The organism is Zooshikella ganghwensis, assembly GCF_018263875.1.
Taxonomy (GTDB): domain Bacteria; phylum Pseudomonadota; class Gammaproteobacteria; order Pseudomonadales; family Zooshikellaceae; genus Zooshikella; species Zooshikella ganghwensis.
Genome location: NZ_JAEVHG010000010.1, coordinates 1 through 115,343, shown reverse-complemented (window position 1 = coordinate 115,343; position 115,343 = coordinate 1). Strand labels below are relative to the sequence as shown.

General features: G+C 40.7%; 83 protein-coding genes and 1 riboswitch (1 of these 84 running past the window's edge). Of the genes, 59 read left to right on the top strand and 24 right to left on the bottom strand.

Translation table 11 applies throughout. The annotated features are described in order from the left end of the window. Positions 1 to 303 carry the beginning of a M90 family metallopeptidase gene (locus KHS79_RS14840; RefSeq protein ID WP_051311742.1) on the bottom strand. 555 nt of this gene lie to the left of the window's left edge, so the window shows 303 of its 858 coding nt (coding positions 1-303); its start codon is at positions 301 to 303; the stop codon falls past the left edge of the window. A 264-nt stretch (positions 304 to 567) separates the two neighbouring features. On the opposite strand from KHS79_RS14840, the gene KHS79_RS14835 reads away from it, so the two are divergent. After that, positions 568 to 1,380 (top strand): SDR family oxidoreductase, encoded by an 813-nt coding sequence (locus KHS79_RS14835; RefSeq protein ID WP_212720000.1) that lies wholly within the window; start codon positions 568 to 570, stop codon positions 1,378 to 1,380. A gap of 470 nt (positions 1,381 to 1,850) precedes the next feature. Further along, positions 1,851 to 2,111: a hypothetical protein gene (locus tag KHS79_RS14830; RefSeq protein ID WP_212719998.1), complete on the top strand. Its 261-nt coding sequence runs from the start codon at positions 1,851 to 1,853 to the stop codon at positions 2,109 to 2,111. A gap of 19 nt (positions 2,112 to 2,130) precedes the next feature. Here the strand turns inward: KHS79_RS14830 and KHS79_RS14825 are convergent, their stop codons facing one another. Continuing rightward, positions 2,131 to 2,907: a substrate-binding periplasmic protein gene (locus KHS79_RS14825; RefSeq protein ID WP_212719997.1), complete on the bottom strand. Its 777-nt coding sequence runs from the start codon at positions 2,905 to 2,907 to the stop codon at positions 2,131 to 2,133. 380 nt (positions 2,908 to 3,287) lie between these two features. Here KHS79_RS14825 and trmH point away from each other — a divergent pair, with 380 nt between their 5' ends. Next, entirely contained in the window at positions 3,288 to 3,977 is a 690-nt protein-coding gene (trmH, locus tag KHS79_RS14820; protein WP_212719996.1) for a tRNA (guanosine(18)-2'-O)-methyltransferase TrmH, read from the top strand. 185 nt (positions 3,978 to 4,162) lie between these two features. Further along, positions 4,163 to 5,026, top strand: coding sequence for an acyl-CoA thioesterase II (gene tesB / locus KHS79_RS14815; protein WP_027708399.1), 864 nt, complete (start codon positions 4,163 to 4,165; stop codon positions 5,024 to 5,026). A 45-nt stretch (positions 5,027 to 5,071) separates the two neighbouring features. Here tesB and KHS79_RS14810 read toward each other — a convergent pair whose 3' ends face one another. Next, complete coding sequence (locus KHS79_RS14810) at positions 5,072 to 5,983, bottom strand: DMT family transporter (RefSeq protein ID WP_027708400.1); 912 nt, start codon at positions 5,981 to 5,983, stop codon at positions 5,072 to 5,074. Between the two features lie 392 nt (positions 5,984 to 6,375). Between KHS79_RS14810 and KHS79_RS14805 the strand changes: the two genes are divergently transcribed. From KHS79_RS14805 to KHS79_RS14785, 5 genes are all read left to right on the top strand, one after another. Then, on the top strand, positions 6,376 to 7,134 hold the full coding sequence (locus KHS79_RS14805; RefSeq protein WP_212719995.1) for a substrate-binding periplasmic protein: 759 nt from the start codon (positions 6,376 to 6,378) through the stop codon (positions 7,132 to 7,134). Between the two features lie 386 nt (positions 7,135 to 7,520). Continuing rightward, positions 7,521 to 8,267, top strand: coding sequence for a substrate-binding periplasmic protein (locus tag KHS79_RS14800; RefSeq protein WP_212719994.1), 747 nt, complete (start codon positions 7,521 to 7,523; stop codon positions 8,265 to 8,267). Positions 8,268 to 8,428: 161 nt separating this feature from the next. After that, positions 8,429 to 9,523 carry an ABC transporter substrate-binding protein gene (locus KHS79_RS14795; RefSeq protein ID WP_212719993.1) on the top strand — a complete coding sequence of 365 codons (1,095 nt, stop codon included), beginning with the start codon at positions 8,429 to 8,431 and terminating at the stop codon, positions 9,521 to 9,523. A 445-nt stretch (positions 9,524 to 9,968) separates the two neighbouring features. Next, positions 9,969 to 11,363 carry a cache domain-containing protein gene (locus KHS79_RS14790; RefSeq protein ID WP_212719992.1) on the top strand — a complete coding sequence of 465 codons (1,395 nt, stop codon included), beginning with the start codon at positions 9,969 to 9,971 and terminating at the stop codon, positions 11,361 to 11,363. Positions 11,364 to 11,365: 2 nt separating this feature from the next. Continuing rightward, a complete protein-coding gene (locus tag KHS79_RS14785) occupies positions 11,366 to 11,998 on the top strand; it encodes a response regulator (RefSeq protein WP_094788547.1) in 633 nt (210 codons plus the stop codon). Between the two features lie 60 nt (positions 11,999 to 12,058). Here the strand turns inward: KHS79_RS14785 and KHS79_RS14780 are convergent, their stop codons facing one another. Both KHS79_RS14780 and KHS79_RS14775 read right to left on the bottom strand, forming a co-directional pair. Then, positions 12,059 to 13,429 (bottom strand): sensor domain-containing diguanylate cyclase, encoded by a 1,371-nt coding sequence (locus tag KHS79_RS14780; protein ID WP_212719991.1) that lies wholly within the window; start codon positions 13,427 to 13,429, stop codon positions 12,059 to 12,061. 132 nt (positions 13,430 to 13,561) lie between these two features. Further along, entirely contained in the window at positions 13,562 to 14,956 is a 1,395-nt protein-coding gene (locus KHS79_RS14775) for an aminotransferase-like domain-containing protein (protein WP_212719989.1), read from the bottom strand. 125 nt (positions 14,957 to 15,081) lie between these two features. Between KHS79_RS14775 and KHS79_RS14770 the strand changes: the two genes are divergently transcribed. Then, a complete protein-coding gene (locus KHS79_RS14770; protein WP_212719987.1) occupies positions 15,082 to 15,807 on the top strand; it encodes an alanyl-tRNA editing protein in 726 nt (241 codons plus the stop codon). 185 nt (positions 15,808 to 15,992) lie between these two features. Here the strand turns inward: KHS79_RS14770 and KHS79_RS14765 are convergent, their stop codons facing one another. The 5 genes from KHS79_RS14765 to KHS79_RS14745 all read right to left on the bottom strand — a co-directional run bounded on the left by KHS79_RS14765 (position 15,993) and on the right by KHS79_RS14745 (position 21,486). Continuing rightward, positions 15,993 to 16,271, bottom strand: a complete 279-nt coding sequence (locus KHS79_RS14765; protein ID WP_212719985.1) for a hypothetical protein — start codon at positions 16,269 to 16,271, stop codon at positions 15,993 to 15,995. A 451-nt stretch (positions 16,272 to 16,722) separates the two neighbouring features. Continuing rightward, entirely contained in the window at positions 16,723 to 17,178 is a 456-nt protein-coding gene (gene pyrI / locus KHS79_RS14760) for an aspartate carbamoyltransferase regulatory subunit (RefSeq protein ID WP_094788542.1), read from the bottom strand. A 19-nt stretch (positions 17,179 to 17,197) separates the two neighbouring features. Beyond that, positions 17,198 to 18,121 carry an aspartate carbamoyltransferase gene (pyrB, locus tag KHS79_RS14755; protein ID WP_212719982.1) on the bottom strand — a complete coding sequence of 308 codons (924 nt, stop codon included), beginning with the start codon at positions 18,119 to 18,121 and terminating at the stop codon, positions 17,198 to 17,200. A gap of 672 nt (positions 18,122 to 18,793) precedes the next feature. Beyond that, on the bottom strand, positions 18,794 to 19,351 hold the full coding sequence (locus KHS79_RS14750; RefSeq protein ID WP_027708412.1) for a TMEM165/GDT1 family protein: 558 nt from the start codon (positions 19,349 to 19,351) through the stop codon (positions 18,794 to 18,796). 85 nt (positions 19,352 to 19,436) lie between these two features. Then, positions 19,437 to 19,564: riboswitch (yybP-ykoY riboswitch) on the bottom strand. Positions 19,565 to 19,656: 92 nt separating this feature from the next. After that, positions 19,657 to 21,486 (bottom strand): adenylate/guanylate cyclase domain-containing protein, encoded by a 1,830-nt coding sequence (locus KHS79_RS14745; RefSeq protein WP_212719981.1) that lies wholly within the window; start codon positions 21,484 to 21,486, stop codon positions 19,657 to 19,659. A 222-nt stretch (positions 21,487 to 21,708) separates the two neighbouring features. On the opposite strand from KHS79_RS14745, the gene KHS79_RS14740 reads away from it, so the two are divergent. The 9 genes from KHS79_RS14740 (at position 21,709) to KHS79_RS14700 (ending at position 44,478) form a co-directional block, all read left to right on the top strand. Then, positions 21,709 to 22,473, top strand: a complete 765-nt coding sequence (locus KHS79_RS14740) for a substrate-binding periplasmic protein (protein ID WP_233468440.1) — start codon at positions 21,709 to 21,711, stop codon at positions 22,471 to 22,473. A gap of 507 nt (positions 22,474 to 22,980) precedes the next feature. Next, positions 22,981 to 24,153 (top strand): L,D-transpeptidase family protein, encoded by a 1,173-nt coding sequence (locus KHS79_RS14735; protein WP_212719980.1) that lies wholly within the window; start codon positions 22,981 to 22,983, stop codon positions 24,151 to 24,153. A gap of 75 nt (positions 24,154 to 24,228) precedes the next feature. Next, positions 24,229 to 25,806, top strand: coding sequence for a sensor domain-containing diguanylate cyclase (locus KHS79_RS14730; RefSeq protein WP_212719979.1), 1,578 nt, complete (start codon positions 24,229 to 24,231; stop codon positions 25,804 to 25,806). Positions 25,807 to 26,332: 526 nt separating this feature from the next. After that, entirely contained in the window at positions 26,333 to 27,019 is a 687-nt protein-coding gene (locus KHS79_RS14725; protein WP_212719978.1) for a hypothetical protein, read from the top strand. Positions 27,020 to 27,043: 24 nt separating this feature from the next. Then, complete coding sequence (locus tag KHS79_RS26295; RefSeq protein WP_212719977.1) at positions 27,044 to 35,140, top strand: calcium-binding protein; 8,097 nt, start codon at positions 27,044 to 27,046, stop codon at positions 35,138 to 35,140. Positions 35,141 to 36,150: 1,010 nt separating this feature from the next. Continuing rightward, positions 36,151 to 38,889: a calcium-binding protein gene (locus KHS79_RS14715; protein WP_212719976.1), complete on the top strand. Its 2,739-nt coding sequence runs from the start codon at positions 36,151 to 36,153 to the stop codon at positions 38,887 to 38,889. 339 nt (positions 38,890 to 39,228) lie between these two features. Beyond that, on the top strand, positions 39,229 to 41,430 hold the full coding sequence (locus KHS79_RS14710) for a hemopexin repeat-containing protein (RefSeq protein ID WP_212719975.1): 2,202 nt from the start codon (positions 39,229 to 39,231) through the stop codon (positions 41,428 to 41,430). Between the two features lie 35 nt (positions 41,431 to 41,465). Continuing rightward, positions 41,466 to 42,416, top strand: a complete 951-nt coding sequence (locus tag KHS79_RS14705) for an AAA family ATPase (protein ID WP_212719973.1) — start codon at positions 41,466 to 41,468, stop codon at positions 42,414 to 42,416. Between the two features lie 109 nt (positions 42,417 to 42,525). After that, positions 42,526 to 44,478 carry a ribonuclease R family protein gene (locus KHS79_RS14700; RefSeq protein WP_094788529.1) on the top strand — a complete coding sequence of 651 codons (1,953 nt, stop codon included), beginning with the start codon at positions 42,526 to 42,528 and terminating at the stop codon, positions 44,476 to 44,478. A gap of 116 nt (positions 44,479 to 44,594) precedes the next feature. On the opposite strand, the gene KHS79_RS14695 is transcribed toward KHS79_RS14700, so the two are convergent. From KHS79_RS14695 to amrB, 3 genes are all read right to left on the bottom strand, one after another. Next, positions 44,595 to 44,942 (bottom strand): hypothetical protein, encoded by a 348-nt coding sequence (locus KHS79_RS14695; RefSeq protein WP_038290995.1) that lies wholly within the window; start codon positions 44,940 to 44,942, stop codon positions 44,595 to 44,597. A gap of 470 nt (positions 44,943 to 45,412) precedes the next feature. Continuing rightward, complete coding sequence (amrA, locus tag KHS79_RS14690; RefSeq protein ID WP_212719970.1) at positions 45,413 to 46,003, bottom strand: AmmeMemoRadiSam system protein A; 591 nt, start codon at positions 46,001 to 46,003, stop codon at positions 45,413 to 45,415. Beyond that, a complete protein-coding gene (gene amrB, locus KHS79_RS14685) occupies positions 45,990 to 46,778 on the bottom strand; it encodes an AmmeMemoRadiSam system protein B (RefSeq protein ID WP_212719967.1) in 789 nt (262 codons plus the stop codon). The genes amrA and amrB overlap by 14 nt, the downstream gene beginning before the upstream one ends. Before the next feature lie 175 nt (positions 46,779 to 46,953). Between amrB and amrS the strand changes: the two genes are divergently transcribed. Then, a complete protein-coding gene (amrS, locus tag KHS79_RS14680; protein WP_233468439.1) occupies positions 46,954 to 48,057 on the top strand; it encodes an AmmeMemoRadiSam system radical SAM enzyme in 1,104 nt (367 codons plus the stop codon). Between the two features lie 53 nt (positions 48,058 to 48,110). Here amrS and KHS79_RS14675 read toward each other — a convergent pair whose 3' ends face one another. After that, the gene (locus KHS79_RS14675) at positions 48,111 to 48,563 is read right to left on the bottom strand and encodes a ferritin family protein (protein ID WP_212719965.1); all 453 of its coding nucleotides are present in this window, start codon (positions 48,561 to 48,563) and stop codon (positions 48,111 to 48,113) included. A 474-nt stretch (positions 48,564 to 49,037) separates the two neighbouring features. Here KHS79_RS14675 and KHS79_RS14670 point away from each other — a divergent pair, with 474 nt between their 5' ends. The 3 genes from KHS79_RS14670 (at position 49,038) to KHS79_RS14660 (ending at position 53,715) form a co-directional block, all read left to right on the top strand. Further along, entirely contained in the window at positions 49,038 to 52,418 is a 3,381-nt protein-coding gene (locus KHS79_RS14670) for a S41 family peptidase (protein WP_212719963.1), read from the top strand. A gap of 607 nt (positions 52,419 to 53,025) precedes the next feature. After that, a complete protein-coding gene (locus tag KHS79_RS14665) occupies positions 53,026 to 53,334 on the top strand; it encodes a hypothetical protein (RefSeq protein WP_027708079.1) in 309 nt (102 codons plus the stop codon). Between the two features lie 12 nt (positions 53,335 to 53,346). Beyond that, complete coding sequence (locus tag KHS79_RS14660; RefSeq protein ID WP_212719961.1) at positions 53,347 to 53,715, top strand: hypothetical protein; 369 nt, start codon at positions 53,347 to 53,349, stop codon at positions 53,713 to 53,715. A 41-nt stretch (positions 53,716 to 53,756) separates the two neighbouring features. Here KHS79_RS14660 and KHS79_RS14655 read toward each other — a convergent pair whose 3' ends face one another. Together KHS79_RS14655 and KHS79_RS14650 are read right to left on the bottom strand one after the other, a co-directional pair. Continuing rightward, positions 53,757 to 55,532, bottom strand: coding sequence for a hydrogenase maturation protein (locus KHS79_RS14655; protein WP_212719958.1), 1,776 nt, complete (start codon positions 55,530 to 55,532; stop codon positions 53,757 to 53,759). 297 nt (positions 55,533 to 55,829) lie between these two features. Next, complete coding sequence (locus tag KHS79_RS14650) at positions 55,830 to 57,194, bottom strand: MBL fold metallo-hydrolase RNA specificity domain-containing protein (protein WP_212719957.1); 1,365 nt, start codon at positions 57,192 to 57,194, stop codon at positions 55,830 to 55,832. Positions 57,195 to 57,427: 233 nt separating this feature from the next. Between KHS79_RS14650 and KHS79_RS14645 the strand changes: the two genes are divergently transcribed. The 3 genes from KHS79_RS14645 to KHS79_RS14635 are packed head-to-tail and all read left to right on the top strand — an operon-like array spanning position 57,428 to position 62,305. Next, positions 57,428 to 58,942 carry a thymidine phosphorylase family protein gene (locus KHS79_RS14645; RefSeq protein WP_212719956.1) on the top strand — a complete coding sequence of 505 codons (1,515 nt, stop codon included), beginning with the start codon at positions 57,428 to 57,430 and terminating at the stop codon, positions 58,940 to 58,942. After that, positions 58,939 to 59,841, top strand: coding sequence for a ribose-phosphate diphosphokinase (locus tag KHS79_RS14640; protein WP_212719955.1), 903 nt, complete (start codon positions 58,939 to 58,941; stop codon positions 59,839 to 59,841). Before KHS79_RS14645 ends, KHS79_RS14640 begins: the two co-directional genes overlap by 4 nt. Continuing rightward, the gene (locus tag KHS79_RS14635; RefSeq protein ID WP_212719954.1) at positions 59,834 to 62,305 is read left to right on the top strand and encodes a phosphoketolase family protein; all 2,472 of its coding nucleotides are present in this window, start codon (positions 59,834 to 59,836) and stop codon (positions 62,303 to 62,305) included. The genes KHS79_RS14640 and KHS79_RS14635 overlap by 8 nt, the downstream gene beginning before the upstream one ends. Here KHS79_RS14635 and KHS79_RS14630 read toward each other — a convergent pair. Continuing rightward, on the bottom strand, positions 62,259 to 64,733 hold the full coding sequence (locus KHS79_RS14630) for a Lon protease family protein (protein WP_212719952.1): 2,475 nt from the start codon (positions 64,731 to 64,733) through the stop codon (positions 62,259 to 62,261). The genes KHS79_RS14635 and KHS79_RS14630 overlap by 47 nt on opposite strands. A gap of 118 nt (positions 64,734 to 64,851) precedes the next feature. Beyond that, a complete protein-coding gene (locus tag KHS79_RS14625) occupies positions 64,852 to 65,331 on the bottom strand; it encodes a globin (protein WP_233468438.1) in 480 nt (159 codons plus the stop codon). Between KHS79_RS14625 and KHS79_RS26120 the strand changes: the two genes are divergently transcribed. From KHS79_RS26120 to KHS79_RS14620, 3 genes are all read left to right on the top strand, one after another. Then, positions 65,330 to 65,455 (top strand): hypothetical protein, encoded by a 126-nt coding sequence (locus KHS79_RS26120; RefSeq protein WP_267910747.1) that lies wholly within the window; start codon positions 65,330 to 65,332, stop codon positions 65,453 to 65,455. The two genes, KHS79_RS14625 and KHS79_RS26120, sit on opposite strands and share 2 nt — an antisense overlap. 635 nt (positions 65,456 to 66,090) lie before the next feature. After that, positions 66,091 to 66,219: a hypothetical protein gene (locus KHS79_RS26115; RefSeq protein WP_267910746.1), complete on the top strand. Its 129-nt coding sequence runs from the start codon at positions 66,091 to 66,093 to the stop codon at positions 66,217 to 66,219. Positions 66,220 to 67,512: 1,293 nt separating this feature from the next. Then, entirely contained in the window at positions 67,513 to 68,061 is a 549-nt protein-coding gene (locus KHS79_RS14620; RefSeq protein WP_212719950.1) for a DUF805 domain-containing protein, read from the top strand. A 243-nt stretch (positions 68,062 to 68,304) separates the two neighbouring features. Here the strand turns inward: KHS79_RS14620 and trmA are convergent, their stop codons facing one another. Continuing rightward, a complete protein-coding gene (gene trmA, locus KHS79_RS14615; protein ID WP_212719948.1) occupies positions 68,305 to 69,399 on the bottom strand; it encodes a tRNA (uridine(54)-C5)-methyltransferase TrmA in 1,095 nt (364 codons plus the stop codon). Positions 69,400 to 69,416: 17 nt separating this feature from the next. After that, a complete protein-coding gene (locus KHS79_RS14610; protein ID WP_212719947.1) occupies positions 69,417 to 70,709 on the bottom strand; it encodes an NCS2 family permease in 1,293 nt (430 codons plus the stop codon). Between the two features lie 844 nt (positions 70,710 to 71,553). Here KHS79_RS14610 and hutC point away from each other — a divergent pair. Further along, a complete protein-coding gene (gene hutC / locus KHS79_RS14605; RefSeq protein WP_212719945.1) occupies positions 71,554 to 72,264 on the top strand; it encodes a histidine utilization repressor in 711 nt (236 codons plus the stop codon). 361 nt (positions 72,265 to 72,625) lie between these two features. Here hutC and KHS79_RS14600 read toward each other — a convergent pair whose 3' ends face one another. Then, positions 72,626 to 72,994, bottom strand: a complete 369-nt coding sequence (locus KHS79_RS14600) for a VOC family protein (protein WP_212719943.1) — start codon at positions 72,992 to 72,994, stop codon at positions 72,626 to 72,628. Positions 72,995 to 73,914: 920 nt separating this feature from the next. On the opposite strand from KHS79_RS14600, the gene KHS79_RS14595 reads away from it, so the two are divergent. The 19 genes from KHS79_RS14595 (at position 73,915) to KHS79_RS14505 (ending at position 95,984) form a co-directional block, all read left to right on the top strand. Continuing rightward, positions 73,915 to 75,138, top strand: coding sequence for a urate hydroxylase PuuD (locus KHS79_RS14595; protein ID WP_212719941.1), 1,224 nt, complete (start codon positions 73,915 to 73,917; stop codon positions 75,136 to 75,138). After that, a complete protein-coding gene (locus KHS79_RS14590; protein ID WP_212719940.1) occupies positions 75,110 to 76,102 on the top strand; it encodes a DMT family transporter in 993 nt (330 codons plus the stop codon). The genes KHS79_RS14595 and KHS79_RS14590 overlap by 29 nt, the downstream gene beginning before the upstream one ends. A 27-nt stretch (positions 76,103 to 76,129) precedes the next feature. Further along, the gene (gene xdhA / locus KHS79_RS14585) at positions 76,130 to 77,584 is read left to right on the top strand and encodes a xanthine dehydrogenase small subunit (protein WP_212719939.1); all 1,455 of its coding nucleotides are present in this window, start codon (positions 76,130 to 76,132) and stop codon (positions 77,582 to 77,584) included. Beyond that, complete coding sequence (gene xdhB, locus KHS79_RS14580; protein ID WP_212719938.1) at positions 77,577 to 79,931, top strand: xanthine dehydrogenase molybdopterin binding subunit; 2,355 nt, start codon at positions 77,577 to 77,579, stop codon at positions 79,929 to 79,931. Before xdhA ends, xdhB begins: the two co-directional genes overlap by 8 nt. Continuing rightward, the gene (gene xdhC / locus KHS79_RS14575; protein ID WP_212719937.1) at positions 79,928 to 80,791 is read left to right on the top strand and encodes a xanthine dehydrogenase accessory protein XdhC; all 864 of its coding nucleotides are present in this window, start codon (positions 79,928 to 79,930) and stop codon (positions 80,789 to 80,791) included. Before xdhB ends, xdhC begins: the two co-directional genes overlap by 4 nt. Before the next feature lie 340 nt (positions 80,792 to 81,131). Then, positions 81,132 to 81,473 (top strand): low molecular weight protein tyrosine phosphatase family protein, encoded by a 342-nt coding sequence (locus KHS79_RS14570; protein WP_027709093.1) that lies wholly within the window; start codon positions 81,132 to 81,134, stop codon positions 81,471 to 81,473. 432 nt (positions 81,474 to 81,905) lie between these two features. Next, positions 81,906 to 82,559, top strand: coding sequence for a hypothetical protein (locus tag KHS79_RS14565; protein ID WP_027709092.1), 654 nt, complete (start codon positions 81,906 to 81,908; stop codon positions 82,557 to 82,559). Positions 82,560 to 82,945: 386 nt separating this feature from the next. Beyond that, the gene (gene hutI, locus KHS79_RS14560) at positions 82,946 to 84,184 is read left to right on the top strand and encodes an imidazolonepropionase (RefSeq protein ID WP_212719936.1); all 1,239 of its coding nucleotides are present in this window, start codon (positions 82,946 to 82,948) and stop codon (positions 84,182 to 84,184) included. A gap of 76 nt (positions 84,185 to 84,260) precedes the next feature. Beyond that, positions 84,261 to 85,331: a formimidoylglutamase gene (gene hutG / locus KHS79_RS14555; RefSeq protein ID WP_212719935.1), complete on the top strand. Its 1,071-nt coding sequence runs from the start codon at positions 84,261 to 84,263 to the stop codon at positions 85,329 to 85,331. A 60-nt stretch (positions 85,332 to 85,391) separates the two neighbouring features. Next, positions 85,392 to 87,059, top strand: a complete 1,668-nt coding sequence (hutU, locus tag KHS79_RS14550; protein WP_212719933.1) for a urocanate hydratase — start codon at positions 85,392 to 85,394, stop codon at positions 87,057 to 87,059. Between the two features lie 152 nt (positions 87,060 to 87,211). Next, positions 87,212 to 88,750: a histidine ammonia-lyase gene (hutH, locus tag KHS79_RS14545; RefSeq protein ID WP_212719932.1), complete on the top strand. Its 1,539-nt coding sequence runs from the start codon at positions 87,212 to 87,214 to the stop codon at positions 88,748 to 88,750. 149 nt (positions 88,751 to 88,899) lie between these two features. Further along, entirely contained in the window at positions 88,900 to 90,453 is a 1,554-nt protein-coding gene (locus KHS79_RS14540) for a bifunctional GNAT family N-acetyltransferase/carbon-nitrogen hydrolase family protein (protein WP_212719930.1), read from the top strand. An 83-nt stretch (positions 90,454 to 90,536) separates the two neighbouring features. After that, positions 90,537 to 91,121, top strand: coding sequence for a hypothetical protein (locus tag KHS79_RS14535; RefSeq protein WP_212719929.1), 585 nt, complete (start codon positions 90,537 to 90,539; stop codon positions 91,119 to 91,121). A gap of 76 nt (positions 91,122 to 91,197) precedes the next feature. Continuing rightward, the gene (locus KHS79_RS14530) at positions 91,198 to 91,446 is read left to right on the top strand and encodes a PAAR domain-containing protein (protein WP_212719928.1); all 249 of its coding nucleotides are present in this window, start codon (positions 91,198 to 91,200) and stop codon (positions 91,444 to 91,446) included. Positions 91,447 to 91,499: 53 nt separating this feature from the next. Further along, positions 91,500 to 92,051, top strand: coding sequence for a GNAT family N-acetyltransferase (locus KHS79_RS14525; protein ID WP_212719927.1), 552 nt, complete (start codon positions 91,500 to 91,502; stop codon positions 92,049 to 92,051). 312 nt (positions 92,052 to 92,363) lie between these two features. After that, positions 92,364 to 92,915, top strand: coding sequence for an LPP20 family lipoprotein (locus KHS79_RS14520; RefSeq protein WP_094788501.1), 552 nt, complete (start codon positions 92,364 to 92,366; stop codon positions 92,913 to 92,915). Then, positions 92,915 to 93,517, top strand: coding sequence for a penicillin-binding protein activator LpoB (locus tag KHS79_RS14515; RefSeq protein ID WP_094788500.1), 603 nt, complete (start codon positions 92,915 to 92,917; stop codon positions 93,515 to 93,517). Before KHS79_RS14520 ends, KHS79_RS14515 begins: the two co-directional genes overlap by 1 nt. 122 nt (positions 93,518 to 93,639) lie before the next feature. Continuing rightward, the gene (locus KHS79_RS14510) at positions 93,640 to 94,947 is read left to right on the top strand and encodes a hypothetical protein (protein ID WP_212719926.1); all 1,308 of its coding nucleotides are present in this window, start codon (positions 93,640 to 93,642) and stop codon (positions 94,945 to 94,947) included. A gap of 44 nt (positions 94,948 to 94,991) precedes the next feature. Further along, positions 94,992 to 95,984, top strand: coding sequence for an LPP20 family lipoprotein (locus tag KHS79_RS14505; RefSeq protein WP_212719925.1), 993 nt, complete (start codon positions 94,992 to 94,994; stop codon positions 95,982 to 95,984). Positions 95,985 to 96,419: 435 nt separating this feature from the next. On the opposite strand, the gene KHS79_RS14500 is transcribed toward KHS79_RS14505, so the two are convergent. Both KHS79_RS14500 and KHS79_RS14495 read right to left on the bottom strand, forming a co-directional pair. Continuing rightward, a complete protein-coding gene (locus KHS79_RS14500) occupies positions 96,420 to 97,139 on the bottom strand; it encodes a hypothetical protein (protein WP_094788497.1) in 720 nt (239 codons plus the stop codon). Positions 97,140 to 97,660: 521 nt separating this feature from the next. Further along, positions 97,661 to 98,155, bottom strand: coding sequence for a GNAT family N-acetyltransferase (locus KHS79_RS14495; protein ID WP_212719924.1), 495 nt, complete (start codon positions 98,153 to 98,155; stop codon positions 97,661 to 97,663). 631 nt (positions 98,156 to 98,786) lie between these two features. Between KHS79_RS14495 and KHS79_RS14490 the strand changes: the two genes are divergently transcribed. Next, complete coding sequence (locus KHS79_RS14490) at positions 98,787 to 100,874, top strand: ricin-type beta-trefoil lectin domain protein (protein ID WP_212719922.1); 2,088 nt, start codon at positions 98,787 to 98,789, stop codon at positions 100,872 to 100,874. A gap of 90 nt (positions 100,875 to 100,964) precedes the next feature. Here the strand turns inward: KHS79_RS14490 and gbpA are convergent, their stop codons facing one another. Next, complete coding sequence (gene gbpA / locus KHS79_RS14485) at positions 100,965 to 102,425, bottom strand: N-acetylglucosamine-binding protein GbpA (RefSeq protein ID WP_212719920.1); 1,461 nt, start codon at positions 102,423 to 102,425, stop codon at positions 100,965 to 100,967. Between the two features lie 598 nt (positions 102,426 to 103,023). Between gbpA and KHS79_RS14480 the strand changes: the two genes are divergently transcribed. The 9 genes from KHS79_RS14480 to KHS79_RS14440 form a co-directional block, all read left to right on the top strand. Continuing rightward, positions 103,024 to 103,854 carry an efflux RND transporter periplasmic adaptor subunit gene (locus KHS79_RS14480; RefSeq protein ID WP_212719919.1) on the top strand — a complete coding sequence of 277 codons (831 nt, stop codon included), beginning with the start codon at positions 103,024 to 103,026 and terminating at the stop codon, positions 103,852 to 103,854. 127 nt (positions 103,855 to 103,981) lie between these two features. Further along, positions 103,982 to 105,415: an efflux RND transporter periplasmic adaptor subunit gene (locus tag KHS79_RS14475; RefSeq protein ID WP_212719918.1), complete on the top strand. Its 1,434-nt coding sequence runs from the start codon at positions 103,982 to 103,984 to the stop codon at positions 105,413 to 105,415. Beyond that, positions 105,415 to 107,544: an HlyD family efflux transporter periplasmic adaptor subunit gene (locus tag KHS79_RS14470; RefSeq protein ID WP_212719917.1), complete on the top strand. Its 2,130-nt coding sequence runs from the start codon at positions 105,415 to 105,417 to the stop codon at positions 107,542 to 107,544. Before KHS79_RS14475 ends, KHS79_RS14470 begins: the two co-directional genes overlap by 1 nt. Positions 107,545 to 107,774: 230 nt before the next feature. Continuing rightward, the gene (locus tag KHS79_RS14465) at positions 107,775 to 108,293 is read left to right on the top strand and encodes a GNAT family N-acetyltransferase (RefSeq protein WP_230400362.1); all 519 of its coding nucleotides are present in this window, start codon (positions 107,775 to 107,777) and stop codon (positions 108,291 to 108,293) included. Positions 108,294 to 108,361: 68 nt separating this feature from the next. After that, positions 108,362 to 108,865, top strand: a complete 504-nt coding sequence (locus tag KHS79_RS14460; protein WP_027707072.1) for a phage tail protein — start codon at positions 108,362 to 108,364, stop codon at positions 108,863 to 108,865. 36 nt (positions 108,866 to 108,901) lie between these two features. Continuing rightward, positions 108,902 to 109,417 (top strand): phage tail protein, encoded by a 516-nt coding sequence (locus KHS79_RS14455; RefSeq protein WP_027707073.1) that lies wholly within the window; start codon positions 108,902 to 108,904, stop codon positions 109,415 to 109,417. Between the two features lie 65 nt (positions 109,418 to 109,482). Next, positions 109,483 to 110,028 carry a phage tail protein gene (locus KHS79_RS14450; protein ID WP_212719916.1) on the top strand — a complete coding sequence of 182 codons (546 nt, stop codon included), beginning with the start codon at positions 109,483 to 109,485 and terminating at the stop codon, positions 110,026 to 110,028. A gap of 338 nt (positions 110,029 to 110,366) precedes the next feature. Further along, on the top strand, positions 110,367 to 110,693 hold the full coding sequence (locus KHS79_RS14445; RefSeq protein WP_212719915.1) for a DUF6916 family protein: 327 nt from the start codon (positions 110,367 to 110,369) through the stop codon (positions 110,691 to 110,693). A gap of 482 nt (positions 110,694 to 111,175) precedes the next feature. Further along, positions 111,176 to 115,343 (top strand): DUF4347 domain-containing protein (locus KHS79_RS14440; RefSeq protein ID WP_212719914.1); only part of this gene is annotated, 4,168 nt, incomplete at its 3' end.

Genomic DNA, 115,343 nt, shown 5'->3' with positions numbered 1-115,343 from the left:
CAGGCAAGCCTGTGCAGCAATCGTCACACGAATTTCTTCTGTTAAGGTGAGTCCTTGGCAGCCATAAAATTTTTTTTCTAACAAAAAGAGTTGGATTAATTTTTGTAGTCGAATCTTAAGTGAATGGGGTAATAGATTATAAATCGCAAAATTTTTATTTAAAATCTGATGCCAAGATTGTGGGAATGCTGTTTTAAGAACACGCTTACGTCGGAGTTGGGGAGCTATAAACACTTTGAATACGACAAAGCTTAGCAAGATAATACAAACTATTGCATAAATGATGAGGGTCACATCAGGCACTAATATACTCCTATGTGTGAGTTAGAGGCACTCTGCACCCATTACTGTGGATATGCACTTTCTGGTGTGAGGCTAGTTAATGTAATATGAAGGCTATCGGGAATTATTCAAGTATTCCTCTTCACTTTGGGAACATTTATTCAAAACGAAGGAATTTTATACCTACAGCCTACACAGTGGGTAAAGGTAACCGCAGCGTAATAAAAAGTTTGCTATTCTTTATTATGAGTTTTTTAAGAATAATTAAAATAATATGTTGTTATAATGAAATATTTTTTTCGTAATAAAGTTGTCGTTATTACAGGTGCTTGTGCAGGGATTGGACGACAGTTGTGTCTTCGTTTTGCTCGAGCAGGAGCCTGGATTGTCGCAATTGATCTTGACCAGTCTCAACTGGATGCGCTGGTAAATCATATTGAAGCACTTAATACCCGTGCAATGGGGCTTGCCTGTGATGTAAGTCGAGAAGCGGATGTTGATCATGCTTTTAATTTGATTCTTGATCAATTTAAAAAAATTGATGTTTTGATTAATAATGCGGGCATTACTCACCGGAGTGCGTTTATTGATACTGATATTGCTGTATTTCGACGTGTGCTGGATGTTAACTTTTTTGGTGCACTGTATTGCACGAAAGTAGCCCTACCTGCATTATTGGATAACAAAGGACTGGTGATTACATTAAGCAGTATGTCTGGCTTTACGCCTATGTGGTTTCGCTCTGGCTATAGCGCTAGCAAACATGCATTACATGGTTTATTTGAAAGCCTAAGGCTGGAAGTAGAAGAGAGTGGCGTCAGTATTATGATGGTGTGTCCAGGCTTTACCGCGACGGATATCCATAAAAATGCACTTGAAGGCGATGGTTCAATTACCAAGTCGCCTTTCTCATTAGTGGGACAGTTAGCATCACCTGTTGATGTAGCTGATGAGATTTACCAGGCAGCAACCAAGCGTAAACGGTTAGTGGTGTTATCCAATGTCGGGCGGCGCGCAAGAATGCTTTCTTATTTATGTCCACATTTATTTGAGCGCTTAATGTTAAAGGTTAAGAGAGAGCAACAAGGGAGGTCATAAACTTTCTTAAAGTCATCTCTAAAAATGCATTTTTTCGTGATAGCCGTGTCAGCACTGTACTCATAACACGGCTAGCATCTACAAATACTTAAGGAAATACTTAAGGCTGCTATCGCTAAACACGCAGTAGCTGTTTATCCCTCATTTATTCTTTATAGGCTGCGGTCCTTCGTGTAGCGCTTCCTTACTTTTACAAAAAATTACTATTTTTAGAGTTACCCTTGAAAGCTAAGAATGGTATACAAGAGTAGTATAACTTTTCTATACCCAATAAGAATGGTTTTTAGGTGCGGCCATCGAGTGACGAAGCCCCATGAGCCTATATTACCCATGAGCCTATATTAATAGGTGATTGAGGTGAGGAGTGAAGATAACAAAACCTAGAAATCATTCGTGAAGGGTATATACGTTTATATAGTGCAATCATAAGGTATAAGATGCTAAGGAATTTAAGTTTTATTGGTGTATTAATGAGTATATGTGTTGGTTGTGGCGCTAAACAGCCTGCAAATTATATTACTTGTCCAGAGTTGAGGCCTGAGGCTTGTACGCGTATATACCAACCAGTATGTGCAGAAAGAGATACCGGTGTTCGTTGTGTTACAACACCTTGTGATGAAGCTGTTGAGTGGGTTCAAAAGTCAAATAGCTGTGAAGCCTGTGCAGATGAAAAGGTCTATGGATATTATTCAGGGGAATGTGCTCAACCTCAAACTAATACCGTAAATTGATGTGTGAAGTGGGGATTTACTATTGTTTAGTGTAATCTCCCTTAAGTAACATATTATAAAGCTCATCATAGGTACCGTCTTTTCTCATTGAAGCTAAACCTTGATTAAACTGTTTTAAAAGTTCAAGTGAGTCGCTTCTAACTTTTGGAAAGAGAAGGTGGCCTGTTCTCGTTGCTAGTGGAATGGGGTTATGGGTTATTTGCTGAACTTGTATACTATCAAACTCTTGGTTGAGTAAACTTTTACCTGCGACTAAATCCATTATAAAAATATCAGTCCTTTTTTTAAGTAGCATTCTAAAATTTAATGTATCTGAATTGCTGGGAACGATATTAAGTTTTTTGGATGCATGAGCATCCCAAAAATCTTTGGTATAGGTATAACCTCTTGTGGCCCCTATTATAAAACCAACCAGGTCATCAAGAGTATCCCACTCTGGAAAATGTATGGATTTTAGGTGGAAGAAAACAATTTTTTCACTGTATAAAGCATCGCTATAGTAGAAATATTTAGCACGTTCTTCAGAGTAATACCAAAACGCTGTTGCATGATGTTTTCCACTCTTGGCCTCTTTATAGTTTCTGGCCCAAATATGATAAATGTAGTTAACCTGATAGCCTTGACGCCTAAACACTTCGCTGATGAGGTGATGAATGAAGCCACCGTGTTTGTATTTGGACGATGACCATGGGGGATACTCACCTGTGGTAATAGATATAAGCTTTTCTTGGGCAAAAGTCGGGGCTGATAAAAATAAATGAGCAACAATTAAAAATGAAAGAACTACTTTTTTCATTACGCTAAATTTCTAGTTACACAATATTGCTCATGATGTTTTATTTATGCTTTACGTTAACTGCTCAATATTCGATTCCAATTTACTGTAAGAGCAGAAGGTATAACAAGGGCTTATGAATTGTGTCTTTGAACTGCCTTAGGCGTTATTTTCTTCGATTGCTGATGACATCCTTAAAAACGTGTTGCTATGAGTATAAACTGAGTTGGCCATATATCCATTATAATAGCGGTGGCATGGACCACTCGCTTAGCCGTGACAGTCTGCGCTCCTAAAGCACTTTAATAGTAGATATACTGAAACTTGAGCAGAGAACCAAGCGTAGTAAGCTGTACAATAAATATTGATGATTTTCGTAGTAAATAAGAGGAACACTGCGAGTGACCCCTGAGCGTTATAAGCGATATAAGGCAACCTTGGACCGTCGACAGCCAGATTTGACGGTGATTACTGATAGAGTGCATAAACCCCATAATTTGGCTGCGATCGTAAGAACCTGTGATGCTGTAGGCATCGGCGAGTTTCATTACACTGTTCCTCGAGCGGGGTATAGAAGCTTACCTGGAACAGCGATGGGTAGTCAGCAGTGGGTCACACGACGATCTTATGATACTGTGCAGGAAGGCGTTGACCAGTTGAAGTCTGCAGGTTTTAAGATATTTGCAGCGCACTTTTCGGCCCGTGCAGTGAACTTTCGCGCTGTTGATTACACACAACCTTGTGCAATATTACTTGGAGCAGAAAAGCAGGGGGTCAGTGCACCTGCGGCAGAAGTTGCAGATGAGCATATTATTATTCCCATGCAAGGTATGGTTGCTTCATATAATGTATCTGTTGCTGCCGCTATCATATTAAATGAAGCTCAACGACAACGTGAAAACAAAGGTCTTTATAACCAGGTCAGGCTTAAACAAGCAGATTATCATCGGTTGCTTTTTAGGTGGTGTCACCCTTTAGTTGCTGAGTTTTGTGATAAGCACCAACTGCCTTATCCGCCCTTGGATCACGAAGGCATCATTGTTGAGCAGCAAAAGTGGTATAGTCAGGTTAAAGCGAGTTTTAAAATTTAGGTACTGACTAAACTTAAGTTGTTATAAAGCATTTTTACCCTTCACGAATCATTTTTAGGGTTTTTTGTCGGCGTTCTTGAACACTAAGGATGGTGTGAATGTAATTTATGCAGGAGTATTTAACTGCCGCCCCTAAAAACCCTTCGTTATGGGTATGGTTATGAGTTTGATATTTGAGGTAATCTATGGCTGATGTATTAAATAACCTGTTAGCACTTTTGCAGCTGGAAAAGATTGAAGAAAATCTGTTCCGAGGCCAAAGTCAGGATTTGGGGTTTCCCCAGGTTTTTGGCGGCCAAGTGATGGGGCAAGCGCTTTCTGCGGCAAAACAAACAGTTGATGAAAGTCGTAGTGTGCACTCATTTCATAGCTACTTTTTACGGCCAGGCGATGTTTCTAAGCCGATTGTTTATGATGTGCATAGTATTCGTGATGGTAAAAGCTTTACTACACGGCGTGTTGCGGCTATTCAGAATGGAAAACCCATTCTTTACATGTCAGCCTCATTCCAGCGCAAAGAGGATGGATTTGATCATCAAGATAATATGCCAGAGGTTCCTGGTCCTGAAGGGTTAATGTCCGAGTTGGAGATGGCGCGCAAATTTAAGCACTTAATACCTGAATCTTTACGAGAAAAGTTAACTTGTGATAAGCCTATTGAAATACGACCAGTTAATCCGGTTAATCCTCTTGCACCAGAAAAGCGAGATCCTGTTAATTATGTGTGGTTCAAGGCAACAGGTAAAATGCCAGATGATCTTCGCGTGCATAAATATTTATTAGCTTATGCATCAGATTTTTATTTTTTAATTACGGCGCTGTTGCCGCATAAGGTTTCTCTTTGGCAGAAAAATCTACAAGTTGCAACAATAGATCATGCAATGTGGTTTCATCGAGACTTCCGTATGGATGACTGGTTGCTCTATGCTGTTGATAGTCCATCAGCATCTGGGGCTAGAGGGTTAGTACGTGGACAGTTTTTTAACCGACAGGGACAACTGGTCGCATCAACTATGCAAGAAGGTTTAATTAGGCTACACGAAAAATAATATGTTGTTGCTGAGTGCAACAGGGTTGTTGCACTCACTGGGTTTTTACGCTTCGGTTGACTTGTCCTGAACAGGCTGACGATGAAACCGTTTTGGGTTAATGGCCATGACCAGGCCTCCGCAGACAATTAGAGCGGCCCCAATGATAATAAAGGCATCTGGTATATCCCCCCATATGAGATACCCAAGAATAACCCCCCAGACGACAACTGAATATTGAAAGGCACCGACCATAGGGGCTGGAATATATTTTAGTGCAGCAAAAATAGGCATTTGGGCGAGGCCATTCAAAAAGCCACATAGTGCAAAAATAAGCCAGTCTTTAGCTGACGGAGGAGTATATCCGTAGTAAAGCATCAGTATGCCAGAGATAATTAAGGGTACTTGGCAGCCATAAAAGAGTGTGGTGCTTTGCTGTTCAGTTTTGCTCATAATTCTTAGCATAATGGTATTGAGCGCAAAGCAAAGTGCAGTACCAAGAGCCCCCAGCATGCCGATATTAAAATTACCCATGCCTGGGCGAAGGACAACGAGCACGCCACAAAAACCAATCATAATCGCCATGATCTGTCGTTTATTTAGCTTATCACCTAATATTACTGGGGCTAAAAGTGCCAGCATGATAGGACCTGTCAGAATCAAAGCAAAGCTATCAGCCAATGGCATCATACTAAAGGCGAGCAATGCGCAAAGTCTTAGCCCAAGTAGTACAAGTCCTCGTGTTAACTGCAGGGTAGGGCGTTGTGTTTTGAACAGGCTGTTACTGCCCTTGCGTTGACGTAAGAGAATAAAGCCTATGGGTAACAAGCTGAATAAGAAAGTCAAAAAGCTAATTTGGGCAAAGTGATAGCTGGATGTTAACCATTTTGAGCTGGCATCCATCAAACTGAATAATAAAAAGCCAAGCGCAGCAAGTGAAATGCCATATAACTCCGAAGAACGCTGGGCAAGTGTCATAGTGTTTCCTATAAATGGATGGTTAAAAGTAGGTCAATAACCAACGGCTCAACTCGAGTGAAGAGAGATATTGAGCCAGTATTCTACAATAAGTTTGTATATAACGCACAGCGTGTTTTTTATGAATAAGGTGGCAAGAATGATATTGAAGGCTGACGACTTAGTGAGTTAGCAAACGTTTAGCTTTTTTATAAAGGATGACTTATTTTAAATCCTCTAAGAAAAGTACTTGACAGGTATTTGAATAGGATTATAAGTTAGAACCATCTATATCCAAAGTGAAGGGTATTTTTTTTAAGTAAAACCTTATTTAATTTCCAGAGGATTACTAAGCAAGGAACGCCACACGTCCTAAACTAATAATAAAGCAAGCGAGTAACGAGGTTAGTGGCATGTTCTATAAATGGTTAAAATGGTGTGTACTATGCATACTAGCTGGACTTGGCAGTATCTCTACGGCTGATATTGACCCTAACTATAAAATTATTTTACTGACAGAAAACTTCCCTCCCTATAATATGAGCGTTAATGATAAAAACTTCGCTCGTGATAATAACATTGATGGTATTTCAGCTGATATAGTCAGGGAAATGTTTAAACGAGCGGGAATACGATACTCGCTGACATTGCGCTTTCCCTGGGATCGGATTTTTAATTTGACGCGAGAAAAAAGTAACTATGGACTGTTTTCAACCGTTCGCAATGCTGACCGAGAGAAAATGTTTAAGTGGGTTGGTCCTATCGCCCAATTTGACTCAGTTTTTCTTGCTAAGGATTCAAGTTCGATAGTCATTACCACACTGGAAGATGCGAAAAAGTACCGTGTTGGTGGTTATGAAGGTGATGCGACAGCAAATTTTTTACAAAAGAGAGGTTTTGAACTGATTTTATCGTTAAAAGATAACCAAAATGCTAAAAAGTTAGATCAAGGCAAAATTGACTTGTGGGCTACAGGAGACCCATCAGGACGTTACCTAGCACAACAAGAAGGTATTCGAAACTTGAAGAAAGTTTATACCTTTAATACTTCAGATCTATATTTAGCGCTCAATCCAGAAGTACCTGATGAAGTGACTAAAAAGCTACAAAGTGCTTTAGAAGAAATGCGAAAAGAAGGGTTTATTGAAGAAACAATCAATAGTTATTTATAATTTTACATAGTAAGCACTGCGGTCAATCTATTTAGTTTTTGATGCTTAAACGGTTGATTTATTGTGAAATAAATACTCAAAATGGTTTGTGCTGCTAATCTAAAATTGACTATTTATTACTCTTGTCATCATACTTATTTATATATTAAGAATGAGCTATTTTTAGTGAATACTAAATATTCTTTAATGGAATCACTAAAAACAGTGATTTTTTTAAGAGCAAGGAAGCGCTGTGTGGAGGACCTCAGTATATAAGGAATACATGAGAGTCTGAGTACAGTACTGACACAGCTATCTCGAAAAAACTGCCTTTTTTAGAGGTCCCTTAAGTATGATGTGTTATGTGGTAGGGAATAATACTACCTGTTTTAATAAGGTAACTTTGAATGAGCCGCAATAATTGGCTATTTGCCAGCATACTTATGCTACTAAGTGGTATTTCACTTAACTTGTCTGCTTTTGAGTTAAAACTACTTACCGAAAACAGTCCTCCCTTTAATATGAGTGCAAGTGGAGGAAATTTTGCACGGGGCGATCAGGTTACAGGTATTGCTACTAAAGTTGTTCGTGAAGTTTGTAATAAAGCAAGTATATCCTGTGAGATTACCTTACGTTTCCCCTGGAGCCGTATTTATGAGCAAACACTAGAGCGTTCTGATTATGGTATTTTCTCTATGGCCAGGACTCCTGAACGTGCAAGCTTATTTCAGTGGGTTGGGCCCATTGTAAAAAACAAGTGGGTTTTTTTGGCTAAAGCAGATAGCAGTATTACTATCAATAAGCTTGATGATGCAAAGAACTATATTGTCGGTGCTTACAAAGGAGATGCAAAAGAGAAGTTTTTAACTGATCGTGGATTCAACTTGCAAACATCATTGAAGGATGATCGTCTTGCCAAAAAGCTGGAAGAAGGCAAGATAGATTTATGGGCAGTGAGTTCATTGTCTGGCCAGATGTTAGCAAAAGAGCTTGGAATCACAGTTAAACAGGTTTTTGTATTTGGGGAAATTGATTTATTTATTGGACTCAATAAGGAAATCCCGGCAGATGTAGTTGGTAAAATGCAAAAAGCAGTGGATGAATTAAATAAATCGGGACGTATTCAAGAAATTCAGAATAGTTATTTTAGATAGAGCTTCTGACAAATGTGCAGGATTTAGGATGCTGTTTATGCATAATGATATGGATATCATGCAGTAGAACAATGCCGGAGCAATTGCCGAGGATTATTTAGCTCGCTATCCCAGCTACTTATTAATATAACCGCTAAGTAGGTATTTTTAGAGGTGCCCCTATGAGAATACTGTTTGTGATCCTGTTATGGGGGGCACAAAGTCTATGGGCAAGCAAACTGGTTGACGTTGCAGTTGTGGGGCCAAGGAGTGGACCTGTTACTGAGTATGGAGATATGCAGTTTACTGGCGCCCGTTATGCAGCCGATGATATTAATCATTCTGCTAAACAAACTATCCAACTTAATTTAATTGCATTTGATGATGCCTGTGATCCTCAGCAGGCAATTGAGGTAGCAAAGAAAATTGTTCAAAGCAATATTCATTATGTAATTGGTCATCTTTGCTCAAGCGCAACACAAGTCGCTGCTCCAATTTATGAAGCAAATAGCGTATTGATGATAACCCCTGCTTCAACAAGTCCTACGATTACACAGCAAGGCTATCGTCTGGTATTTCGTACTATTGGACTTGATTCAATACAAGGCTCATTAGCTGCAGAATATATTCAGCATCATAAGCCCAAGAGCCTGGCCATTATTCATGATCAACAACAGTATGGAAAGGGGGTGGCGGAGGCGGTCGAAACGACACTCATGCAGAGTAGTTTTCCCATTAAATTGATGTTGGAGATCGATGTTGGCCGGATGAATTTTAAACAGGAAGTTGAAATGCTGAAAGCGCAAGGGATTGACTTTATCTATTACGGTGGCTATTACCCTGAATTAGCGCACTTGCTTCGTCAGAGTAAGCGCCAGGGGCTTTCTATTCAGGCTATGGGACCTGAAGCAATTGCCAGTCAGGATATCATGCCACTGTCCGCTAAGGCTGCAGATGGTTTACTTGTAACATTGCCTCCTGCATTTTCAACTTGGCCCGAAGCTAAGCAGATAGTTGAACGTTTACAGCAAAAAAAGTTGGATGAGGGGAGTCCTTTTATCTACACGAGTTATGCGGCTATTCAGGTGTTAGCACAGGCAATATCTGTATCTGAATCCTCATTCCCCGTTGATATTGCCACTACTTTACGACAGAAGTCGTTTGATACACTGATAGGACCATTATCATTTAATGATGCAGGAGATTTGAACCACTTTAAGTTTGAGGTTTTCAGAATGGATGCTGATGGAAAAATGAGCAAAGTGTTTCCACCATAGTGCATACCCAGGTTACACGTCAAATGTAATAGTTTGAGTAGCAATAAATAACTGCAATAGGGTGAGGGAAAAGAAGGTCAGCACTGATCTTGACTCAAACTACCTATTACCTGACTCACTGAAAGATCTGCACTGACAAGAGGATCAAACAAGCATGCCAATTAGCCGCATGGGACGTTTTCTATTCTATATTCTTTTCTGCTTTGATCTATCCGCAAAACTACGCAAATTAACTCAGTAGTTTTTCTTAAGTAAAAATACTTATCTGTTGGTTTGTTGGACAATTTAGACTGTAAACTATAGTTGCAGATTATATTCCTCATGTTATAACTTTGCGAATACTTTGATGCAATTTTAATTGCATAAGGCACACTTTATACCCAAAGTGAAGGGTATAGTGATATGCAAGGGATAGTAATAAGTAAGGGAAAGTGAGAACAACGGTATGCCTGATTATGGAATTTGCTCGTTAAAACTTAAAATCATTCTATTAGCTATTATTCCATTAGTGGTTGTTATCACTGTAATATCATTAATGTTTTTTCTTGGTTCAATTGATTTGGCAAAGGAACAGCGTCGAATAATAAAAGAAAATATCATGGCTGAAAAAAAGTATGAACTGCAAAGTTACGTCAATATAGCCATGTATTCCATTAATCATATTATCAATGTTAATGAAGATAAAGAAGAAGCTAAAGAGCATGTGAAGGCTCTACTGAATAATATGCGGTTTGATAGTGATGGTTACTTTTTTGTCTATACGATGGATGGAACAAATATTCTTCACCCTATGTTACCGGAAATTCAGGGGAAAAATGTATGGCATGTAAAAGATAAAAATGGCAAACAAGTAATTAAAGAACTTACGGCAATTGCAAAAAATGGAGGTGGATTTTTTCAGTATTGTTGGAATAAACCATCTGTCAATAAAGATATGCCTAAAATCGGGTATGTTGTTTCCCTTCCAGAATGGGGGTGGATGGTAGGTTCTGGTATTTACATTGATGATATTGATGAAGAAATAAAGGATTTTAATGATCAAGTGACTAATAGCTTTAATAATACCTTTGTGCGAGTAATGATTGTTACCATTATTAGTATATCGATGATTATTTTGTTTATTTTATCTATTAATATCAGTGAGAAAAAATTAGCGGATAAAAAGCTCAAGGAACTTACACAACGAATTGTTGATTTGCAGGAAGCAGAGCGTGCGAGGGTAGCAAGAGAGCTTCATGATGGAATAAACCAGTTATTAGTTTGTATCAAGTACTCGTTAGAGGCTGCAAAAGAGCATGTTAATAAGAAAAGTGCAGCGGAACAAGAGCTACAATGTGGCATTCAGCGTTTGGATGAGGCAATTCAGGAAATAAGGCGTATTTCTAGAGATTTAAGACCCAGTCTATTAGACCACTTAGGTTTATTCCCTGCATTAGAAGCCTTATGCCGTGACTTTTCGCGTCGTACAAATATTGATGTGCGCTATATTGCTGTGGATAACTTGAGGCTGGCAAGTGAGGTGGAAACAACCCTTTATAGAATTGCTCAAGAAGCATTAACCAATGTTGAACGTCACGCTAATGCAACGCAGGTAAGGCTTTGGTTTAAAGTGAATAAGCTTGCGTTGATGATGTATATTGAGGACAATGGACAGGGTATTTTGTCAAGCCATCAGAGTAATGGCACAGCAATTACTGATGTGTGTAGAGGGGTAGGGTTAAGAAATATGCGTGAGCGCATAGGCTATCATGGAGGAGAAATGCTCATTGATACCAAAACGCACAATGGTACAAAAATAACGATCAAACTACCTCTGCTTTCCATTCAAGAAGCTGCTTAGTCATGATGGATCAGCATATTAGAATATTATTAGTCGATGATCATGTACTTGTTCAAGAAGGTATTAGAGCACGTTTATCGCAGCAATCTAATTTAGATGTTGTTGCTGTTGCAAGTGATGGTGAAAGTGCTCTGCAGAAAATAGAAAATACAGCAATTGATGTTGTGTTAATGGATATCAGTATGCCTGGTATGAATGGTATACAGGTTTTACAGCATATTAAGGCCAGGTATCCTGATTTAGTTGTTTTGATTTTGACAATGCATGACAATCGAGAGTATTTACTAAGTGCGTTACGCTCAGGAGCTTCTGGCTATGTACTTAAAGATGTTTCAGCAGCAGAACTGATTAATGCTATAGAAGTCGTGTTTCATGGAGGCACATATTTAAGTCGTTCTGTTTCCCAGACACTGTTAGACACTCAGCCTGGAACAACAGCATCAAATACACCTCTTACGCCCAGGGAACAAATGGTGCTTACCTTACTTGCAGAAGGGGAGTGTAGTAAACATATTGCTGCGAAGCTACACATCAGTGTGCGTACAGTTGAAACCCATCGACAGAAAATAAAACGTAAGCTTGGTATTAATAGCACAGCAGAGTTAACACGCTATGCAATAGAGCATAATTTGTAAGTTATACCCTTCGCTGTAGGTATACTGCTATGGTTTTATCAGTTATTGGGGTTTTATAAGTTACTGGGGTTTACGGGACTCTACTTGCATATTTTCTGCTGCTTTAATTAAGTTATGTTCTGTTTGGTGCTCATGGCTTATGGCGAAGCCCGAAGAGCATGTGACCTTTCTTTTTGTCTTTTCAATCTCAAACGGCTCAGTAAAGGCATTATGGATTCTCTTACAACACTGCTCTGCTTGCTCATGGTCTGCATCTTCAACAATGATAATGAATTCATCACTGGAGAAACGGCCAACCGTATCTTTGGGGCGTGTGTTAGTCAGCAAGCGTTCTGCAACCTGTTTTAATAGCGCATCACCTGCGGTATGACCAAATTGTTCATTTATATCTTTAAAATTATCAATATCGATGATAATAAGTGCAAAACTGTAACTGTCAGATAACATACTGCGTGCAAAGCAGCGTTTTAACTGATCCAAGAAACTATATCGTTTGAGTAATCCAGTTAAGGCATCATGGGCTTCAATATACTGTAGCTGGTCAATAATAAGTTGCCGGCTAAGAAGTGTACCAGTCCATTCAGCGAGGATTTTTAGAAAGCTGATATCAATACTTGTATAAGGAACGGCACGCGGTGTATTACTGAATAAACACAACACGCCATGAACTTTTTCTTGAACAGTAATTCGACAGCCCATGTAAGATTTGGTCGCTTGCTCTAATTGTGTCTCACTAAAATGTTCACTTAATTGTTGATAAGTAAAGTGAATTGGATTGGGGCTATTAATAGCAAGATAATTAAGTTTTTCTAGAATCGGTAGGTTAATTTGTGGTTTTTGTTCTATTGTAAAATGCTGAAAATCCACTGCAAAATGATCGTTAATTAAACGGTAGACGAAACAAAACTGTTCTCCGAAAAGTTCGCAGCTGGCTTCTAACATTTTATGTATTTGGTTGGAAGTAGAGTACTCTTTTTGAGAAGTAAATGAAAAAATATCCTCCATGCTTTTGAGTTTGTGCAGAACAGGATGGTGCCAGGCATGAGCAATACCTTGAGCTGTATAACGAGACATGCAGACTTTGAGGGAAGTGACAATACTTGCTAAAGGAAGGTTTGCTACATCCAGAAAATCATACATCCCTTCATGGATTAACTCGTCAAACGGTATCTCAGTACTCAGGTCTCCTGCTAGTAGTATAGGAAGCTGGGAATGCTGATAATTAAACTCAATAAGTGTTGTTGAACCGATATTAATATCCAAAATGACCGCATCAATTTCAGCTGAAGCAATCGTTTGTTCCGCATGATTTAATGAATTAGCGGCAATAAATATAACGTCTTCCTGAAGTTTCTTGTTGTTTTTTAACAAGTTATGCAGTGCTTTATTGTTACTTGCTACAACTACGACGTTGTAAGGTCTATGGCTCAAAATACTATTACCCTTTTTGATTTAATTATTGATAAACAATTATTATTCCTATGGTTATTTAACTTCTATAAATTAATACCTCTTAAGTGTAGCAGTTGGTATTCATTTAGTGACGCTCTCACTGCATCAGGGTTACCAATCTTTTGGTTCAGGAGGAGTATTGTTTAGTAAGTCTGATATTTTTTGTAATGCCTGTATAAGCTGCTGATCCTCGTTGATATGACTAATGGACACTCGAATTGCCTGGGGAATAGGCGCATTACCTACAGCAAATGATGAACTAGGTGCTATATCAATACGCTGTTGTGCTAATGCCATATGCAGTTCTTGAGCTTGCCAGGTTGGTGGGAGAGGTAACCATATATGGTAGCTTTGTGGGTGAGAGATAGGATTAAATGACTTCAAGATGTTTTTTGCTATGTTGTGGCGTCGTGCTAATGTTGCTCGCTGTAAATTAATGAGCTTATTGGCACTATCATCCTGCAACCAGCGACAAGCAATTTCATGGGTTATGGGTGGGGTTAGCCAGCAATTGGCTCGAAGACTTCTAGCAATCAACGATAATGTACTTTGTGGAGAAATAATCCAGCCACTCCGCAGGCCGCCAGCCAATAACTTAGAAAAACTACCAATATAATAAACTCGCTCAGGCGCATATTGATAAAGTGCTGGCGGACGAGGTTGCTGCAAAATCCCCTGTACATCATCTTCTATAATCCATACGTTGTATTGATTGGCTATGTCGATAATATGCTGTCTACGCTCAGCGGGAGTTGTTCGTGTCGTAGGGTTATGTAATGTTGGGTTTAAATAGATGGCTCGGGGTTGGTACTTTTTACATAAAGCGTCAAAATGATCAGGCATTATGCCTTGTTCATCTAGTTGAACACCCAGTAACTGTAGTCGATGCTGACGCGCAGTAGCGATAAATCCAGGATAACTGAGCTGTTCGCACAGAACAGTATCTCCTGGCTTACAAATGCTCATAATAACGGTATTGACTCCGTGTTGACCGCCATTTGTTAATAACAGCTGATCAGCGCTAACCGTAAAATTAAATTGTTTTAGCCAGCTGGCGATTATTTCTCGTTGATGTGGCATGCCTTGTTCAGAGTAATACCCCATAAGTGATGCTAAAAACTGAGGTTGCTGACTCATTTGCTTCAGCGTTTGGCTAAGTAACACATGTTGCTCAGTAAGCGGGGCTATACCCAGGCTCAAGTCTGAACGGTTTTCTGTAATATGCTGCTGAATCTGGAAGTTTGCATCAGGCTGTTGTTGGCGAACAAATGTGCCTCGACCGACATGGCCATACACATAGCCTTGATCTTCTAACCGTTTATAAGCACGAGACACAGTGCCTACCGTGACATTTAAACGGTCTGCTAGCAGCCTTTGCGGAGGGAGTTGGTGTTCTTGTGTATATGAGAATGTTTTTATTTGCTCAGCATAAGCCTTTGCAATGCGCTGATAGCAAGGGCCTGTCTGCTCGTTTATATGTTCGGGTTTAATCCAGAGAATTGTCATGGTGTCAATATTTTTATTGAAGTTAATTATTAGCTGATTAATATTAACAATGTTTTATCTTTGTATCGATATTTACGGGTTTATTTTTAAATTGTATCGATACAATTTGCTGAGGAAAAATTGTTATGGAAATGAAGTTTTTGGCTAATAGTTACGCTCAAACCCATGCCACGAGCATAATTGAAAGTGGTGAAGGGTGGTTTCGATGTCAGGAAACTATTTTTTATCCTCAGGGAGGAGGACAACCAGGGGATACCGGCAAAGTAATCACTGAAGATGGCTCTGAGTTAACGATTGTGAATACCTTAAAAGGAAAGGGTGTAGGTCAGGTTGTACACTATTTAAAGGATGAGTCATGTGTTGTCCCTGTTGGACAACAGGTTAACTTAATGCTTGATTGGCAGCGTCGCTACCAGTTTATGCAGCTGCACACCGCACTTCATGTACTTTCTGCAGTATTACCTTTTCCTGTGACAGGCTGCCAAATTAATGAAACATCGGCTCGGATGGATTTGGCGTGTCCTGAGTTACCGTTGACAAAAGAAGAAATTACAACCCAGCTAAACGACTATTGTTGTGCTAATCATACTGTTTTTGTAGAACAATTGTCAGAAGAATTACTGCAAAAGCAGCCGGAATTGGTTAAAACCATGTCAGTAAAACCACCTCAAGGGGTGGGTAATATTCGTATGATTCGCATTGATGCTCTTGATTATCAACCCTGTGGAGGAACTCATGTGGCGAGTACAGGTGAAATACCTGCACTTGTTATTTCTAATATTAAATCAAAGGGCAAACAAAATAGGCGTGTGACGATTTGTTTTGCAAAAGAACCGGTGCTGTTAAATTAGTACTGCAAGTAATATAACGAGATTTGAAGATAAATACAGCTTGCTGCTACAGCTATATTTATAGGGATGCATACCTTGCAAATCAAACCCAATTAAGCGGGACTGTGCGAAGAGAAAGGAGAAGTCATCATACTAAACAGGCTCCTCTCTCTAATTCGATTTTTATACCTTTGACTTTAGGTATATTAAAGCGCTAAATCAGGCTCTGCACGACAAATACTGTCAAGCCAAAGTGATGCCATTAGGTTGTCACTGCTGAGCCAATTTGCAGTTTGGGTTTCTTCTGCGCTTGCCTGGTTGAACTCTGGGAGAAAATGGTCAAGTTCTCCGGTGATGCTTTGTTTTCTATCACCATTTAGACAAAGCATATGTCGTGAAGATTGAGTTTGCTCACCAGTTGAGTGAGCAAAAAACTCTTGTAATGCCAGTGAAGAAAATAACTGAGATGCAATAAATGTCATCATGAACTCCCTTTGTGATGAAACGGTATCTCTTACCGAGTGACGAGCACATTTTTACTCTTTTTATGTGTTCTACCTGCTTTCTTACATCAACACATTGTGTAGTAGCTATAAGCAGGATTTTAAGACACGTGATGCTTTTAGCAAAATGATGCACTGGGAGTAACTAATGCATTAATGGTGCCGATTAATCATTGAGCCTTGTTATTTACACTTACATCTGTGTAATTAAGGACTTGAATTGGTTTATGGGGCTATGTCAGTGTTCACCATTCAGCTAAAAATGAAGTATATGTGCACTATCAAAGAGCATATGCTTCAATTTGGACATTTTTATTAAGCATCTATCTATTGATGAATATATTTTAAGTGACTCATAAGTTTGTATATATAGCTACTTACAAAGATGTGAAATCAATAGTGCGACATGTAGAGTATATTGGAAAGTAGGGGGTTATAACCCCGCTACAATCTCTTTGCTGAACGTTTTTTCACAGTACTTGCATTTCAGGTAAATGCTTTCGTGTTTTTTAGTTACTTTAAAGTAGCTGGTAACAGGTTCGTGAAGTGAAATACAGTTTGAATTAGGGCAATCAAATACGCCTTCTAAGGCATCAGGGGTAGACATGGTGAACTTGTCTTTAACCACATAATTGTCGATGACATTTATGGTTGCACTAGGCGCAAATAAAGAAAGTTCATTTGCCTCTGATTCTGTAAATAACCGGTTTTCTACTTTAATAAGATCTTTTAAGCCAATTTCCTGGCTTGGCAGGTTAAAGCCGACGGTGATTTTTTCGTTGCCATCGACCAAATGCAATTGTTTTAAAATTTTAATGCCTTGGCCCGCAGGTATATGATCAATAACAGTACCTTTGCGAATGGCCTCAACTAATAATTTATTAGCCATGATGCTTTTATCCTACAGGTTAAAGGGTTTCGTTTAATACAAGCGCTAACAAAGCCTGACGAGCATAGATGCCATTCTGTGCTTGCTCAAAATAATACGCGTAAGGGGTTTTATCCACATCGACAGTGATTTCATCTACCCGAGGTAGAGGATGAAGTATTTTTAAATTTTTTCTGACATCGCTCAGCATTTCAGCGGTTAAGATGTACTTGGAGGCTATATGTTTATATTCCGTTTCATCAAAACGCTCTTTTTGAACACGTGTCATGTAGACAATATCAACATCATTGATGACTTCTTCAATACTTTGGGATACTTGGTATTTGATGCCTTTTTCATCTAATTCTTCAAGAATGTAGTCAGGCATTGCTAATGCTTCTGGTGAAATAAAAAAGAAGCGACATTTAAATAAGGAGCAGGCTTGCGCAAGAGAGTGAACAGTTCGGCCGTATTTTAAATCACCAACGAATGCGATAGTTAACTCCTCTAGCTTTCCCTGGCATTCAAAAATAGTAAATAAATCCAGAAGTGTTTGCGTTGGGTGTTGATTTGCACCATCGCCACCGTTAATAACAGGCACGGTAGAGAACTCACTGGCTAGCCGTGCGGAACCTTCTCGAGGATGACGAATGACAAAGGCATCAGTGTAGGAAGAAATCACTTGGACAGAGTCTGCGAGTGATTCCCCTTTTTTGGCTAAAGATGTGTTGGCATCATTATCAAAGCCTATGTGTGTACCACCCAGGCGTAAAATCGCTGTTTCAAATGAAAGCCGAGTACGTGTTGAGGCTTCAAAAAAACAGCTGGCAACTACTTTATTTTTGAGTAAAGGTGGGGGGGGCTCACACTTTAATCGTTCAGCTGTGCGAACTATTAACTCCATTTGCTCTTGTGTTAAGTCTGAAATAGAGATTATATTTTTTTGAAACAGAGGGTTTGCCATGGCTCACTCGCTTTTTCGGGTCAAAAAAAAGCCCCGATTACGGGGCTTTTTAAATTTCTGAAAATAAATTAAAAAAATAGAGATTCGGTTGTTTATCTGGTGTTTAAATGGGTGGTAATGCCAGATTACAGCAAGCATTTGGATCAGGAATATAATGTTGAAAACTATTGGCTTACATAACCATGAGGTTGGAGTAGAGGTATTGGTATTGTAAGTATTGATAGAGGAATGGGCTAATGCTGTGCCAACAAGGTAATAGTTGGAGGTAGCAGGTATCGTTTGTCTTTGCCCATCAATATTCACAACTACTTTTTCCTCTCCTGTTTGCTATACGACATATTAAATTTTTGCCTGCTACCCTATTAGAGGTATAGTGCAAACTTAGTCAAAAAGGGTGAGACTCAGCCATTATTGCTATCATCCATAATGATATCACCCTACCAATTAACATCCTTCACTGAGAGTATATACCCTTTTTTACAGCAATAAGTGCTGTTTAAGGGCATATCACTAATCTGTAATAGTGGCAGTTCCACTCGCACAAAATTGCGGGAATTTTACATATTAAAATTAAAAACACAACCCCAATAGCTAGATGATTTTGTTTTAAAAACAAGTTTTATTGTGATCAGGTACTGAAAATACGAGTCCTTTAGGTATAGCTAAAAACCACTACGTGAACAGGAGAGCTGCTACTCCCAGTAGAATAAAGAGAGAAGCAGTAGTCCAGCGAATCCATTTAAGTGGTAGCTTATCTGCAGCAAATTGGCCTAACACTACAACAGGTACATTGGCTAGCAACATTCCCATTGTGGTTCCTATGATGACTTGCAGGGTTGCTGAATAGTGGGTTGCCAGTACGATAGTAGCTATTTGTGTTTTATCACCAATTTCGACAAGAAAAAACAATACGAGTGTGGTTAAAAATGCACCCCACTGATGTGTTTTTGTTGGAGTATCGTCAAGCTTATCAGGTATCAAAACCCAGATACCCATCAGTATAAAACCTGTAGCTGCAATCCACGATAGGTAGTTAGGGTTGATCAGGTGATTGAGGTAGTTACCTAAAGCTGCGGCCAGCCCATGGTTGGCAAGTGTAGCGATGGTTATCGCAAGGATAATGGGGACTGGTTTTTTAAAGCGAGTAGCGAGCAATAGCGCCAATAATTGGGTTTTGTCACCGATTTCAGCCAGGGCAACAGAAAGCGTTGAAAAAAGTAATGCACTCATAGTGAACTCTCAGGGCGGGTTTGTTCCAATGACACATACTCCACCCGCCCTTTGCGAAGGAGTTATGTGTCAAAGGTCTTGCCAAAACAGCGGTGGCTGTTGCATTTAGGCCATGATTCATTGAGGAATCAATTATGTTGACCTAAATCCTGAAAGGAAAAACCGTGATGAACGGTTTGCCTTTACAAGCGGCTACTCCCCTAAGACGGAGTTGATTGTACCTCACTAGTAACTTTCTGCAATAGCGGCTTATTTGCAGACCTGTCATGGTAATGGTTAACGTTCATTGGAAGTGTTAACAGGCCCTAATACTCATCGGCTGTTTGGTGCACATATCCTTGCTTTGATGCATTGCCATTGCGGTCATAGTTTGGCGCAAAAACACTGACTACTCGTTGTTTTCCTCTAATGTGGATTTTGCCAATTTCTCGACAAGTGATGTCTGGTGCTAAATGGTGAGTGGCTTCTGAAATCAATATTCGGGTGTTGTACTCTTTGTTGAGTCCTTCCAAACGCGCTGCGAGATTTACATCATCACCATGTACCGTATAGTTCAGCCGGTCTTTAGCGCCAACGCTTCCTGCAATAACTTCCCCTGAATTAATGCCAATGCGGCAGCGCATAGGATGATTACAAAATAATGTGGTGCTAAGTGCTTGTTGTATTTCTATAGCTGCTGTCAATGCTTGCCTTGCATGTTCAGCAGGGGAATTGATATTGAATACAGCTAATACCGCATCACCTTGGAACTGGGTGATGACACCATCATGTTTTTCTAATATACGAGTGATCAGGGAAAAGTATTCATTCAGCATGGTAATGAGCTGCTGAGGAGAGATTTGCTCTGCCAGGGCCGTGAACCCCTCAATATCAATGAAAACAATGGTTGCTTTTTGAATTTTGGGATCTAGCGTGCCATTGGATTGTATGAGCTGTTTAGCAATATTATGGGGGACATACTGGCCAAATAGTCTTCTCAGGTTTTCATGAGATTGTAAATCATCCAGCATGTTATTAAATGCGTTGGCAAGTAGGTCAAGCTCTTGCAGCGGTTGTTTATGCAGCCTGGGTACTTTAGTTAATGGAACCTGGCCGACTTTAGCAAACATAGTGGTTATATGTCTTATTCGGTTGCCAATGAAGCGTGCACCACCAACAGCAAGAACCATCATTACCAGCAGAATACAACAGCTGGCAATTAGTAAATGAATAAAGGTTTGCTCAATATCGGCATACTGGTCGTAGCTGAAGTAAATACCCACGGTCCATGGAGAGTGACCGAACCCAGCAAAGTCGGTGTAAATAAACTCCCATTTATTATCATCCAGTGAAACGCTATGGCCTTTTATTGAAGGGTTTTTTAACCACTTGCTGGGTTTTTGGCTGGCATCCCAAATGGCTTTGAGTGGGTGATTGTCAGTGAGGTTCGCTAAAGTGGGAGCTGGATGATCAGTATTGACAAAACGACCTGGGTGGTAGTCTGGGCTAGATAAAGCTAAAAGTTGTTGCTGGCTATTGAGTAAAAAGATAACAGGCCGCATATCTTTTGCGCTTTCTTTGACAATATCACTAAGCTTTTCCAGAGTAACGCCTGTTAACAGTAAACCCGTTTTACCATTGGGTAGTGTAATTTTTCGATAAGCTTGAATGATGCTAGCGTGCAAACCTTCAATATAAACAGGGTCAAGCCACTTCACTTGTGTGGTTGTTTCTTGAGCACTTAATAAGTGGGTGATTAGCGGATTGTCACGCCAATAGTCTTTAAAGACATCAGTCTTGTCTCTTGCATAGTAACGCGCAAAATATTGTTCATCGACATAAGCTATTCCGACAACCTGGGGCGTGGCCGCTAAAGTGCCTTGTAATAACTTATTGAACTGCGGTGAGTCATTGGTGGCTATGTAGCCTGACTCAATCAATGATGCTAGATACTCTAACTGGTTATTAATTGGACGAAGGTGACTGTTCAGCTGGTCTTCAATTGACGTTATCCCTATCTCGGCAATTTGATTAAAAAGCTTTTCGGTGTTTTTTTCAGTACTAAAAAGTCCAAGTGACAAGATACTGATGACAGCAATAAGCAGTATGAGCGAAAAGCCGTAAGTGAGCAGACCTGTCAAAGTGATTTTTTTCATGAACGATTGTTTATAAAGCCAGTTGCTTTGATGTTGAATGTGTTGATTGAGTGTAGCTGTTTCCTGAAATGTTGTTGAATGAATTAATACCTTACTTTATTGGTTGATAGATGTGCAATGTTGCAAGCTAGGAAGAACTTATATCTTACCCATACTAAGCAGCTAAACTAAGTATAAAGAATATGAAGGTGCGTCATTTATTCAGGAATATAGGGTCGTGTAATGATGAAAGCTATAAGTGTATTTCGTATGACAGTCTGTTTGATGTTATTGATAGCCGGGATGCAAGCTAACTTGGCTTTTGCTGATAACAAGGTTTATTTGACTTCTTTGGATTGGCCACCTTATACCGGTGAAAGCTTACCTGGCCAAGGAGCATCTGTAGCTGTTGCTAAAGCGGTATTTGCTGAGGCTGGTCTTGAATTAGTCGTTGATTTTTACCCTTGGAAACGAGCCGTTAATTTGGCAAAAAATGATGAAAAATATGTCGGTTATTTTCCAGAGTATTATTCAGCTGATCTTGAGCAGGACTTTATTTTTTCTGAACCGATGGGGAATGGACCTTTAGGTTTTGCACAGAGAAAAGATAATCCTGTAACCTGGCAGAGTTTGAGTGACTTAAAACCCTTTAAAATTGGTACTGTCAGTGGTTATGTTAATACTACTGAGTTTGATCAAATGGCTGAAGCAGGCACTATAAAGGTGGATAGTGCAGGAGATGATGTTAAGAACTTATTAAAGCTCAATGCGAAAAGAGTTAAACTTGCAGTGATCGATAAGTATGTTATGACTTATTTGTTAGACACTGATCCAGCGTTGAAAAAGATCAAGGGGAATATTGTATTTAACGAAACATTACTTGAGGATAAAAAGCTCTATATTTGCTTTCGTAAAAGTGAAAAAGGTAAAGAGATTCAGCAGAAGTTTAATACAGCTTTAAAAAAAGTTGATGTTTCAGCCATCATGTCGAAGTACCTGAGTCGGTAGTGTTAAGATAATAACATACAAGCTGAAAGTTGAGTGATGAGTGGGCAAGCTTTGATGTTATCAGGTTTTGCCCTCTAGCTCATAATGTGATGTGGTAGAGGTAAGAGTTGCTTCCTCTTAGACCTATTTAGTTTTAAAAAAATCACACAACTGTGTTTTATTCTAGGGTGTAATAGAGAATCATTTTAAGTTGTGTTAATTTTCCTGCCCGTAATCTATCACTCAAAAAAACATATGTGAGTTTATATATCCAAAACCAAGGGTATAATTTCTACGCGTGTTCTGTAGAGGGATAGCTGAACGTTGCTACTTGTTAGGAAAAATAAAATCTGAAGAATGGCTCGTGGAAAGTTTACTTATAACTTTGCCATGTAGTAATAGAATGAGTCATTCATTTTCATTCTTTTTGGCAACGTGTGAGCAACTATAATTTAACAGTATTTAAAGAAAGCAGCTTAGTAAAACGCCTTTTGGGCATACATTCATTGGATGATAGTAGTACCTGATATGACATTGGTCACTTTGAAAAAGAAATGTAAGTTCAGTAGTTTCCTTACATTGATGCTTGTAGCCTTTCACGGAGAATCTTTTTCCTCATCAATGGCTGTGGCAAGCCAACAGTATTATCAGTTATCAATGGCATTTCTTAGATACCATCAGCTAGCTCAAAGTTCAGCATGGCAATCTTTACCTAGCTATGATCAGTTCATGCTGTATACCCCACAAGACAAGAATGCGCTGCTGAACCAATTGCTAACGGCAACAGGTGATCATAAAGCACCTTCTGATCCTCTCTATTTAGCAATACAGCGTTATCAGCGTCGTCATCAATTACCAGCTTCTGGCCATATTAATAAAGCAACTTATTTATCACTCTACGCTGGTCCAAAAGAAAAAGCACAACTCATAGCTCGCAATCTAAAGCGACTGGAGCGTTTACCTGATGATCTAGGACGAAATTATGTGTTAGTCAACGTACCAGATTACTCGCTGCAATATGTAGAAAGAGGGGAGGTCAAGTTGTCTATGCGCGTTATTGTGGGTAAACCCTACAGGCCAACGCCCTTGATGGTCGATACTATTCGTTCAATTATTGTGAACCCCACTTGGACTGTACCGAGTAAAATTGCCTTTAAAGATATACTTCCTAAGTTAAAAAAACAGCCTAACTACTTGAAAAAAAATAATTTTAGCGTGTTTCAATATAAGGATAATGGTGTCGTCACTGTTAATTATGATGATATTGATTGGGAAAACATAAACTACAAGAAAATTGATCGCTCAGCTTTTCCTTATCAACTCAGACAAAGTTCAGGCTCGCATAACGCTTTAGGGCGGTTTAAATTTAACTTCCCTAACAGTCAGGCTATTTACCTTCATGATACCCCCCAGAAATATTTATTTAGCCGACAAAACAGGGCATTAAGCTCTGGCTGTGTCAGAGTAGAAAAACCAAGACAACTAGCTGAGCAGCTCTTAAAAAGTAATCGTCATTACTCACGCAGAAAAATTGATCAAATATTAAATTCTGGCCAGATGACAACCCTTTCTCTCAATGTACCGGTCCCTGTCTATATTACTTATCTTACTGCATGGGTGAACCAAGATGGTGAGCTTCGCTTTGCGAAGGATATTTATAAAATGGACAAGCGCCGTTATATTTCCATGGCAGATCAATAATCAAATATATATAGTGCATGACCCACCTTCTGCTAAATTTAAAAGAAACTTAATGATTTAGCGAAGTTGGGGGCAATGTATAAGGAGCAAGTGCAACGGCGTATTTTAACGGTTCTAGTGATTTTATCACTTGGCTTTTTGAGTCTGGAAGGCTGGATGACATGGATGCGAAATCAGTCTACTCAAGAATTAGTAGAATATCGTCAGACCTTTTTAAAACAAAACCTATCGCGTATGGTTACGCGCCTTGGTACAACGTTACGTAGTGCTTGCAGTGACTATAGTCTATGGACTCAGATGCAGGATTTTTCTAAAAAACTGGATCGTCACTGGGCTAAAGTCAACATTGATACCAGCCTCCCTGAGTTTGGCATAACACATACTTGGATTGTTAATCCTGAATACAAAACAGTTTATAGCTTTATTGTGGATAGCTTGCCTGAGTTTGAGCAGCCATTACAAAAAGACACGTTAAAGTCAGTTAAAGGATTAAATTTTTATCAAGGATTTTATCGATATAAACAAGCTATTTTTGAGCTTGCTGCATGTCCTCTCCATAGCAGTGATGATTATGAGCGTTTAGGTGAAGCGACAGGATGGTTAGTACTGGCTCAGCCTGTAGGTGAAGACTACTTAGAACAAATTGCGTTACTCACTGACAGTAAAGCAAGTATTGTATTCAATAACCACTTATCACCATCCTCAATAATCAATAATCCTTGGAATATTCGTATTAGCCTACCTTTCAGGGGGGCTTCAGGACAGCCAGTTGCTTTTCTGACAGCAACAACCCACTTAGAAGATTTAAAAAAGCTTTATGATGCTTCTACTCAACTCATCATAGTGAATGGTTTTTCCATTATTTGTTTGTTATTTCTCACGTATTTTTTATTACAAGTCTGGGTGCTTTCTCCTCTAAAACAATTAACTAATTCTCTAGATAAAAATACAGCAAGTGAATTAAAAACACTATTATCACGGGATGATGAATATGGCAGGTTAGCATCGTTGGTTAATGATTTTTTTCGGCAACGGGATTTATTGGCAGCAGAAATTCAAAAGCGTGGACAGGTAATGGACCAATTGGCTCAGGTTAATCTGCAGCTGTTTGATAATGCTCGCCTTGATGAGTTAACACAAGTTGCTAACCGGCGACGTTTTGACGAGTACCTGGCAAGTGCTTGGAATAGTGCTATTAGCACAGGCAACCCTATTGCGTTACTCATGATTGATTTGGATTTTTTTAAGCGATACAACGATACGCTAGGTCATCCAGAAGGAGATGATTGTTTGGCTTTAGTCGCAGATGTTTTTCGTAATGTCGTAAAAAGTCGTCATGATTTATTAGCACGTTATGGAGGAGAAGAGTTTGCTGCAATCCTTCCCTTAACAGATGAAGCTGGTGCTAAAGTCTTAGCAGGACGTATTATTGATGTATTAAAGCAAGCAGAAATTCCCCATCCCGGCAGTGAGTTCCAAGTAGTGACCACTAGCATAGGTGTGGCAGCATGCTCACCCATACCCCATCAAAACCCCGAGATGTTAATCAACATGGCAGATAAAGCACTGTACGAAGCTAAACGCAGAGGCCGCAATGGTGTTGTTGCATTTAGTGAGTTGCCAAAGACTGTGGATGAGGATATCAATCAGTGAACTTTGGAGTAGAAGGTACTTTTCGTTGAATACAGTTGGTCTTGAGTAGTTTACCTATTGTAAGTTACAGATAATTCTCACATACAGAGCACCAAGCACAAGTCTTAGGGAGTGAGGTTATCGTGCCATTAAAATGTTTATTGCAATATAAGTTAAGTTAGTTATAGTAGGGGATGTTGCTTCTATTATACGTATATTGACGTATATAAGGAAAGGTTAATAAAATCAGTTTGCTAGTAAAACTCTAGATTAGAGTTCTAGTTAATAAGAAGTATGAAAATTATATAAATAACTTAGACTAGTATTGCTAAGTAATATCACGTTGGTATTCATAAGGTGAATCATACTAGCAGGGAGTACTGACTGAATGCCAGGGAGTAATAACAATACGATTGGGGTGATATTTATATTTTCCCTGTTTGAAGTTAATTTTCTCTATTACTTTAAATGTAACCATATATAATGGTGATGTTACTAGTGGGTTTAATATATATCTTTAAAGGTTTAACTTGATTAAGTAGTTTTTATGAAAAGAATAATACTGCTTTGTTTGGTTTATCTATTGAGCGATTATTGCCTGGCTGGTTATACGCTAAAGCGAAATAGAAATCTTGAACTTTGTCGAGAGTTTTTAGCGTACTTAAATAGAAAACCTGATTTTTATTATTTCGAAGAGTTAAAGCAAGATAAAAAGTTTAAAAGCTTTACGCTCCCTAAATTGAGCCTGGTTGATAAAAGTAATTATCTTAAGCTTTATGAAAAGATTTATTTTTATCTGCATAAATATGAAAATTTGCCAGAAAATAAAAAAAACAAGCTGAGGGATGAGTGGTATGATGAAAAAGAGTTTATTCTGAGTGATAAGGTTAAATTGTATACAGCGAATATTGATGCTAATCATAATGGTAAAATAGATAAGCTTTTAATTGCTGTTGCTTCTTATACTGAAAATGATAAAGATTATAGCTTTAAAGGAAGTTATTATTATTATTGGTCTATTACAAAAGAAGATGATTTTAATCCTAATGAACTTTATAAGTTGCATGAAGGTTTACCCTTTTATTATAAAGGTCGTTTCTATATGGCTTCTATGAGAAGTGTAGGGGTAAGTATTTATGAGCCTGAAGTGTCAAAATATTATCCATATAATAATGGTGTTACTAGTGGTTTGAGTATTTGTGTTTTTGATAGAAAAAAGATTGGGCGGAGTTAAGCTAGCTAACCTAAAGGAAGTATAATGAAAATTAAAAGTATTACACAGAGCGAATATGAAAAGTTACGTTTTGAACTAATTAAAGCTGCAGAAGATGCTAAGAAAAAGCCTTACATAGATGATCCAAGTGGACCTAACTTGGTTACTATGGGAATTGGTTTTAATATCGAGGACGAAAGTGTTTTAAAAAGTGTCCTGATTTATGGTTTTAAAAATACGTTTGATACTAGTAATAGTAAAGATCAAAAACTTTTGACAGATATGTTAAAGGTTACTCAAGATAATAGTCTAAGTATTAGTAAAATACAATCAAAGCTGAATTCACTATGGCAAACCTATAAAGGTGATAAAAAAGTTAAATTTGAGTTTGATTCTGAAGATCAAATGGTCAATGTTCTAAATGGTATTGCTGAGGTCTATGAGAAAAAAGTTAACAAATTTTTGTCTACTACAATGACATTTTCTAAAGAAAGAGCTGTATTATTTTCTTTAGCGTATAATCAAACAGATGGAAGTTCAGCTCTATTAGGTCCTGGACTTGGAGGAGCAATTGATTCGAAATCAAGGGTCCAGGCATGGTATGAAATAGCTTATCGCTCAAATGGAGATAAGTCAGCGGGCCAAGCTGCCAGGCGGTATGTTGAAGCCTCAATTTTTGGATTATTTGATGATCAGAATAATGTTACTGATACTGAGGCCAAAACAGTTGTTGACTTTATAATTGCAAATCGTGATGCAATTAAAAAGTATGAAGATAAATACAGTAATCCAGGCCAGCAAGCACTGAATGATGATCGCTTTAATGCACTTCAAAGTTACATTAAAAGTTTTGAGCAAATTTTACAGCCAGCGTCCTCCTACTTGATTAAAGAGTATGTAAAAGATAGTGGCCTGGCTAGCAAACTAAGTGGGCTTGGTTTTAATGGTAGTGTTTTGCTAGGTATTGTCAAAGATAAAAAAATAGCAGGTTATCAATATAATGTAAATGGTAATAATAAAAATGATTTATTAATAAACATAGATAAAGAAGACAAAGTATTGTCTGGTGGTAAGGGTAATGATGTATTAATTGGTAATGAAAAAAAAGATGAAATGTACGGAGGTGAGCTTGATGATGTATTAGTTGGCCAGGGAGGTAATGATACATTAACGGGCCATTCAGGGAAGGATAAACTGTATGGAGGGGATGGTGAAGATATACTCTATGCAGAAAGCGCAAGTAGTCAAAAAGATACAAGTGTTGATGAGCTTTATGGTGGAAAAGGTAATGACAAACTTTATGGTGATGCGGGTAATGATATCCTTGATGGCGGTGAAAACGCAGATCAACTAGAAGGTGGGCAAGGTAAAGATATCTATCACGCTGACAGTGAAGATACCATTGATGACAGTGGTAAAGATGGCACTGTGTTTTTAGATGGTACAAAATTAACTGGTGGTGAACGCACCGAAGATGACCCTGAAAACACCTATTACAGTACTGATGGTAAATTTACCTATGTGAAAAACGGCTCAACACTAGTCGTTAATGGTGGTTTAACCATTAATAATTATAGTGATGATGCACTGGGCATTCACCTTGAAACCGTTGAGGAAGAAGAGGAAGAAGAGGAAGAACCTGACTTTGATGATCCAGAAAAAGTCACCTCACCGATTATTATTGACTTAGATGGTGATGGTGTCGAAACCCTTTCGGTAAGCGATAAACACTATTTTGACCACGATGGTAATGCGTTTGCTGAATCCACGGGCTGGGTATCGCGTGATGATGGTTTATTGGTCTGGGATAAAAATAATAATGGTGTCGTGGATTCCGGCGCTGAACTGTTTGGTAACCAGACGACACTCGCTTCAGGTCAAAAAGCGAAACACGGCTATGATGCGTTAGCGGAATTTGATGATAATAAAGACGGTGTTATTGATGCCCAGGATGCGATTTATTCATCATTAAGTGTTTGGCAAGATAAAAACGAAAACGGCCTGACGGATAATGATGAATTAGCCAGTCTTGCGGATGTTGGCATAAAAAGTTTATCCACGGCTTATGAAGACTCTAATCATACCGATGCCCAAGGCAATGAACATCGTCAAACCAGTGAGGTTACATGGAGTGATGGCCATAAAACCGACAGTGCGGACGTATGGTTTAAAACCAACGCTACCCGTCGTGTAACAACGGAAACCTTCAACTGGACCCATGAAATCTTAGCGTTACCGAACTCCCGAGGTTATGGCAACTTACTGGATTTACAGCAAGCCATGACTCAGGATGAAACGCTTTTATCCATGGTGAAAGCCTTTGTCGCGGAGCCAGACTATCAAAAACGCAATGACATGGTGCTTGCGATTATTTATCAGTGGGCGGGTGTCACGGATGTCGATCCACACAGTCGTGATCCAAAAAGTCACTATGGGCATGTGATTGATGCGCGTAAACTCGTGACCCTGGAAAAAGTGGTGGGCCGCGGTTATTTAGGGACTTGGTGTTGGGGCGAACGGGACCCTAATCCCCATGGTCGCGCTGCACCGATTTTAAAAGCAGAATTTGATAAATTCCAACGTTCCGTCACTGCACAATTAAATGCACAAATTTTATTTGATGACACTATTTTATCCGCTTACTTTGAATCCGGCAGTCGTTATTTCCGTTTAAATGAAGAAACATTAGAAACGTATTTAGTCAGCTTAAATCGCCCTGATAAAGTGGAAGAGTTAAATGCTGCCATCAATACACTGCAAAATCTAGGTGTTTATTCGAAGCGCATACGCAACGAAGTGAGTAGCGTGCTGGCTAAAATTGTGCTGAATCATCCTGGCTTAAATGAATATATTAATCACGACACGGTCGCGGGTGATGAGCGAAATAATACCCTGCGTGATTATAATCAAATCAATATTATTCATGGCAAAAAAGGTAACGATACCCTTTATGGTCAGGATGGTGATGATAATTATATTTTCGCAAAAGGTGATGGTCAGGACACCATTTACGACACCAGTGGTGTTGATACCCTGTATTTTTCCGAAGGCATTAAACAAGAGAATATTGGATTTAGACGTACATTAACCGATGTATGGGTGGTGCTGTTGGATGATGATGGCAACCCAACCGGTGATGAAATTAAGCTCACCAATTATTTTGATTTTGATGGCACCTTAGCAGAAGGCCAAATCGAAAAAGTGCACTTAAGTGATGGCACGTTGGTTAACCTGTATGACTTGCTGAAGCAAGCCGCCTCTGCCGCCACGGAAAACGACGATCATTTATTTGGTTTACCGGATGCGGATAACGTGTCGGCGTTAGCGGGTCATGACAAGATTTCTACCTATGGTGGAGATGACACCATTGAAGGTGGAGCTGGTGATGACGAAATCCTGGCGGGTGACGGGAATGATACCCTGATCGGTGGCACAGGTAATGACACCTTAGTGGGTGAAGAGGGCAGTGATACCTATCAGTTCAGCCAGGGCTTTGGTCAGGACAGCATTCAAAACCTCAGTCAGGATCAAACGCCTAATGGTCAGATTGTCTTTGATAACACCCTGACGCCCGATCAAATTGCCGTAAAACGCGAGAATGATGATTTACAACTGATTGCCAGCGCGCAAGACATCATTACGGTGAAAGGCTATTTCAGCCAGGATGCCAGCACCAGTGCCGCGGTAGCAGAAATCCAGTTTGCGGATGGTACCGTGTGGAATGTGGAGGCGATTAAACAGCAGGTCTTACAAGCCTCAAGCGGTGATGACTATATCGAAGGCTATGGCAGTGATGACGTATTTGCTGGCCAGGCCGGTAATGACACCTTAAAAGGCCTAGGCGGTAATGATCAGCTGTCCGGTGGCGAGGGCGATGACCGGCTGTTTGGTGATGATGGCAACGATAAACTCCACGGTGGTTTGGGTAACGATACCCTGCGTGGCGGTAAAGACGATGACACCCTGCATGGCGATGAGGGTAATGACCACCTTTATGGCGACAGCGGAAATGATCAGCTGTTCGGTGGCGCGGGTAACGACCGACTGGAAGGCTCGTATGGTCATGACCAACTTGCTGGTGGTGAAGGTCAGGACACGCTAATCGGCGGTATTGGTAATGACCAGCTCAAAGGCGATGCCGGTGATGATACCTTGCGCGGTGATGAGGGTGATGATCAGCTAACGGGTGGACGGGGTAACGACCAACTGGCCGGTGGTGAAGGCGATGACTGGTATCACTTTGCCAAAGGCGATGGCCAAGACGTGATCACGGATCAGCAAGGCCAGACCACTATTGTGGTGTATAACCTGAAGTTAGAAGACGTCATCTTCCGTCGTCATGACCTGGCGTTGGATGTGACCTTTAAAGGCAATGACGGTGATCGCATTCGCTTGGAAAATGTCTTTGATCGTCAAACCCTCACTGCACGTTTTGGTCTGCGCTTGCAGCACAGTGATGGCACCGTACAGACCCTCAAGGCAGAAGACATTGATCAACGTGCCATCACCGCGACGGAGGGTAAAGACACCCTGTATGGCAACCATCAGGCCAATGAAATCAATACCCTGCGTGGCGATGATACCGTCTACGCCGAAGGTGGTGATGACTTTGTCCGAGGTGCGGCCGGTAACGACACGCTCTATGGTCAGGCGGGCAATGACACCTTACGGGGTGGTGATGGTGATGATCAGTTATATGGGGGCACTGGCAATGATCTGCTGCAAGCCCATAAAGGCGATGATCAGCTCCGCGGTGAAGACGGCGATGATCAGCTTGAAGGTGGTCTAGGTAATGACACCTTATACGGTGGACAAGGCCAGGATGATCTGCGGGGTGAGGAAGGGGATGACCAGCTAGAAGGTGGTGAGGGTGATGACCAGTACCGCTATCAAGCCGGTGATGGCCATGATGTGATCCGCGATACTCAGGGCAATGATAGTCTGCACCTGGAAAACATCCGTCTGGACGACCTGTTGATTCGTCGTACCGGGGATCGGTATCGTTATAACCCCGTCGAAGGCGAAACCTCGGGAGCTTTATCCCTGGCAGAAGAGTCGATTAGTCACGATAGAGACGGTGATCTGCTGATTACCCATAAAGCCACAGGGCAGACTATCCGCATAAACGATCAATTCTCCAGTCGATCAACCGCAACCCCTCACACCGTGATTGAAAGCATTGTGCTTAACGATCAAACGTTGGATATTGCCACTATCAAGCAACAGGCATTGGTGGGTACAGCTACCGATGACATCATTATGGGTCATGTTGATGATGACACCATCCAGGCTGGTGACGGTGATGATCAGGTGTTTGCTGGTGCGGGTGATGATCAAGTGCATGGTGGTCAGGGCCAGGACTTACTTTATGGTGAACAGGGTAATGACCAATTGTACGGTGACCAAGGGGATGACCAGTTGTATGGCCAGTCTGGTGATGACCAACTGTATGGTGGTGCGGGTCAGGACACCCTGTATGGTGGCTTGGGCAATGATCAATTGTACGGCGATGCCGGTAACGACCGCCTGTTAGGGGGCGAAGGCCAGGATACCCTGTTGGGTGGTGATGGTGATGATGAGCTGATTGCTGCCAACAGTGTCTGGGATCGCTCCAGCAATACCTTAGCGGGCGGCAAAGGCAATGACACTCTGTATGGCTCTTATGGGGATGAGACCTACCAGTTTAACCTGGGGGATGGTCATGACCTGATCGTAGAAACCCGTCGTGATGAAGCCTTTACTAACCATCTGCCCTCACAGGATGTTCTGCTGTTTGGTGAAGGGATCAGCGCCGATGATCTCCAGTTCTTCCGGGTGAATGATGACCTACAAGCCCGTCACCGGAATGGTCAGGATCAAGTGACCATCCAAAACTGGTTTGTGTCTTTTAAGAATGCAAAACATGACTACTTTAAAGTCGAAACCTTCCGCTTTGCTGATGGCACCGAGTTAAACACCACAGACATCGAATCGCAGATTACCTGGGAAGGCTCTGCCGCGGATGACAAATTCATTGGCTACCGTGGTTACAGTGAAACCTTCAAAGCCGGTGACGGTAATGACAAAGTCTTTACCCGTGAGGGCGATGATATTGCCTATGGTGAAGGCGGTGATGACTACCTGGATGGCGAAGCAGGCAACGACCAGCTCTATGGGGGCGAAGGCAACGATAACCTCTGGGGTAAACAGGGCAATGACCAACTGTTTGGCGGTATCGGTGATGACTCACTATCGGGTAACGAAGGTGACGATAGCCTGAAAGGTGAAGCCGGTGATGACAGCCTGTTTGGTGGCTCGGGTAATGACACCCTGGAGGGGGGTGCCGGTAACGACTTTATGGAAGCCGGTGAAGGTGATGACACCTTGCAAGGTGGCGACGGCGATGACCAGTTAGGCGGTGGTGCCGGTAACGACCAACTGGCCGGTGGTACAGGCAGTGACAAATATATCTACGGTGGTGGCCATGACGTCATTGATAACCAAGGCGGTGGCTTTGATGGACTGTTCTTCAAAGACGGTGTCCAGAAAGACGACCTCACCTTCAAGCAAGACGGTGACGACCTGCTGGTCTTTGTGAAGGATGCGACGGAACCCGCGGTACGGGTGGTGAAGCACTTCCTGGGTGAAGACTATGCCATTGACTACGTCCAGCCTGATGGCGGTAACTACATTACCACCGCCGAAATCAACCGCCGCGCTAAAGCCGGTGATGTTGAAGGGGATTATGATGCCGTAGTGGAAGGCACAGCTAATGCCGACAAACTGGGTGGTACCGAAGGCAATGATTTAGTTCAGGGCCTCGGTGGCAACGACCAGCTGTTTGGTATGCTCGGTGATGATGTGATGCAAGGCGGTGAGGGTAATGACTTCTTATCCGGTGGTAATGGCAGTAATGGCATTGCCGATGGTAACGACCGCCTGGAAGGTGGTGCGGGCAACGACCGCTTAAATGGCGGTGGTGGCAACGACACCCTGATCGGTGGTGAAGGTGATGACCATTACTACTTCTTTGCCAACAGTGGACAGGATGTGATTGATAACACCGGTGGTGGTAACGACTGGGTGTTCTTCAATGATGTGGGACGTGATCGCATCAGCTATCACCGCGATGGTGATGATCTGGTGATGTTGGTCGATAACGATCTGCAGCAGAAACTCACGGTGACCGGACACTTTACTGGTGGTGATCTGGCGATTAGCTATATCCAACCAGGTGATGGTGGCTATGCGATCCCAGCATCTCGGATTGAAAGCCTGCTGACCGACTTACCTGCAGGTGGTGATACGGGGACTGGCGATGGTAATACCAGCGGTGGTACCGACAATGGCGGCGATACCGGCACTGACAATGGTACCGGTGATACAGGCTCAGGTGAGACCGATAACGGTGGCAATGACAACGGTTCAGATGATGTGATTGATCCCAGTCGCTATGACACCGAAGTGGTCGGTACGGCACAGGGTGAACAGCTGGTTGGCCGTAACAACCGCAACCTGATCCGTGGTCTGGCCGGTGATGATACGCTGTTTGGTATGGGCGGTGATGACATCCTGTTGGGTGGTGACGGTGACGACTTTATCCAGGGCGGTAATGGTCGCATGAATGGGGATGATGGTAACGATACCCTGATCGGCGGTGCTGGTAACGATGTGCTGGCCGGCTTTGCGGGTAATGATACCTTACAAGGTGGCGTGGGTGATGATCACTACTATTACCATGCCCAAGGTGGTCAGGACATCATTGATAACACCGGGGGCGGTACCGATTGGGTGTTCTTTATCGATATTGACCGTGAGCGAATCAGCTATCACCGCAATGGTGACGATCTGGTGATGCTGGTGGATAACGACCTGCAACAAAAGCTGACTGTGGCTGGACACTTTACCGGTGGTGATAAAGCCATCAGTTACATCCAACCCGGCGATGGTGGCTATGCCATTCCCTCATCCCGGCTTGAAGGTATGCTGACAGCATTGCCAGCAGGTGGTGCATCTATTGCCGCAGCGGATGTTCAGCCCGCCAGTCATGTCAATGGTTTGATTAGTGCCATGGCGACTATGACTGATGGAGGCGCTGGTGATGTTACAACAACGGTTATGTCCAATCGTGATTTAATGGTGAACCTGACTACTCCTGTTTAATATTTAATAAAATTAGAAAGTTAATAAATACACTTAATTTTACTTTACTTCAGCCCCAGTATTATCTGGGGCTTTTTTATTGAAAGTAGAGGCTATTGACAGTTATATTCTGATATGTTGCCCACCTAACATTAATCCTTTCAAAACTTTTTACTATATCAGTAGTACTGTATGACTTCTCATTATTTTTAGTGAGTAATAGTCAAAGTGGAGTACAAAGTCTACCTAATCCCCTCTGAACTCGCTGTGAATCCGTCCATGGAAGCTCGGCTGGCAAACGGTTCTGTAGTGATCAGCTAACCTTTATTAGACTGCAGTATAGATACACGTAATAACTATTTTTTTACTCATATACTAGATTGCTACAGCTTTGAGTTTTAGCTGGATATTATCGATATACTGGTTAATATATGTCATGTATATTTGTACAGTGAAATGAAGGTTTATAGTGAAATTATACGAAATAAATAGTATAATTTTGGACTTAAGAAAAGTGGATAAAAAATTATTGTACTGAATAGAGTACTTTATTAATGTATTAGTACCCACTTCACAAACAATTTCAAGCATTGCAAGACCGTTTGTTGTTATATCCCAACCATTCTGAAATAAACAAAAATGATAATTCGATATATGCTCTGAAAAGACAAAGGCTGGGTAACGCGCATCGAACTGTTTGCCGCAAGGATGCGGCAACCAAGCCTCCAGGGACGGATTCTCGGCGTGTTCGATGGACGTTATACAGACTTTGGGCAAAGGTGCGTTTGAAACTTGGTATTTTTTTAAACAACACTTAGGTAGTTGTCTGAGTGCTATTGAATAATATACCCTTCGCGAATCAATTTTAGGGTTTGTTGCCTTCGCTCTTCACCCCAGTCACTTATTAATATAAGCTCCGGGGGCTTCATCGCTTGACGGCCGCCCCTAAAAATCCTTCGCTGTGGGTATAGTAAAGTGTTTGTGAAGGGTATGTAAATTAGCAAATTAAAATCACAAGGTAGATGATCATAATGGCACTTAATAGATTAAGCGAGGAGCTCTCAGAGCAAGAGTATAAAAATGCAAGAAGCAAGTTTATTCAGAATCAAGAAAGTAACGCCTGTGCGGCATCTAGTCCATCATTAAGTTTTTATTTTGATGATCAAGGAAGGCTGTCTATTGGATATGGTGTAAAGATAAACTTATTAAATGGAGCATCAATTGCCAATTTGCTAAATGAATATTTAAATAAACCATTAAGCGAATATCAATTGTCTGTGTTAGAGGCGTATACTCAGATTCAGAGGCTAAACTGGGAAGGTAGCCCTTTAAATGGACAAAAAATAACTGATGAAAGGGTGTTAAATGAACTTAGCACTATTCAACTTAAATCTACTCAAACTGCTGATTTACTGTTAGATAAGCAGTTGGATAAATTGGAAAATCAGTTGGATAGATTTTTAGGTGACTCATCTCTCTTGCCTGCATCAAATGAACGTATCGCGATACTATCAGTTCTTCATGATTGTTACGGGACTAATGATATTTTACCGGAAGATACGTTAGGTATCGTAAAAACTGTATTAATTAAAAATGAAAGTGATCCTGGTCAAAGGGCAAGACTTTGGACGAAGATTAAGTTTGGTTTTAATTTTAACAACAGTAAAACCACTTATGCTAGAAGAAGCAAGGAAGCAGAGTTATTTTCTCTCTTTGCTGAAGGAGGCAAGCCAACAGATGATAGTGAAGCTAAAGCTACGGCTTACGTCTTGAAAGAAAAGTATCAAACAATTGATGATCATTTGTCTGAAATGGGTATTGAGGTTGAAGATGAATTAAATCCCATTATTGATACAGCAATTTATGACCTTGGTGAACTGGAAACAACTTTTATAGGTACTGATACAGCGTATAGAAATGATAAAGGAATATTGGTTAATGCAAGTGATGAAATAATAGGTACAAATGATGATGACGTAATTTATGGACAGGGAGGTAATGATTTTATTTATGGAGAAAATGGAGATGATGAGCTTCATGGTGGTTCAGGTAATGATAAATTAGAAGGAGGTAAAGGGGATGATATAGTAAAAGGTGGGGGAGGAGATGATTATATTGAGGGTAATAAAGGAGATGATAATTTATATGCAGGGCAAGGTAATGATGAACTTATAGGAAATGAAGGGGATGATGACTTATATGGAGAGTTGGGTGTAAATATTCTCAAAGGAGGTAAAGGATTTGATGTTTATGTAGTTGGTCAAAAAGACACAGTTGAGGACAGCGATGCTTCTGGTGAAGTAGTTCTTGATGGGGCGGTTCTAAAAGGCGGGCAGCGAGAGTTAAGTAATCCTAAAAATATTTTTTATGATGAGCAAAATAATTTAACTTATGAGTTGAAAGGCACTACGTTAAATGTTAATGGTTTAACGATTAAAAATTTTAAGAATGGTGATCTTGGTATTTTACTTCAGAATCTTCAGATTGATGGTAGTGATGATGAAGATAAGCTGATTGGCGGAAAAGCTAACGAAATTATATATGGTTATGATGGGGATGATTATTTAGAGGGTAATGAAGGAATAGACCAGTTACATGGAGGAAAAGGATATGATACTTATCAAGTAGGAAAAGAAGATATTATTTATGATGAGGATGGTAAAGGGAAAATACTGCTTAATGGAGTAAAACTGGATGGAGTCACTGTATCGAGATCAAATATTTCTTTCTCTGGTTGGGAAGATTATTGTACCTATAAAAAAGATGGTTTGAGCTATATGCTTGATGGCTCAATGTTAAGAGTTAATGGTTTAATAGTAAATGACTTTAAAAATGGAGACTTTGGCATCTCTTTAGTGATGGAAGGGACTGATGATAATGAAAGATTTTCAGGTTATCGTGATTTCAATGAAATATTTAAAGCAGGCGCAGGCGATGATTACATATATGGTGGAGGAGGAGATGATGTAGCGTATGGTGAAAATGGAAATGATAAAATTACTGGAGGTGATGGTAACGATAAATTAATAGGCGGAGACGGGGATGATGAGCTGATTGGAGATATTTATAAATATGAAGATAGAGATCATTACCGAAATGAGGGTGGTGATGATCATTTAGATGGTGGTAATGGAAACGACTGGTTAAGTGGAGGGGGTGGGAATGATACACTCATTGGTGGAGATGGGGATGACTACCTTGTTGGAGGTATTCTTAAGTATGGAAATCGAGGCTATTATCGAGATGAAGATGGGGATGATCATTTAGAAGGTGGTAATGGAAACGACCGGTTAAGTGGTGGTAGTGGAAATGATACACTCATTGGTGGATCTGGAAATGATATCTATTATTATCATGAACAAGGTGGTCAGGATATTATTGAAAACTCAGGCATAGGCGCTGATATTGTCCACTTTGTGGGTATTCATTCTGAGCGTATTAGTTATCATAGAGTAAATGATGATCTTATAATGCTTGTTGATGAAGACTTAGAGCAAAAAGTTACGGTAAAAGATCATTTTCAAGGACCAGAAAAGTCAATAAATTACGTACAGTTTTATGAAAGGCGTGTTTATGGGGCTGAAATAAGATGGCGGTTAACTGACTTACCCCAAGCATCCATGGGTGATACGGGAATGGACTTAAGTGCTACAAATAGTGTAAGTCATTTAATAAGTGCTATGGCAACTATGCCAGATAACAGTTCAGGATCGGTTACTGAGAATGGTACAAATATTATTTCAACTATAAATATAACTACTCCAATTTAGCTATGAATGCTTGGTGTAGTCTAATTAATAAAATTAAATTAAACTGAAATATCTTTAGCATGAAATATAAGCCGGTTTTTTTAAAGAAAGCATTGTGTATTCAGAATTGTGTTTAATAGGGCTGTATGAGTAGTTGTTGTAGAACTGACTGCCGCATTATTGCGGCAGTCAAAACACTAAGGATGGATTTATGGTGTGTTTTCTGATAATTGTTTTTTTATGTAAAGCAAATTGGCTAAACACAAATTTATTAAAGACCTCTTACAAAACCACTTTCTAGTTATAGAACTTTATTTTAATAGTCATCCCCTGTTTATCTCTTTGTCATTGTAGAAACTCATGATGGGCTCACACAAAGGTATGCCCGCCAAAGAGGGTATAAAGAATAATAATGGGGGATCAATGAGTTTATTTAATTACTTTACTTATATTAAAAAAATCAGGTGGTGTGTTAGTCAGTTTGCGTATTTAAGTTTGATAATCGCGCTTGCGGGAAAGGTGTATGGCGTAGATAGTATTTTAGCTGATCATAAACTAAAAGTACCTCCGAAAATACCCAAAGTATTATTATTAGGTATTGATGGTTTAAAGCCATCAGCGATTCCTCGTGTTAATACACCTGTGTTGGATAAATTAATTACTGATGGGTTTATTAGCCCTATGTTAGCAGAGGACACCACATGGAGTGGTCCTTGTTGGGCGACTATACTTTATGGAGTATGGCGAGACCGACATGGTATTTATGATAACAGTTTTACCGGGTCTAAATTACAGTCTATTCCTGACCTTTTTACCCATATTGAAACCGCTAAGCCGGTATTGCACACTGCAAGATTAACCTCTTGGACAGGTATTCGTTATAACATGCCCACAGCGGCAGATGAGGATTTATATTGGTATTACCAAGAACATCAGGATACTGAAACGGTTAATAAAGCAAAAGACATTTTAAGTACGACTGATATTGATGTCTTATTTGTGTATTTTTCAATGGTGGATGTCAAAGGGCATAATCATGGGTTTAGTGCAGATAAGCCTGAGTACCGACAATCAATTGAAAAAGTAGACCGGCAAATCGGTGAGTTATTAACGCGAATTCAACAGCGTCCTAAGTTTGCTGATGAGGACTGGTTAATTTTGGCGGTACCTGATCATGGAGGAACCATCGATGGCCAACACGGTAAAAACCGTCCTGAGCATAGGAAGGCTTGGTTATTAGCCAGTGGCCATGCAGTACATCATTTGCGTAAAGGGATGAATATTCCGCCATCCCCAGTTGATATTGTACCCACTATTTTGGACCACTTGGGGATTGATTATGCTCCAGGTTCACTGGATGGGCATTCTTTGCTAGAGGCTTTTCCAAGCTATCCTGTAAAGTTAAATAAAAATACGCTAAAAAATGGTGATGCAGAATATGATCGTGGTAGTGTCCAACCATTTTATTTGGCTAATTATGATAATCAGGTTACTGGTTGGTTAAAAGGAGGAAAGGCGGTAACGCGTGGTTATACTGCAGTTAACCAAATTCCTTTGAAATATGTAAAAAAAGGTGAACAAAGGCAGAATGCCTATCTGTTTACCTCATTAACCAAAGAGCCTACAACATTAGCACAGCATATCGATTTACGAGGACTAACAACTCAACAGAGTAAGCCGCTCAAGGTAGCTTTGGCCGCTGATATGTGGGGAAGGACTGCGGATAAAAACTTAAGCATCAAATTATTTTTTAATGATGCTAAAGGCTTTGCGGCATTAAGGAAAAATGATCGGTATGCTTATTTTTTTCGAGGGGATGAATATTACCAGTTTGACTTTAATAAGGATCAAGTTGATGACGGTTATCCTGCGGATATTGCCAGTAGCTGGCCTGGGCTAGATCAATTTAAAGGTGGTGCAAGGAATATTGATGCAGCTGTTAATTGGGGAAATGGTAAAGCCTATTTTTTTAAGGGTGATGAATATATTCGTTATGATTTAAAAAAAGATCAGGCTGATAGCGGCTATCCATTAAAAATAAAAGACCACTGGTCAGGGTTAGACACATTCTCAGGAGGTGCTAATGATATTGATGCTGCGATTAACTGGGGGAATGGTATCACTTACTTTTTTAAAGGAGATGAATACATTCGTTTTAATATGACATCAGATCGAGCCGCTAAGGGCTACCCTATGTTTATTTCTAACTGGACATGGTCTGGTTTACAAGTTTGGCCTGATCGGATTGATGCAGCGGTAAGACGTAATAGCATTAAGTCGTACTTATTTAAAGGAGGTTATTATCTGAGATTTGACCATGTTTTAAATAAGACAGATGATGGATTTCCTAAAGCTATCAGTGAGCATTCATGGTTTGGTTTGGAGCAGTGGTATCAGTCAAAACACAATACAGAACTTACTTTGAATTCATACCAAAGCAGTGCTCAGCGTTTTCTAACACATACAGTGTTGCCAAGTAACGTTGAGAGTATTGATGTCCATGTCAATTTTTCGGGTCAGCAGCAGTATGTGGATAACCTTAGTTTGATTCTACGAAACTAGTATAATTGTACCCATAGCGAAGGGTATATTTAACAATGAATAGCAGTCAGTACAACGAAGTAAAACCAAGTAACCATTCTTCCTTAGCGGCTAGAGGCTATTTTGATGTTGCCCTGCTGCCTGATGAGCGTTCATTGCTGCCAAGTCAACGGCAATTTTTGCATCTGCTGGGGCATGAGCTAGCTGATCAGGTAGTGTGGATCAAAAACAGTAGTGAAGCAGAACATTACTCTCAAATAAGCTCTCAAGCCAATTCTCAAGTTAAATCTCAAAATCGAACTGTAGGGCTTGTTTGTTTAAACCCTGAGCATGTGCAATGGGCGACTAACAACCGAGTAGTTGTAATTCCATTTTTATCTCAACGCATTCCGGCTTATCCATTCTGGTCTGAGTCTCAGCAGCCGTTATTGAGAACATCCAAAGCACATCGTGTTTTGCCCCGTATTTTAGTGCTGGGGCCTGAGTCGTCGGGTAAATCAACGCTGGTTGATTACTTAGAGAACACTATTGGCAGTCAGGTTAAGCTCTCTATCGTCCCTGAATATATTCGAGATTACTATGATATGTTGGGCCATATAGCACTGGATTATGAGCAGGTGGTGGTCTCTGGTTTGGTTCAATATGCCCTAGAGAAAGTATTTGCTTCGCTTCAGGCTTCTGGGCTACTTATTGTTGATACTAACTGTGCTACAACTTGTTTTTGGAGTCAGATTCTTTATGGGCAGTATCCTGAGTGGTTATGGCAGTATGCGTTGGGTCAAAACTATACACTGTGCTGTGTACTAAGGCCGGATTTACCTTGGCAATCAGATCCACAACGTTGCCAGCCAGAACAATCTGATAGAGAGCACTTCTTTAGCCAGTGCCTGGATTATGCTCAGCAAATAAGCCGTAAAGTCCTGGTTTTAGAGGGGCAGGGAGAGACTCGCTACACCTCGCTTATGAGAGAAATCACCCAGTTGATTAGCGTTGAACGCACATCTTGATAGGGAAAAGGTTTATAAACAGTGCGGCATTGAGTAGAATCCGTTCTCATTTATGCCCTTAGCTTTGGGTCAGTGATGGTTTGATTTCCAGTAAAATGGCAGCCTGTTTATGTTAAATAATGATGCTCTGCAACAGCTCAAGCAGCTCAAGCAGCAATTAAAATCCCAAAAAGAAGTTTTCAGCGCTACAGTAAAAGACTCTGGCGCAAAGTCTGGTCAGGTGATTTTGGACGATGGCCGCCAGATATTTCTTCCTCAAGAAGAAATGCAGAAAGTATTTCCTCATGACCGTATAAAAGTGACGCTGTGTGTCGATAGCAAAGGACAAGACTTTGCTGAAGTCGAAGAGCTGATTGACTCATCGCTAAGTGAGTTTACTGGGCAAATTATTGGTCGCGGTAAAGCCGTTTTCGTTGAGCCTGATGTTGGTCGTTTATCCCGCTGGATTTTTATTCCTCCTCACCAGTTATCGGGTGCAAAAGCGGGAGATTTCGTTCGTTGCCGAATTACCCAGCACCCGATTAAATCAGGTAAACCTAAGGCTGAGGTCATCAGCATTATTGGTCACCCAGATCAGCCTTATATTGAACATAACTACATTATTGATAAGCATAAACTCGACTTAGCATGGCCTGAGTCAGTGCAAGCTGAAGTCGACGCCATAGAAGCACAAGCTCAAGAAGCGATTGCCAGTGCAAATCGTAAGGACATGACCTGTTTGTCCTGGTTGACGATTGATGCTGAGTCGACTCAGGATATGGATGATGCTCTGTATGCGGAAGCCTTGACTGATGGTGGCTGGTTGTTGAGGGTGGCAATTGCTGACCCAGCTTTTTGGATAAAACCAGACTCTGCACTAGATGTTGAAGCGCGTAAGCGCAGTACCTCTGTTTACCTCCCTAAGCAAACCATCCCGATGTTGCCTGAGTCCCTTTCTCATAACTGGTGCTCACTTGTTCCTGGTGAGGCGCGGTTGGCACTGGTATGTGAGTTAAAAGTAAGTGAGCAGGGTGAAGTTGTTTCCAGCGAGCTTTACCAGGCAAAAGTTCGTTCTCAAGCTAAGCTGTCTTATGATGCCGTGAGTGACTACTTAGACGGTGTTGAAGACAATAGTGTGGCCACTGAGAACCCAGAACTATTGCCTGTAATTGACTGCTTGCAACAAGTTCAGGAAGCATTGAACGCTTATCGTGAGCAACATGCTGTGTGTTTTGAGAACCGTCCAGACTATTACTTTGAGTTGGATGAGCAGGGTAAAATTGCGGCAATTCATCGCCAGCATAGAAGCACGGCAAACCGGCTTGTTGAAGCCTGTATGATTGCAGCAAACTGTGCAGCAGCAGACTTCCTCGCGCAAAAAGCACCTAAAGCTATTTATATTTCTCACAGCGGGGTAAGGAGCGACCGCTTGGAGGATGTCAAAAAGTTAGTGGCTGAGTTATTACCTGAGTTTGATACAGAGGCTTTAAACAAGCCAGAAGGATATCGCCAGTTAATTCATAGCTTGAATAATAAGTCAGTTGATGTGCCTTTACGCACCATTGTTAGCCGGCAGTTGGAGCGTAGTTTATTTTCCTTAGAGCCAGGCTTTCACAGTGGAATGGGTTTTGAGCGTTATACAACGTTTACTTCCCCTATTCGCAAGTATAATGACTTGGTATTGCATCGTATTATTATTGCGCTGTTAGATGAGCAGCCTGTACCTGAAGTTGCTACGGGTTTACTGGATGAGCTACAAGCAGGACAGCAAAAAGCCCGCTTTTCTGCTAACGAAGTAGAGCAGTGGCTGAAGTGTCAGTTTATGGAAGATAAAGTAGAGCAGACATTTACTGCAACTGTCGTGCAGGTTAATCCGTTTGGGGTATTGGCGCGGCTGGATGATTTTGGTATCGACGGATTTGTGGACTTACGTCGTAAAGATCCGAAGTTTGCATATGATCCTTTGTACCAGCAGACGAGTAATGGCGAACAGCAATTTATGTTGGACCAGTCTATAGAAGTTAAGGTGTCTTCTGTGGATATGAAACGCCGTAACTTGAAATTGACACTTGTTGCTTCATGATTTGTTTAAAGTGATGGGGTACAGATGTGCTCAAAAAAAAGCCAGCGACATGCTGGCTTTTTTGTGGGTGCCCATATGTGATCTGGTTCTTAAATTATCTTGGGCAGAGAAAATCGTTAACTGTAAAGTTCGAGTGCTTTTTTGCTTAAAGTTGGCCGCCCTTTCTTGATTTTTATTGAAGTTGGAAGCTCACCATTCCAGTAAGGCATAATGTTATCGATGATATTTTCTAGCGTCATTGGCCAAGGTGTTTCAAGGGTTTCACATGGGCAGAATATAGCCTCCAACGCATCAAATAAAGCGCTTGGAGAGGTGTTACAGTCATTTAAGTCTAACTCTTCTGTTAGCTTTAGTTTGCAAAGTTCTTGACTGTAAAAGTGTTTGACGGTTTGAAATACTATTTCTCTTACAAAGGCTCGGTTATCAGTATGATAAACTGGCAGTATTTCCCGGCAGATATTCATAACGGGCTCCTCTGCGCGACAATCACCTTTTTGGCTGAGCATATCAACCAATGTTTTTTGTTGTAAAACAATTTATCTAAGGCGCTCGATTTTATGTGACATCTGTAGTGAAATTCAATGTGAAAAACTGCATTATTCTTTTCATTATACGACCTGGCATAGAGGCTAAGAATAAAACCAACCCTTTATGCTTAACAAGCTTACTCTAGAGAAACATTTCCACTCTGTATGAATTACACAAATAGGCTCATTTTACACTTGGTGGCTTTAGCCTAATTTATCCCTGCGTTTACTTGCCTCTTTGGTAAATGGCAGCATAAATCATGCCTATCCAGCTTGAATAATATGACCAAGTGAGCAAATACTAATTAAATATGCTGAAGCTTGTTGTCAGACAAAACTGAACATTAATCTATGCGGGAACTTGCAAATAAGCCTACTTAAATTTATGGCATGTTTGTATTGCAGGATTATGTTGCTTTGACTGAGCCTTGGGGTGGGGCGGCAAAGTGTTCCACCGTGTAGTGGTAGGCTTTAAGTGTATCGGACCAATAATCAAAGGGAAGGCCTGCTTTCTCTTTTAAGTGCTGTAGAAAAGTTTGCCGGTCTGGGAGCTGTTGCCAAACTTGAGGCAAAAATGTTGCCCGGCGGCCATTGTCTTCAATGGTTAGACCATCAATCATAGGCCTGAGCTGTCTAAGCAGGTCATCTTCAGAGATAAATTGCATGGGTTGTTGGGGGGATAGCACCGAAATTTCAATAGTCAACAGTGGCAGTTCCGCAGAGCTGATATTTACAAAACGGAAATCATGGAAAGCACTGGCATAGGCATTATGCGCAACTTCAATCACCAACGGGCGAGAGGGGGTTAATGAACCGATACAACCGCGCAGCTGGCGTTGTCGCAGTAAAGTCACAAATGCGCTTCGAACAGCTTGAAGAGGTTCAGGGTAGTCGGCTTCATCAACCGGCATTTCATGGTGATGCTGCAAGCCATACTCAATGCTCTGAAAAGCAAGATTGAGCAATAATTCTTGATGGTTGGGACTAATGGAGGACATAAGCACCATATCCTACAACTGCATCTGTTGAGCCTGCAGTATCTCCAGAGTTTCGCAAATCAACAGAAGTGGCAGTCAAGTGGTGTTGCTCTGCACATAACAGTGCGCCATTGAGGGGGAAACAGCCACAAGCCTGTTCACCATTGAGGTTATGGTCGAGCTTAAGAATTTTATGGGTAGTCTCAGAGTCGAGCTGCTTTGCAGTCATATAGTCGTGGTAATGACTTAAGTCAGAGCTGATCACAAATAGCGTTTCAGCCCCTCCCCAAAGCGTATTGATCACACTGGCAACCTGATCGGCACTGGCTAAACCCACGACAATAGGAACCAATGTGAACTGGTTCAGTGTCAGTTGTAAAAAGGGTAACTGAACTTCAAGGGAATGCTCATAGCGATGAGCCTGGTCAGTGGTGATGACTCCTGCGCAGGTGGAAATTAACTCAACAGCTTTTTGGTCAATTGGAATAACACCTAGCGGGGTTCTGAAGGCATCGCTTGCAGATAAGGCCAATCCTTGGAATGCAAAACGATGTGAAGGGCCTAATAAAATAATGCGCTGATAGATATCGGCAAAAGGTTTTAACCGTTGATAAGCTGATGCAGCAATTGGCCCTGAGTATATATAACCAGCATGAGGGACAATAATCATTTTAGGTGGGGGTGACTCAGCCTTACCTGCTGAGGCTTCAGCGAGCATTTCGTGAATACTACGCTGTAGCTGCTCTGCTTGCGCAGGGTAGAACATTCCCGCCACAGCAGGCTCTCGGATAGACATGGCACCCTCCTCGGCTGGCGGTCAACTCGTTTGCTTCGATATCGATTGGGTTAGGCATAATACAAAATGATTGATGACGTAACCAAACCATATAGTGCTACGAGTATATACTTATAATTATAGACAGCATTATAGCCTCGCTAGTTTGCGTTTGGATTAAATCCAGGGGAGGTGGATGATGGCTGAGTCACCCTCATCGGTAACTCAGAATACGGTTACTACCAAATATTGGCATGAACTGGAAGATGGACGTATTCAGTGTGATCTTTGCCCCCGACACTGTCACGTAAGAGAAGGGCAGCGAGGGTTATGTTTTGTTAGAGCTTGCGAAGACCACCAAATAAAGCTGGTCAGTTATGGCCGCTCTAGTGGTTTTTGTATTGACCCTATAGAGAAAAAACCACTCAATCACTTTTTACCTGGCACACCGGTTTTATCATTTGGCACAGCAGGTTGTAATTTAGCCTGTAAGTTTTGCCAAAACTGGGATATGAGTAAATCTCGTGAGATGGATACGCTGGCAGACAGTGCATCACCTCACCAGCTTGCTCAGGCTGCGAAGCGTTTGGGTTGTCGTAGTATTGCTTATACCTACAATGATCCTGTCATCTTTATGGAGTATGCACTGGATGTTGCGGCTGCATGTAAGGAGGAAGGAATACACTCTGTTGCCGTTACAGCAGGGTATATTTGTCCTGAACCCCGTGTTCCTTTTTTTGCTGCCATGGATGCGGCAAATGTCGACTTAAAAGGTTTTACCGAGCGATTCTATAAAAAGATTTGTGGTGGGGCATTAGCCCCTGTACTGGAAACGCTTGAGTATCTTTACCATGAAACAGACGTGTGGTTTGAAATTACCACACTATTAATTCCTGATGAAAATGATAGTGACGCAGAATTGCAAGAAATGACGCAATGGGTCGTTGAGCATTTAGGCTCTGAAGTACCTATGCACTTCACTGCTTTCCATCCTGACTGGAAAATGTTGGATAAACCTAGAACACCGGCTGCAACCCTTACTCGTGCCAGAAGCATTGCGATGCAAAATGGCGTACGTTATGCCTACACTGGGAATGTGCATGACTTACGAGGGAGCAGCACTTACTGTCATCAATGTGGCGAGTGTTTAATAGAACGGGACTGGTATCAACTGGGTGAGTGGCGGCTTGATGCTGCAGGTCATTGTTTAGGCTGCGGTACTGCTCTTCCTGGCAGGTTTGAGGCGCAGCCAGGTTATTGGGGGGCTATCCGCCAACCCGTTCGCTTAAAAGCAAGCTAAGCCTGTAAATTTTCGCAAGAAGTGAATTATTACAGGCTAACTGCGAATAACAATTAAAGGTCATGCATTCGAAGCATTGATAATACAAAGCGTTTTTTACGCTGTTTTTCTTGGTCTAATAAATTTTCAAGGGCATCTCTTGCTGCTGATGATTTACAGTGACTGGCTAATTGCTCGTAAAGGCTGATTAGTCGATCATCCAGCTCAAGTGCAATACGCATCACTTGTTCTTCACTTAAGTCGGGTGCGGGGGGCTGCTCTAGCTTAAGGAGTAGCGGGTCGTCCTGAATATCCTGAAACCAGGCATTTAGTACTCCATAGGGAGCATCTTTTTCGTATTGTAACAGCTCGTTACTGATATGACTTTCATGCTCAGCCAAGTAGTCGAGAATCAACTTTACGCGCTGCTGTAAGACAGTATCACTCAGTTGAGTATAGTATTCACCCATTTGCTGGTGTGCATTGATAAGATAATCGAGCACATCTTTTAATTGTTTAAACCGCATAGTAATTAACTCCACATCAATCCCTGAGTTTATTTAGCGTTGACGCTATTGGGTAATTTAATAGGTTTTCGTGAAGTTTTTTCCGTTATATACCCTTCCCGAATCATTGTTAAGGTTTGTTGTCGGCGCTCTTAAACACTAAAGATAGTGTGAATGCAGTTTATGCAGGAGCATTTAACTGCCACCCCAGTCACTTATTCATATAAGCTCATGGGGCTTCATCACTTGACGGCCGTCCTTAAAAACCCTTCGCTTGGGTATAGCTCAATTCATTGTCACATTGCATTGAGTCGTGAACATTCTTCAATGCCTCTTGTAACTATAGTGCAAAACATCGCGTGCTTGTTGCTGTCATAAGGGATTTTCGCTAGGGTGCTGACTCCTGAAAAAAGAGCAGGATTGATCATCTAGCAGTTAAAACATGGCGTTACAGTATAGAAAGTCTCGTCGTGTTTTTATTAAGAGGAGTCGTTGATGAGGCTGTGGCACTGGCTGGCATTTATAAGTAGTGTGTCAGTAGGACCGTTGTGGGTAGGGCAGTTAAACGTTGCTATGGCTGAGGAGGCTACTAGCACTGCAGAGCAAAATGCAATTCAGCATGAGTCAACACAACAGGATACTTGGAAAAATCCAACTAATTCACAGTGGATTCGCTATGCACAGGTATCACCAGATGGAAAGACCATTGCTTTTAGTGCTTATGGAGATATTTATACCGTAGGGATTGAAGGTGGTGTCGCCCAGCCTCTGACGGTCACAAATAGTTATGAATTTCATCCTGTTTGGTCAGCTGACAGTCAAACGCTTGCCTTTGCATCTGATCGTGCAGGTAACTTTGATATTTATGTGATGCCGGTAAAAGGTGGCTCTGCAAAACGACTTACTTTTCACAGTGCTGATGATATTCCTACTGATTTTATACAAAATGGTAAAGCCATTTTATTTAATTCTGCCCGACTAGATCATCCTGACAGTGCGCAGTACCCCAGTACCCGTTTTCCAGAGCTTTATCAAATAAGTGTTGAGGGAGGGTTGCCTAAACAATTACTGACGGTACCCGCACTCGAAGCACGGTTGGATAAAGCTGAAAAACGAATGTTATATGTTGATAAAAAGAGTGTAGAAAATCCATGGCGTAAGCATCAGCGTTCTGCTGCAACTCGAGATATATGGCTATTATCAGGAGATACTCAGCAGCAACTGACACAGTTTGACGGAAATGATATTTCGCCAATATGGAGTATTGATCAGCAAAGCATGTTTTATCTGAGTGAAGGAAGTGGCTCATTTAATGTTTGGCGAAAGTCATTTGATGATTCAGCTCCCCAGCAAGTTACATTTCATAAGACACATCCTGTCCGCTTTTTATCGCAGGATAATTCAGGCAACCTTGTTTACACATGGCATGGACAGCTTTTTCGTTTAGTAGAGGGAGAGCCGTCGCCTCAAGCGGTTGATGTTCAGTTTCGAAGTGATCGAGGGAACAGTTCATTTCAGCAGGGGATTGATCATGTGACTGAGTATGCACCATCGCCCAATGGCCGAGAAGTAGCCTATATTATGCGGGGCGATGTTTATGTTGCGGCACTGGATTACTCTACGATAAAGCGTATTACTGAAACACCTGAAGAAGAACAAGGATTGAGCTTTTCGCCTGATGGCAAAAGCTTAGTTTATGCCAGTGAGCGCCAAGGAAGCTGGAATATTTACCAAGTTACAAAACAACGTAGCAATGAATCATTCTTTTTTAGTAGTACAGTTTTAAAAGAAAAAGCAATTTTAGCCACTAAAGATGATTTAATGCAGCCGGCTTTTTCGCCTGATGGAAAATATCTTGCGCTGTTGTGCAACCGTAATGAAGTAAAGCTCTATCATTTTGAAACCAAAAAATTACGGACGATATTGGCTCCTGATTTTGCTTATTCTTACGAAGATGGTGACATGTGGTTTCAATGGTCTCCTGATAGTCAGTGGCTTGCATATCATTATGATGATGCACGTTGGATGAAAGAAGTGGGGCTCATTAAAGCAGATGGTAAACAACCACCGATTAATTTAAGCCTCTCTGGTTATGCTGATAGTTACCCAACCTGGGCTATGCAGGGTAATGCCGTCATTTGGGAAACAGCAAAGTATGGTCGCCGTAACCATGGCAGCTGGGGAGCTGATATGGATATGATGGCGGTTTTCTTGAATCAGCAGACCTTAAATGAGTTTGCCAAATCAGATGAAGACCGAGAGTTAGCCTTACAGGAGTCAGAAACTGAAGCGGAAAATGAAAATGCGGATGATCAATCAAAAGAAAAAAATAATGAGGACGAGCAGCAATTAAAAAAAATTCATGTCGAAAGAGATGGGTTGGATACCCGAATTCGACGTTTGACATTGCACTCATCTGAGTTGGCAGGAGGCTATTTAACCAATGATGGGGCAAAACTGTTTTACTTAAGTCGTTTCGAAGATGGTTTTGATTTATGGGTGCATGAATTTGAAAATGACAGTACCTATAAATTTATTGACCTTAATGCACATGATGTTGCATTTACAGTATTAGCCGATGAAACAGTGGCGATAGGATTATTAGATGGTCGATTATTTCAAATCGATTTAATCAACGGACAACTGACTCCAATAGAAACGTTTGTTGAAATTAAAACTCAGCCACAAGCAGAATATCAGTATTTGTTTGAGCATATCTGGCGGTTAATGAAAACCAAATTTTACCGTAAAGATATGCATGGTGTGGACTGGGATTTTTATTACCAAGCTTATCAGTCAAAGCTGACAAGTATCCATAATGGACAAGATTTTAGTGAGCTTGTCAGTGAAATGTTAGGAGAGCTGAATGCTTCTCATACCGGCAGTAGTTATCGAAGCCCGCAGCAAGGTGAACAAACAGGTTCGCTGGGCGTGTATTGGGAATGGGATGAGTCAGCGCAAGGTTTACGCATAAAAGATGTTTTACCTAATAATCCCTTTGTCTTAGCAGATAAGCCCATTCAGGTCGATGATTTGATCATTGCTATCAATGGTCAAATGTTAACAGCAAGCCAAAACCCTTATCAGCTGCTGAACCAGCAAGTGGGAAAACGGGTTTTAATAGAGTGGCGGCCTGCAGCAAATGATAAAAAATACAATCGCAGGTCGAAACCATCACCTAAGACCCAACAGCATGTGGTTAGACCGATGTCCCTTGCGGATGAAGAGTATTTAGCTTATCAGCGTTGGGTAACGCGGCAGCGTGAGATGGTGGAAAAGCATTCAGCTGGGCAAATAGGATATATCCATATCTTGCGTATGAATGATGCTAGTTTTCGTGAAACCTATGCGGAGATACTAGGACGCCAGCAATCACGAAAAGCGATGGTGATTGATACTCGTTATAATTTAGGAGGCTGGCTACATGATGATCTTGCGATGCTATTTTCTGGGCAGCGTTACTTGGAGTTTGTGCCACGTGGCCGAGTGGTAGGCTCAGATGCTCATCGTCGTTGGCAAAAGCCGTCAATTGTGGTCATGAATGAAGCAAATTACTCCGACGCACATATCTTTCCTTATGTATATAAAGAGCTAGGTCTAGGCAAACTGGTTGGGAGACCTGTACCAGGAACAGGAACGGCTGTGTGGTGGAAAACGCTTTATACCGAAGACATTACGTTTGGTATACCTCAGGTTGGTGTGAGAGGTATAGATGGACAGCTATTGGAAAATCAGGAGTTACGTCCAGATTACCCAGTGGCAAATACCCCTGATCAACTTGTTAAAGGGATTGATCAGCAGCTGTTAAAAGCGGTGGATGTTTTACTAGAGGGTGCCTCAAAGAGTAGAGGTGATTTTAAAGCTACTAAGCAGTAGCGGTATTTGTAGATATTATAAACAGGGAATGGTTCTTTAATTATTTGTTAATTGATTCGTTATATTTTGTGAAGAGAGTAGTATGCTCTCTTCACAACCCCTCCAAAATAGTTATTTCCATGTCTATATCCTTCACGAATGATTTCTAGGTTTTGTTATTTTCACTCCTCACCCCAATCACCTATTAATATAGGCTCATGGGGCTTCGTTACTCGATGGCCGCACCTAAAAACCATTCGTATTGGGTATATCTGACCCATTTTGGTTGCTTTTGTAATGGCTTGCTTCAAAAAAAAATAGAGAATTGCTTCTATAAAATAAGCGTTTTTGATTTCAGTTCTCAATGATTAATTAGGACACTTCAAACAAATTAAAAGACACTATACCGCTACTGAAATAAATTGCTTATTATTTACCCATACATAACTGGTACTAAATAAAAATTAAATCCAGTTATCTTTTTTTATTTTAATTACAGCAAATCTTATATATGCCAAATCAAGGGTATACCCAAAGAAGAGGATAAACAGACTCTTCAATTGTTGTTTTGCTGTATACATAGAGTCGTTCATAGTTGGATCGTAGGAAATTGAAGCAGGTATTAAGCATGGATATTCGCGGAATTACATCACAGTCAGTCTCTGTTCCATCTGAAGTCCTTTCTGTTTTGGGTGAATGGTGTGAGAGTGTACAGCAGCAACGTAAGCAGATTTTGGTATGTGATATACCTCAAGCAAAAGTTTTCATGATGCAAGAGACATATGCGCTTTTATCTAGAGTATTAGTGGATAAGGAAGTAGCATCTAGGGATGTTGAATCATTAAAGTACATTGCGCTTGACCATTGTAAAGGTAATCCGGAACAAGCGGATGCCAAAACCCGTCAGGTTATGCACTGGTTAAATAGCCGCCACTAAAAAAGTAGCGGCATGTCACTTGCTGTATCTGTGATACTTTTTTTAGCACCATTATTGTGTTGTTTTGCTGTGCTAGGATTAATTGATCACAGTCTTATCTTAGAACTGCTTGCGAATAAAATTCAAATCACCATTGCTACTTGTCTAGCTTTGGTGATAATGATGATTTTATTCTCAAAAGCGCCATTTGCTTACTCAGCCTATGCCTATCGAGGAATCTATACAGGGATTCCCGGTCTAGGATTGATGTTTATGGTACTACCTGGTATGGGCAATTATATAGCGCCAAGAGAGCGTGCCATCACTGCTGGATGCTGGTCATTACTTGGCCTCCTTATGATGTGTGCTCCGTTAGTGTTGCTTTTTTCAACAAGTCGTTAAAGATAGATTAGGCATCATTTACTCAATAATTGATACATTACTTACACCACTGCTTCTTCTTTCCTTTCTGGCACAACTTGCTGTGTATTTGTTTTGGGCATAGGTTCGTGTGTTTGGTTTTGGGTTTCTTGGCGGTGTGTTGCTAAATATGGTGGTGTTTGTTGAGGTTCTTCTTTATAAACAAATGCACGACGTGCGTTATGGAACGTTTGACTGTTAAAGCACTGCCACATTTGGCTTAGTTCTTTTGCTTCGTAAACTGCAAGTGGTTTATCACTTTCATCTGATTCCCTACGCTGTTGTTTCTGCTGCAGTTCGTGCTGCCAGTACTTGGCTTCTGATAGCTTCAGGCAAAAGTTATGAACTTGTTGCCAAAATAAATCTGAGCGTTCAGAAAGTACGGCATCAAATAATCCTAAGGCAAAACCACGTTGTGTTCCCACAGGGAGACATGCTTCAGTTAAATGATGTGCACACTCTTCACCAACGCGCTTTGGTAGCACATAGGTCCAATATTCAGAGCCATAGAGTCCCATAGGTTTGTAATAGGGGGTGGTAATGATGCCTTGTCTGGCAGCAACGTAGTCGCAGGCAAAAGCCATGACTGCCCCGCCCGCTCCAGCATTACAGTTAAGCGCTGCAACAGTTAACTTATCTGTCGTGGTTATGATGGCTTCCGTGACTTGATTGATCGCTTTAATATTTTGCCAAGCTTCATGGGATGGGTTGATAGCAGCTTCAATGGTGTTTAAGTGAATACCATTGCTCCAAAAATCTGTGCCACCTTTAAGAACAATTACCTGTGTTGGACGTTGGCACGCTGCTTTATACGCTTTTAATAAGCGTAAGCACTGTGCTGTTGAAAATGCGCCATTATGAAAATCAAATGTTAAATAGCCAATATTATCCTGTTCATAATAACTAATTTCTTGCCATGTATTGGGGTTAGGTGCTGGGAGCGTTTCTTGGGGGATATCTGGTACTGAGAGAAGCTGTTGGTCAAGCCACTGAGTAGCAGGTAGTTTATAAAAAGATTGGTTATCATGTGGTGCAGGCTTTAAGTGAGTTATCCATAACGCTGCATCTCTTGTAGCTCGACAAATGGCTCCGTGGCGTGTGGCAATAATATCGCCTGGCGTATCACCTTTAAGGGTACGCTCGACATGAGCCCCATAAAGATAAAAGAGCTGTCCCTGAATTTCATCAAGAACCCCTGGACAACTATCACCTGCATATAATTTGCGTAGAAGGGTTTCAGTATCATCAACCAGCCAGTTTAAGTGGCGATGGGGCTGTCGCATAAGAGGGTGCCATTCACCTTGTTTGACTGAAGATAAATTATATTTTTTAGGGGCAGAGCCATGCTGTTGGTAGGTAACTAGTGCATTATGAATTAGGTGGCTGGCTGTGTTGGTAACTTCGCGACGGTAAAGTGAAGCTTTATAGGTTTTTCGAGCAGGAAACAGTTCATACCCCCAAATAGCGCCAGCGTCAAACTCAGCATTAGCTTCAATTAGGGTGACTCCCCACTGTGGCTGCTGCTTAATAATAGCCCAGTCGAGTGAGGAGGGACCACGGTCACCTGGAATACCGGGATGTATTATCCAGCATAAGTAATTTTGCCAGATAACATCAGGGATTCGTTGTTTCAAAAAAGGACAGATGACTAATTCAGGGTGGAAAAGCTTAACCGCATCCAACATGTGTCGTCTGCTTAAAGCAAGCTCTAAGCTGACCTCATGGCCTGAGGTCAATAACTCTTCAAAAATGCGTTGGGTAAGTCCGTTAAAAGCAGTGGCAAACAGTAAAATACGCATGACCTATTAATTCCATTTAATCTTTACCCATTAAGGTGAACTTATTGACATACCTTACTCTGGGTATAAGAGCATAGTATTAGTGGTATCAATGAAAACACCTTAGTTTTTGTATATCTAGTAAAAAGCCTGGGATTATAGGTATCAAGAGTAAATATAAGTATGATATAGAGCAATGAAAAAACAACTGTCACCATTTTTCATACTGAAATAGTATTTAGCCTCATTTTTAAAAAAAGATAAATAGAATTTGGGCCACGCTTAATAAACAATAGAGATATTACGATGACCAAACGACTACTTTAACTCAATACTATCTCGGTAGCTTGGGACACAGCACTTCCATCCCAGTTGGTCTTTGATTTTAAGTCGTAAACTATCTGCGGCAGCAGGCTCTCCATGAGTAATAAATGTACATTTTGGTGGGGATTTTATCATTTTTAACCACGCCAAAATGTCTTTATAGTCACCATGAGCAGAAAAGTTATCTAAGTGGTGTATTTCTGCTTTGATAGGGTAGTATTTTCCATGAATTTTGACTTGGTCTACACCATTAATCATCGACTCACCTCGGGTGCCAGGTGCTTGAAAACCAACAAATACAATACTGTTACGATAGTTTCCACAAATTGCTTTTAGATGGTGTAAGACTCGCCCTCCACTTGCCATACCGCTTGCAGAAATAATAACACACGGAAACTGACGTGTATTGAGATCTATAGATTCAGCAACAGTTTTAACATAGTGAGTATATTGATCAATTCGACTGCAATCTGTAGCAGTCAACTTCAGCTCATGGTGAAAACGTTGATAGATTTCTGTTGCTGAAATGGCCATGGGACTATTTAAAAAAACCGGGATTTTATTAATTCTGTTTTTTTCAATAAGCTCTGCAACCAGGTGTAGAATTAATTGGGCACGGCCAACTGCAAATGCAGGAATGAGCACTATCCCGCCACGGTTGGTTGTCTTTGTTATAATTTTTTGTAAAACATCAAGTGCATCAATGGGATCGTGAAGCCGGTCGCCATAAGTAGACTCAGTTACTAAATAGTCAGTTGTATTGATAGGCTCAGGATCATACATCATTAAGTCTTGATAGCGGCCAAGATCTCCCGTAAAAGTGAGGGTTGTATTGGTTGAAGCTGATGTTAGCTGAACGGCACTTGCACCTAATATATGACCGGTTGGACTAAAACTTAATTGCAAGTCGCCAGGCAGTGCAAGTGGTGAATGGTAAGCGCAAGAACGAAACTGTTTTAGGCTGTGTTCTGCATCTTTTTCAGTATAAAGTGGAAGTGCGGGTTTATGTTTAGAAAAACTGTATTTGTTGGCAAAGCGAGCATCTTCTTCTTGAAGAAAACCTGCATCAGGAAGCAGAATTTTACAAAGTTCATGAGTTCCTTCAGTACAAAAAACTGGGCCTGTAAAACCATTTTTAACTAAAGCCGGTAAATAGCCCGAGTGATCAATGTGAGCATGGGTCAGGATAACGGCATTTAATTTAGAAACAGATATAGGAGGTACGATCCAGTTGCGTTCACGAAGGTATTTAACACCTTGGTATAAGCCACAGTCGATCAGGTAGGTTTGTTGATTGTGCTCAAGTAAGTATTTGCTGCCAGTAACTGTATTCGTAGCACCCAAAAAAGTTAATTTCACAAGGTTGCCTCAAATGCGTAATGCAGTTTTGTTTAGCTTTTATGAACTGTTTTTAGTCTATACCCTGTTTGTTGTTTATATCCAGTAATTTAAACTAGACTTTACATTTTTATTTGCAAAAACTCTGTAGTAACGTGTTATAAACTTTATTTTAAATAACGCTGTAGAATCCCTAAAACTACTGGAAAGTAGCGACAGAATGTAGACCATACTAGGTTAAAGGGAATGTAATTATGGACAGTACTAGTGACTTTTTGCATTTACATCGATTAGGTGTAGATACACATCAAGAGCCTGTTGTATATATGCGGCGTGACTGCCATGTTTGTCATGCGGAAGGCTTTAATGCGCAATCACGTATAAAAATAATGACAGATCATCATTCGATCATTGCTACATTAAATATTGTCGACAGTGAAATAATTTCTCATCAGCAAGCGGGATTATCTGAAACCGCATGGCGTTTATTGCAAGCACAGGAAGGTGAGGTGGCTACCTTTGGTCATGCAAAACCCGTAGAGTCAACTGCATTTGTGCGAGGCAAACTGTTTGGCAAATTATTAAATGATGAGTCTGCCTACAGTATTGTGCAAGACATTCGTGAGGGCCGCTATTCGGATATTCAGCTGGCGGCTTATATTACCGCATGTGCTGGACAAGGTTTAAACGTTAACGAAGTGATTGCCATTACTAAAGCCATGGTGGCAACTGGCAAGCGGTTTCAGTGGTCAGGGCAAGAGGTTTTTGATAAACACTGCGTGGGTGGTTTACCAGGATATCGTACGACACCTATTGTGGTTGCAATTGCCAGTGCCTGTGGACTCATCATGCCTAAAACATCATCTCGTGCGATTACTTCCCCAGCAGGTACTGCTGACACGATGGAAGTGATGACGCCGGTTACACTTAGTTTTGAGCATATGCGAGAAGTTGTTGAACAACATGGCGCCTGTTTGGCCTGGGGGGGATCAGTCAATTTAAGTCCTACGGATGATGTCGTCATTCGTGTTGAACGGGCACTTGATATTGATAGTGAAGGCCAGCTAGTTGCATCCGTTCTCTCCAAAAAAATTGCGGCAGGTGCAACTCAGGTATTAATTGATATTCCCATTGGGCCAACCGCTAAAATTAGAACACAGGAGGCGGCAGCTCATTTACAAAAATTGATGGTAGCAACGGGAGAGGCATTAGGCATTAAAGTTCATGCGATTACCTCCGATGGCACACAACCGGTTGGCAGAGGAATTGGTCCAGTACTGGAAGCAAGAGATGTGCTCACGGTTTTACGCTGTGAACCAGAAGCACCTACCGATCTTGCAGAACGCTCTCTGGTTTTGGCAGGAGCACTACTAGAATTGGCACATAAAGCGCAGCCAGGAGAAGGCTTCAAGTTAGCTCAAAAAACCTTATGGTCGGGTAAGGCTTTGGATAAATTTATGGCTATTTGTGAATCTCAGGGAGGTTTTACTGAGCCTGAACTTGCTGCACAGCAACACACAATTACCGCCTCTCAGCATGGCATTATTTCTTATATCGATAACCGTTTTATTGCACGTCTTGCTCGTTTGGCTGGCGCGCCTGAAGTTAAGGCGGCAGGTGTAGAAATGCATGTTCGCTTGGGTGACGCTGTCGAAGTAGGTCAGCCCCTGTTTACCTTACATGCAAACGCACCTGGCGAACTAGCGTATGCACTGGATTTTTTGCAGCTACATCCAGAAGCCGTGCGCATTGAAGAGGAGTATTTATGACGTCAGTGATTGTTTATAACTTTTTAGCACCTGATGCATTGTTTCAGGATTGTCTGGAAGTTTCTGGTTGCAGTCCGGGAGAGCTGGTTTTACATCAGTTTCCTGATGGCGAAAGCTATGTTCGTGTCATGACTGAGTGCAAGGGGCATGCTGTTGTTGTGTTGGCTGACTTATACCAGCCTGATACTAAATTACTGCCGCTACTTTTTTTACTTAGCACACTTAAGGAGCTAGGGGCTTTGAAGGTTGGGCTTGTTCTGCCTTATTTACCCTATATGCGTCAGGATGATCGCTTTAAATCGGGTGAAGCGATTACTTCAAAGACCTTTGCCAAGTTGCTTAGCCAGTATGCTGACTGGCTGATAACCGTTGATCCTCACTTACACCGTTACCATTCCCTGGATGAAATATATTCCCTTGAAACAAATGTGGTGAGCAGTGCAGAGAGTCTGGCTGAATGGATAGATCAACAGGTGGAGAAGCCCTTGCTGATTGGGCCAGACAGTGAAAGCGAACAGTGGGTTAGTTCGGTGGCAACCGCGTTTCAATTACCCTGGCAAGTTTTAAGTAAAGAGCGTTTTGGTGATAGAGATGTTCAGGTATCCGCACCAGAAGTCGCTGACTATACTGATTTTACCCCAGTGTTGGTTGATGACATTATTTCAACAGGCCATACCATGCTGTCAGCTATTCAGCAGCTAACAGACCAAGGAATGCGAAAAGCAGTGTGTATGGGGGTTCATGGTGTTTTTGCGCCAGGCGCTGAAGCACTGCTGCAGAGTGACTTGGTTGCTCAGGTAGTGACCTGTAATACGGTTATTCATGAAACAAACCACATTGATATTTATCCACTGCTTGTGAATGCCATTGCCTTACAGTTGAGCAAGGATAATGACTGATAGCCACCAGGATATTCAACGGATTCAACTGGAGCATAAAGCTGATTTGTATCGGCACAAAGCACCAGAGTTTGCACACTGGGCTGCAGGTTATGGTGTGATTAAGCATCAAGCGCAGACCCAGGTCAGAGTGTATGAGTTGATTGATATGCTGGCCGTGGAAGGCTTAATCACCGATAAATCTCATGCTTACAAGTTATTAAGTGCAGCAGACCGTGTTGCCAGTGCAGCGATGTGGCTTGTAGTGCATATGTCTTATACACGCCGGATTTTTCTTGATGGCCGTGACTTACGCAGTTTCGATTTTAAGCCGCAACCGAAAGGTTTTTTGGGTGGGGCACTTAATATGGTGCCTGCGTATGTAGGTTATATGGCTATTAACGCCCTCAGTGGAATCACCCGCAGTTGGGTAATGGAGCAAGGACATTGTGTTGCGGCGATTGATGCGGTGAATGTACTGTTGGGTAATCTCAAGCCTGCTCAAGCTGAACGCTATCAAATGACAGAAGAAGGTTTGAGTAAACTGGCTGCAGATTTTTATGCTTGCGAGCTTACTCCTGAGGGCATACAAAAACTGCCTATCAGCAGCCGAGTCAGTGTTCATACTGCAGGTGGTATGAGTGAAGGTGGATACTTGGGGGTGACTGGACTGCAGTATATGCATCAGCCATTACCAGGAGAACGTCTGGTTGCTTTTTTAAGTGATGGCGCGTTTGAAGAGCAACGAGGTAGTGATTGGGCACCCCGTTGGTGGCGGGCAGAAGATACTGGGTTAGTCATGCCTGTGATGATTGCCAATGGTCGCAGGATTGATCAGTGCACAACTACAGCGTTGTCAGGCGAGTGCAGTTGGCTAGAGCAGTATTTATGGCATCAGCATTATGACCCACTCATTATTGATGGTACTGATCCGGCGGCTTTTGCCTGGTCACTGTATGAAATGGAGCAGCGCTTAGGCACACGAGGAGAAGCATTGCTGCATGGCAAAGGACGTTACCCCGTGCGACTGCCCTATACCATTGCAGTGACCACTAAAGGTTATGGCTTTGCGGGAGCCGGCACGTCTAGAGCACATACTTCTCCGTTAGAGCATAATCCAGCAAAAGATGCTGAAGGTGTAAGTGAATTTAACACCAGTGCTAGGCGATTATGGGTGCCTTTAGTTGAACTTTTACAGTCAATTGCATTATTAAACAATCATGAGTTAACGGAACGGCCTCGTGAAGCAGACAGTAATACATTGCAAATGCCTATTAAGGTGGTCATGCCAGAGCTTTTCTGGTTACAAAACCTGGAAGCGGAAAAGTCTTCAGTTGCTGCATTTGATTTAAGCTTTGCCCACTTAGCTAAAATTAATCCACAGCTTCGGGTTAGAGTCGGAAACCCTGATCAGTTACAAGCAAACCATCTTTATCAAACCCTTGATTTCCTTCGTCATCGAGTGTGCGATCCTCACCCGGGCCAGCCGGAAGCAGTGAATGGCTCAGTCATTACGGCTTTGAATGAGGAAGCCGTAGTTAGTGCCGCGTTAGCCAATGCGAAGGGGTTAAATCTGGTGGTCAGTTATGAGGCATTTGCTACAAAGATGCTGGGCATTTTACGGCAGATGTTGACCTTTAACCGCCGAAAAAAACAGGCTGATATGCCTATTCATGAGTTATCAATGGGTTTGTTGCTTACATCTTTGGTTTGGGAAAATGGTGAGCATGAGCACTCTCATCAGGACCCAACCTTTGTTGATGCACTGATTAATGAGCCAGCTGATATTGCACGTGTTGTCTTTCCTCTTGACTGGAATTGTGCTTTAGCGACACTAGAACAGCTATTTCAAAGCCATGGTCAGCTTTGGACGATGGTTATGGCAAAAACACTTCAGCCGCAGTATTTATCAATGAACCAGGCATGTCAGCTGGTGAGTGACGGAGCAATTTGTCTGAAAGGAAATGCTGATGAATCACTACAGTTGGTGGCGATTGGTAGCTTTCAGCTGGCTGAAATTATGAAAGCCTCAGTGCGATTAGCAACGGCAAGTATAGAGCATAGTGTGGTCTATATTTTTGAACCAGGACGTTTAAGAGAAGGTCGCGATCGCTGGGAGAAAAAACACCAACTGTCAGCCGAATATGTTCAGCGTATTTTTGGCTCATTACCAGAATATAGGTTATTTGTGGTACATGGTCATCCTGAACCTTGGCTGGCAGTATTACGTACCTTGGATTTAGGGCCTGAGCGGACTCGAGCATTGGGTTATATTAACCATGGAGGAACACTCGACACACCAGGTATGTTGTTTGCTAATAAAACCAGCTGGGCACATATTCTTTTTACGTTGATTGGTATGATGGATTTAAATGTTCATGACTTGTTATCGGCAGATGAAGTCCTTGCGGTGCAGGGGCGTGGTAATCCAAAGTTAATTACTGATCCTGCGATTCATGATCATTCCCTGCCACAGGAGGACTAGGAATAATTTTTTTTGATTTACTTTTAAGGGTGTTATCGTTGCCATTCAAAGTAGCGGCCAGTGCCATTTCATGAAGCTTCGCAATAGCTATACCATTGACGGTGTTTGCTGGAAAGGTACCTCGACTATCCTGATGCCCTACCTCTCGCCCGGTTAATATTTCCAGCGCTTGGTTTACAGTTTCTACTGCATAAATATGGAATTTATTGTCTTCTACTGCATTAATGACTGACTTTTTAAGTACCAGATTTTTTACATTGCTACGAGGAATAATGACACCTTGTTGATGGCTTAAGCCCCGAGCATTACACAATTCAAAAAAGCCTTCAATTTTCTCATTGACCCCGCCTACTGCCTGTACGTCACCATATTGGCTGACTGAACCGGTTAAAGCGAAACACTGACGCAGGGGGATACGAGTCAGTGCTGAAATTAAGCAGCAAAGTTCTGCAAGTGAGGCACTATCCCCATCAATAAAACCATAAGACTGCTCAATAGCAATATTGGCTGAAATGGCTAAAGGAAAATGCCGAGCATACATATATCCTAAATAACCTGCCAAGATCATGACACCTTTGGAGTGAATGGACTGACCTAAGTTAACTTCCCGTTCAATATCAACAACACCTTGAGAACCGGGAAATACCGTTGCTGTGATTCTGGCAGGGGTACCAAAGCTGGTATTACCGGTGTCCAATACCGTAAGGCCATTGACTTTACCAACAGATTTACCTTCTGTATTGATGATGATGGTATCATCTAACATTTGCTCACGAATAAGTAAGCTAATACGGTTAGTGCGGTGTTCTTGAGCGGCTAATGCTTGCTCAATATGATTTTCTTCAATTAATTTTTCATCAGTCAGTGAGCGGATATATTCTGCTTCACATAACAAATCAAAAATATCACGAAAACGTGCAGATAAGTGATGTTTACTGCTGATGAGTCGGGCGCTGTGGTTCGCGAGTCGAGCGACAGCAGCCGATGATAGTGGAGAGTATCCTTCACGATTAATAAATGTTTGCATGAGTGCTGCAAAAGCTTCTAATGAATCACTGTTGAGTGGAATACGCTCATCAAAGTCGACCAGCACGCGAAACATTTTACGAAAGTCTGCATCCAATTCTTCAAGTAAATAGTAAATTTCTCGTGTGCCTACCAAAATAACTTTGATATTGAGTGGCAGTGTTGCAGGACTCAGGGTGATCGTGTTGATAACCCCTAAGTCAGCATAGGCTGACTCCATACGTAATTGTTTATCTTTAAGTGCTCGTTTAAGTGCTTCCCACACAAAAGGTTCCGTGAGCAGTTTATCTGCTTCAATAATCAGATAGCCGCCATTCGCTTTATGTAATGAACCAGGGCATATTTGCTGATAGTTAGTGATCATGGTGCCTTGATCATTAATGTACTCAATGCGACCGAAAAGGTTTTTATAGCTGGGGTGTGACTCATGAATAACAGGCGCACCTGCCTCTGGGATATGTGTGACGAGCAGGTTAGGAGACAGCAGCTCATTTAATGCAGCTTTTTTTTCTGCATCAGTACGTGGTGTTTCTTCATCAGCAAGTTGTTCTACAACAATGGTATGTAGCTGTTCCTGCATTTGCTCAAGGTAATGAATTACACCAGGTATTATTCGATACTTTTCTTTGAGTGGCCTGATTAAGGGGGCAAGTGCGCGATTAATCGTTTTTCGGTTGAGTTTTCTCAGCTTGTCATTTGATTCTCGTTTCCATTGAGGCAAGCTGAGCAGCGACTCATTGAGCAATTCTTCGAGCTGGCCGATGGTTTGGTGAAAGTGTTCACGCTCAAGTTCAGGTAGTTGGGCAAACTCCACTTCATCTAATGTTTTACCCTCGCGCATAGGGGTAAAACTAATGGTGGTGGTATCGCGATAAAGAGCAATGTTATGTTTGTGGGCTGCACGCTCAACAGTGTCAATCGCTTTGTCATAGCGTTGGTTAAATTCCAGTTCAATATTACTTTTTTGCTGTTGATAACTCGGGTGTTCAAAAACAGCAGGGAAGGTCGCTAATAAATTATCCGTTAGCTGATCAATATCTTTTTTTAAAATTTGCCCTTCGCCTGGCGGGAGTTCAAGCGCAATAGGATTACGTATATCATTGAAGTTATTGACATAAATGTGGTCGGGTGGTGCGGGCTTGCGTTTTGCTTCTCGTTGTAAGAACTCAAGGACATAAGAACTACGGCCGGTACCTGACTCGCCCATGACAAATAAATTATACCCTGAGTGTGGTATACCTACACCAAAATGAAGCGCTGCAATGGCTCGATCTTGACCGAGTATTCCCACAAATGGCTTGATTTTAGAGGTATTAGCAAAAGGGAAGTCTTTATCTGTAATAAAGGTGTGTATTGCACTGGCAGGAAGCTTAAAGCGATCAGGACTTTTTTTATTAGCCATAGTGTTAGCATATTATTTGCGAAGATATCTTTTCAGTGTAAAACTCACTGACGCAATAATGCAACTTGAGAAGCTGGGAAAATGGACTTCGTTAATGAGCGAATATCCATTGTAGGAATTATGTCTCTGTGAAGGTGTGATTATAACGATATTTCATAAATGTGATGCCTGGAGATAACACTAAGCGCCAAGCCAGTTCAATTTCATCACTATAATCAGGATCAAATTTACGTAGAGTTGCCATAAGTGCTTCTAACCATAAGTCATACCAAACAGGCTTGATATTGAGATGCTTATGGTCATGGAGTTGGGCAATTTTTTCTAAGTAGTCAGCTGCATTATTGGTGGCGTAAAAAGTGAGTAGCTTATAAAACGACTTTTCTAACATACGGCGCTGGTGAGACATTTCGGTATTGACAAAACGTGCAGCTATCTCTGGTGAAGTAGCCATGAAATGCTCATAAAATGCCTCAAAAAAGGTTTGTTGGTTTCGGCGTATTTTTCGTACTCGCTCATAACTTTCATCAAAGATGCGCTCATATTCCGACATAGTTTCAGTTTGACTGTAGCTGAGTCCAAATGGAATGGTATTAAACATGGCATGGATTTTTCAGTTAATGATGAATAAAAAGTCCGATCTTGCTGCATTTAATACAGAAAAGCATGAACAATTAAAAGAAAATGCAGCAGGTTTATTTATCTTTCACCACAAAGCTCGATGATCCAGCCACAGACGATTAAAATCCGCTTGTTTTGTCATTTTGACAATACAGAAAACAGAAATCAATGACATGGTAGGTCACCGTAATATTGTTACCTGCTAATTTATGCTTTGGGACTTCATCGCTTGATACCTGACGGGTTCTACTGAAAATCTTTTGCTGTGGATAGTCGTCATTAACATACCTAAGTAAACCTCCGTGTTTATACTGATTAGGCAAGGACTAAGTCGCATGCAATCAGCTGAAAAAGCCATTGAAAAAAAGTATTAATGGAAACCACTTAATTTACCTTTTACGTCAACAAGTATGAGACTAAAGCATGTAAAACATATCCTGTGGTCATGCTTTAGGTAAATTAAACGCAGGGACCTACCTACAAACTAGTTCATTCAAAATTTATCTGTAGCGAAATTGGCTGATTTGAGTGTAGGTAAAAGAAAAGACGTGAAAATGAGTAAATCAGGCTATGATTATATATAGCTGTTGTTATGACTATAGCGTTTTAGGGTGGATATGGTATTGCCATGCTTTTGGGGTTGCCAAAGTGATTGTTATAAGACGAAAGAGGGGTTGATGTATATCAAAAAAATGAAGTCTTTATGCACTTAGAGTGTTAGCAAAAAGAGGAGGTTAAAATGACTGATGCTGTTGTTGTAGGTGGTACATTAGCCATTGGTGGAATGGTTGTGATTGTTATTGCAGGGTTACTGATTGGAGCATTAGTTGCTATAGCCGATAGTCGTGTTAAACGTCCTGACCACTAATTGCTTAAAATAAAGAAATTAGTTTCTAGGCAAGGCTTTCTAGAAATATTCCCATGTGCTTCCTGCTTGCACAGGGCAACCGCATATAATTCCATTTTAAAAAAACACTTTTGGCAGCGTTGTTGTTCAAAGTCTGCATGACACCCTGCAAACATGTCGTAAACTCTTCCTTGGAGGCTAAGATGTAGCCTCCATTTGGCAAACGGTTCGACACATCTTCCTCAAGTTACAGTTTTGCTAATAGCCTTTTTTAAATACGATTAGTGTCAAATATCATAGCTACTTTTTGCGTATTGGTAAGGTTTATATTTTTCAATAATTATTTATATATACCCAATACGAATGGTTTTTAGGTACGGCCGTCAAGTGATGAAGCCTCTGGGCAAGTTTACTGCTGTGAAACTTGCGGTAGCCACTTTAATTGATATAACAGCGCTGCTGGGCGGTTATATTAATAAGTGACTGGGGTGAAGAGCGAAGGCAACAAACCCTACTAATGTGTCGGGAACACATTAGAACAGCTTCGCTGGCCCGTTAGGGTGAGCGCTATGGATAGCGCACATAAAATTGATTCGCGAAGGGTATAACAAAACCTAGAAATCATTCATGAAGGGTATATTTAATTATTATTGCCTATTACATTTGTGGAAAGAACCCCGCTAGAAAATAAAAGATTTTTCAAGATGAAAATTATAAAATATGTAAATCGAGGTTTCGGATAATAATTTCGTGCAGTAAATAATTATTTTTAAGTTGTTTTTAGTTGTGTAGTGCTGCTGTGAGTTTCTTGCTACAGTAAAGGTACTGTCGTTTCATATTTTGGGCGTTGGGTATAGACTAAAAGCTAATTGTTTACTTAAAGCTCAATGTATATAATCAGTGACTTTATAATAACCATTTGTTAAGTGGATTATTATAAGGACAATGTATATCCACGGTCGGGGTGTACACTTTGATTTTATTGGGAAGATTTGTTGTATAAGATAGAGTTAAGTCATTAATGATTTTATAACTTACTTTAAATCTTATATACCCAAAGCGAAGGATTTTTAGGGGGGGGCTGTCAAGCGATGAAGCCCCATGAGCTTATATGAATAAGTGACTGGGGTGGCAGTTAAATGCTCCTCGGCAATAGCTCCTGCATTGCTCTACTATATGACATCCATGTCATTATGCGTAAAATGCATTCCCACTGTCTTTGGTGGTGAAGAGCGCTGACAACAAACCCTAAAATTGATTCGCGAAGGGTATACAACGATAAATGTATTATTGACGTTGTGTTTAGGAAGTAACATGCAGTTGGAAACACCATATAAAACCCCTTCAGCTATGGATACAGCAGTTGAAGAGATTGCTACTTATAGCCCAAAAGTTTTTGCGAGTGAAGGCCGTATCGGACGGCTGCGCTTTTTAGTTTATTCTATGCTGTATCAGTTTTTACTTGCGCTTATATTTGGAATCTCTGCAGGTATTATCTCCACTATAGATAAATCTTCAGTTGGTGAGATGCCAATTATAATAGGCGCCCTTATTGGTTTAGTTGTGATTGTGAGTATATGGGTGGCTTTAGTACCTGTTAAGCGACGATTACATGATATGGATTGCACTGCATGGTGGGCTATTATCTATTTTATTCCTTTAATTCAGTTTATCTTCTATTTGGTATTATTATTTGCTCCTGGTACTGCGGTAAGTAATCGTTTTGGGCCAAAGCCAGATAAAAATTCTATTCCTATTATTGTGTTTGGTCTGATATTTCCACTATTAACCTTTGGCATTGGTGTTGCGGCTGCGTTGGCTATTCCTGCGTATAACGATTATGTGCAAAGGCTACAACAGTAAGCCTGGTTGCCGCATTCTTGCGGCAACTGTTTCAACCTATACCCTTCACGAATCATTTTTATGTGCGCTATCCATAGCGCTCACCCTAACGGGCCAGCGAAGCTGTTCTAATGTGTTCCCGACACATTAGTAGGGTTTGTGTCAGCGCTCTTGACCACTAAGGACAGTGGGAATGCAGTTTATGCCAGTGCCGCTCCTAAAAACCCTTCATTTTGGGTATACATTCATCCAGTTCAACCTACATTATCCAGTTTTTTTAGTGAGCAGGACACCTGTTTCAATGTGGTCAGTGAAAGGGAATTGGTCAAATAGGGCCAATCGTTGTATTTCGTGGGTTTGTGCTAACGTTGTTAAATTGTGCTGTAATGTAGCGGGGTTACAAGAAACATAAATAATATGCTTAAACCGCTGTACAAGTTTTTCCGTTTCGGCGTCCAAGCCTGCCCGAGGCGGATCAACAAAAATCGTATCTAAATTATAGTCATCGAGACTGATGTCTTTTAAACGACGGAATGCACGTTCACGATTCATTGCCTGGGTAAATTCTTCACTGGACATTCGTGCAATGACAACGTTATTTATTTGATTACTTGCTAAGTTATGTAAGGCCGATTTAACAGACACCTTAGATATTTCAGTGGCTAATACTTTGGGAAATAAGTGGGCTAATGCAACTGTAAAATTGCCATTACCGCAATAAAGCTCAACCAAGTCACCAGAGCAGAAGCTGGCAGATGCTTGTGCCCATTCAAGCATTTTTTCACAAATGAAGGCATTGGGTTGCGTAAATGAGTTTTCGACTTGTTGATAATAATAGTGCTGGCCATTAACCGTTAGCGTTTCTTCAATGTAATCTGAATCTATGCAGAGCTTTTGTTTGCGGGCTCGACCAATAATATGGCTATTGAGTTTTTGGTTTAATCGTTTAGCTTCTTCTTGCCACTGTTGTTCAAGCTGGCGATGGTAAATCAAGGTGATACAGCTTTCACCTGTCTGGCTAGTGAGAAACTCAATTTGGAATAGTTTGCGTCGTAGTGCTTCAGAGTGATTGATTTCCGCCAAAAGCTTGGGCATCAATGTTTGAATAGTTGGCGATCCAGCAGGAAATGTTGAAACCTCGTAAGGCTCATTTTTATTCCCTGGTTTAAACATGGCGTAAAAACAGCGGTCCTCGTTATGCCAGATACGAAATTCAGCTCGCATTCGATATTGGGTAGGCTTTGAAGGAAACACCTCAATTTCAGGTATATTAAATGCTGCAAATAGTGAGCGAAGACGTTCGACTTTATTTTGCAATTGATCCTGATAACGTTGATTGAGAGATACTGCCTCTGGCATAACGACTTAATCCACGATTAATTAAATAAAACCAGCTTAATCACAAACAGCCCTGATAATACAAGCATTGCTGGACTCATAGTGCGCCAATGACCACTACATAATTTGACAACAGCATAGGAAATAAAGCCCAGTGCAATCCCGTTAGAGATAGAAAAGGTTAAAGGCATAGTGAGTGCTGCTATGGTAACCGGTGCTGCTTCAGTAATGTCTTGCCAATCAATATGCGCAAGTCCGCCTGTCATTAACACTGCAACAAAAAATAACGCAGGGGCTGTAGCGTAGGCAGGCACTGTATTCACTAAAGGAGAAAAGAACAGGCTGGCCAAAAATAAAACACCAACTACGACAGCGGTAAGACCTGTTCTGCCTCCAGCACTAATGCCTGCAATACTTTCAATGTAACTGGTTGTTGTTGAGGTGCCTAGCATTGCACCGGCCATTGTGGCACTTGAATCGGCCATGAGGGCACAACCTAGCCTTGGTAATCTACCTTTTTCATCAAGTAATTCACCTTTTTGAGCAACAGCGATGAGGGTGCCTGATGTATCAAATAGATCTACAAATACAAATGCAAAGATGATGCTTAAGAGTCCAACATCCAGTGCGTCACGAATATTCAACTCTAGTAGCGTAGGCATTATGCTGGGGGGAAGCGCAACAATGCCTTGGTATTCTGTTTCGCCGATAATAATACTGAGTAAGGTGATGACTAAAATACTGAGCATAACTGCACCAGGTACTTGTCGATGAGTCAGGGCGATGATCATGATAAAGCCCATTGCTGCTAGTAGCACAGAAGATGCGTGAACATTACCTAGGGTAACAAAGGTAGCTGGGTTGTCAGCGATAAAGCCTGCATTTTTTAAGGCAATAAAACCAAGAAATAAGCCAATACCGGCAGCGATACCCACACGGAGTGAGTGAGGAATGCTGTGGATAATCCATTCGCGAATTCTAAATGCACTGAGTAAAAAGAAACAGCATCCTGAAAGAAACACTGCACCCAGTGCAACTTGCCAGCTATAGCCAAGTTGTCCGACAACGGTGTAGGTAAAAAAAGCATTTAACCCCATACCAGGTGCAAGTGCGATTGGGTAATTCGCAAAAAAGCCCATAATGAAACAACCCAGTGCTGCAGCTAAGCAGGTAGCCACAAAAACGGCTCCTTGATCCATTCCGGCGCTAGCTAACATATTGGGATTAACAAAGATTATGTATGCCATCGTCAGGAAGGTTGTAAAACCTGCCACTAACTCACGGCGAGCGGTTGTGTTGTGTTCTTTTAGGCGAAATAAAGCCTCTAACATGGTAAAACCCCGGTACTTCACGATCTAAATGGCTAACTGGGCGCCAAGCAGCTCCCCTCGAATGCATAACTTTGCTTTGAGCTTTAGGCTCTGTGCCAAATCCATCATGATCTTGCGGCGCGAATAGTACCTGAAAATTGAGCAGTTGGATAATTTTTCTCCATCTGGTTGCACTTTGAAATAATAAGAATGTAAGAAATGACCTCAAAGCAGATGTGTAAGTTGCTGTCAGGTGGAATCAAGAAAGTCCGTAGTAAGGTAAAGAAATAAACCTAGGCATACTGCATTTGGGGGTGCTTCGCCTAGGGTTGATTAAAAAATATACGATTTGTAGAGCCGTTGATGAATACCGTTGTTGGCAAGGTTAACCAACGATAATTCACAAGGTTATCCACAGGTTCTGTGGAATAATGTGACAGGCTTAACCGACTTTGAGGTCAACTGTTTAATAAAAAAGTATTATGAAAATACGCACTTATACATATTTTTTCAGGTAATGTCACAATCTTGACGTGTAATTGTCATTATGGCAGTAGCCTACTCTCTAAGTTATCCACAAAAGATTCACAGAAACTTTAAGAAGAAAAGTACTATTGTTTTCAGTTTGGTTTTATCCACAACTTAAGGGATTAAGCTTTATCTGATTTTGTAGCCTATAACAGTTGTTATAGGTTTTATGAAAATCATGTAGTAATCTGGACAACTTGGCGCAATGTGTATGCAATTCACTTTAGGTTGTGCATTGACGACAATCGTTGTTTTGACAGTGTAGCGAGATATGTAAGTTACAATAAGGCATTTTCTTCTGTTTGGTGAGTAACAAAATAACTGTGTGAATGATGTTATGAAAGGTGATATCCCTCAATATCAGAAAATAAAGCACTCTATCTATCAAGGCATTCGTGAAGGACGTTATCCTCGTGGTGGGAAAGTGCCTACTGAATATGAGCTTATGGCAATATTCAATGTAAGTAGGATGACGGTAAATCGTGCAATTAGAGAACTTGTTGGTGAAGGTATCTTGGTTCGATATGCGGGTGTGGGGACTTTCGTGACCGACTTAAAGCATGAATCCCCTTTAGTAACAGTTCGAAATATTGCAGTTGAAGTGCAAGAGCGAGGACATCAATATCATGCCCAAGTGCTTTCTTTAGCTGAAGTTTTAGCAGATGAAACAGTTGCTGTTCAGTTAGGTGTTCCGCTTGATACACCAGTTTTTCATTCTGAGATTGTGCATTTCGAAGAAGGAGTGCCTATTCAGTGGGAATACCGTTATGTTAATGCGGCAAGTGTTCCCTATTATTTAGAGCAGAATTTTGAGCAAACGACACCTAATGAGTATCTTAGCATACAGTGCCCTTTAACTAACATTGAGCATACCGTTGAGGCTGTTCTACCCTCAGCAGAAGAAGCTAAATTATTGCAAATTGATCCAGCAGAGCCTTGCTTACTTTTACACCGGAGAACGTGGTCTGATAAAAAACTAATTAGTTGGGCCAAATTATTACATCCAGGTAGCCGTTATAAATTAAGATCCAAAAGTGTAAATGAGTAAAGGGGTTTTCATAAAACTAAACATTGAACAATGAATGTATACCCTTCACGAATGATTTTTAGGTTTTGTTATCTTCACTCCTCACCCCAATCACCTATTAATATAGGCTCATGAGACTTCGTCACTCGATGGCCGCACCTAAAAACCATTCCTATTGGGTATAAAAAGAATAAAAGCATACTAAATAGATATGGTAATAATTCTGCAGCTTAATTGTCATTAGTTAGGCATAATATTAGTTCTGTGAGGTCGATGGGTGATTTAGATGTCCCAAACAAAACAGGACCTGGCCAAGCTAGGTCCTGTCCTTAACAATCATCCATTTAGATGCCAATGGATGTGTAACTTATTTTTTTGAAGATTAATTCACTTTTCCATAGTCGTACCAAACTGCTTCGATATTGTGACCATCAAGGTCATAGACAAATGCTGCATAATAACCAGCCCAGTAGTCACGGTAGCCAGGGCTGCCATTATCAGTTGCGCCGGCTGCTAATGCAGTATGATAAAAAGCTTCTACTTCTTTTTGATTATTGGCCTCGAAAGCAAGATGAATCGGTATGACGGTATTCATATACACTATCCAGAAATCAGTATTCTTTCCATCATTGAAACCAGCAGCCTCACCGAATTCCATGTTGTTTTTATAGCCGAGTGGTGCGAGAGCCTGAGTGTAAAATGCTTTTGACTTCTTATAGTCACTGACAGGTAGTGTCGTATGAGCAATCATATTGAGTTCCTTGGTCCATTTAATTCGTCGAGTAGTGCAGAAGTTATTAGGGCCTGTTAACACTAATTGAACCACCACTGCCGTAGACTATTTTTCCACCTGGCAAGGCACAAGGAATGCCGTGTAGTCATTCTACATAAGTGACTTGTAACGCTGCTAGGTGGAAAAATAATCACGGCCCGAAGGGTTATGATGGTAAAAGCACTACTCGTTGTTGCTCATTGTTCATTTAGAACAACTAAACTTCACGCTTCGTGCCTAGATTAGTGCTTTTACCCCCATAACAGTGATATTAAAATAGTGTTAACAGGCCCTTGTAGAGTTACAAAAAATTTAATATAACCATTATTTTTATCGCGTATGACTTCGATAATGCCGTACGTTTAAGTAGTCAAATGTTACAGTAACAACAAAGTTTTTCGTTATGCTACATAAAGTAGAAAATATTTCAGGTGGGCTGTTTTGTAGTCATTTTTTCTCAACTGCTAGATAATAAAAAGCCAATTGCTGTAAGTGATCAAAAAATAGGTTTTAGAATTAGCTTTTCAATACTAAAGCTGTCCAATTAACTCAATAATTTGACAACAATTGCAGTTAGCTATTTTAAAGAACCGATTATAACTATCTAGCTTTAGCTGGAAAGCGTCTATTTTTTTATAACTATACATTATTCGAATTGATAAAATCCTGTCTTTATTAACTTTGTTATAGTTATTTATTAAGTGTAAAAATATAGAGTTTTATTTTGGTGTGAAATGTTTTTTGTCAAAAAAAATGCTTATAGCTTAAATGCAAAGTTAACTGGCTGTAAGTGTATTGTATTTGCATACTTATCTTAAGTAGCTTTTGATAAGTTGAGTGTGAAAAGTAAACGATTATTTTTACAAAAACTATTATCTGCTATCTATGGAGTAAAATACATGGAAGTATTTTTCTGGGAATGGTCTACATATGCGGTGCGCTGGATACACGCAATAGCAGGGATCGTCTGGTTAGGCTTTTTCTTCCATACTCGTGAATTGGACAGGGCGATGGCGCGTCACAGTGCTACACAGCCAAATGCTGTTGGTGAGGCATGGTCAATTCGAGGTTTTGGTATCTATCGAACAGTTAAATATTTATCTAAACAGGATGATATGCCTTCGGAAAAGTCGTTGGTTTGGTATAAGTGGCCAAATATCGTCACTATTGCGACAGGTTTTTTACTACTAGCTTTGATTTACTACTCACAGGCAGAGTTATACTTAATGGATATTAATGTGTTTGTTATGCCTGCCTGGCAAGCAATTATCCTGTCAATCTGTGGTATTTTATTGGCATTAAGTATTCATGAAGCTATTTATCGCTCAGCCTTGAAACAAAATGAAAAAGCTATTCTTATTGTGAATTTTATCTTTCTTACAGGACTTAGTTTTTTTTATAGTAATTTTTTTTCTGGTCGTGGCACATTTATGCAAATGGGAGCTACGTTAGGATTATATGTTACTTCTTACTTTTTTATTAATATTCTTCCTTCACTTAATAAGTTATTAAAATATCCTGTTGACGGCCAGCCATCACCTGAAAAACTACAGTGGTTTTTAATGAGAGGAAGGCATAATAACTATCTGGTGCTTACAGTCGTATTTATGATGTTAGCAATGCACTTTCCATTAGCACATTCTGGGAAATATTCCTGGAGTATTATCCCGCTTTTGATAGTGATAGGGGCGGTGATAAGACATTACTTTGATACTTTTCATGAGACAGGCAAGCGGCTTGTGTGGCCATGGGCTGTTACTGTTAGTTTAGCATTAAGCGTAATCTTTTTGAGTGCCCTTGGTACGGTGTTGGTACGTCAGTCTATTCATAAAACAGCTGGCTCTACCCAACCATTTAACTTGTCTGCTGAAACCATTTTACTCAGCCGTTGCAGTATGTGTCATGCTCGAAACCCAGATTGGGTGGGTATTCACCTACCACCCAAAGGTGTTGTGTTAGAAACAAATGATGATATGAAATATTGGGCATCAGAAATTGAGAAGGTGGCTGTTCTATCGAGTGCAATGCCTCCAGGAAACATCACTGGTATTACTGATGAGGAAAGAGCGCTGCTTGGTCAATGGGTAGTAGCAAATGCAAACAAAGAAAAACTGCTATTTTAGTCTTATGGTGCTTTTAAAAGCAAAACCTGAAGTATGGCACCAAAAGTCGGATCTAATGGGCGCGTGTTGGATGTTACTTACCACGTTGTTTATCTCTCTTTTCTTAGCTTCAGGGAAACTTGTAGAAGAAGATATTTCAATATTCCAAGTAGTTTTTTTACGATATGTGACTGGATTTTTAACAGTTGTCTGTTTAGTGGTATCTCATTCAGGTATATCAATACGAAAAGCGTTCAAAACCACTCGGTTATTGATGAACTTAGCCCGTTCTGTGGTATGTGTTGTTGGAATCACTTGTCTTCTATATGCTGCTATGGGAATGCCATTAGCGGATGTAAATGCTATTGGTTTAACACAGAATATGTTTATTGTTCTACTAGCCGTGCTTTTTTTGCGGGAGAGCATCAGTCTTTTACGGTGGGTTTCTATCATATGCTGTGCTGCAGGAGCTTTTTTGATTGCTCTTAGCCAGCCAGAAAGTATTAACAGTTTTTTTCAACTGAACTTTTTTGCGGTAATAGCTTTAGTAGGTGCTCTCCTTATTGCTATAGAGATGATTCTAGTAAAACTGATGGCTATTCATGAACGAAGTTTAACAATGCTGCTTTATGTAAATGGCTTGGGGGTAGTTGTGCTGTGTTTACCTGCTATTGCTAACTGGCAAACAGTAACGATTTGGGAGTTAGTTTGTTTCAGTTTGTTAGGGCCAATTGCAATAGCTGCACAGCTTTGTACAGTCCAGGCTTATCGACTTGCTGATGCCTCATTTTTAGCGCCTATAAACTATTGTGGTATTTTATTTGGTGGGATTATTGGATTTTTTTGCTTTGGTGAAATTCCCTCGGTTAGCGGTGTCATTGGTGCATTATTAATTACTATTGGCGGGGTTACATTAGTGAGAGCCGCTAGTAGAGGAATGAAAAGAGTAAATAAAGAGTGCGTAATAAATACAGATCTAAAATAGTTTGGTGAAGCAAAAATTGAATAAAAAATGGAAAATATCTCAGGAAAAATACAGTTTTTATTAGGTGGTAAAATACACTCTGTTGTCAATATTGCACCATATATGACAGTGTTAGATTACGTGCGAAATTACCTTAAGCTTTCTGGTACTAAGGAGGGCTGTGGTTCAGGTGATTGTGGTGCTTGTACAGTAGTTATCGGCGAACTGGTTAATGAACAGCTTCATTATAAATCTGTGAATGCATGTATTACTCTTTTAGCAACGCTCCATGGTAAGCAGTTAATTACAGTTGAGAACCTGGGAGACAATAATCAACTTCATCCAGTTCAACAAGCAATGGTTGATTTTAACGCATCACAATGTGGTTTTTGTACACCAGGTATCGTCATGACCTTGTATGCGCTTACCAAAAATTATTATATGCCTTCAAAAAAACAAATTTGTTCAGCGTTAGTGGGTAATTTATGTCGATGTACTGGTTATCGTGCAGTTGTAGATGCTGCCGCAAATATTGGAAAGCAAAAGATGTATGAGATAAATGCTGAGCATGAATTTTTTATCATTAACAAACTGAAGGAAATTGACTCTAAAACTGTATTACACTTGACCTCAGATCAAAACCATTTTTTTGCACCTAAAACTATTAGACAGTTAACTACATTATTAGAAGAGTATCCTGATGCTAACCTCCTAGCCGGAGGGACTGATCTTGTTTTACAGGTAAAGCAGAATCATCATATAAATACTGTGATTTATATTGCATCCATCAAGGCGCTTCAATTTATTAAAATACATGGTAACGTTTTAAGTATCGGGGCTGCTGTTACTTATCATGAATGTTCACATATTTTGTCGAAACAGTATCCTGAACTTGCTAAATTATTGGAGCGTTTTGGCTCACAACAGATTCGTCATCAAGGTACTGTTGTAGGTAATATTGCTAATGCCTCGCCAGTGGGAGACATGTTACCTGTATTAATGGTATTAAATGCGCAATTAACATTGAGGCAAGCATGCGGTAGCCGGCAGATTCCTGTGGCTGACTTTTTTCTTGATTATAAGGTGAGTGATTTACAGCAAGGTGAGTTCATACAATCAGTTGAAATACCTTTGGTGGAGTCAGGCTATCAGTTAAAAGTCTATAAAGTATCGAAACGTATTGAAGATGATATATCTGCAGTATTAGCTGCATTCTATTTAAAAATTCAAAATAAATATGTAAAAGATGTATATATCGCTTTTGGTGGTATGGCCGCTAAACCCATGCGAGCAATACGCTGTGAGGAAGCATTACGCAACCAGCCGTGGTCAAAAGAAACAGTTGCAGTTGCAGCAGAACAGTTAGTTTATGATTACTCCCCATTGTCTGATGTTAGAGCGACAGCATGCTACCGGATGAAAGTGGCTAAAAATCTGCTTTGGAAATGTTTTATTGAAACAAATGATCCTGCTTTTCTTACCAGGGTAACAGACTATGCGTAAACTGCCTGCTATTAAAGTCAAACAGCCAGCAGCTGTTGATTGTGTAGTGGGTAAGCCTGAAAATCACGAAAGTGTATTTAAGCATGTTAAAGGGCAAGCGATTTATATTGATGACCAACTAGAAATGAGCAATCAGCTACATGCGGCAGTAGGAATAAGTCAAATTGCTCATGGAAGAATTAAGAAGCTTGATTTAACTGCAGTCTATAAAGCGGAAGGTGTCATTGCTGTTGTAACGGCAAAAGATGTTCCTGGACAGCTGGATATTGGACCTGTATTTCATGGGGATAAACTATTAGCAAAAGATATCGTTGAGTACTACGGCCAACCTTTATTTGCGGTGGCTGCATGTTCTCATCAACAGGCATGGCAGGCAGTAAAATTAGCACAAATAGAATATGAGCCAATACCACCGATTCTAGAGGTTTGGCATGCTTTAGAACAAAAAAGTTTTATTCGTCCTTCGCATGTTATGCAACGTGGAAATGCCACTTTAGCTATTAATGATGCCCCTCATCAAATTACAGGACAAATAAACATTGGAGGGCAAGAGCATTTTTATTTAGAAGGCCAGATTGCCTATGCTATTCCCTCAGAAGATGAGGGGGTTCTGGTTTATTCATCAAGTCAGCATCCTTCCGAAATTCAAAAAGTAGTAGCTGAGGTGCTTAATATTCCATTTAGTCTTGTTACTGTCGAGGTTCGCCGATTAGGCGGAGGCTTTGGAGGAAAAGAAAGTCAAGCTGCTCCCTGGGCTTGTCTAGCCGCACTGTTAGCTAGAGTAACTCGGCAACCAGTCAAACTTCGTTTAAATCGACATGATGATATGGAGATGACGGGTAAACGACATCGCTTTGTAAACAGTTACCGTATTGGTTTTGATGATAGTGGTCGTATTTTAGGTGCTGAATTTACGCTTAATGCTAACTGTGGTTACTCACCTGACTTATCAGATGCCGTTGTCGATCGTGCTATGTTTCATGTGGATAATGCATATTATCTTGATCAAGTTAAGATAGTTGGAAACCGCTGTAAAACAAATTTAGCTTCAAATACAGCATTTCGAGGCTTTGGTAGTCCGCAGGGTATGATAACCATGGAGGCGGCAATTGATGATATTGCGCGTTATCTGGGAAAAGATCCACTAGTCATACGTAAAATTAATTTTTATGATAGTAAGTCAACTCATAGGAACATTACACCTTATTATCAAGTTGTAGAACAAAATATTCTACCGACACTCATAAATCAGCTTGAACAAAGTTCTGATTATCAATGGCGGCGGATACAACTACGTAAGTTTAATGTCGAAAATAAAATTTTGAAAAAAGGATTATCACTGACGCCAGTTAAATTTGGTATATCATTTAATGTTAAACATTTAAATCAAGCAGGAGCATTAATTCATATTTATACTGATGGAAGTATTCACTTAAATCATGGTGGTACTGAGATGGGACAGGGGCTACTTACTAAAGTTGCTCAAATTGTGGCTGAAGAGTTTAAAGTTGATAGCAGTAATGTATATATCTCAGCCACACGTACTGATAAAGTACCTAACACCTCTGCTACAGCTGCCTCTTCAGGTACTGATCTTAATGGTAAAGCGGCACAAAATGCAGCAAAAATTATTAAAAAAAGGTTGATAGAATTTGCCTATCAATACTTTTCTGTCAATAAAAATGAAATTGAATTTGTTGATAATTACCTGAAAGTTGGCTCGAGATTAATTCTTTTTGCTGAGCTAATACAGCTTGCGTACGTTAACCGAGTTTCTCTTTCAGCAACCGGTTATTATCGCACACCAAAAATTTATTATGATCGTGAAAAATCAGCAGGCCGCCCTTTCTTTTATTTTGCAAATGGAGCTGCAGTTTCAGAAGTTATTGTTGATTGCTTAACAGGTGAATATAAAGTACTTAGAGTGGATATTTTACACGATGTGGGTAGGAGTATAAATCCAGCGATTGATATTGGTCAGATTGAAGGTGGGTTTGTGCAAGGTATGGGCTGGTTAACCTCTGAAGAATTAGTATGGAATGATCAAGGACAATTACTAACGACAGGTCCTGCCACTTATAAAATTCCTACAGTAGGCGACATGCCTATTGACTTTAGAGTCCAATTATTTGCTGACGTTCCGAATCCTGAAAATACTATTTATCATTCAAAGGCGGTGGGAGAACCGCCTTTAATGCTCGCTATTTCTGTTTGGACTGCTATTCGTGATGCTATTTCCAGCCTTGCTAACTATTCTATTAGCCCTAGGCTTGATACACCTGCTACTCCAGAAAGGGTTTTACAGGCAATCGAGCAACAATGTACCGCAAGTGAAGTAGGTTTATGATGGTTGCAAGCTGGATAGATGCTATTTCTCAACTCAATAGAGTGGACAAAGATTTTGTTCTGGTTACGTTACTTGCTACCAAAGGATCCACTCCTCGTAATGCGGGTACAAAGATGGTGATAACACAAGATGATTTCTTTGACTCAATAGGTGGCGGCAATCTAGAGTACCAAGTGATTGCATTGGCTCGTAAAATATTAGCGGACTCGACTGTTCATCAGCATATAGGTTACTTTCCTTTAGGGCCTTCACTTGGTCAATGCTGTGGAGGAAGTACTGCTGTTCTGTTTGAGAAATTTACTGGAAGTTATGTCTATGTCATGTTGTTTGGGGCGGGCCATGTAGGAAAGGCATTAGTTTCAATTTTGAGTGAACTGCCTTGTAAAGTTCATTGGGTGGATAGTAGAGAAAATGAGTTTCCAGTTTATATTCCAAGCAATGTGACGCTAATTAATATTGATCAGCCTGAGGCAGCTGTGAGTGAAATGCCTGTTAATAGTTATTACTTGATAATGACGCATAATCACCAACTAGACTTTTTAATTTGTGAAGCAGTTTTAAAGAAGAGTGATTTCAGCTATTTAGGTTTAATTGGCTCAAAAAATAAGTGGAGGCGTTTTCAACAAAGGCTAAAGTATAAAAACTTTAGCGAAGAAGTTATTAGTCGTATTCAATGCCCAATAGGTTTGTGTGAAGTGCCCGGTAAACGACCTATGGAAGTTGCAGTTTCTATCGCGGGAGAAATTATCAATCATTATCAAAAAAAACAGTTAGAACAAAAAAGTGTGAGTTGGCAAGAACTTAAACATCTATACAGGGAAAGCGGGCAAAACTCCCTTAGTGAAACCAACTCAAACTAAAGGTTGAGTCTATATAAAAAAACAGTATAATTTTCGCTTGACATTTATGGCTCGTAGTTGGGTATCCATTTACGAATCTTCCTCTCCGTATTATCGCGGCTGCTGAACCCGATAAACGTAAGAGGATTAAAAATGTTTCATACTCGAGATAGAGCCTGGAGAAGGTTCAAAAATCACGTAAACCACAACAAGGGAATGGGTTCTAAAGACCTATGGAAACCTGAGAAAAACTGGAAAATGGTATATCTTCGTTCAGAAAAACTTTCTCGAGCAAAACAGTTAGGGTTTCCGTATCCTCGTTTGAGTTGTCGACAATTGCTTGATAAAGAACTGTTGATCAATGACTAAGCCCGTTAACTTATTGTTTATTTGTAGTCGTAATCAATGGCGAAGTCCTACCGCTGAAACTGTATGGAAAAACGATCCAAGGTTTTATGTCAGATCGGCTGGCACTAGTCCACGCGCTAGGAGAACTGTTAACCCAGCGGATATCCGCTGGGCGGATGTTATTTTTGTGATGGAGAAAAAGCATAAAAATAGACTTCAAGCTGCCTTTGGCCGATTACTAGAATATAAGCCTGTTTATGTGCTTGATATTCCTGATGAGTATCACTATATGGATCCTGAGCTGATCCTTGAGCTAGAGGACAGAGTGAATCACTTGTTAAGCAAGGATACATAATTCCATTTTAGCACCCTGTAAATCTTTTCTAGTGGGTCCGTCTGCTGAGACTATCCGTGTGTTTCGATGCTGTGGCCTATACTCTCTTAAGGCCTGTTAACTCTATTTGAATCACCACTGCCGTAGACTATTTTTTCACCTAGCAAGGCACAAGGAATATCGTGTAGTCATTCTACATAAATGACTTGTAACGCCGCTAGGTGGAAAAATAATCACGGCCCGAAGGGGGATGACGGTAAAAACACTACTCGTTATTGCTCATTGTTCATTTAGAACCACTAAACTTCACGCTTCGCGCCTAGATGAGTGCTTTTACCATCATAACAGTGATATTCAAATTGTGTTAACAGGCCCTAGTGGTTGCTATGCTTTTACTCCTTGCATAGAAAGCAGAAAAGATTAGTGAGTTTTGATAGTCTTTGAGTGGGATTTATGAATAAGTACTATTTACTCGTGTTGTGGTTGGTTATCACTGCTCAGAATACCACTGCCTCAGAAGAAATGTCAGATGAACAAAAAATTGATTTTTATATCAATACGCTTGTTTTAAGTAAATGTACTAGGCAGATAGAATATTTGTGCTCTAAGCTCAAAAGTTTCAAATATGGGGATATGCCCAAAATAGCTCAAGCAAGCCATTATGTCAGCGAAATTCATGCCGGTAATATGATGTTCAGCAAAGCATTAGAATATCATAATGTTTATGCGCTCATTTATTTTGATGTCAAAGATGGAAAGACTTATTTTTCTGCTTTTCAATTTGTTGCAGGTGATAAGAGGGCGGACCAACAAGTGAAAAGGTTTATGTATTTGCAAAACAGTAAGGAGAATACACTGAGCTATGATTTAGATAGATTTATTTTAAAGTATAAGAGTAGACAAACTTTTGTTCAGTGTGAAAAGCAAAAAAAACAGTTGCTTTGTAAACAGGATGGTTCAATGTTTGATGAGGTATATTTTAGAGCATATGGTGGGGATATTTATATGTTTGCTTTAGGTCAGATCCCTAAAGCGAAAGGCAGCATGGATACAACGCCAGGCTTTTATATCTCAAATATTGGAAGAGATATATCTATCCAAGAATAATTTTTTGGTTTTTATTTTGTCCCCTCTAAAATCCTTTTCACAGGACTGCTCTTACATTTTTTCAACGTCTAGATTGTATTCTAAATAGGTGCTGCTTTAGCAAAGTCTGGCTGATGGCTGCAGAACTGTTTGCCGCATGGATGCGGCAGTCGAGCCTCCAGGGACGGATTCACGGCGTGTTCAGCAGGCATTGGGCTGGCTTTGTGTAGTCAGGTAACTAATTTCACTACTTTGTTATAAAATGCTAAATGTATATACAAATATCGCTTTAAAGGTTGACATTTTGGCCGCTTACTTTTAATTGTATATACAATTGATGGCGCCATTAATGTAACTGGTGTTCTATAAATATAAGAAACCATTTTATCCTGAGCGAGTAACAGGCTATGCATGATAACCTGAGGGTATGTGATCACATTTGGCTTAATGCACGTATTGCTAGCATGGACCCAGCGGTTGATAGGGAATATGGGTACCTTGAAAACTATGCCTTAGGCACTAAGGCAGGCTTTATCCATGCGCTTGTGCCGATGTCTGAAGCGGTTGAGTTAAACTCATCTGTTTCCTGTACCGACTTACACCAACAATGGGTTACCCCTGGACTCATTGACCCGCATACTCACCTTGTCTTTGCAGGCAATCGAGCGAATGAGTTTGAACAACGTTTACAAGGTGTTGATTATCAAACCATTGCACAGCAAGGTGGTGGTATCCAGGCAACGGTTAGAGCGACCCGTGAATTATGCGAGGCAGAATTGTATGAGCTTGCCAAGCAGCGACTGCAGTCATGGCTTAGTGAAGGGGTCACGACGATTGAAATCAAATCTGGCTACGGACTGACTCTAGCCGATGAGTTGAAACAACTGCGGGTGGCACGCCAATTAGCAAGAACGCTTCCAGTCCGTGTTAAGACTACTTTGTTAGCAGCACATGCACTCCCTCCTGAATATCAACACGATGCAGATGCATACATTGATTTTGTTTGTCACACCATCCTCCCCGCAGCGGTTAACCAAGGCTTAGTGGATGCAGTCGATGTTTTTTGTGAAACGGTTGGGTTTTCAAAAGCACAAAGCCAGCGTGTTTTATTAACGGCTGAGCAACTTGGTTTATCCGTCAAAATCCATGCGGAACAGCTTTCCAATCAGCAAGGTGCTGCTATGGCTGCGTCTCTAGGGGCTTTATCGGCAGACCATCTCGAATATTTGGATGAGGGTGGTGTAAAAGCCATGCAAGCTGCAGGAACAGTCGCTGTGTTATTACCTGGTGCCTTTTATTTTTTGCGTGAAAAGCAATTACCCCCTATTGAGCTATTGCGTCAGTATCAAGTCCCTATAGCACTTGCGACGGATTTTAACCCTGGAACATCCCCACTAGCTTCATTGCAGCTCATGTTAAACATGGCCTGCACGTTTTTTCGGCTAACACCAGCTGAAGCACTGGCGGGTGTTACACGTCATGCAGCCCAGGCGTTGGGGATCGCCGATGAGTGCGGGATGATTAAGGTAGGAATGAAAGCGGATTTTTGTTGCTGGGATATAGATCATCCTGCAGAGCTTGCCTATATGGTCGGTACTCACTCATTACGTTCTCGTGTTTTAGGAGGGCAGGTGGTGTCGGCTTAAAAACCTTCACAAAGAGGAGATGACCTTGGAAGGTAGCAAAAAATAAGTAAGGCAATAAAGATAGGTAGAGGGGAGCATGGAATCAAAAATAGCATTGAAATGCTGGAAACCCACGCCAGCAACTATTTGGCAAGGCCGAGAAGATACTGAAGAAGGAACAGCAGGCTATCGCTGGCATCAACAAGTGCAATGTTTATCCAAGCCTGATTGGCCTACTCAAGGCACAGTCTTATTGGGCTTTGTCTGTGAAGAGGGTGTGCGTCGTAACCAAGGGCGTGTTGGTGCTGCTGGGGGACCGGAGGCTATTCGTAAAGCACTCGCTAACTTACCTTGGCATGATGAAATCATTGCCCACAGTGAAATGCTGAATATTCAGGATCAAACAATACAAGCGGGTACTCACACATTGTCTAAAGCTGCAATTTGGGATGGAGGTGATGTGATTTGTGCTGAAGAGGATCGTTTACTTCAAGCTGATCTTACCCAAGCGCAGCAAACCTTGGCTGATGCCATTACAGGTATTTTTCAAGCGGGTGCCAAGCCGATGGTGCTGGGCGGGGGGCATGAAGTGAGCTTTGGTAGCTTTTTGGGCTTGGCCCAGTGGGCACTATGCCAACCACAGCTCCCCCGAATTGGCATTCTTAATGTAGACCCGCACTTTGATATTCGAAAACCCGGTTCCAATGGACCTTCATCGGGTACGCCTTTTTATCAAGTGGCACAGTGGTGTGAAGCGCATAAATGGCCTTTTCATTATGGCTGTCTGGGCATTAGCCGCTGGAGTAATACCCAGGCGTTATTCCAGCGAGCGGATCAATGGCAGGTTCAGTATCGGTTCGACACTCAACTTTCCGAGGGGCAACTGCCTGAAACGCTTAGCTGGATTGATGCCTTTGTGGCAGAGATCGACTGGTTATACCTGACCATTGATATGGATGTGTTTCCTGCCGCACTTGTTCCTGGGGTTAGTGCACCAGCTGCTATGGGCGTTCACCCCTGGGTGGTTGAGCACATTATTAGTCATTTACGTCAGCACTATAGCCATAAGTTGATGCTGGCCGATGTTGCAGAGTTAAACCCTACCTATGACCGAGACCAAATAAGCGCCAAAGTGGCTGCTCGATTAGTGGCTAATTTACTGCAATAAATCGTTAGAAATAACTCATAAAAAATCCAATTAGTTAGGATGTAAGCGAGGAGAGCCAACATGAAGCGTCATGATTCAAGCCGTAAGATTCGTGCTTATCGAGGCACTGAGTTACATACGAAAAGCTGGCTGACGGAAGCCCCATTGCGCATGTTGATGAATAATTTAGACCCCGAGGTTGCAGAGAAACCCCAGGAGTTGGTGGTGTATGGTGGCATTGGTCGTGCTGCTAGGGACTGGCCTTGTTACGACAAGATTGTTGAAGTACTACAGCGGCTTGAAGGTGACGAAACCTTATTAGTGCAATCAGGTAAACCAGTTGGTGTTTTTAAAACCCATGCAGATGCACCGCGCGTGTTGATTGCCAACTCGAACTTAGTGCCACACTGGGCAAACTGGGATCATTTTAATGCGCTCGATAAGCTGGGCTTAATGATGTATGGCCAGATGACGGCGGGTTCATGGATCTACATCGGTTCGCAAGGCATTGTACAAGGCACGTATGAAACCTTTGTCGCTGCGGGCAAACAGCATTTTAAAGGTGATTTATCGGGGCGTTGGATACTGACCGCAGGCCTTGGGGGAATGGGGGGCGCTCAGCCACTGGCCGCAACAATGGCTGGAGCAAGCTGTTTAGCAGTAGAGTGCGATGAAAGCCGGATCGATAAACGCCTGGAAACCCGTTATTTGGACCACAAAGTATACAGCTTGGATGAGGCTTTAGCGCTTATTGAACAGCATTGTGCACAGGGTAAAGCGGTATCAGTCGGTTTATTGGGAAATGCAGCAGATGTATTTCCTGCCCTGGTTGAGCGCAATGTGCTACCTGACTTAGTTACGGACCAAACCAGTGCACATGATCCACTGAATGGCTACCTGCCAAAAGGCTGGACTTTGACGCATGCTGACGAGATGCGTGAGCGTGATCCTCAGGCAGTTATTAAAGCAGCTAAAGTATCGATGGCTGAGCAGGTTCAGGCCATGCTGACATTGCAAAGCCGTGGTGCCAAAACCTTTGATTATGGCAACAATATTCGGCAGATGGCTCTTGAAGAAGGGGTTACCAATGCGTTTGATTTTCCTGGTTTTGTACCTGCTTATATCAGACCCCTGTTTTGTGAGGGTATAGGGCCTTTCCGCTGGGCAGCACTTTCTGGTAATCCTGACGATATTTATAAAACCGATGCCAAAGTCAAAGCACTCATTCCCGATAACCCTCATTTACACAATTGGCTAGACATGGCCCGAGAGCGTATCCAATTTCAGGGTTTACCTGCACGTATTTGCTGGGTTGGGTTAAAAGATAGAGCCAGACTGGGACTGGCATTTAATGAGATGGTTCGTCGCGGTGAGTTAAGCGCGCCTGTTGTCATTGGCCGTGATCACCTGGACTCAGGCTCTGTCGCTAGTCCTAATAGAGAAACTGAAGGTATGATGGATGGTTCAGATGCCGTATCCGACTGGCCACTATTAAATGCCATGCTAAATACTGCCAGTGGCGCAACGTGGGTCAGCATTCACCATGGTGGTGGGGTTGGTATGGGATTCAGTCAACATGCTGGGTTTGTCATTGTGTGTGATGGTTCTGAGGATGCTGACCGCCGTTTACAGCGTGTATTACGTAATGATCCGGCGACAGGGGTTATGCGTCACGCTGATGCCGGTTATGACATTGCTATTAATTGTGCCCAAGAGCAGCAGCTGGATTTACCCATGTTGGATGCATAAAAAATAATACAAGTGCTTATATATCCGAAATTGCGATATATGAATTAAGCAATATAAAACAATACTAAAAAGGTCGTGCAATAGTTAATGAAAACTGTGTAAATCTAATTATATTGCAACGACCTGTTAGCAAAGGACCGGAGAAAGCGAGTATGGATCATATGAAGTTGCAACCGGGCCAATTAACATTGGCGCAACTCAGGCAAGTGTGGCAAAGCCCTTGCCAGGTTTCCTTAGATGATCAGGCATGGTCAGCTGTTTCAGCCAGTGCTGATGTAATTGCGCAAGTGCTGGCTCAAGGGCGGACAGTGTATGGTGTGAACACCGGGTTTGGCGTTTTGGCGAGTACCCGTATTGCTGATGATGAACTGGAAAAACTACAGCATTGTTTGGTGCTATCTCATGCTGCTGGGATCGGTGATCCACTGGATGAGCCTGTTGTTCGGTTGATGTTACTGCTGAAAATTAACAGTTTAGCCCGAGGCTTTTCTGGAGTACGGCTTGAGGTTATTCAAGCACTTTGTCAATTACTTAATACTGGAGTTTATCCGTTAATTCCTGCTCAAGGCTCAGTCGGTGCTTCAGGTGATTTAGCGCCTCTAGCGCATATGGCTGCCACGCTTATAGGTGAGGGTGAAGCATTTTATAACGGAGAGCGGATGCCTGCGAAGGTGGCCTTAAAGCAAATCAATATGGAGCCGCTTACTCTGGCCCCTAAAGAGGGCTTAGCGTTATTGAATGGCACACAAGCCTCAACCGCACTTGCTTTGGCAGGACTATTTGCTACAGAAGATGTGTTTGCTGCAGGAATGGTGACTGGTGCAACGTGTGTGGATGCCACCTTGGGCAGTCGTAAACCATTTATGGCTGAAATACATCAAGTGAGGGGGCATCAGGCACAAATTGATGTGGCATCAATGTTTAGAGACTTATTGGATAAAAGCCAAATAGAAGCCTCTCATGTCAATTGTGATCGTGTGCAAGATCCTTATTCGCTGCGTTGTCAGCCTCAAGTGATGGGAGCCTGTTTACAACAGATGCGTCATGCCGCAGAAATCATTATTACAGAAGCGAATGCGGTGTCTGACAATCCTTTGGTATTTGCAGACGATATTGTTTCAGGTGGGAATTTCCATGCAGAACCTATTGCTATGGCAGCCGATAATTTAGCATTAGCCATTGCAGAGGTGGGGGCTTTGTCTGAACGTCGTATTGCACTGCTGGTCGATAAACATATGAGTCAGTTACCACCTTTTTTGGTCGCTAATAGTGGTGTGAACTCAGGGTTTATGATTGCGCAAGTAACGGCAGCGGCACTAGCCAGTGAGAATAAGAGCCTGGCTCATCCTTCTAGTGTTGATAGTTTACCGACCTCTGCCAATCAGGAAGACCATGTTTCAATGGCAACCTATGCTGCACGCAGGTTGAAAACTATGGCGGCAAATACAGCGGGTATTATTGCGATTGAGTGGTTAGGTGTTGTACAGGGGTTAGACTTTAGGAAGCCATTATTAACTTCTGAGCCATTACAGCAGGCATATAATATATTACGAGAAAAAGTGAAGTTTTATGAAGAAGATAGATACTTCTCTCCTGATATTGAAATAGCTAGTCAACTTATTCAGCAAGGTGTATTGTATCCATTGATTACACAACCATTGTTACCTAGTCAGGCAAACAAATGCGTGTGACTTTAATAAAACACAAAGTGTGTAGGTAATTATATAAGGAGGCGTTCACGCCTCCTTTTTTGTAATAAGCTTTAATTAATTTAAGTACGACTATAATTTTTATTAATAAGTTAGCTATAAAATAAATAACAGGGTTGCAGAGGTTTGAGATGGGTAATTCAACAAACAATGGTGATGAGAATATTGACCACCGTTTGCAGCTAAGAAACTTAAAGCTAGAAGACTACGATGATATAAAAAATATTATGGATCGAGTGTATCTTCAAATGGGGGGAGGGTGGCCAAAATCGAAGTATCGAACCATGCTAAAAACTTTTCCCGAGGGACAAATCTGTATTGATGATAATGGTGTTGTTGTTGCGGCGGCTTTTTCAGTGATTGTAGATTATGACCAATTTGGTGATGAGCATACGTATGATGAAATAACAGGTAATGCTTATTTAACAACCCATGATCCTAATGGGGATGTGCTTTATGGTGTTGATGTATTTGTCGATCCTGAGTACAGAGATATGCGATTAGGCCGTAGGTTATATGAAGCAAGAAAAGAACTTTGTCGAAGTTTGAATCTTCGGGCCATTATTGCTGGTGGGCGAATTCCTCATTATAGAAAGCATGGTAAAGATTTATCACCACAAGAGTACATTGAAGCGGTTAAGCGGAAAGAAATATATGACCCAATTTTAACATTTCAATTGTCAAATGACTTTGAAGTGAAAAGAGTTCTTACAGACTATTTGCCTGAAGATGAAGACTCCAAAGGTTTTGCAACACTGCTTGAGTGGTTCAATATTTACTATAATCCAAGACGTCGTAAATTATTTGGGGCTAAAAAGAATACGGCGCGGATAGGTTGTGTACAATGGCAAATGCGTGAGCTGCATAGTGTTGAAGATTTACTCCAACAAGCAGAATACTTTATTGATGCATTATCAGACTATCGTTGTGACGTTGCATTGTTTCCTGAGTTTTTTCACGCGCCACTCATGGGGTTACAACATCATAAAAACTCAGTAGAAGCTATTCGTTTTTTGGCTGAGTTTACTGATCAAATTCGGGAAGAAATGTCTAAATTGGCAGTAAGTTATAATATCAATATTATTGCTGGTTCCATGCCGTTAATTGAAGATGATGAGCTTTATAATGTTGCTTATATGTGTAAACGTGATGGAACCTATGAAGCGCAATATAAACTGCATCCTACGCCTCATGAAAAGAAAGACTGGATCATGCAAGGAGGTAATGATCTTCATTTATTTGATACTGACTTTGGACGAGTCGGTGTTTTGATTTGCTATGATGTTGAATTTCCTGAGTTAGCACGTTTGTTGGCAGATCAAGATATGCAGATTTTACTCGTGCCTTTTTGGACGGATACTAAAAATGGATATCTGCGTGTTCGTCGTTGTGCTCAGGCACGTGCTATCGAAAATGAATGTTATGTAGCCATTGCTGGAAGCATTGGTAATTTACCCAAAGTGGATAGTGTTGATATTCAATATGGCCATACAGCTGTATTCTCCCCATCAGACTTTGCTTTTCCTCATGATGCGATTATGGCTGAAACAACACCTAATACTGAAATGACACTGATTGTGGATGTCGATTTAAAGAAATTACAGGTTTTACAGAATGAAGGTTCAGTCCGTAATTTTCTGGATCGACGGCGTGATTTATACCGAATTGACTGGTTGGGTGAATAAAAAAAGATGAGTTTGTTTGGTAATTATTAAGGTAGTTAGGCTATGCTTTTTCTATCACATAATCGAAATAAACGAGCCTGATAATGAAAAGTATAGCATCATTGTATAAATTTATATTTAGTGATCTGTTAGTCTTTCTTCTATTTTTTATTTCTACTTTTTACTCAGGTGTGACACTTTCTAGTGAAAGTGTTAAATTGGATGATAGCCGTTCAGTGATCATTATGTTACCAAGTGGCTGGCAATTAATTAGAATGATGTCACCACCTGAGTTACCCGCAAAAAATATTAATCTTGTTAAAGATGATTATAAAATTTTAGTGACGTTGATTGGCTCTAAAGGTGGTGTTCCTCTCAATATGAGTGATGAAAAGCTGGTTGCTTTGATTAATAAAACATCTATGCAATATGTACCTAATTCTGTACAAGGTAAGATCAGTATAAATAAAATTCAGAACATCTTTACGAGAGGTGGTTATGCGTCTTTTACAGATAAAGTATGGATCGATAAACAGCCTCCTCCCGGGGAGTACAAACATGTGACAAGTGGTGTTCTCGCGATAGGTGATTCAATCATTGCTTCAGTGACTTATCTTTCGAATGAACTAGAAGGGGAAGTTTTCGAAGAAGGACTAGCTATTATCAAAAACTTGAAACTGCAAGAATAATGTAATTTTATAATACGAAGTGATGTAAGTTAAAAACAAGGAGCGCTATAACTTTATATAAAAAAGTGGTGGTATCATGCTTAAGGTTGCCAGAGTAGGAGACAAAGACAGTAAAGGGAATATGATTATTGAAGGAAGTACATTCATGAAAGATCAAGGACTACCAGTGGCTAGGGTCGGTGATAAACTAAGTGATGGCAGTGTAATTATTTCTGGTAGTACAACTGTGCTAGTGGATGGGCGACCCGTTGCAACTGTGGGTAGTCAGGTGAGTAATGGGAAGATTATAATTGGTCCTGGTAGCAGCAAGATCGTCACAGGCTAAATGAGCTAAATGGCTTGTGTATTATGGGTAATTGATTATTAGTTGAGGAATTAATGATCATTTTTGAAACAGAAAGATTAGTTATTAGATATTTAACAGAAAAAGATTCAGATTTTATTTTCAAACTATATAATACTAAACCATTTTTAATTTTTGTCGGCGATAAAAACATTAGATCCACTAATGATGCAAAAGCCTACCTTATCGATGGACCAATAAGAATGTATGCGCAGGAGGGCGTTGGACTGTATCTTGTAGAGTCAAAAGATGAGCAGACACCTCTGGGCATATGCGGCTTAATTAAACGAGATATCTTAGATGATATTGATATAGGATACGGTTTTTTACCAGAGTATTGTGGGTACGGTTATGCTTATGAATCAGCATGTGCTGTACTGAAATATGCAAAACAAATATTGAAATTAAAGCGAGTTGTTGCTATCACAACACCTGATAATGTGCAATGTATTCGCTTGCTCACTAAACTGGGTTTGGAGTACATTGAGGAGCTTGGTGAAAATTGTAAGTCTGATGAAGTATATAGTGATGGCTCTAATGAATTTTCTTATGACAAGAAAATGAGGCTTTACGCGATTAACTTTTAAAAAAATCTTATGATTGGTATTTGAGCTAGCACTTACAGCTAAAGTCGACGTACTAGAGTACAGTTTAGTCTTGTAAACGTAGTTGATTATCTACAGTCAGATATTATGAGTGATTGATTTTTAATCAATAATGCTACCTTCGATACAAAAAACTCTTCAAATCTTTTGTCCATTCCAGCTTCATGGTTATAATCCGCCTTCTAGTATAATTATCGCTGTTGGTCGAATGACCATTGCGTTTTATTTCCACCACACTTTACTTGTTGTGATTTGGGAAATAACGTATCAAATTTTTCAGGAACAAGGTGGGTAATGAAAAAGCGATTTTTCTCTATATGTATATGGTTGTTGAGTGCAGTGTTGTTGGTTGGCTGTTCGGGTGAAACTCGTGTTAAAAGTGACCTTGGTGTTGACGGAGCTCCGGATTGGGTCAATGAAGGAACACAAGCAGTCTCAAATGATGATGGCCGTTTTATTTTTGGTGTAGGTATGGCTCCAAATATCGGAGACTTTTCCTTACAGAAGTCAACAGCTGAAAATCGTGCAAGAGCTGAAATCGCCAGAGTACTATCTGTTTCAATGGATACTGTACATAATGATTATCAGGGTAGTGATGGTGAAGATGTTGATACAAACATCGAACGTGAGATAAATGCACAAACGCAGCTTGTTTTGACCGGGGTAAAGGTTATTGGCCATTGGCGGGACCAAAGTACTCAAGATATTTATGCAATCGTGCAGCTTGATTTGGAAAAGTTAGAAAAGTCTATTAAGCGTGCAGATAAATTAAGCGATAGTTTTAAAAGACGTTTTATCAAAAATACAAACTTGAAGTTTGATCGCTTTATGAAAGGAAATATGTAGTGAATTATTTAATAAAAGTATTAACGGTTGGTGTAGTGAGCTTGTTGCTAACAGCATGTAATATGACCAAAGTTACACGTATGGGAGCAGATGAGTCGATAGACCTCAGTGGAGCCTGGAATGATACTGATTCACAATTAGTAGCCAGGGAAATGATTACTGATGCACTTAGTCGTCCCTGGCTGACTAATTTTTCAGCACATAGAAGTAAAACGCCAGCTGTTATTGTTGGCTCTGTACGTAACTTAAGCCATGAGCATATTAATGTACGAACATTTGTCGCAGAGTTGGAACGAGAGTTAGTCAACTCTGGTCGTGTTGAGTTTGTAGCTTCACGCAATGATCGTAATGAAATTCGTGATGAGCGTAAGGATCAGGATTTACACGCAAGTGAAGATACGCGTAATGCAGCTGGTCAGGAACGTGGAGCAGACTTTATGTTGCAAGGACAAATTAATACGATTATTGATGTAAATGACAATAAACAAGTTCGTTATTACCAAGTTGATTTAACATTAGTCAGTATGGCGGATAACAGAAAAGTATGGTTAGGACAGAAAAAAATTAAAAAGCTTGTTGAAAATAGTAAGTTTCGTTATTAAATCATTTATTTATACACTAAAGGCTACCCTAAAGTTTACTGATGAGAATCATAAGATATAATTACCCCTTTATTTTAGGGGTATTATTATGTGCGTTACTACAGGGATGTTCGATAACGTCAATGCGAGTAAACTCTCTTGCCTCACAACTGGAAAGTGATCCTCCAGAGCAGGTTTTATCTAAATTAGAGAAGATAGCTTTTCCAGAGCGTGATCGAGTACAGTTTCTTTTAAATTATGGAATACTGAAAAGCTTATCGGGAGATTTTGAGGCTTCTATTAAAGACATACAAACAGCTAAAAAAGTTATTCAGCAAGTAGAAGCTATAAGTGTCAGTGAAAATATAGGTGCAGTGACAGTTAATGATACATTAAAAAGTTATGTGGCTACACCGGGTGAACAGATGCTCATACACCAGATTCTGGTAACTAATTATTTACTTACGGGGCAGTTGAATGAAGCACGAGTAGAAGTACTTCAAGCTCAGGTTAAAGCGAAGAAATTTGCGGAGACCAGTGAAATGACAGGTCGTTTAGCGAGTATGGAGTATTTGGCTGGACTGGTTTACGAGCTGCTCAATGAAGTGGATAGCGCAATGATAAGTTATCGAAATGCAGCTCGGTTTATGAAAAAAAGAGAAATGGATATTCCGAGTGTGTTACAGAACAGTCTTTTACGATGTAGCTATTCGCTGGGTTTAAAAAACGAATATAAAGAATATGTTAAGTTGTATGGAAAAAAAGCTGATCGAGTAGATACAAAAAAAGGAGAACTAACCGTTATATTTTGGGATGGTATAGTAAGTGCAAAAAAACAAAACTTTATTACAGTGTACGTACCAAAGTTAGAGCATAATGTTACTCTGGCTCTACCTTATTACCCAGATCAAACTAAACTAATTAATCCGCTGACATTTACTGCTGGAGATAAAGTATATAACACAGTGCCAATTGAAAATGTGGAAAAAATTGTACGAGAAGATCTAGAGGCACAACAAAAAGTTATATATTCAACAGCACTAGCTCGGATGATTACTAAACACTTAGCAATTAAAATGAGTCAAGGGCAAAATACTGAAGGACTTTCAATATTATTAAATATTGCCTCAGTATTAACCGAAGCAGCTGATGTAAGAAGCTGGAATATGTTACCTTCATCAATACAGGTAGCCAGAGTTAGGTTAGCTCCTGGTCGCTATCAATTATTTCCAAGTAAAGTAAAGGAAAAAATAGCAGCAGAAAAGAATAATCTTTGGGATAAATTATTCTCTATTACACGACTCAAAGATAAAGCTGAAGAGCCATCGTTATCCACATCAATAGTGAAAGGGAAAAAGCTTGATGAGTTTATGTTAGATATAAAAGCGGGGCAGAAAGTACTGCTTTTTATACCGGGAGTGACAAATCGGGTTTATAGTCACTATATGTAGTGGTTACTTATTGTGTGCTTTAAAAATTATTTAAGGTTTTAATCGTGAAAATAAATGATAGTTTTCGCTTATTTACGATTTTTTTCTATATATTTATACTATCTGGGTGTGTAGCTTCGCTTAAACGGCCAGATTGGCTTACACTTCAACCAAAAGACTATCCGGAAAAACTGTATGTGATTGCAGTGGGTGAGGCAGATACTCAACACTTAGCGGACAGTAGAGCGTTAGCGAATTTAGCAAAATTTTTCGAAGTAAATATTGCAGATGTATCAAGTGACTTCTCTCAAACGAGTATGTTGGGAAGTGCGAATGATAAACGCTTTGCTAACGAGCAAAAATTCACACGGCAAGTAAATACTGAAACAAAACAAGTACTAGAAGGGGTTCGTGTTGTTGAGCGTTACAAGTCACAAGATGGGCGTTATTACAGTCTGGCAGTATTAAAGAAATCACCCCTTGCGCGAAGGCTAAGAAAATCAATTTTGGCAGCTGATCGAAATACTAATAATGCACTTGTGTATGCACAGCAGCAGGCAACAAATCCTCTTGTAGCACTGGCCACGTTGGAAAAGGCAAGACATTACCAATTAAAGAGGGAGGCTGATAACCAGCGGCTGAGTGTTTTAACAGGAAGAGGTATAACAAGTAAAATCAACTCAGTGACTATTCAGCAACAGATACAACAGGGGATGTCTTCACTTCGTTTTGCGGTTGATGCTGATAAGAAGCAGGACTTTGATTTACTTACATCTGTGGTAAGTGGTGCAGGAATTTCTATTTCAGATCAGACAAATTATTCAGTAGAGTTAAATGTTGATAAGGCGCCTGTTTCTTATAGGCAAGGCTGGTATTGGTTAAGAGGTTCTGCAGAGTTAGTTATCTATCATGGTGATAATGGCTTAGCAAAGAAACGTTGGCCTTTTAAAGTTTCTTCACAAGATGAGAGTCTTTTAGAGCAACGTTTAAATGATCATCTGGTGAAAGTGCTACCAGCTTACTTTTATTCAATGCTGACCACAGAGGCTAATCGTTGATTACTTATTTAGGGCCTGTTAACAGTGATATACCCTTCACGAATCATTTTTATGTGCGCTATCCATAGCGCTCACCCTAACGGGCCAGCGAAGCTGTTCTAATGTGTTCCCGACACATTAGTAGGGTTTGTTGTCAGCGCTCTTGACCACTAAGGACGGTGGGAATGCAGTTTATGCAGGAGCATTTAACTGCCACCCCAGTCACTTATTAATATAACCGCCCAGCAGCACTGTTATATCAGTTAAAGTGGCTACCGCAAGTTTCACAGCAGTAAACTTGCCTGGGGGCTTCATCGCTTGACAGCCGCCCCTAAAAACCCTTCGTTTTGGGTATATAACAGGCCCAAATACAAAAAAAGTCAGTTATCCTGCGTTATGAGGATAACTGACTAAAATAGGGTTTATTTGTTAGTAAACCCTTATGGGGAAAGCTAATTATCTTTGCTCAGCATACACATTGCTTAGTGATTGGACAGTGATAGAAGCGCCTTGGCTGTCCTGAACACTATCAGCATTGATCCATACAAGCTGTTGGCCATTACCTTGTAGGTTCCAAGCAATTGACTGTGAGTCTGATTTTTCAACTTTAACCAGGTTTTGAGAAGAGCCTGCATACTTAATGACTAAGTTTGGATCAACAACGCTATTTACAACTTTAACTTCTGCTTGGTGCTCTGCAAACTGTACAGAAATAAACTGATTAATATTGCTTTGAATTTGAGCTGCATACCAATGAGTCTCAGGAACTGCATAGTAGCGAGTGAATTTATTAAAGCTATGGCGGTCACCATCTAAAGGTAGCTGTCTATTTTCAATACCATGAGTGTTTATTGGCATTTTAACACTACCAATAAAAGCCTGAATTTTTGCACCAGGGCTGCCTTGTAATACATTAGCAGAAACTGTATTTGTTTCACTGCCGTCAAGAAAGCAAAGTGCTGCTTTACCTTTATTACCTGTAGTACCTGGAACGGGTACTTGAACAGGTGGTTGGCTGTTTGACCATACAACACTAACATTAGTATCTGCATCATTTCCAGCAGCATTATAGAAGAACAAGCAGTAAAGCTGGCCGTTGTTTAAGTTTCCATTACAAGTGGCAGTTTCACCTTGTCCTAAAGTAATAAGTTGTCCTTCATTCCAATTGATGCTCATAATTCCCTCGTTAACCTTTGTGGTTGTAAATATGACAAATTAAAATATTCCTCACGCAATATCCTTGCGTAAGATAGGAGTAGATAAGTGTCATTAGTTAAATGTAAGTAATACTTACCTGCAGAGGAGTTATTGATTAATATACCTTAAGCTGTTGCTAAGGGTATAACAGGGGGTATCAATATACTCCACGACATTGAATGACACGATTGAACTATAGCAATAAAATTTTGGTTTGCAGGGAAAAACAAAAAAAAATCTAATCTTTTTTTTATTAAAGTATTCTTTCATCAGTTGAATGAAAAAAGTACTCTTTACAGCAATGTTTGTTCCACATTAGTTACAGGGTTATCCTCCAGAACGGTCGCATACAGTTTCAATTTTTAAAGAAGCCATTTTCTGAAACAGCTTTGTCCATAGTTGGCAAAACACTCTTTGAAGATGCCATAAATCCATCCTTGGAAACTTGGTTACTGGTTCTTCACGGAAATTAGTTCTTGGTATTTTATATTACACTTTGGTTAAATGTTTTTCTCAAAGTATTGAATGGACATACCTTGGAAGGTTCCTTTTTCACGTGCTTCAAAGCCAAGTTTGGAGAGAATGTGTTGAGATTGGGCGTTTTCTACTTCGGTCAATGCCAGAATGTTAAGATAACCAAGTTGTTTGGCGAAATACAAGATAGCTTTGCAAGCCTCAAAGGCATATCCATAACCTCTAGCAGAAAGTTTTAATCGATAACCCAGCTCTACTACCTTCTGGCTTTTATAATCAAAAGACTCAATTCCACAGTATCTGATTAGGTTTCCAGAAGATTTTTCAATAATTGCTAACTTACCTATACCTTCCTCATCAAATGCTTTAATAAGCTGGTTAAATCGATGCTCAGCTTGTGAATCAGTCATTGCACCTGTTGGAGAATATGCCATGAAGTCTGGGTTTTTTAGTAAGCCAATAACCGTTGGTTTATCATTTTCGACGAATTGTCTTAGTTTTAAACGCTTGGTTTGTAGCATATTTGTCATCCTTGCATTTTTTCTAATACGTCATTCTATACTCAGAGCGAAGGATTTTTAAGGGAAGCCTTCAAGTAATGAAAGAGCGGCAAAACGCAGGCTTTCAATACTTTAATTTACTTGTGAATGGAATATTAATTTTTTATACCCAATACGAATGGTTTTTAGGTGCGGCCATCGAGTGACGAAGCGCCATGAGTCTATATTAATAGGTGATTGGGGTGTGGAGAGAAGATAACAAAACCTAGAAATCATTCGTGAAGGGTATAGTTGTTTTTTTAATTAAATTTTATAGAATTAACGATTTTGTATTCAATTGTAATGAGTTGATTGTTTAGCTGATAAAGTGAAAAAAAGTGAACTGATTTTTAATACACTTGAAGTGTTGTTCTTATGGTTTGTTTTTTTGTAACTAGGAGAGGGCGTAAAGGTGGGTTTCGCAGGCAGGATTATTGTGAATAAATAAGCGATCTGTTGAAACTAGTGGGCTGCGTATTTTATTAATATATTACTGTATAATAATATGGAATTAAAAAATAACTTTAGAAATTATTTACTATTAGGAAGAGAGGGGGGAGTTGTTTTAGGATCGAGTAGAAACAAAAAATAATTAATGATTAAGGGGACTGTGATGTTAAGTAAGAAGCAGCTTGTCTGCGCTGTACAGCGTAGGCTGTGGACTTCTCTGCAAGTTGGTATTATAGGTGTTTCCCTGTTTAACTATCTTCCTGCAACAGCTAATATAGAATATAGTCAAGAGAATGAGTTGCCTGGTTATTTAATCACCCAAAAGCAAGTTGCGACAATATCTTCACCTAGTGATTTTACTTCAAATTTGGTTCAAGATACGAACTGGCAAACAATTTCAGCTTATAGTTTTGATGATTTAAAACAATCTCAATTAGTTATTATTAATACCTCAAATTATTTAACTAAAGATGAAATCAATTTAGCTAGAACTGCATATCGTAAAGGCAAGATTGTAATTATTGATAACACTAGTGCAGTTAATAACAATGATGTTTCACAGTCAGTTGCGGAGATTATTGGTATTGGTTTGACTGACTCCATTGTTGCTGTTCATCGTAAAAATGGTAAGCCAGAATATAAATCCCTTTCTGTCAATAATGAAGTTTCAGCCAGTAAACAGATAGAATATTTAATTACTGAAGTCAAAAATATTGTTGCTGGTTGGGATAATTCTGAGAGTAATGCTAAATCGTTTAATGAGGAAAAGTCCACACGTGTAAAACGGAGAGCCGTAGCCTATAGCCGTGTTGCTGCAGCATCAAGTAGTGAAGGAACTCAGTATCGTCCTGAAGTTACTATTCCTTTAGAGTTCAGACATGTTGGTTTTAAGTGTCGTGTAGGTGATGAGTTTGATGGAAATGGTTTTACCAATAATGGAACTTGGAATGGCATGGTTGATGATGCCTGTGATGGAAAAGCCAGTGTTTCATTATTTTATAATATCGATTTTGTCCGTTCAGTGCCGTTTAATGGTGGTGGCGACAGTAATGCGGATAACGCAAAATATGTTCGAATTACTCTAAATCCTGGTGATGGTGACTCTGGTGGTGGCTCTGCAAGTGGTGGTGCAGGTTGGCATCTAGTAGATAAACCAACTCATAAACATACTTGGTTTGAGAGTTGGGCAAATCGTATTACGTGGTTTGGTCCCATTGCTATGAAATACGGGGTTGAAGTGATACCCAATGATAATGATGTACGTCTTTATCATTCGACCCCTAATAATAAGCCAAAAGAGTCGGATATTCGTGAAATAACAGGAATAACCATCGGGGTTGAAGCGGGTGGCAAAGTAGAAGTTGGTGATAAAGGACCGACAGTGGGAGTCGATGCTAAAGGAAGCTTTAGTTATAACAGTCAACGTTGGGTCGCTTATAAGGCGTATGAATACACTGTTGAAAACCAATCAAGGGCAGGAAGTCAAGACCGAGCCAAATGGGTTTGGGATCGTAAGTTTGATGATGAGAGTAAGAATTGGCGAACTCATGATACCTGTGCATTATGGTGCAGTGACTGGTTCTTTAAAGACAGTGCATTTACCGCTGCTTCTTACGCTAACTATAAACCTGGTTTTAGTGCAACTTTCAGGGTAGCAGCAGATAGGCAAGGACAATCACGGTTTACAATTAATAATCGTATTTATGTTGGAGCACTGGGTGGTCGTGTTCAATATGCAGGTTTTTTTCAGGGCTATACTCCTTGGTCTTTTTACGGTACAGAATATACATTACCTAAAGTCTTTACAGTAAACTGGGATGCCCCTGTATTTGAGCCGGAAATTAACGTTTCAATAGAAGCTTACAAATATGACAGTGCCAGCGGCATTTGTTTGGATGTAGCAGGTAACTCGACTGATGAGGGGGCTGCTGTAGTTGGCTATGACTGTCATTATGCGAATAATCAGCTATGGGGTCTTGATCAGTACCAGCGTTATAAATCTCGAGTTGCGGCAGATCGCTGCTTAACCGCTGAAGATGATGGAACACTGACCGTTAGAAGTTGTTCTGCAGCAGCAAATCAGAAGTGGCGCTGGGATGATGACTCATTGAAGAGTGAGTTAGGTGATAAGTCTCTGGCCATTGTTAATGGGCAAGTCAAACTAGTTAATAAGGATTCTCAGGAGTACCAGAACTGGAAGAACTATGTCAGAAATATTGAGCCTGAAAGAGTGATGACAGTAAACTATTAATGCGTAACTGAAAGTTTTACGAAATAAAATGGGGTATTAGCTACCCCATTTTTTTACCTTTCGTTGTAGACATATAATAGCTAAGGCTGTTTATTTTTCATCCCAAGCCATTTTCCAGTGAGAACCAACCCCCGGTTCAAAATTATTTGAGGTGCTAGTCCATTGTTTGCAGTAACCACTATAGGGAAAAGGTTTACATTGGTATATCTTGCCATTTTTAGGCTGAATTACCTTAGTACCTGCTTTGTAGTTGCTCACGCCTTCTGGAAATGAGTAATCATATTGACCATCTTTTCCATCATCGCCTGGATCAGTTGAGTCATTAACCAGCTTGAACTGGTAAGTTTGTTGTACTAAAGAAAAGGCTTTTGTTTTGAGAACAAGGGTGTAGTTACCGGGTTTGGCATTTTTAATATTAATGGTGACGCTTTCTGTGCTGTTGTTAACAGCAGTTGAGCCAAATGCAACTTGTGCATTATTTTTATCAAATACAATATAGTCAACAGTCAGTTTTTCTGTGCTGGTTAGGGTAAAGTCTACATTTGCTTCATTGCTTTGAATAACATAGCTATCTTTTAATCCGCCAACATTAACCTGTGGATCGGGCTTTTGGTCTTTAACGATTTGTACTTCTGCACGACGGATATCACTTGTTTTTAGTGCGTAAATATTATTTTGTCCCATGGCAGGAACGACTTTACCATCTTTACCCAGTTGACCAGCCGCAAGGGATTTATGTTGATTATTGATTTCTGTAGCAAGCAAATGAGGCCAGTTATTTTTTTGTCCTTCTTGTGGCGAGTTTATGGTAATAGATGTTGTTAAGTTGGCTTGCTCTCCATCTTTATTAAAAAAGCGCGCTTTAACCATGTCGCCTGATTGAAGATTCATTGTTGGGTTAATATCACCAATATCTTGCCATTGAGCGTCAGGAATATCTGGATCAGGATTTCCTTTCCCAGATATATTGACATCTATGGCTTGATAAAAACTATTCACAGTATCCCCAACATCCCAAACAGCAAGAATAACATGATAGCCACTACGTTCAGGCACATTACAGTCATGTGTAACATCAACGGGTGGACGGGACTGGTTACCATCAATTGCACAAAAAGGTGTTGCTTCAAATGAACTTCTGGTTAAAGCCTGATTAGGGTTCCAGTCACTTTTGGTAATGAAGTACCGCCAGTCACGTGTTGCATGGTTTGCAGTAAAGTGCCAGGAGAACTTATTGGGTCCTGGCTTAACGCTGCTTTTATGCCAACGAGTAGCTGTTTGCTCATCTAACTGGGAAAATTGACTTAGCCCGGCGCTGGCTATTTTTCCATCAGCAGGGCCTGATTCTGGATAACGATCAAGGCCTTCCACACTTTGGGGCTCCCATTGAACAGGACCGCAATTTGTATTATGCCCTAGTTTACACTTGTAAGATCTGGATTCAGGAGAGGAAACATAACCATGTGCCATGACACCCTGGGCAATAAAGAGTGAACTGATTAGTGCGATTTTCGTTAATTGTGGCGATAAAAGAGAATGTTGCTTGATCATAAGGAAAGTCTCATTTTTTTATTTACAAAACAGCAAAACGAAAGTCACATGTGCTTAACTAAAGAAAATATACCCTTCACGAATCATTTTTAGGGTTTGTTGTCAGCGCTCTTGACTACCAAGGACGGTGGGAATGCAGTTTATGCAGGAGCATTTAACTGCCACCCCAGTCACTTATTAATATAAGCTCCGGGGGACCGCGCCCTAAAAACCCTTCGTTATAGGTATAGTTTTGCTTTTGACTTAAGATTTGCTGCGAAAAAAGTTGCGTTCACATTTAAAAACTAAGAGTGAAGAAGGGGTTGCGTTCACGTTGTCAGGTTAATATATATAATACTAGGCGACTAACTTGACATTTATGCTAATAAGTCATTATAGACATATAAAATTTTCCGTAGTGAGTCACAAAATATACCCATAGTGAAGGGTATATGTAATAAATTTTGTCTAATTATGAATATGTTATGTCAGATATTCTTTGAATAAGTCATCATATTGAAAAAAAGGCATTACTTATGATAAACGATAGTGACAAAGTTATAAGACGAGTGTGATATAAATCAAAGAGGTTGTTGTGTTGTGATACTCTCCAAGGAAGGTGAGTACTAAAACTTATATTGCAAGGATATTTATTAATAAAAATATGGACATACAAGTTTATGGTGTTTCTTTGCTGGTTATCACACTATTTTTGCAAGTCAGTTTCTTACAAAAGAGTATGGCTTATGAAACGACCGAAGGTGTCAATGATGGAACAGATACCAATCAACAAGTGAGGGCGCTGCTTGTCCCTAATAAAGAAGCTAAGATCTCCAGTCAAATGAATGGCCGTATTGCATCGTTAAATATTAAAGAAGGAGAGTCCTTTAAAAAAAATGATATTTTAGTGACATTTGATTGTGACGAACCGCTAGCTAATTTGAAGTCAAGTAAAGCCCAATATGAAATAGCAAAAACAACTTACCAAATACAAAGAAAATTAAATAATTTATCAGCAGGTAGTCGTTTAGATTTGGCTATTGCTGAGGCTGATGTTGAGAAAACAAAAGCGATGTACGATTACAACCAGGTGATGGTGAAGCACTGTACTATTTATGCACCATTTAATGGTTGGGTGGTAGAACGAATTGCAAATGAGTATGAAAATGTGACTTATGGGACACCGCTTATTTCGATTATAGATAATGAACCGTTGAAACTTGACTTATTTGTTCCTTCTGAATGGTTAAGCTGGCTTAGTGTAGGAAAATACTTTCAACTTACAATTGATGAGACAAGAAAAAGCTATCAAGGTGTAATAAAAAAAATTATACCTAAAGTTGATTCTGCCAGTCAGACTGTCGCAGTCAAGGCATATATTGCTAATCAGCCTCCAGAACTTATTGCAGGAATGAGTGGTACAGCTGATTTCACTAAACAAGGGCTTTAATGTCGTCTTATACTCTTATAGCGAAGGTTTTTTGGTGAAAAGACGCACTTCACAATAAGTATATACCCTTCTCAAATCAAGTTTAGGGGATTTTGTGGCTTTCAATGGGTTCTTACAAGGATAGAGTATGGATACCCCGCAAGCTCAATTGAGTAAGCAGAGTCAACGGTTAAAGCAGAACAATGACGCTAACAATGACCCTAAGTTTCAACGTCTCTTAGAACTACTTTCTTTAGAGAGTGAGTTGAAACTCTTAGAAAAAGAAGTTGAACTCTTTTTCACCATTAGCAATGAAACCATTCGCATTATTCCTTATGATCAGTCTGTTTTATTTGCGTGTCAGCAAACTAATTCCCGAAAAAAAAGCAAAGTTAATACTGCCCAATCATTGCTTGCGGTAACAGCTTCATCATTGTCAACAGTTGATAAAGAGTCGCCGTTTATTATTTGGTTACAAGCTGCTCTTAAACATATTGCAGATCACCATTCTTTAACAGAGATTCTGGAAATAAAAGCAGGTATGTTAACTGATGAATTAAGAAGTGAATGGTGTCATTGGTGTCCAGGGCATGTTTTGTGGTGCCCTTTACTTGGCAAGGACAGGCAGTTATTAGGTGGCGTGTGGTTGATTAGAAGGGCGTTATGGGAGCAAAGTGATAAAGTTATATTGATGAGGTTAATGGAAGCATATGCATATACCTGGCAAGTATTAACCCCCAAACGCACTTTTAAACGACAGGTTAAGCATATTTTTGCGGGGCGGAAAAAGTGGGTTGCTCTGACTCTATTAATGATGAGTGTAATACCTGTGCGTTTAAGCGTATTAGCCTCTGCCCAAGTGGTTGCACGTCAACCATTATTAGTCACTGCACCTCTGGAAGGTGTGGTAAAAGAAATAAAAGTAAAACCTAATCAGAGTGTGGCAAAAGGTGATTTGCTTTTCACATTAGATGACACGGTCATTCGTAATCAACATAGTTTGGCAGTAAAAGCATATGATGTTGCGCAGGCAAACTATATGCGAGCCAGTCAACAGGCATTTGCCAATATGCAAAGTAAAGCTGAACTGGCAGTCTTAAAGGCAATACTAGCAGAGAAAAAAGCAGAAGTGGATTATCAACAAGCACTTATGGAGCGAATAAAAATTGTGGCTCAACATAGTGGTGTTGTCGTTTTTAGTGACCCGAATGACTGGATTGGTAAGCCAGTTGTTGTAGGTGAGAAAGTTATGACTATTGCAGATATCCATGACACATGGTTGGACATTTGGTTACCTGTTGATGATGCGGTTAATTTGGAGTCAGGGGCGGAAGTAAGGTTATTTTTAAATATTGACCCATTAAACTCAATTCCGGCAAAACTGGAACAAACGAGTTATGAGGCTGAATTATCGCCGAGGGATATATTGGCTTATCGCTTAAAAGCAAGTTTTTTAGCAGAGGAACAGTTACCCAGGCTTGGTCTGAAAGGTGTTGTGAAAATTTATGCTGATCATGTCCCTTTAATTTATTACATTTTTAGAAGACCTCTTTCTGAAGCCAGACGCTGGTTTGGCTTATAATGAGTGAAAAAATATTAGACTCAAACAGCCTCTTGCCCGAACTACGTCAGGAACTTCAACTACTACCTGGGCCACGAGCACCAACTGGCGAGCCTTCCTGGACCTTACACGATCCTGTCAGTCAACGGTTTTATTATATCGGTGAGCGAGAGTTTATCTTACTGACTTATTGGCAACGTCTGCGAGTGGCAGACGTTTTAATATATTGTAATAAAAATAGTAAAAAATTTTTTGAACTGGAAGATGTCGAAAAACTGCTCTTATTTTTATTTAAAAATGAATTGCTTAAAGTTGTAGATAAGAAAGCAAATCAAATACTTATTGATCGGCACTTGACAGCCAATAGAGGCTGGAAAAGCTGGTTGCTGCGAAATTATTTGTTTTTTAGAGTTCCACTTATAAGGCCTGATCGCTTTTTGACAGCGACATACCCTTATATTCGTCGCTTATTTACAACTAAAGTGCTTATGTTTTTTTTAATACTGACACTGCTAGGTATTTTGTTAGTATTACGTCAGTTGGACTATTTTTTTCATAGTTTTAGTCACTTATACAGTCTTTCTGGTGCGCTAACTTTTTTTATTACCCTAAGCTGTATTAAAGTAGCCCATGAATTTGGGCATGCCTATGCCTGTAAACACTTTGGCTTAAAAGTACCCTCAATGGGCGTTGCATTCATGGTACTTTGGCCTGTTTTATATACGGATGCAACAGAGGCATGGAAGCTAGGAAAAAGAAATCAAAGAATTAAAATTGGTATTGCCGGTGTTGCTACAGAACTGGCCATTGCAGGTGTTGCCACATTTTTGTGGAGCTTCCTTCCTGAAGGGGGGCTAAAGTCTGTTATGTTTATTGTAGCAACGACGACCTGGGTTTTCAGTTTATTAATTAATTTGAACCCATTTATGCGTTTTGATGGGTACTATGTTTTAGTTGATGTGCTGGATACGCCTAATTTGCAGCCTAGGTCATTTGCATTAGCACAGTGGTGGCTTCGAGAATGGCTCTTTGGAATAAATGCCGAGCCTCCAGAAATATTTCCTAGAGTTCGGCACTACACTTTGATAGTTTATGCGTTTTTGACATGGATTTATCGTTTTTTCCTTTTTTTAGGTATAGCACTTCTTCTTTATCATATTGCGTTTAAACTATTAGGTATCATTCTTTTTATTGTTGAAGTTGCTGTTTTGTTGATTAAGCCTATTGTGAATGAAATGAAAGTTTGGTGGAAGCTTAGAGAACAATTGCCTAGACGTCGTAAAGTGATTTTACCTTTGTTGGTTAGCTTGGGACTATTTGTAGCTTGCTTTCCCTGGTTTTCGTCTGTTGAGCTGCCTGGTATATATACATCTACCGTATTTCAGCGTATTTACCCCCCTGTTGATGCACAAATACGTCAGGTTGCTATTAAGCATGGCCAGCAAGTTAAAGTCGGTGATGAGTTATTTAATTTATCAACGCCTGGTTTGTTTTATGAGATAAAACGGGTAAAAGCTCGTCATAATATGCTACAGCTTTTATTGAAGCGGAGTGGCTCAACGCCAGAAATGTTGGATGCGACTCCCGTCATTGCTCAGCAGTTAGCAGAAGCAGAAAGTAAACTTCAGGGGTTGATAGAAAAGCAAAATAAACTGTCAATACAGGCTACAATTGCTGGAGAAATATTACAGTTAAAAGATGGTTTAATGGAAGGTACTTGGATTAACTCAAAACAGCAGATGGCATTAGTAGTTGACCCTCAAAGTGGAATGATTGAAGCCTATGTACCCGAGAAGGATCTTAATAAAGTCGTTACTGGCGCTTCAGCAAGATTTTATCCAGATATTCCTGAGCTTGAGCCTATTGATTGTGAGATAGCATCAGTCAGCATGATGCATAGCCACTCTCTTGATAACCCGTATCTTGCTTCTATTCATGGAGGTGATATTCCTGTAAGGGTTGAAAGTAACGGTGCACTTATCAATGAAGAGGCACTTTTTCTAATAACATTGAAACCAAAACAGCAATTGCAGACCAAGTTAGCGCACATCATCAAAGGGCAAGTATCCGTAGATGTAAATTCATATAGCATGATGGAATCATTTATTAATCATGTTTTACAAGTTTTTATCAGAGAGACTAGCTTTTGATTTTGACACTTTTTTTAAAAAATCAATGAGCATTATCCTGTCTTTGGTAGCTATTGGCACAAGGCTAGGTGCAACAGGCCCTAGCGCAATCATTATTTCTTACAAACAATTTCTGCGATTACTCTGAGATAATCTCCTCTTCTTCAACAGCGCATAGGCAAAAAAAATATTCGCACTATACTTACGTATACTACGTAACCTCCAAAATAAGAATGCTAAATGGAGTAGTAATGGTTAACTCAATGGACCTGAATGGACTCGCGAGAGGAATATCACTCCGTCCTGCGACTTCTTCTGATAAATACTTCATTAATACACTTTATCGCTCTACACGTGATGATCTAAGACTCATTGATGGAGATGAAGACTTTGTGGAAACACTTATTGAGCAGCAATGTCATGCTCAAACCCTTGGATATGAAAATATGTTTCCACATGCTTTCTATTTTATTGTTGAAAAACAACAGCAATCTATTGGTCGAGTAACGCTTGATTTTTCTGATGATGCAGTTCATCTCATTGATATAGCTTTTATCCCAGAAGCAAGGAATAAAGGTTATGGGGAGAGTGTATTACGAGCACTGCAGCTTGCCGCGGCTAAAAGTTGTTCCTCGTTGATATTAAGTGTTCATCAAGCAAACTGGACTGCAAAAAAACTGTATAAAAAATTAGGATTTAAAATTGATGGTTTTTACCCACCGTATGAACGAATGGTATGGTATCCAACCACAAAGGAGATGATGGCTTAATACATTCGTGAAGAGTTTATATCCAGTTCATGGATATACTAAAACAACACAAATAAGGAAGTCATTTTATGTCTGAACCGTTTATTAGCCAAATAAATATGTTTGGGTTTGATTTTGCCCCCAGAACATGGGCCAAATGTGATGGACAAAATTTACCAATAGCGAATAACCCAAGCTTGTTTTCATTACTAGGTATTGCTTTTGGTGGGGATGGCCGCACCACCTTTGGTTTACCTAACTTACAGGGTCGTGTCCCCATTCATATGGGAAATGGCTATCGAATAGGGGAAAGTGGAGGTAATGAAACTGTCAGGTTAATGGTTGAAAACTTACCTAAGCATACGCACCAAATGCAAGCCAACAGCCAGCCGGGCGCAACGAACGAGCCAAGTAATCAAGTATTAGCCATGGAGCCATCAGGTAAAAATATTTATGGGCCTGCAACCAACTTAGTAGAGATGGGAAATTCGTTAATGGCTACTGGAGGTGGTGAAGCTCACTTTAATATGCAGCCATCTCAGGTGATAAGTTTTTGTATTGCGCTAACCGGATTATTTCCTCCTAGAAATTAACGCTCTAGGACCAATAATTAACAGAGGATAAAAATAATGGCTGAGCCCTTTATTGGTGAAATCAGAATTTTTGCTGGTAACTTTGCTCCTGTGCATTGGGCATTCTGTGATAATAACCTGATTCCTGTAACTGAAAATGGTGCGTTATTTTCTCTACTAGGGAGTCGTTATGGAGGGGATGGCAGAAGTACTTTTGCATTACCCGATATGCGTGGCCGACTACCCGTTAACCAAGGAACGGGACCAGGGCTGACCCCGCGTAGTATTGGAGAGAGAATGGGGGTAGAGGAAGTGACGCTAACTGTTCCCCAGATGCCTGCACATGCTCACCAGCTGCAAGCAAGTAATAATACGGCAGATAGTATAGAACCTCAAAGTCGGGTTTTGGCCAATGGTCAACCCATTTATTCAGCAACAAATGCCAATTTAGTTGCCATGTCAGCAAGCCAGGTTGGCAATACTGGAGGCAGCCAGCCACATAATAATGTTATGCCCTTTCTTTGCGTCAATTTTATTATTGCATTACAAGGTATTTACCCCCAGCGCAACTAAAGGCAGCTCTACAAAATTACTATTTTTAGAGTCACCTTAATTTATAAAGGCAGGAGCTTAAAACTATGTCAGAACCATTTATTGCACAAATTCAATTATGGGGCTGTAATTATTCACCACGAGGCTGGGCATATTGTGATGGTGGGTTGTTATCAATAGCAGAAAATACGGCATTATTCTCTTTAATAGGTACTACATATGGTGGGGATGGTCGTACTACGATGGGATTACCTAATTTACAAGGTAGGGCGCCAATGCATCCCGGAAATGGTCCAGGGCTGACACCCAGATTATTGGCTGAACGAGGAGGGACGGAACAAGTCGTGTTGACTCAAGCCACTATACCTGCCCATACACACCAAATGTACGCGGAGGATGCTGATGCAGAGGAAACCCAAACCACAGCAGCCTATTTAGCAAAAGGAGGTGTTCCAGGGCGAGGAGGGCGTTTTTATCCTATAGATACCTATAATAACCCTGATAACTTAATGCCATTGTCCTCTTCAGCTTTAACTGAAACAGGCTTAGGGCAAGCTCATGAAAACAGACAGCCATTTTTAGCGGTCAACTTTTGTATCGCATTAATGGGGATTTATCCAAACCGAAGTTAAAAAAATATAATAATTTATATGCCGTGTTATATCCTTTATGATGCATTTTTAAACCCTTTGTTATGAGTATTGTTTTTTTAACGTTAGGTGTTATTGAACACAGGGTGTCATAAAAACGTACAGTTATTCCTTATAAACTTTATGGGGTTTGGAGCGGCAACCAGGCTCACAGGGAAAGGTTCTCGGTGTGCTCGAAAGGTGTAATCCAGGCTTTTCCCCGGTTTAACCTATTTAAACTTGACAATTTTTTACTCATATTTCGGTCTTAAAAACTACACATAACAGCATGTATACCTAACATATAGGGTATGCCTTTGACGAAGGGACGAGAGAGCACTATGCAGGTTGATACACTTGCCCAGCTAAAGCATGATGATTTCGGTAAGCACATTCAAGAGAAGTTTATTGTTAAGGATGTTGGTGTAGATTTCTTTATAGAACTTATTGAAGTTAAACAGTTATATAGAGCAATTAAAAAAGGTGGACGAGATCAGTTTTCCTTACTCTTTAAAGCCAGAGACGAAATACTGTTGCCACAAAAAACATATCATTTGGAACATGAAAAAATGGGGCGGCTTGATATTTTTTTGGTGCCAATTGGTCATGAGTGCCCAGAAGATCAAGGTGGTCAGGCGTTTTACTTATATGAAGCTATTTTTACTTGAGTTTATATTTTGGGAATGAGTTTTGGTTGAGCGTATTAAGTTTTAATGAAAAATATCACCGTTTTGTCTTAGAGTCATAAAGCTATACGCTTTTTTGGTGATTGTTTGTAGTGTTTTATTGGACTAATATTTAGACTGAGTTTTAACATTAACACGCCGAAAAAAAATTTTCTGGTTTGCGCACTGGCCTTGGCTAATAGTTTTGGTGTTACTTGCTATCTATTATTTAGGAGAGGTTTCAATGTAACCTTAATTTTTTGCATGGATGCTTCTGTGAAACTGATGGTTAATATATAACATTTGGTGTTTTTGTTCTATTTTATATTATTGTTGCTCATAATGATGAGATTGCAATGCTCTTAAAATAGAGGCTCTAAAAATAGAGAAAGTTATCCAATGTGCATGTTGTACCTTTTTATGCACGAAACTTTTATAGACTGGATTGTCTAGTTAATTCGCGAAATTTGCAGGAGCACGAAACCATGCAACTTAAAAGTCAGCATCGTTTTCCCTATCGTTCTCTTCTTCATAAATACTTCAAACATGGTTTACGTGGCAGAGTAAATACGCTCTTGCGCAAAAAAAAGACTTACTCTTCGCCTTTTCAAGATTCGTTGCTGCATAGTGTTTCATCGGCCTCATGTTTAATTGCACTAGAAAAGCGGTTTTTATTTGATGGTGCTGCTGCCGCAACAGCTGCAGATACTGCGAGTGCTAGTGAAGGTTCCACAAACTCAACTGGGGAGGATACTTCATCAGAAGATTTGGCTCAGGCATTGATGCAGCCTGTAACAACTAATAATGAAACAGAAAATAGCGAAGAAGCGTCAGATAAAAGTAAAACAGTTATCTTCATTGACAGTCGAGTTTCAGATTATCAGTCCTTAGTGGAAGGGTTAGATGAGTCTGTTGATGTTGTCATTATTCAGGCGCAACAAAATGGTCTGGAGCAAATGGCTAACGCGCTGGCTGAATATAGTAACCTGGATGCTATTCATGTTGTTTCGCATGGTGATGATGGACAGCTGCAATTAGGCAATATAACTGTTTCGTCAGATAATATTGCTGATTATACACAGCACTTGTCAGATATTGGTGCTGCACTTAGCCAGCAAGGCGACATTTTATTGTATGGCTGTGACGTAGGGAAAGGCTCTATAGGTGAAGCTTTTGTTCAAGCTTTGGCAGGTTTCACAGATGCTGATATTGCAGCCTCTACGGATGATACTGGTGGTGATGAATTAGGTGGAAACTGGCATTTTGAGTATACAACGGGTGATGTGTCAACAGACTCACCCTTTGATGCAGAAGTGCTTGCATCATATGACTATTTAATGGCACTCCCTATTTCCAGTGACCAAACAACTAATTATGACGGATTGGGACTGTCTGATACCGCAGTAATTGCCAATGGCACAGTGATTGATGATATTTCTTATGATGGTTGGCGGTTTAATGGTTTTGGAGGCGAAACCGGAATTTATGCCCATGAAGGTAGTTTAACTAATGATGTGAATACTACTGGTACACGCTTTTATACCAGTGACAGCTCCAACTTTAAATTCACCAGTATTGATTACAATATCGATACTCAAGGTAATCCTGCTAATGCCACTATTACTTTTTATGGTTTTCGTAATGGAGTACAAGTAGAGTCTCAAGGCTTTAATGCGGCAGATACTAGCTCTGGTACTTGGACATTAAATTGGGGGTCGGTTGATGAAGTGAAAATCGTGGCCAACACCCACTGGATCTTCATGGATAATTTAAAAGTTGGTGCTGAAATTCCTGCGAATGCGACACCTGCAGTATCCATTAATAATACCAATTTAGCTTATACCGAAGGTAATGCAGCGACTCAGATCGACAGTGCCGGTACCGTGAGTGACTCCGATGGAGATGCAGAGTGGAATGGTGGCTCTTTATCAGTGCAAATTACTGGTAATGCAGAAGCGGGTGATCGAATCAGTATTGTTGACAGTGATGGTGACGGTACCGCAATTACCATTAGTGGTACCAATATTTTTGCTAATGGTATTGATATTGGTGACCTCAGCGCGAGTGGAGGTATTGTCACTGGTGGTACCAAGCTAACCATTACCTTTGACAGCGATGCTACCAATGCCAATGTCCAGGAAGTGTTGCAGTCCATTCGTTATGACTCTACGACTCAAGATCCAGGCACTTCTAATCGCACCATTACGTTTACCGCTACGGACAAAAATGCAGCCAGTGGTTCAGATACTCGAACTGTTGTGATGACGGCTGTCAACGATGAGCCTACCTTAACGGCGAATGCCAGCAACCCCACTTATACAGAAGGAGGGAGTGCGGCTAGCTTGTTTAGCGGAGCGAGTGTCAGCACTATTGAGTCAGGGCAAACAGTGAGTGGTTTAACTTTTACTATCACCAATGTCACTAATGGTAGTAATGAGCGTATCAATGTGGATGGCACCACCATTGTACTGACTCATGGCACAAATGGTACAACCGCGAGTAATAGCTTGAATTACAGTGTCAGTGTCATAGGTACCACGGCAACCATATCATTGACCGGCGGCACTTTATCGGCGGCAGCTACTCAGACGCTGGTGGATAACATGAGCTACCAGAATAACAGTAACTCGCCCAATACCAGTAACCGAGTGGTGACCTTAACCAGTATTCAAGATAGTGGTGGTACAGCTAATGGTGGGGATAACACTGGCTCATTAGCCATTGCTTCAACCGTCACGGTGGTGCAAAACAATGATGAGCCTACCTTAACCAGTAATGGCAGTAATCCTACTTTTACCGAAGGTGGCGCTGCGGCCAGTCTATATAGTGGTACCAGTATCAGTACCGTGGAAGCAGGCCAAACCATTAAAGGGCTGACTTTTACCATCACTAACGTGACTAATGGCAGCAGTGAGATTATCAATATTGATGGTACCGCGATTGTACTGACCCATGGCACCAGTGGCAGTACCGCGACTAATAGTCTGAATTACAGTGTGATGGTGATTGGCACAACCGCTACCGTGTCCTTGACGGGAGGCACACTGTCAACTGCAGCGACGCAAACCATGATAGACAATATGAGCTATCAAAATAACAGTAACACGCCGAATACAAGTAACCGGGTAGTGACCTTAACCAGTATTCAAGACAGTGGTGGTACCGCGAATGGTGGAGATGATACGGCTTCTGTGGCTATTGCTTCGACGGTAACGGTGGTTGGGGTTAATGATGAGCCGACTTTAACTGCCAATGCCAGTAACCCGACCTTTACTGAAGGCGGTGCAGCCGCCAGCCTATTTAGTGGTACTAGCATTAGTACGGTGGAGTCGGGGCAAAATATCACGGGCCTGAGTTTTACCATCACCAATGTCACCAATGGTAGTAATGAGCGCATCAATATCGATGGCACGACTATTGTGCTGACCCACGGCACCAATGGCAGCACTGCTGGGAATAGCCTGAATTACAGTGTAATGGTGATCGGTACCACTGCCACAGTCACCATGACCGGTGGCAATATGTCTACCGCAGCAGCACAGACTATGATCGATAACATGAGTTACCAGAACAACAGTAACTCGCCCAGCACCAGCAATCGGGTGGTGACCTTAACCAGTATTCAGGACAGTGGCGGCACCGCTAATGGCGGCGATAACACCGGTTCATTAGCCGTTGCCTCAACGGTTACTGTAGTGCAAAACAATGACGAGCCCACCTTAACCGCTAATGGTAGCAACCCGACCTTTACCGAGGGTGGCGCCGCCGCTAGTCTGTTCAGTGGCACTAATATCAGTACCGTCGAAGCAGGGCAAACCATCAAGGGCTTTACCTTTACCATTTCCAATGTAGCGAATGGTATTAATGAAGTGATCAATATTGACGGCACGGCCATCGTGCTGACCCACGGTACCAGCGGCAGTACGGCAGGGAATAGCTTGAGTTACAGTGTCAGCGTGGTGGGTACCACCGCTACTGTGTCCTTGACCGGCGGCACGATGTCCACCGCCACCACGCAAACCCTGATTGATAACATGAGTTATCAGAACAACAGCAATACCCCCAGCACCAGCAACCGGGTGGTGACCTTAACCAGTATTCAAGACAGCGGTGGTACTGCCAATGGAGGGGATGATACCGCGTCTATTTCCGTGGCGTCGACGGTAACCATCGTGGGCGTGAACGATGAGCCTACCTTAACCGCCAATGCCAGCAACCCGACCTTTACTGAAGGTGGTGCAGCCGCCAGCCTGTTTACCGGTACCAATATCAATACCGTGGAATCGGGGCAGAATATTACCGGGCTGAGCTTTACTATCACTAACGTGACTAATGGCAGTAATGAGCGGATTAATATTGATGGCACCACCATTGTGCTGACCCATGGCACCAATGGCAGCACGGCGGGCAATAGTCTGAATTACAGTGTGATGGTGATTGGCACCACCGCTACAGTGACCATGACGGGCGGTAACCTGTCAGTCGCAGCCGCTGAAACGATGATTGATAACATGAGTTATCAGAATAACAGTAACTCGCCCAGCACCAGTAACCGGGTGGTGACTTTAACCAGTATTCAGGACAGTGGTGGCACCGCCAATGGGGGGGATAACACTGGTTCATTAGCCGTTGCCTCAACGGTTACTGTAGTGC

Coding starts and splice junctions, on each gene's coding strand:
- KHS79_RS14835 (WP_212720000.1), top strand. CDS start 568: ATGAAATATTTTTTTCGTAATAAAGTTGTCGTTATTACAGGTGCTTGT.
- KHS79_RS14830 (WP_212719998.1), top strand. CDS start 1,851: ATGAGTATATGTGTTGGTTGTGGCGCTAAACAGCCTGCAAATTATATT.
- KHS79_RS14825 (WP_212719997.1), bottom strand. CDS start 2,907: ATGAAAAAAGTAGTTCTTTCATTTTTAATTGTTGCTCATTTATTTTTA.
- tesB (WP_027708399.1), top strand. CDS start 4,163: ATGGCTGATGTATTAAATAACCTGTTAGCACTTTTGCAGCTGGAAAAG.
- KHS79_RS14810 (WP_027708400.1), bottom strand. CDS start 5,983: ATGACACTTGCCCAGCGTTCTTCGGAGTTATATGGCATTTCACTTGCT.
- KHS79_RS14805 (WP_212719995.1), top strand. CDS start 6,376: ATGTTCTATAAATGGTTAAAATGGTGTGTACTATGCATACTAGCTGGA.
- KHS79_RS14800 (WP_212719994.1), top strand. CDS start 7,521: ATGAGCCGCAATAATTGGCTATTTGCCAGCATACTTATGCTACTAAGT.
- KHS79_RS14795 (WP_212719993.1), top strand. CDS start 8,429: ATGAGAATACTGTTTGTGATCCTGTTATGGGGGGCACAAAGTCTATGG.
- KHS79_RS14790 (WP_212719992.1), top strand. CDS start 9,969: ATGCCTGATTATGGAATTTGCTCGTTAAAACTTAAAATCATTCTATTA.
- KHS79_RS14785 (WP_094788547.1), top strand. CDS start 11,366: ATGATGGATCAGCATATTAGAATATTATTAGTCGATGATCATGTACTT.
- KHS79_RS14775 (WP_212719989.1), bottom strand. CDS start 14,956: ATGACAATTCTCTGGATTAAACCCGAACATATAAACGAGCAGACAGGC.
- KHS79_RS14770 (WP_212719987.1), top strand. CDS start 15,082: ATGGAAATGAAGTTTTTGGCTAATAGTTACGCTCAAACCCATGCCACG.
- KHS79_RS14765 (WP_212719985.1), bottom strand. CDS start 16,271: ATGATGACATTTATTGCATCTCAGTTATTTTCTTCACTGGCATTACAA.
- pyrI (WP_094788542.1), bottom strand. CDS start 17,178: ATGGCTAATAAATTATTAGTTGAGGCCATTCGCAAAGGTACTGTTATT.
- pyrB (WP_212719982.1), bottom strand. CDS start 18,121: ATGGCAAACCCTCTGTTTCAAAAAAATATAATCTCTATTTCAGACTTA.
- KHS79_RS14750 (WP_027708412.1), bottom strand. CDS start 19,351: ATGAGTGCATTACTTTTTTCAACGCTTTCTGTTGCCCTGGCTGAAATC.
- KHS79_RS14745 (WP_212719981.1), bottom strand. CDS start 21,486: ATGAAAAAAATCACTTTGACAGGTCTGCTCACTTACGGCTTTTCGCTC.
- KHS79_RS14740 (WP_233468440.1), top strand. CDS start 21,709: ATGATGAAAGCTATAAGTGTATTTCGTATGACAGTCTGTTTGATGTTA.
- KHS79_RS14735 (WP_212719980.1), top strand. CDS start 22,981: ATGACATTGGTCACTTTGAAAAAGAAATGTAAGTTCAGTAGTTTCCTT.
- KHS79_RS14730 (WP_212719979.1), top strand. CDS start 24,229: ATGTATAAGGAGCAAGTGCAACGGCGTATTTTAACGGTTCTAGTGATT.
- KHS79_RS14725 (WP_212719978.1), top strand. CDS start 26,333: ATGAAAAGAATAATACTGCTTTGTTTGGTTTATCTATTGAGCGATTAT.
- KHS79_RS26295 (WP_212719977.1), top strand. CDS start 27,044: ATGAAAATTAAAAGTATTACACAGAGCGAATATGAAAAGTTACGTTTT.
- KHS79_RS14715 (WP_212719976.1), top strand. CDS start 36,151: ATGGCACTTAATAGATTAAGCGAGGAGCTCTCAGAGCAAGAGTATAAA.
- KHS79_RS14710 (WP_212719975.1), top strand. CDS start 39,229: ATGATGGGCTCACACAAAGGTATGCCCGCCAAAGAGGGTATAAAGAAT.
- KHS79_RS14705 (WP_212719973.1), top strand. CDS start 41,466: ATGAATAGCAGTCAGTACAACGAAGTAAAACCAAGTAACCATTCTTCC.
- KHS79_RS14700 (WP_094788529.1), top strand. CDS start 42,526: ATGTTAAATAATGATGCTCTGCAACAGCTCAAGCAGCTCAAGCAGCAA.
- KHS79_RS14695 (WP_038290995.1), bottom strand. CDS start 44,942: ATGAATATCTGCCGGGAAATACTGCCAGTTTATCATACTGATAACCGA.
- amrA (WP_212719970.1), bottom strand. CDS start 46,003: ATGTCCTCCATTAGTCCCAACCATCAAGAATTATTGCTCAATCTTGCT.
- amrB (WP_212719967.1), bottom strand. CDS start 46,778: ATGTCTATCCGAGAGCCTGCTGTGGCGGGAATGTTCTACCCTGCGCAA.
- amrS (WP_233468439.1), top strand. CDS start 46,954: ATGATGGCTGAGTCACCCTCATCGGTAACTCAGAATACGGTTACTACC.
- KHS79_RS14675 (WP_212719965.1), bottom strand. CDS start 48,563: ATGCGGTTTAAACAATTAAAAGATGTGCTCGATTATCTTATCAATGCA.
- KHS79_RS14670 (WP_212719963.1), top strand. CDS start 49,038: ATGAGGCTGTGGCACTGGCTGGCATTTATAAGTAGTGTGTCAGTAGGA.
- KHS79_RS14665 (WP_027708079.1), top strand. CDS start 53,026: ATGGATATTCGCGGAATTACATCACAGTCAGTCTCTGTTCCATCTGAA.
- KHS79_RS14660 (WP_212719961.1), top strand. CDS start 53,347: ATGTCACTTGCTGTATCTGTGATACTTTTTTTAGCACCATTATTGTGT.
- KHS79_RS14655 (WP_212719958.1), bottom strand. CDS start 55,532: ATGCGTATTTTACTGTTTGCCACTGCTTTTAACGGACTTACCCAACGC.
- KHS79_RS14645 (WP_212719956.1), top strand. CDS start 57,428: ATGGACAGTACTAGTGACTTTTTGCATTTACATCGATTAGGTGTAGAT.
- KHS79_RS14640 (WP_212719955.1), top strand. CDS start 58,939: ATGACGTCAGTGATTGTTTATAACTTTTTAGCACCTGATGCATTGTTT.
- KHS79_RS14635 (WP_212719954.1), top strand. CDS start 59,834: ATGACTGATAGCCACCAGGATATTCAACGGATTCAACTGGAGCATAAA.
- KHS79_RS14630 (WP_212719952.1), bottom strand. CDS start 64,733: ATGGCTAATAAAAAAAGTCCTGATCGCTTTAAGCTTCCTGCCAGTGCA.
- KHS79_RS26120 (WP_267910747.1), top strand. CDS start 65,330: ATGGCATGGATTTTTCAGTTAATGATGAATAAAAAGTCCGATCTTGCT.
- KHS79_RS14625 (WP_233468438.1), bottom strand. CDS start 65,331: ATGTTTAATACCATTCCATTTGGACTCAGCTACAGTCAAACTGAAACT.
- KHS79_RS26115 (WP_267910746.1), top strand. CDS start 66,091: ATGACTGATGCTGTTGTTGTAGGTGGTACATTAGCCATTGGTGGAATG.
- KHS79_RS14620 (WP_212719950.1), top strand. CDS start 67,513: ATGCAGTTGGAAACACCATATAAAACCCCTTCAGCTATGGATACAGCA.
- trmA (WP_212719948.1), bottom strand. CDS start 69,399: ATGCCAGAGGCAGTATCTCTCAATCAACGTTATCAGGATCAATTGCAA.
- KHS79_RS14610 (WP_212719947.1), bottom strand. CDS start 70,709: ATGTTAGAGGCTTTATTTCGCCTAAAAGAACACAACACAACCGCTCGC.
- hutC (WP_212719945.1), top strand. CDS start 71,554: ATGAAAGGTGATATCCCTCAATATCAGAAAATAAAGCACTCTATCTAT.
- KHS79_RS14600 (WP_212719943.1), bottom strand. CDS start 72,994: ATGATTGCTCATACGACACTACCTGTCAGTGACTATAAGAAGTCAAAA.
- KHS79_RS14595 (WP_212719941.1), top strand. CDS start 73,915: ATGGAAGTATTTTTCTGGGAATGGTCTACATATGCGGTGCGCTGGATA.
- KHS79_RS14590 (WP_212719940.1), top strand. CDS start 75,110: ATGCAAACAAAGAAAAACTGCTATTTTAGTCTTATGGTGCTTTTAAAA.
- xdhA (WP_212719939.1), top strand. CDS start 76,130: ATGGAAAATATCTCAGGAAAAATACAGTTTTTATTAGGTGGTAAAATA.
- xdhB (WP_212719938.1), top strand. CDS start 77,577: ATGCGTAAACTGCCTGCTATTAAAGTCAAACAGCCAGCAGCTGTTGAT.
- xdhC (WP_212719937.1), top strand. CDS start 79,928: ATGATGGTTGCAAGCTGGATAGATGCTATTTCTCAACTCAATAGAGTG.
- KHS79_RS14570 (WP_027709093.1), top strand. CDS start 81,132: ATGACTAAGCCCGTTAACTTATTGTTTATTTGTAGTCGTAATCAATGG.
- KHS79_RS14565 (WP_027709092.1), top strand. CDS start 81,906: ATGAATAAGTACTATTTACTCGTGTTGTGGTTGGTTATCACTGCTCAG.
- hutI (WP_212719936.1), top strand. CDS start 82,946: ATGCATGATAACCTGAGGGTATGTGATCACATTTGGCTTAATGCACGT.
- hutG (WP_212719935.1), top strand. CDS start 84,261: ATGGAATCAAAAATAGCATTGAAATGCTGGAAACCCACGCCAGCAACT.
- hutU (WP_212719933.1), top strand. CDS start 85,392: ATGAAGCGTCATGATTCAAGCCGTAAGATTCGTGCTTATCGAGGCACT.
- hutH (WP_212719932.1), top strand. CDS start 87,212: ATGGATCATATGAAGTTGCAACCGGGCCAATTAACATTGGCGCAACTC.
- KHS79_RS14540 (WP_212719930.1), top strand. CDS start 88,900: ATGGGTAATTCAACAAACAATGGTGATGAGAATATTGACCACCGTTTG.
- KHS79_RS14535 (WP_212719929.1), top strand. CDS start 90,537: ATGAAAAGTATAGCATCATTGTATAAATTTATATTTAGTGATCTGTTA.
- KHS79_RS14530 (WP_212719928.1), top strand. CDS start 91,198: ATGCTTAAGGTTGCCAGAGTAGGAGACAAAGACAGTAAAGGGAATATG.
- KHS79_RS14525 (WP_212719927.1), top strand. CDS start 91,500: ATGATCATTTTTGAAACAGAAAGATTAGTTATTAGATATTTAACAGAA.
- KHS79_RS14520 (WP_094788501.1), top strand. CDS start 92,364: ATGAAAAAGCGATTTTTCTCTATATGTATATGGTTGTTGAGTGCAGTG.
- KHS79_RS14510 (WP_212719926.1), top strand. CDS start 93,640: ATGCGAGTAAACTCTCTTGCCTCACAACTGGAAAGTGATCCTCCAGAG.
- KHS79_RS14500 (WP_094788497.1), bottom strand. CDS start 97,139: ATGAGCATCAATTGGAATGAAGGACAACTTATTACTTTAGGACAAGGT.
- KHS79_RS14495 (WP_212719924.1), bottom strand. CDS start 98,155: ATGCTACAAACCAAGCGTTTAAAACTAAGACAATTCGTCGAAAATGAT.
- KHS79_RS14490 (WP_212719922.1), top strand. CDS start 98,787: ATGTTAAGTAAGAAGCAGCTTGTCTGCGCTGTACAGCGTAGGCTGTGG.
- gbpA (WP_212719920.1), bottom strand. CDS start 102,425: ATGATCAAGCAACATTCTCTTTTATCGCCACAATTAACGAAAATCGCA.
- KHS79_RS14475 (WP_212719918.1), top strand. CDS start 103,982: ATGGATACCCCGCAAGCTCAATTGAGTAAGCAGAGTCAACGGTTAAAG.
- KHS79_RS14470 (WP_212719917.1), top strand. CDS start 105,415: ATGAGTGAAAAAATATTAGACTCAAACAGCCTCTTGCCCGAACTACGT.
- KHS79_RS14465 (WP_230400362.1), top strand. CDS start 107,775: ATGGTTAACTCAATGGACCTGAATGGACTCGCGAGAGGAATATCACTC.
- KHS79_RS14460 (WP_027707072.1), top strand. CDS start 108,362: ATGTCTGAACCGTTTATTAGCCAAATAAATATGTTTGGGTTTGATTTT.
- KHS79_RS14455 (WP_027707073.1), top strand. CDS start 108,902: ATGGCTGAGCCCTTTATTGGTGAAATCAGAATTTTTGCTGGTAACTTT.
- KHS79_RS14450 (WP_212719916.1), top strand. CDS start 109,483: ATGTCAGAACCATTTATTGCACAAATTCAATTATGGGGCTGTAATTAT.
- KHS79_RS14445 (WP_212719915.1), top strand. CDS start 110,367: ATGCAGGTTGATACACTTGCCCAGCTAAAGCATGATGATTTCGGTAAG.